The organism is Kitasatospora sp. MBT66, assembly GCF_000710405.2.
Classification (GTDB): Bacteria; Actinomycetota; Actinomycetes; order Streptomycetales; family Streptomycetaceae; genus Kitasatospora; species Kitasatospora purpeofusca.
Window position 1 is genome coordinate 106,257 of the sequence record NZ_JAIY01000007.1, and the last position, 111,105, is coordinate 217,361.

Sequence of the window (111,105 nt, forward strand, 5' to 3'; positions counted from 1 at the left end):
GGCGCGGGCGCTCGCCGCCGGGATGCAGTCGGAGCGGGTGGCGCGGGCGCTGCGCGGGATCGACGCGGCGTTCCGCTCGGCAGAATCGGCAGAATCGGCGGAGTCGGCGGTGCCCGGGTCGTCGGTGTGGCTGTCGGTGCCGGGGGAGTCGGGGTCGGGGGAACCGGGGGCGGCGGTGGTCGTGGCGGCGGTCGCCGGGCCGGGCGGTGCCGCGGTGGAGGTGCCGGCGGGGACCGGCGCCTGACGGGCGCGCCCGTGGTCTCCCCCGGAGGCGCCCGACCCCTTGCGGTACCCTGAGCCCATGCGAACCGCGCGCCTGCTCCTTAGTCGGCCGCGCTGACCAGGACCGGCCACGCCCCAGGGCGGAGCCGGAGTCGGCGTGGCACCCCCTCCTGCGAGGGGCTTTTTTGTTTTCCGCCCGGCTCACCGCCCGGCACCGTCCGGGCCCCGGTCCGGACACCCCGCCAACGTCGCCGGCCCTGAACGCCGGTTCGCCAACTGACATCGATGGAGCTTTAAGGACCATGAGCGAGACGACCCCTGCGTCCGGCGCGGCCGACACCGCGACCGCGCCGTTCCGGTACAGCGCCGCCCTGGCGGCGGAGATCGAGTCCCGCTGGCAGGACATCTGGGAGAAGGAGGGCACGTTCCACGCCCCCAACCCGGCCGGCGACCTGGCCGATCCCGCCGCCGCCGACGTCGCCGCGAAGCCGCACAGCTTCATCATGGACATGTTCCCGTACCCGTCGGGTGCGGGCCTGCACGTCGGCCACCCGCTGGGCTACATCGCCACCGACGTGTTCGCCCGCTACCAGCGGATGAACGGCTACAACGTGCTGCACACCCTGGGCTACGACTCGTTCGGCCTGCCCGCCGAGCAGTACGCCGTGCAGACCGGCACCCACCCGCGGGTGTCCACCGAGGCGAACATCGCCAACATGCGCCACCAGCTGCGCCGGCTGGGCCTGGGCCACGACCCGCGCCGCTCGATCGCCACGATCGACCCGGAGTACTACCGCTGGACGCAGTGGATCTTCCTGCAGATCTTCAACTCCTGGTACGACGAGCAGGCCCACCGGGCCCGCCCGATCTCCGAGCTGGTCGCCGCCTTCGCGGACGGCACCCGCGAGGTCCCCGGCGGCCGCGACTGGGCCGCGCTGAGCGGCGCCGAGCGCGAAGAGGTGCTGGGCGACTACCGGCTGGCCTACGCCAAGGAGGTGCCGGTCAACTGGTGCCCCGGCCTGGGCACCGTGCTGTCCAACGAGGAGGTCACCGCCGACGGTCGCTCCGAGCGCGGCAACTTCCCCGTCTTCAAGTCCAACCTGCGCCAGTGGATGATGCGGATCACCGCCTACTCCGACCGGCTGATCTCCGACCTGGACCTGCTGGACTGGCCCGAGGCGATCAAGCTGCAGCAGCGCAACTGGATCGGCCGCTCCGAGGGCGCCCGGGTCGACTTCGCCGTCGGCGAGCGGAAGATCACCGTCTTCACCACCCGCCCCGACACCCTGTTCGGCGCCACCTACATGGTGCTGGCGCCCGAGCACGACCTGGTCGACACCATCGTGCCCGCCGCTTGGCCCGAGGGCACCCCCGAGGCCTGGACCGGTGGCGCCGCCACACCCGCCGAGGCCGTCACCGCCTACCGCGCCGCCGCGGCCGCCAAGTCCGACGTCGAGCGCCAGGTCGAGGCCAAGGTCAAGACCGGCGTCTTCACCGGCGCCCACGCCGTCAACCCCGTCAGCGGCGAGCCCGTCCCGGTCTTCATCGCCGACTACGTGCTGATGGGCTACGGCACCGGCGCCATCATGGCCGTCCCCGCCCACGACCACCGCGACTTCGCCTTCGCGCGCGCCTTCGAACTGCCGATGCGCTGCGTCGTCGAGCCCACCGACGGGCGCGGCGAGGACCCGGCCGGCTGGGACGACGCCTTCGACACCTACGACTCCGTCATCGTCAACTCGGCCCACACCGAGGGCACCGAGGACGGCATCTCGCTGAACGGCCTGGGCGTCGTCGAGGCCAAGGCCGCCGTCACCACCTGGCTGACCGCCCGCGGCATCGGCGAGGGCACCGTCAACTACCGCCTGCGCGACTGGCTGTTCAGCCGCCAGCGGTACTGGGGCGAGCCCTTCCCGATCGTCTACGACGAGGACGGCGTCATGCACGTGCTGCCCGAGTCGATGCTGCCCGTCGAGGTGCCGCAGGTCGACGACTACTCGCCGCACACCTACGACCCGTTCGACTCCACCTCCACGCCGAAGACCCCGCTGTCCCGCAACGAGGACTGGGTCAACGTCGAACTGGACCTGGGCGACGGCGTGAAGACGTACCGCCGCGAGACCAACACCATGCCCAACTGGGCCGGCTCCTGCTGGTACGAGCTGCGCTACATCGACCCGTCCAACCGCGAGCAGGTCGTCGACCCCGCCAACGAGCAGTACTGGCTGGGCCCCACCGAGCAGAAGCCCGGCGGCGGCGCCGACCTGTACGTCGGCGGTGCCGAGCACGCCGTCCTGCACCTGCTGTACGCCCGCTTCTGGCACAAGGTGCTGCACGACCTGGGACACGTCTCCTCCGTCGAGCCGTTCCACAAGCTGTTCAACCAGGGCATGATCACCGCCGACGTCTACCGCGACGAGCGCGGCTTCCCGGTGCCCGCCGCCGAGATCGAGGAGCGCGACGGCCAGTACTTCTGGCAGGGCGAGCCGGTCAAGCGCGAGGCCGGCAAGATGGGCAAGTCCCTGAAGAACGCCGTCGCCCCCGACGAGATCGCCGACGAGTACGGTGCCGACACGCTGCGCCTGTACGAGATGTCGATGGGCCCGCTGGACGTCTCCCGCCCGTGGGACACCCGCGCCGTCGTCGGCTCCTACCGCTTCCTGCAGCGGCTGTGGCGCAACATCGTCTCCGAGACCAGCGGCGAACTGGTCGTGACGGACGAGGAGCCGGACGAGGCGACGCTGCGCGCCCTGCACAAGGCCGTCGACGGCGTCCGCGCCGACATGGCCGGGCTGCGCTTCAACACCGCGGTGGCCAAGGCGATCGAGCTGAACAACTACCTGGTCAAGCGCGGCTCCACGCCGCGTTCGGTGGCCGAGCAGGTGGTGCTGATGGTCGCGCCGCTGGCCCCGCACATCGCCGAGGAGCTGTGGCGCCGACTGGGTCACGGCGACTCGCTGGCGCACACCGACTACCCGGTGGCCGACCCGGCGTACGTCGTCGACGAGTCGGTGACCTGCGTCGTCCAGATCAAGGGCAAGGTCAAGGCCCGGCTGGAGGTCGCGCCGTCGATCTCGGACGCCGAGCTGGAGGCGCTGGCGCTGGCCGACCCGGCGGTCGTCGCGGCGATCGGCGGGGCCGAGGTGCGCAAGGTGATCGCGCGGGCGCCGAAGCTGGTCAACATCGTCACCGGCTGAGGTTGAGGCTGAGGCTGATCTGTTCGGTGGGGCGGGCGTTCCTTCGGGGGCGCCCGCCCTGCGGCGTTCCGGGGGGCTCCGGGGGGTTCGGGCTTTCTCCGGGGGGCTCCGGGGCCTTCGGGGTGCGGTGGACGTCGGGGTTCCCCCCGATGCGTCCCTGAACCTTTCCCTGAACTCGGGCCCGGCACCCCTGAACGGTGGCCCGCCCGGCCGCTCCCGGGGCTACGGTGGAACCCTCGGTGGGCCGGCCCGCGTTGGGCCCGGTGGGGGCCGGTTCGGCTGGCGGAAGGCGGCGTGTGATGGAGATTCTCGGGGTACTGCTCGGAGTCGCCCTGCTCCTCGGGCTCGGGGTGGTGGTGCTCGTCGTCATCGGCCTGATCAAGGCGGCCCGGGCGGTCGGCGAGAAGGTGGAACGCCAGGAGGCCAAGGCCCGACGGGCGGTGGAGAACGTCACGCTCAAGGCGAAGTCCTACACCCAGACCGGTCCGCAGGGGCAGATCTCCGCCGTCCGCCTGGGACTGCGGACCTCGCTGGACGGCACCCGGCGGGTCCTGGAGGGCTCCGTCGGCCAGGACGGCCAGCTCGGCGAGGCGCTCGCGCTGCTGGGCCGGCTGGACGCCCACGCGGCGGAGCTGGACGGCGAGCTGCGGATGCTGGAGCGCGAACCGGACGCCGGGCGGGTCGCGGCGAAGCTGCCCGAGCTGCGGGAGCGGGCGGAGCGGATCACGCACTCGGCGGAGACCATGCGATGGGCGGCGCAGGACCGGATGCACCGGTTCGCGGCCGACGAGCTGGGGCGGCTGAGCCGGGAGTGCGAGGACGAGGCGGGGGCGCTGCGGCACTGGGACAGCGTGCCGGGGGCTGCGGGTGCGGGTGCTTCGGCCTCGGCTTCGGCTTCCGGGGACTCGGGTGGGTCCGGCGCCGGTGTCGGTGCGGCGGGTGCTGGTACGGCGGGTGCGGCGCGGGAGACCGGTGGCACCCGGCGCGGGCTCACGGACGGACGGGGCGGACGGCCCAGCGCCGAGGAGCTCCTCGGCCTCGCCGACCCGGTGGCCAAGCTGGCGCAGCGGCTGCGCAAGCCCACCACCGGCCCCTCGGCCGGCTGAGCGGCCTCCGGATGCTGCCGACCGGCCCGAGCTGGGAGTAACCTCCGCCTCATGCCCGCCGACCTCGCCCTTGTCACCGACTCCACCGCCTACCTGCCCCAGCAGGCCGTCGACCGGCACCGGATCACCATCGTCCCGCTGAGCGTCGCGGTCGGCGACGAGGTGCGCGCGGAGGGCGTCGAGATCTCCCCGAAGGACGTCGCCGAGGCACTGCGCGGCAAGCACCGCGTGACCACCTCGCGACCCAACCCGGAGGCCTTCGGCGCCGCCTACCGGGCGGCGGCCGAGAGCGGCGCACGCGGCATCGTCTCGGTCCACATCTCCGGTGAGCTGTCCGGGACGGTGGCGGCAGCCCGGCTGGCGGCCGCCGAGTCCCCCGTCCCGGTGCGGGTGGTGGACAGCCGACTGGTCGGCATGGCGCTCGGGTACGGGGTGCTGGCGGCGGCCGAGGCGATCGAGGCCGGACAGCAGCTCGACGAGGCGGCGGCCGCCGTGGTGCGCCGGACCGCCGGGACCAGCGGCTTCTTCTACGTCGACACCCTGGAGTACCTGCGCCGGGGCGGGCGGATCGGCGCCGCGCGGGCGCTGCTGGGCTCGGCGCTGGCGGTGAAGCCGCTGCTGCACCTCGCCGGGGGGCGGATCGAGCCGCTGGAGAAGGTGCGCACGGCGTCCCGGGCGATCGCCCGGCTGGAGGAGATCGCGGTCGAGCGGGCGGGGGAGGGGGAGGTCGACATCGCCGTCCACCACCTGGCGGCGGAGGACCGGGCCGAGCCCCTGGCGGAGCGGCTGCGGGGGCGGATCCCGGGGCTGCGCGAACTGTATGTGGCCGAGGTGGGCGCGGTGATCGGCGCACATGTCGGGCCGGGGCTGCTGGCGGTGGTGGTCTCACCCCGGTGAGGCCTGCCCGGGCTGTTTTCCGGGACCTTTGTCGGCGGGGAGCTGCGGACCGGACTCCGGGCACAGGGTGGCTGCGGTGGCCCGAACGTCAATGCCGGCAGGCCCTGCTCACTCCTGAGGGTGTGCTCGGTTGTCCACAACCCCCGGGTTTTCCACAGGAATTCCGTAAATTCTGCGCGCTGTTCGGCCGGTTCCTACCGTGCTCCGCATGACGAACCTGCGCATCGGCGCACGCAAGCGCCACGAGATCCGTCGAGCCCACGAGACCGCCCGCCTGCGGATGGCGGCCCTGCTGCCGGGGGCGGCCGACCTGCCGGACACCGAGCCCTCGGTGTATACGGCGTCCCCGCCGGGCCGGGGGGACAGCGGCCCGCACGACGGTGCCGTCGAGGGTCCGTCGGAGGGCGCGGCGGGCGTACCGGCCGACGGTGGTGTTGCCAAGGCCGCGCCGCCGGGGCCCGGGCACGAGGGCGGTGAACCGGTGCTTCCGGACCCGGTGGTGGATGCGGTGGGCGAGGTGCCGCCGGGTTCACCGTTGACGTCGGGTTCGCCGTTGACGCCGGGGCATCCGTAGATGCTCGAACGCCGGGCGGCGGTCGGCCTGCTCGTCCTCCTGCTGCTCGCCGTCGGCTACGGCGTCCAGCACTTCTGGCTCGCACGGCCGCAACCGGTCGAGGTGCCGACGGTCGCCGTCGGCCCGATGGCACCGACCGGGACCCCCGGCGCGGGCCTGCCAGGTGACGGACCCGGGCCTCCGGGAGGCGGCACCGGCGGTGGGGCTCCCGCCGTCGTGGTGGTCGACATCGGTGGCCGGGTCGCCACCCCGGGAGTCCACACCCTGCCGAACGGCTCCAGAGTGGCGGACGCGCTGCGGGTGGCGGGCGGACCGCTGCCGGGGACGGACACCAGGAACCTCAACCTGGCCCGCGTCCTGGCGGACGGCGAACAGATCCTCGTCGGCGAGCCCAACCCCCAGCCGGCTGCGGGAGCGGGCCCGGGACCGCCCCCGGCAGGTCCGTCGAAGCAGCCGGTCAGCCTGAATCGCGCGACCCTCGAACAGCTCGACACGCTCCCCGGCGTCGGCCCGACCCTCGCCCAGCGCATCATCGCCTTCCGTGCCTCCCACGGCGGTGCCTTCCGTTCACTCGACCAGCTCCGCCAGGTGAGCGGCGTGGGCGAGCGCATCTACGCGGAACTCCGGCCGCTGCTCACCCTCTGACGGGCCGTTCGCCACTTCGCTCCTTCCGACGAAAGGAGGTGCTGTCATCGCCACCGTCCACGCCCCCGTGCCCGGCACGGCGCCGGCCACCGGCCCCTCCACCGGACCACGACCGGGTGACCTTCGACTGCTGCTGCCCGCCGGGGCCGCCTGGGCGGTGACGGCCGGCGTCCTCGGGCCGGGGTCCGGCCACGGCGCTGCCCTCGCGGTGGCGGCGGGCGCGGCGGCACTGCTCGGGCTGCTCCTCCTCGGCCTCGGGATCCGGGCGCTCACCGGTCCGGCCGGGGGTCGCTCGGCCGCCGTGACCGCGGCGGTCGTCCTGCTCACAGCGGCCGCCGCCGCAGCCTCCACCCTCCTGCACACCGCCGATCTGCGTCGGGGGCCTCTGCCCGAACTGGCCCGGACGGCCGGCCCGGCCCCGGAGGTGGGTGTCGACCTCACCGTCACCGGGGACCCGCGGGTCCGGGTGTCCCGCGGCGGAGGGTCCGGCGCCGGGCAGAGCCTGCTCACCGTGGAGGCGGTCGTGGACCGCGTCACCGTCCCCGCTGGCCTGCTGCCGGGCGAGCAGGGGCCGCACACCGTCCGGACCCGCACACCCGTCACCGTCCTGGTGCGCGGCGAGGACGTGGCCGCCTGGGAGCCCCTGCTGCCGTCGGCCCGGCTGGTGGCCGAGGTGACCGTCCGGCCACCGGGGGAGGGCGACCACGAGTCTGCGGCACTGCTGATCGCGCACGGCGAGCCCCGGGCGTCGGCGCCACCGAGCCTCCCGCAGCGGATCGCCGGGCGGCTCCGGGCGGGCCTGCGCTCGGCCACCGACGGCCTGCCGCCGGACGAGCGCGGACTGCTCCCGGGCCTTGTCGTGGGAGACACCTCCCGGCTGCCGGACGACCTCCGGGAGGCCTTCCGGGACACCGACCTGGCCCACCTGGTGGCGGTCAGCGGGGCCAACCTCGCGATCGTGCTGGGGGTGCTGCTCGGGGCCCCGGGGCGTGCCGGGACTGCCGAGCGGAGCGGACTCGCCGCTCTGCTCGGGATCCCGCTGCGAACCACGGCGCTGGTGGGGGCGGCCGTCACACTGGCATTCGTCACGATCTGCCGCCCCGAGCCCAGCGTGCTCAGAGCGGCGGGCACCGGGCTGATCGGACTGCTGGCGCTGGCCACCGGCCGTCCGCGCCGGGCGGTTCCGGCGCTCGCCGGCACGGCGCTGCTGCTGATCCTCCTCGACCCGTATCTGGCGCGTTCCTTCGGATTCCTGCTGTCGGTGCTCGCCACGGCCGGGCTGCTGGTGCTCGGCCCGCGTTGGGCGGACGCCCTCCGGGCTCGGGGCTGGCCGCGGCACCTCGCGGGCGCGGTCGGTGCGACGGCCGCGGCCCAGGCGCTCTGCGCGCCGGTGACGGTGCTCCTCTCCGGACACGTCAGTCTCGTCGGGATCCCGTGCAATCTGCTGGCCGAGCTGGCGGTGGCCCCGGCGACCCTGCTCGGCTTCGCGGTCCTGATCGCCGACCCGGTCTCCCCGGCGCTGGCCCGGATCCTCGCCGAGCCCGCCGCGGTGCCGACCGGCTGGCTGGCCGCCGTGGCCAGGCACGGCGCCGAGCTCCCGGGCGGCCGACTGTCCTGGCCGGGCGGGTGGTTCGGCCCGGTGAGCCTCGCCGTCGGCACGGCCGCACTGTGCTGGACGGTTCCGTTGCTGCTGCCCGGGCGCTCCGCCGGGCCCCGCCGATGGCGCTCCCCGGGCGGCTGGATCCGCCCGGCGGTGACGGGAGCACTGCTGCTGGTCCTGCTGGCGGTGCTGCTGCGGCCGCCGCCGCTGGCCCGGATCGCGACCGGCTGGCCGCCGCCCGACTGGCGGCTGGTCATGTGCGACGTGGGGCAGGGCGACATGGTGGTGCTGCCGGTGCCGCCCGAGGGCGGAGGGCCGCCGGACAGCGCGGTGGTGGTGGACGCGGGGCCGGATCCGCAGGAGGCCGACCGCTGTCTGCGTGATCTCGGGATCGACCGGGTGCCGCTCGTCCTGGCGACACATTTCCACGCGGACCACGTCGAGGGGCTGCCGGGGGTGTTGCGCGGCCGGAGGGTCGGGGCGGTGGAGGGCACGGCGGTGGACGATCCGCCGGGCGAGGCCGCCCGGGTGGCGGAGTGGGCGGCGCGGGCCGGGGTTCCGCTGGTGCGGGCCGCTCCTGGTGAGCGGCGGTCGGCGGGGCCGGGGGTCTCGTGGGAGGTGCTGTGGCCGGACGGAGAGGAGTCCTCGGTGGTGTCAGGTCCGAACAACGCGAGTGTCGTGCTGAGGGTGGCGGTGGCGGGAGGTCTGCGTTTCGCCCTGTTGGGCGACCTGGAGCCGCCGGCCCAGGAAGTGTTGCTGAGTCGGCTGAGGGCGGCCGGGACGGAGAACGAGGTGGACGTGCTGAAGGTGGCGCATCATGGCTCGGCCTATCAGGACTGGTCGCTGACCGCGGAGTTGAGCCCCCGGCTGGCTCTGATCTCCTGCGGTGAGGGCAACCCGTACGGCCATCCGTCGCCGCGGACGGTGGACCGGCTGAGGGCGCTGGGAGCCACGGTGCTGCGTACGGACCGGGTGGGCGACATCGCGGTGACCGGTACCGGTCCGGGTGACCTCGGCGCGTCCGTCCACCCGCACGGGGAGCGCCCCGGCCACGGCCGGTCCGGGCCCCGGGCTGCCCGGGCGGCAGCGTCCGGCACCGCGTTGGCGGCGCGCGGGGGCCACGGCCCCCGCGCGCCGCCCGGGTGATCCCCACCACCGCCTTCCTCCCCGACCCCGAGAGTGGGGGTGGGAAATTGGGGGTTGGGGTTGGGGAGGAGGGGCGGGGGCGGGCCCGGCAGAAACGATTCTTCTCGCCGGGCCCGAGCGGCGCGCTCGGGCCCGGCGAGGACAGGCAGCCGGAGCAGGAGCGGCAGGTGTGGCCTGGGTGAAGGCGGGGCCGAGGCCGGGGAAGGGCATGCCGTTGCGCTCCGGGCCGGCCCGGAGCGCAACGGGGAGCGATGAACCGGAGCGCGCCCGACGAACCGGAACCACCCAGCACCCCGCGTGGGAAGTCGGCCCGTCCGACTTCCCACGCACCCCTGCACGAGGGGGCGGGTCAGTGCTGCTCGCGCCAGCCGTCGTGGGAGGCGGCGACGGTGTCGAGGGCGTGGAGGAGGGCCGGGGTCCAGCCGTGCTCGGGGGGTTCCACGACCACCAGCCACTGGGCGTCCTCGGCGTCGTCCTCCCCGGCGAGGGCGTCCCGGACGATCTCCGGCTCGGCGAGGTCGGGGTGGTCCGCGCCGAGCTCCTCGGCGGCCTCCTCGGCGGCATCGCGGTCGGGCAGGACGAGCAGTTGCCGGGCGTGCGGGTCGAAGTCGTCCGGCAGGTCGGCTGCCTCGGAGACGGACGCGGCGACGGACGCGGTGGTGGGGTCGGCGGTGGGGTCTTCGGTCACCCGTCCATTCTCCAGGGCGGCCGGAGCTGTCCGTGCCCCGTGGGATGCTGGTAGGCGATGGCCAGGAAGAGTGCACCCGACGACCTGCTCGCCCCGCTGACCCTCGCGGTCGGCCAGGAGGAGCTGCTGCTTGACCGCGCGGTGGCCCAGGTGGTGGCCGCGGCGAAGGCCGCCGACCCGGACACCGATGTGCGGGACATCCCGCCCGGTGGCCTGCAGCCCGGCAGCCTGGCCGAGCTCACCACTCCCTCGCTCTTCGCCGAGCGCAAGGTCATCGTGGTCAGGGCCGCGCAGGACCTCTCCGCCGACTCCGTCAAGGAGGTCAAGGCGTACATCGAGGCCCCCGCCGAAGAAGTGATCATGGTCCTGGTGCACGCGGGCGGCGCCAAGGGCAAGGGCCTGCTGGACGCGGGCCGCAAGGCCGGCGGCCGCGAGGTGGCCTGCGCGAAGCTCGCCAAGGCGAGCGAGCGGCTGGCCTTCGTGAAGGGCGAGTTCCGGACCCTCGGCCGCTCGGCGACGCCGGAGGCCTGCCAGACCCTGCTGGACGCGCTCGGCAGCGACCTGCGCGAGCTGGCGGCCGCCTGCAACCAGCTGACCTCCGACGTCGAGGGCACCATCGACGAGACCGTGGTCGCCCGCTACTACAGCGGCCGGGCCGAGGCCACCGGCTTCGAGGTCGCGGACCTGGCGGTCACCGGCCGGGCCGCCGAGGCGCTGGAGCGCCTGCGCTGGGCCCTGGCGGTCGGCCAGCCGCCGACCGGCATCACCTACGCGCTGGCGTCCGGCGTGCGGAGCATCGGGCGGCTGGCGACGGCCGGGCGGAACATGCGCCCGGGGGACCTCGCCCGCGAGCTGGGCATGCCGCCGTGGAAGGTGGAGCGGGTCCGCCAGCAGATGCGCGGCTGGACGGGCGACGGCGTGGCCGTGGCGCTGACGGCGATCGCGCAGGCGGACGCCGCCGTCAAGGGCGGCTCCGACGACCCGGCCTTCGCCTTGGAGCGTGCCGTGGTCGCCGTGGCGAGGGCCGCCAGGGCCGGTTCCCGGCAGCCCTCGTACTGAGCCCGCTCCGGGGCTACGGGCCGCCGATCGCCTTGAGCATGTCCCGGGTGTCGTCGAGCATGGCCTTGCGCACGGTCTCCCGGTCCAGGGTGTGGTTCTTGCCGACCTGGTAGTTGTCCGTCCAGTACAGCGAGTACGTCATACCGCCGTCGCGGACCTGCAGGTAGTAGTTGATGTCGTGGAAGGTCTTGTCCGAGCTGGTCGGTTCGTCACCGTAGGCGAGGTAGGCCTCCTCGCCGAGGCCCGGTACGGGGGTGATCTCGTACTTCTGCTGCTCGAAGTACTGTCGCAGGGCGGTGAACTCCGGGGCGGAGTCGACGGCCCGGTGCAGTTCGGCCCGGATGTCGAGGGTGGCGTAGTCGGTGGTCTCGCTGTCGGACGGGGTGCGCTTCATCAGCGCGTAGCAGCGCATGACGTCCATGGAGTCGGTGCGGCCGACGTGTTCCAGCGGGTAGTTGTCCACCATCTTGTACTTGCCGCGGAACGCGGTGAGCTTGCCAGCGTCACAGATCCGGTCGACCGCGTGGTAGCCGCGGAGGCTCTTCGCCGCGGACCCGCCGTCGACCAGACCGGGCACCGCGAGCACGGTGCCGGTCCAGACGGCCGAGGCGAGGATCGCGCCGACGAACGCCCAGGTCGCGTTGCGCCGAAGTCCGCCGCTCCGGCGGCCGCCCGGGGCGGGGGCGCCGCCCACCACCGCCGAGCCGGGCACCGTGGGTGTTCCCGGTCCGCCCGGTGCACCTGGTGCGCCGGGCGCGCTGGGGAGACCGGGCGGCGGTCCGAAGCCGGGCGGGCTGTTCGGCGCCGCCGGCGGCTGCTGCGGGAAGCCGGCGAAGCCGGGTCCGTTCTGCGGCGACGGTGCCGGTGACGGTGATGACGGCGGCGGTGTCCCCAATGTGTGCCCCCCTCGGGCCTGCGACGTGGGTGCCGGAGCCCCGACCCTATCGGCCGGGCCGGGCGACCGTTCGAGGAAAGCGACGGCCGCCGGGCCGACCCGGTTCCCGCCCCGGCCCGGCCGCCGGCCCGGGGCCCGGAAACGCCGACTGCCCGCCCGGTGTGTACCGGGCGGGCAGTGGTGGGAAGTCCTGCGGGCAGGTACTTCCGGTCAATCCCTGTGCACCGCACCCGCGTGGCGAACGCAGGCCGCGTGTGTTCGAGGCGCTTGGCTGACCTGCAAAAACAGCTCCATAGGCCGGTTGACCAGGGGAAACGCAATCCCGCGTTATCCCTTTCTATCCCGGCTTATCTCGGCCTCATGTGTACTGAATGTGTACTGCGAGACGAGGCGGCGCCGCCCGGTGTGCGACCACCGGGCGGCGCCTGAGCCGGACCCCTCAGTGACAGGGAGTCCGACCTGATGAACGACCCTACCCCTGCCGTTCCCGGCCCCCGGCGGCGTCTGCCGGACTACGCGGCCACCAGTCCGCTGCACCTGCTCATGCGCTCGATGGGCCTGAGTGTCGACGACCCGCGGGACGTCCTGCTCGCGGTGGCCTACCGGCTGGCCGCCCGGCTGGAGCGCCGTACCCCGCCGTGGGACGCCGAGGGGCTCGACCTGGTCGGTGCCGGGGCCTTCGCCCGGCTGACCGGCGGCCCGTGCTCCGTCCACCTGGACGCCCGCATCGGCCGGTACGACGACCTCGGGGACGGTGCCCTGTGAGCGCGCGCCGCACCGCGACGGTGAACACCCTCGACCAGGGGCCGGTGACGGTGCCGTGCCCGTCGTGGTGCCTCGGCGTCCACGAGGACGGGCTGCACCTGGTCGACCTCGCCCACGAGGGGCCGGAGACGGCGCTGACCGTGTTCGTGCCCCTCGGCACCGTGCAGCTGCTCGACGCCGGCGTGTGCCAGTACCCGTACAGCAGCAACCTGTCCGACCGCGGTGTGAAGCTGGGGGTGCTGCTCGGCCTGGAGGGATGGCACCGGCTCGACCCCGGCGAGGTGTACGCACTCGCCGATGCGCTGGCCGGCCGGGTGGTCGAGTTGCGGGTCATGGCCCGCAGGCTGGCCGAGCTGCAGCGGGCGGAGGGTGCCCGGTGAGCGGGGCCGTCGGGCGTGGTGTCAGCGTGGCTGACCTCATCGGCGCGGCGCTGGCGGGCCCGTTCGTGTGGCGGACGGTAATGCCCCGGCAGGGCGGGCCGGAGCTCGCCGAGTCAGGGGCGAGTCAGGCTCAACGACCGGTGCCGCGGGGTAGGGAGGGCGCGCTGCTGGGGGCTTGGCGGCGGGGGCTGAGCACCCGCTCGGCGGCCGCCCGGTGCGGGGTGAGTCAGTCGACCGCGTCCCGCTACTACCGGCGGTTCGGTGCGGCGGGGGCTTCTTCGGGGACCGCCGAAAAAGCTCCCGACGCTGCGGCCGAGGGTGTGCTGACCGGGCGGTGAACCGTGGGTCTCCCGCCCCCGGTTGGTGCTCCGGGCCGGTGTGGTCCGGAGCACTACGCAGGTGGCGAGTCAGGGGTCTGACCTGCAATTTTCCCGACTCCGGGAAGAACCGTTGCCCGGACGGAAACGGTTGTGAGGGACAGGCTGTCCCTCACAGAGGTCCCGGAAGGACCCGAGTCGTTGGGTCCCTCCGGGACCTTGCGGGCTCGGGGCCGCAGAGAATGGGGGTGCGCAGTGTGCACCCCCCTTATGGTCGGCAAGGGTGTCGTCGGGGTCGGCAGCCCGTGCTGATCTTCGCGCCGACGCGAAAGTGATCAGGGGTTTCGTCGTGCCTCCCGACGGAACCGGGGCTCCGCCCCCAGGGGGACGCACTCAACGCGTACCCGTCAGGGTGGAGTCGGTCCGGCCGACGCCACCGGTTCCATCCGGCTGGCGGACGGAACTCTGCGGCGAGGGTGCCCTCGACAGCATCGAGGCCACCGCGAGGTGCGGGCGCCCGTGGATCGGACGGCCCTCCCCCGTCGGCCGGGAAGGGCGGTAGGTGGACGAGTAGGCGCCGTCTGACCTGCGACGACTACCCGCCTACCCGTCCCCTACCGGCTCTCCTACCGGCCGGGGGAGGGGCAGGGGGCGATCGTCAGTCCCGGTCGGAGTCCGGCTCGTCGCGGGCCGGTAGGCGCAGGCCCCTCGCCGCCCGGACGGCCTTGCGTTGCCGGTGCTTGGCGGCGCCTTCGTCGCCGTCCTCGACCGAGTAGCGGGCCATCTCGGCCTGGATGGCGGCCGCATCCGCGCGGTCGACGGCAGCGGCGGCGGGTGGGGTGGACTTGCGGAAGATTCCCAAGGTGAGTCCCTCGTGGTGAGTGGGCGGGTCAGCGCCAGATGGTCAGCAGCAGCACGCACACCACGACGACGGCCGCGACCGAGACCGCTGCGGCGGCCGTCAGCTGCGGCGAGTCGCGACCGGGCGGAATCGGCCCGCCCACCCCGTCCTCGTCTCCGCAGTGCAGGACGAGCGCGGTGAACGGGGTGAGGTCCACGATGAAGTAGCCCCACGACCAGGAGCGGCAGGTGACGCACCGGCCTACCTCGACGCGGGACGTGTCCGGCGCGGGCATCGGCTCGCCGCCGGCCAGGCTCACCGGGAGACCCCGAGGGGCGGGGTCGGCACGGGGGCGGTCGGCACAGCGGCATGGCCGGCCTTCCCCTGGTAGTCGCCGCGCGCAACCTCGCGGCTGATCCAGGACTGGGCGCTCGCCTCGATGCCCCACCGCAGGACGAGCCCCTTCTCACGGACCGGCTCGCCGGTCGTGGAGTCCATCACCACCCACAGCCCGGGATTTCGTCCCCGCGGCGGCTCCTGCACCACCCGGAACCGGTCGGCGTGCCTCTGCCGGGCGGTGCGCCCGTCGCCGCGGCGGACCCGGATCGTCATGCGCGTCTCCGGCAGCTGGACCGGGAAGTCCAGCTGGCCGCCGTCGAGCGCCGCCTCGACGAACTCCGTGGCGCCAGTGCCGAAGAGGGCCTTCAGGGCGGCGTGCTGTTGGGCCCCGAGGTCGAGGCCGCGGACGGTCTGCCAGACCTCGGTCAGTGCTGCCACCGGCGGCCGGGTCGTCGGGGGCAGGAGGTCCCCGACGCTCACGGTCCAGTCCTCATCGCTGGTCAAGGCCATGCGTTCGTCCTCCCTTGGCCGTGCTGAACAGGGCCGGGCAGAGGACACCGCCGAGGTGGTGTGATCTGCCGCACTCAGCACGGTAGGGCGGGGTGATTCTCGGATCGGGCCGTGATCCTCGATGATTCTCCGATCGGCGCGGATCGTGCTCGGTGATCCTCAGCGGGGCGTCAACGAGGCCCGTGCCCGGGCGATGAGTCGGTGTGCCTGGTGGTCGGTCACAGCGCTCTCGGCAAGCCAGTCCCATGCCCTGCTGTACAGCGCGATGTCGGTGGGACTGTCCAGCCACAGCTCGGCGTTGATCGTCTCGACGATCACGAGGCGGTCGTCGTAGATCCAGAACCCGTGAGCAGGTGTCCGGCGCGCCGGGGCCCCGAGCGGGATGATGCCGAGTTCGACGGTGTCGAGACCGAGTAGACCGACCAGCCGGTCGAGCTGGGCGATCATGACTTCGGTCGAGCCGATCGTCACGTAGAGGGCGGCTTCCCAGAGGAGGAAGCGGAAGTGGCGTCCGGGCTCGTAAAGGGCCTCTTGGCGGCGTATACGGGCCCGGACGGCATCCTCGGTGTCCCGGGGGGAGCCGATGAACTCGGCGCCGGCCGCGAGCATGTGGCGTGCGTACTCGGCAGTCTGGAGCATGCCGGGGATCCGGGCTGCCTCGAATGCGCGGACGACGTCCGTCCGGCGCGTCTCCAGGACCGCAGCCTCCTGGCGCTCACGATGCCCGCCGGCCAATTGGCGGTTCCATGACCGGTACTGCGTCTCCAGGCCGCGCAGCCGGGCCTGTAGCTCCGCTGCGGACCCTGGTCTGCCGGTTGCCGAAGCCCATGCCTCCAGGTCCGCCGGGCTCGGTGTCTGCCTTCCGGTCTCCAGCTTGCTGATCTTCGACTGCACCCAGCCGAGCTGTCCGGCGAGGGCCCGGCCGGAGAGGCCGCCCTCGGTACGCAACTCCCGGAGCCGCGCACCGAGAGCGATTCGGCCCTGTTGATAGTCGGTACTCACACGCCGGACGCTACCGCCGCAGCGAACTCGGCGGTGGGGACCGCGTAGTGCCACGAAGCATCACGTGCCTGGCACGCGGCGACGACGTCGGCCGGGTCCGTGATCAGCTCGACGCCGAGTGTCCGATCGTCGTCGTCGAAGTGGAAGCGGGCGAGCGTCCTGCTGTCGAAAAGCCAGAAGTCGAACTCTGGGAGGTTGAGGCGGTCTGCGTCGGCGCGCCAGAGGTTGCGGATGTCCTCGCCAGCCTCGACGTTGCCCAGCCCGGAGGCGAGGAGGAAGCGCTGCCCGTCGGTGGGCGGATCATCGACGATGCGGACCCGCTCGAATCGACGCCCGGCTGCCACTGCGGCTCGGACACCGACGTTCCAAGAGACGTCAGGCTCGTACTCCGGCGTCACACCCTTGAGGAACGCTTGGAAGCGAGCGCCAGCGCGGTCGGAGGCGTAGCCGCGGCGGGTCTCCAGGCGGAATGCCGTGTGCTCGAACTCGGCGAACAGGCGCCCGGCTTCAGCGAACGGGATGATCTCGGGCACGCTCTACTCCTTCGGTGCGAACCGGATGAGCAGCGCGCGCGGAATGACTACTGCTGTCTCGCCCGGCTTGAGGTGGCGCAGCTGGGCGATGTCGTCCGGGTCGGTCAGCTCCTCGCCCTGGACGACGAGGTCACCGGTCTCCATCTCGTACAGGGTCGGACAGTCGCCGTGCTCGCTGGTGCTGCCGAGGAACTTGAGCGTCATGGTGTTCTCCCTCTCAGCTGGGGTGAGTCACCAGGATGGCGGGTCAGGGCAGGCGGTGAGGGGGATTCCACGGATCTGCGTTGCTCTCTTGCCTACGCAGACCTGCGGTGAGATCGGCTGGCCCGGCGAGTTCCAACCGCTCTACGCTGTCGCCCGATTGGGGAGGGACCGTGGACGACATGACGCCGCAGGTGCGGTGGGAGTTGAGCGAGCGCCAGAGACTCCGGAAGGAGCAGGAGCAGGAGCAGGCCCTGCGGGAGGGTAAGCGCGGCCTGTACATCCTCGGCGGGGTGGCGCTGGCCGCAGGGCTGATCTGGGCGGTGACCGCCGTCGATTCGGACGATGAGTACGCTTCCGTGCCGGCCGCCGCCGAGACGGCCACCCGGTACACGCCGGCCACGCCCTCAACATCCGCGACGGCCGGCGCTGCGGTGCCGCCGCCAGCAGCGGCAGCGGGTTCCGCGCACAGCCGTACGGTGTCGCGGGGGACGCTCACGCCGTGGCCGTTCACCGTCGAGTCGGGCCTGCTGCGCTGCCGGCCCGGCCAGCAGGTGACGTTCGAGACCGGCGATGTCGAGTACGGCGTGAACGGGCTCGCTCAGAGCAAGTACCCGAAGCCGCAGCCGATCTGGGCCGATGACCCGAACCTGGGGTACGGGCTGAAGGTCGACATCAGCACGGTGATCGAGGCCGGCCGGGCACTCTGCTGAGATCCCGACACGACGAAACGCCCGGCCGCCGCGCTGGCGGCCGGGCGCATTCTGCTGCTCGGTCATGCGGCGCGGCTGCTCCGGCGGGCCAAGTCGGCGTGCATCAGCCGGTTGGCCGCCTCGTTGAGCGCGCGGTCCGCGACCGACCTCCCGCCAAGCTGGGCATACACCGTCCCCTCGACGGTGACCGTCTCGTGCTGGTAGCTGCTACCGACGTCGAGGTCGGACTCGTGGCACACCGGGGAGGCGAGCTGCGGTATGGCGGCCTGGATCGCGTGGTTGCGCCGGTCGACCAGGTCCAGGAGCTCGAACAGCGCGTCTTCGGCGCGCTTGGCCGCGGCCCCGATGTCCTCGGGCGTGCAGTCGGTGACCGTAGCGAGGAAGGCGTCCCGGCGCCGCGCGGCCTCCGCGTTCGTCTGGGCCTTGCGGGCACTCTCGGCCTTGCGCTGGGCGGCCTCGCGCCGGAGCTGGGCGAACCGGCGGAGGCCGCGTGCTTCCTCGACCTGCTCGGCGGTCACGGTGTCGTCTCCGTCGCGGACCCGGTCTTCGAGGGCGGCGAGCAGCTGCTCGGCCTCGGCGGCTTCCTGGTCTCCGGCGGCGGTGATCTGGTCGGGGGTCTGGTTGGTCACGGGTTCCTCCGTGCTTCTCGGCGGGCCTGGATGACGGCGTGGACGGCGGCTTCGTTCTGCTGGTGTACGGCGTGGGTTTCGGCGGTGGCGGCCTCGCGGGCCTCGATGCGCAGGCGTGCGGCCTCGCGTAGGGCGTCCTCGGTGGCCTCGGGGTCGTTGAGGCCGGCGGCGGTCTGAAGGACGTCGCGGGCGCGGGCGGCGAGCCGGTCAGCGCTGCTCTGCGGGGGCTGGGTGGGCATGGGCTGCTCCGTGGCGGTAGGCGTCGAGGGACGCGGGGTCGATGAGCCAGGCCGGGCCGGCGCGGCGGCCAACGATTCGGCCGGCCCGGACCAGGCGCCGCACGTACTCGGGGCTGCAGGCCAGGAGTTCCGCGGCCTCGGGTGCGGTCAGTTCCACACTGGTAGGGGCGGCGTCGGGAGTTCCGGTGGCGGAACACGGTTGGTGTTCGGCGGAGTTGTGGAGTGCGTGCAGCAGCCGGACGGTGCGGGGGCTGAGGTGGGTACCGTCGGCGCGGCAGCGGGCGGCGAGGCCGACCACCAGTGGTCGCAGGAGCTCTCGTGCCACGTCTGGCGGGATCAGGACCGTGCCGTCCGGCAGCAGCAGGTCGTCACTGTCCATCGGCGGACTCGCCGGCCGACCGCTGGAGCAGTTCGGCGCGCAGGGCGTTGGCGATGCGGGCCTGCTGGCCGGGGTCCTGGCGGTCGCTGCCGCGGGGCATGAGCACCCCGAGGGCGAGGCTGGCGAGGCCGTAGACCACGTCCCCGAGGTCGTCCGGGGTGAGGTCGTCGAGGAGGGCGTCCACGTCGGTGGTGCGGCCGTCGGCGGCGGTGGCGAGCAGGGCCAGCACGCGGCGCTCGACGTCGGTTCGGGGGGTCACTGGGGTGTCCCTTCGTCGGGCTGCTGCTGGTCGTCCTGCTGCTCGTTCCAGACGCTGGCGAGACCGGCCATCAGGTTGCCGAGCATGGAACGTGCTTCCTCGACTCCCTGGTCGGTGCTGTCCACGCTGGCGATGCGGACGTGGGCGTTGGTGAGGACGGCGACGGAGCGGGCGAGGTCGAAGAACTCTCGTGCCTTCCCGGCGCGGTGGAGTCGGTGGCGGGCTTCGGCGATGTCGTCGAGCAGGCCGGAGGCGAGCAGGCTGCGAGCCTGCTTCATGTCGATCACGCGGGCCTCGACCGCGGCGGCGGTGGCGGTGCGGTCGAAGGTGACGCCGGCCGCCGAGCAGATCCGTGTCACGGAGGCGGGGGAGACGCCGGAGAGGCGTGCGACTTCGTTGCGGGGGTGACCGCTGCGTGCGAGGTCGAGGACGGTCTCGCGCTGGTCTTCGGGAATGGGGGCGGGCATGGGTTGAGCTCCTCTCGCGCGTAAGGCCTGGACTGGTCCGCGCGGCGGCGGGGTTGTTGCTCAAACGGAGATGACTGGGGGGTCGTTGCGGTATCGCAACGGCTGGTGGGCTGGGGTTCAGGCGGCGTCGGGGGGTTCCGGTTCCGTAGTGCCTGCCGGGGGCTGTTCGCGCTGCTGGAGGCGGGCGAGCTTGAGGTGGTGGCGTGCGGCGAGGCCGGCTTGTCGGGCGGCGGCGAGTCGGGCGCGGCGGGCGGCGGTGGCGGCGCGGCGGGCGGCGGCCTGGGCGATGAGCGCGGTGACGCGGTCTTCGGGGGTGGACATACGGGGCTCCTGAAGGTGGGGCCCGGAGTGCCGGGCCTGTACGTGCTACGTGGGCCCGCATCTTCAACATCTTCTGTCTGACCTGCGGTTATGTGCCCTCATCTTCTCCGCGCCTTCTCCCCCGCCTTCCCCGCACCTTCTCGGGGAGAAGATGAGGGTCGAGCGAGAAGATGCGGAGAAGATGAGGGAGAAGGTGAGGGGTTAAAAGAGCAGGTCAGAGAGAAGATGAGAAGGTGCGGGGTGCGTATGGGGAGGGTGGCTACGGTTCGGTGCCGACTTCGGGCAGCCGCCAGACCCACGAGGCGTTGAGGATCTTGGGCTTGACGCTGCTGACCTTGAGGCGGGCCTTCGCGGAGCGGAGCGCTGTGGGTGTGATCCCGGCGGCACGGGCGGCCTGTTCGATCTCCTTCGGCGGGGCTTCGCCCCCGCGCTGGGGGTCTTCGAGGTAGTCCCGCAGCCATGCGGCGGCCTCGGACAGCTCCGCCCGATCGGCGTTGGGAGGCCCGTCGGCGGCGCGCAGGGCGTCCCGGACGCTGGTGCTGGATTCCCCGCCGAGGACGAACCGCGAGACGTACGCCGGGCCTTCCTCCGTGGCCACGGTGAACGGCTGGATCGTGTAGCTGTACGACGGCAGTCCGAGCCTGCCCAGGTTGTTCTTCTCCAGCGACATGACGAACTCGGCGTCGCCCTGGTCGTCCTCCTGCTGGGCGAATGCGACCAGGGAGCGGATGAGCTGGCCGAACGCGCCGGATCCGGCGACGCGGGACAGCACGTCGGAGCCGCCGGCCTTGGTGAAGTGGGCGAGGCCGACGATGGTGAAGCCGTGCCGTTCGGCGGCGGCGACGAGCGGTTCGAGGGCTTCGCGGACCTCGGCGGCGCGGTAGTCGTTGATGCTGCTGTCGATGAGCGACAGCAGCGGGTCGGCGACGAGCAGGGCGACTCCGTGGGCTTCGGCGGCCTCACCGAGACGGCCGGTGTCCACGGGCAGGGTGAGCCTGGCCGAGGCTTTGCCGTCGTCCTGGACGTCGATGCGGAAGACGAGGTCGAGGTCGGCGCCGGAGGCGATGAGCCGCGGCAGGATGGTGCGCGTCCACGAGTCCTCCGTGGCCGCGTAGATGACCGCGCGGGGCTTGCCCTGGAGCTGGCCGGGGAGGGTGCCTGTGGTGATCCTGGCGGCCATCCAGACGGCCCACTGGGACTTGCCGAGGCCGGGCCCGCCGGCGGCCAGCGCGAGGCTGTACAGGGGGATGCGGCCGTGGCTGGTCGGGGGTGCCCCGTCGGGGGTGGTGTCCCACAGCCAGTGGACCGGCCGTGCCCGCAGCGCCGAGGCCGGGGTGAGGACGATGCGGCGGGACTGCGGCGGCACGACCCCCGATGCGGCGGCGCGTTCCACGAGTCGGGCGGTTCGCTGGTTGGCGGCCTCGATCGCGGCGTGGACGTCCTCGTCGTCGTTGAGGCGTTCGAGCGCGCGCACCAGCTCGACGCGGGCGTGCTCGCGCAGGGCCATCTCGCGCAGCTTGTCAGCCTGCCAGTCCGCGACCGGAAGGCCGTGCTCGCCGATCCGGGCGAACACGCCGGGGCCGCCGATACGCCCGGTCTCCGCGGCACCGAGGGCGGCGCCGAGTGAGGCGTAGTCGACGGGCAGCCCCTCGGGGATGCGCTTCTCCAGCTGCTCCCAGACGGCGCGCGCGGGGAAGTGGGAGAGCATGTCGGCGCTGACGACCTCGGCCAGGGGCTTGTACTGGTCGGGGTTGAGCAGGGCGGTGCCGACGACGGCGAGTTCGAGGCCGGTCCGGGCGTCGATGGTGTCGGTCATTCGACCTCCCGGGTGGCATCAAGGTCGGGGAAGCGGCGGCGGATCTCCCAGCGCTGCCAGCCCTGTTCGACGAGGCGGTTGACCTCGGCGTCCTGCTCGGCATCGCTGAGGCCGTACGGGGACGGCCCGAGGGCCCCCGCCGCGGTGGCGGGGGCCTCGGTGGTGGTGCGGTGGTTCACTTGCCGGCCGCCTCGACGGTGTCGGCGTCGCGCTCGATCGCGGCGGCCAGGCGCCGCAGCTGCTCGGCGAACGCGCGGGCGTCACGGGAGCCCAGCTCGACGCGGGTCGGGAACGTCTCGACCTCGATGTGCGGGGTCTGGCCGGCGTTGATCTCGAACCAGGAGCCGATGACGTGGCGGCCGTCGGCGTCGTCGGCGTGGTGCGCGGTGCCGAAGTGGTTGACGTTCGGGCTGTCGAAGTCGGGGTCGGGCAGGTGGCTGTTGGCGCAGCCGGGGACGGTGCACTCGGCCTTGCTGCCGGGCAGGTGGATCGGCTGGCCGGAGTTGGCCGGGTCGTTGTACTGGCGCCAGACGAGGGTGCGGACCACGTGGTCGCGCTCGGTGGCGTCCTGGCCGCGCGGGAGGAGGAGGTACGGGCGGCCGTCGATCGGCTGCAGCAGCATGCCGGTGTAGGTGGTGCGGACGGTGGCCGGCAGTTCGGCGCGGTCGATCTCCTGCAGGTCGAGGCCGACGCGGTCGAGCAGGGTGTCCGTGGGCAGGTAGCGGACGACGTCGGGGGTGAGGGGGCCGCCGTCGAGGGCGCGGAGCGTTTCGGCGACGACGCGGGTGGTGGCGCGGGGGTCGGGGGTGGCGGCGACGAGTGCCATCACCTCCTCCGCGGTCGGCTTCGGCTCGCTGGTGGCGTCGGCGAGCGCCATCAGGTCGTCTCTCGCGGGGGCGGTGTTGGTGGCGATCACGCTGCGGCGGGCGGTACGGTGCATGGGAAGCCCTTCCACGGCGGCGCAACGGGTCGGTAGCCCGCGCCGCCGTTTGGCTGTTCAGGGATGGATGGTCGGGTGCTTCGGGCCCTATCTGGACGGCAATCCAGGTGGGGCCACACGCTTTTCAGGCGGCGCTGGCGGTCTCCCCGGCGAGCCACCGCTCAACGTCGCGGCGCCGGTAGCGGATCCGACCGCTCCGGCCGGAGGTGAGCTTGCGGAAGGCAGGACCGCGGCCCTGCCAGCGGTAGTTGGTCAGCGTCTGAACGCTGAGCTTCGTCAGCTCTGCGACCTCGTTCGGAGTCAGCCAGTCATCAGACAAGGCGATCCCCTTTGATCTCTTGACGCATCACTTTGATGTGTCGACGCATCAAAGAGTAGATCCATGGAGCGTTAGGTAGCAATAGGGATTGCAGGGGAATCATTTTGATGCGAGGCTGATGCTGTGGCTGACGACAAGAAGGACCTGCTCGGGCCCACGGGCGAGCACGTGCGTCGCAACGTGACGCGCATCCGGGAAGCGCGGGGGCTCACCAAGAAGGAGCTTGCGGACCGGACCGCTGAGCTGGGGAGGCCCATTCCGCCCCTTGGCGTTTCCCGAGTCGAGGCAGGTACGCGCCGTGTCGATGCCGACGATCTTGTTGTGCTGGCAGTAGCGCTGGACGTAAGCCCTTCGTCGCTTCTGCTCCCATTGGATGACCGTGAGGGGGTCCTCGTCGAAGTGACGGGTGCGGGCCAGGTGCTGGCGTCGGCGGCATGGGACTGGCTCGACGGGCGGGGCCGGCTTGGCGGGAATCCTGGCACCGACCTCAGGCCGACCCTGGACTATGAGCAGTTTGGCCGTCCGCCAGGTCGACGTCCCATTTCGGACGAGGTGGCGCAGCTGCTTCCGCAGGCGCTTTCGGTCTACGGGAGGACTGATGGCTAGGGTCTGGATCGAGGACCGCTCAACCCAGAAGGACTACATAGCCGCCATGGAGAAGTGGCGTGCGGCGAAGAAGGCCGGCAGTAAGCGGGCCGCGCCCGGTCGCTGGCGGGTCCGCTGGTACGACCCGAACGGCGCCTCGAAGTCGAAGACGTTCGGTACGGTGCCGGCCGCCGAGAAGCACCAACAGGACACGCTCGATCGGCTCGACAAGGGCACCTACCGCGACCCGAAGCAGGGCCGGACCCTCTTCTCGGACGTGGCCGCCGGGTGGTTCGGGGCGCTCCGCCGGCCCGGGGAGCGCACGAAGGACGACTACCGCGAGCTGCTGGACCTCTACGTCCTGCCGAAATGGGGGACGTGGCCGGTCGCCTCGATCCGGTGGGAGAACGTCTCGGAGTGGTTGACCGAGCTGTGCAACGCCCCCGGCAAGCGGGGCAAGCCGCTCTCCCCGGCTCGGATCGCGAAGATCCACCTGGTGTTCGGCATGGTGCTGAAGTACGCCGTGCGGACGGGGAAGATCGCGACCAGCCCGGCGGTGGACCATGAGCTTCCCCAGGACGAGGACGACGACGATCACGTCTACCTCACGCACGACCAGGTCGAGGCGCTGGCCGCCGCCGCGGGCGAGTACGCGCTGCTGCTGCTCGTGCTGGCCTACTGCGGGATCCGGTGGGGCGAGGTGTCGGCGCTCAAGGCCGGCCGGGTGCAGGCGTCCACGCGGCGGCTGCGGATCGTGCAGGCGTACACCCGCAAGCGCGGCGGCGGGCTGCTGCTCAAGGACGTGAAGAACCACGAGAAGCGGTCCGTGCCGCTGCTCGGCTCGCTGGTAGCCGATCTGCGGGACGCGCTCAAGGGGAAGGGGCGGGATGCCCTGCTGTTCACCGGCCGCGACGGCGAGCCGATGGGCTACTGGGAGTTCCGCTCGACCGTCTTCGATCCGGCGGTCAAGGCGGCCGGGCTCGACGGCCTCGGCCTCACCCCGCACAAGCTCCGGCACACCGCGGCCTCGCTGGCGATCGCGGCCGGCGCGGACGTCAAGGTGGTGCAGCAGATGCTCGGCCACAAGTCGGCGGCCATGACACTCGACGTCTACGGGCACCTGTTCCCGGACCGGCTCGACGAGGTGGCGAACGCGCTCGACACGGGCCGCGCCGCCGCACTGGCGGCCAGGACTGCGCTCGCCGCGTAGCGGTCCGTCCGGAGCCATGTGTACAAAATGCGTACTGCCCGCCCGGTGTGTACCGGACGGGCAGTAGTGAAGGGGCCTATGAGCTGCCACTTTCGGTCATTCTCTGTGCACCGCACCCGCGTGGCGAACGCAGGCCGCGTGCGGTGCGAAGTCTGTTGTGCGCCTCGGGGGTTCCGGGTAGAGGGCCGGGCGTCCCGAGGGGTGGGGCCGTCGTGCGGCCCCGAGGCGTCAGGCCTGGACGGCGGTGTTGACGCGCTTGGTGATGGCCGACTTCTTGTTGGCGGCCTGGTTGGCGTGGATGACGCCCTTGCTCACGGCCTTGTCCAGCGCCTTGGAGGCGGCGCGGGCCAGCTCGGTGGCCTTCTCGGTCTCGCCGGCGGCAGCGGCCTCGCGGGCCTTGCGCAGAGCGGTCTTCAGCGAGGACTTGACGGCCTTGTTGCGCAGGCGCGCCTTCTCGTTGGTCTTGTTGCGCTTGATCTGGGACTTGATGTTCGCCACGAAAGTGCCTCAGTCTGTGAAATCGGTTCTGGGGGTTCCCCGGCCGGAGGCTGGGGAGGTTTGCACCAGCGACCCTTGGAGCAGCTGAGAGGGCATGCCGGGGCCAGGTGCAGCGGCCAACGCTACCAGGGCGGACGGGCCCGGCCCAAACCGGGCGGGCACGGCGCGGGCACGGCGCGGGCGCGCGCTGGGCGCCCGGTGGAGGCGCGACGGGCGCCCGGTGCCGGTCAGGCCCGCAGCAGCGGCTCGCCGTAGTGCTCGACCTCGGGGAACGGCCGGTAGAAGTGGTGCAGCAGCGCACGCCACCGCTGGTACTCGGGGGAGCGGCGGAATCCCTCGGTGTGGTCGGTGAGGTTCTCCCACTCCACCTGGAGCAGGAACCGGGAGCCGCGCCCCTCGTCCAGGCAGCGGCGCAGGGCCAGCGAGCGGAAGCCGGGCCGGCCGGCGATCAGGGGGCGGGCCTCGGTGAAGGCGGCGAGGAATTCCTCCTCCTGGCCGGGCAGCACGTCGAGCAGGGCGCTTTCGAGGATCATGGCTCGCCATCCTGCCGTGCGACCTCGACCGCGGGAGCCGTCCCGCGGGCCCCGGGGACCCCTCGCGACAGCCCGCTTCGGGGCCCCCGGGCGGCCCGAAGCGGACGGGTGGCGCGCGGTCCGCCCGCGGGAGGTGGGAAGATGGGAGGAACTATCTCGATCGGACGACCGTCCGGTCGCCCGGGAAGCCGGTCAGCGATGATCCGGACACCCCCGGCCCCCGGACCAACGGAGAATCGGACCAAGGTGCCCGCGACCCCCAGCAATGTGCCAGAGCCCAGCCGTACCGACCCGGCGCTGATCCGCAACTTCTGCATCATCGCCCACATCGACCACGGCAAGTCGACCCTCGCCGACCGGATGCTGCAGATCACCGGTGTGGTCGACCCGCGGCAGATGCGCGCCCAGTACCTCGACCGCATGGACATCGAGCGCGAGCGCGGCATCACGATCAAGTCGCAGGCCGTCCGTCTCCCGTGGGCGCCGAGGACCGGTCCCCACGCCGGGAACACGCACATCCTCAACATGATCGACACCCCGGGACACGTGGACTTCACGTACGAGGTGTCGCGTTCCCTCGCGGCCTGCGAGGGCACCGTCCTGGTCGTCGACGCGGCCCAGGGCATCGAGGCGCAGACCCTCGCCAACCTGTACCTGGCGCTGGAGAACGACCTCACGATCGTCCCGGTGCTGAACAAGATCGACCTGCCGGCCGCGCAGCCGGAGAAGTACGCCGCGGAGATCGCCCACATCATCGGCTGCGACCCGTCCGACGTGCTTCAGGTCAGTGCCAAGACCGGTCTCGGTGTCGAGGACCTGCTGGACCACATCGTCAACACCGTCCCGGCCCCGGTCGGCGTCAAGGACGCCCCGGCCCGCGCGATGATCTTCGACTCGGTGTACGACTCCTACCGCGGCGTGGTCACCTACGTCCGTGTCGTGGACGGTCAGCTGACCAAGCGCGAGCGCATCGCGATGATGTCCACCGGCGCCACCCACGAGCTGCTGGAGATCGGCGTCATCTCGCCGGAGCCGAAGGTCGCCGACGGCTTGGGCGTCGGCGAGGTGGGCTACATCATCACCGGTGTGAAGGACGTCCGGCAGTCCAAGGTCGGTGACACCATCACGTCGATGCACAAGGGTGCCACCGAGGCGCTCGGCGGCTACAAGGACCCGCGTCCGATGGTGTTCTCGGGCCTGTACCCGCTGGACGGCTCGGACTACCCGCTGCTGCGCGACGCCCTGGACAAGCTGCGGCTGAACGACGCGGCGCTGGTGTACGAGCCGGAGACCTCGGTCGCGCTCGGCTTCGGCTACCGCTGCGGCTTCCTCGGCCTGCTGCACCTGGAGATCATCCGGGAGCGCCTGGAGCGCGAGTTCAACCTCGACCTCATCTCCACCGCCCCGAACGTGGTCTACCGGGTGATCATGGAGGACGGCTCCGAGCACACCGTCACCAACCCGAGCGAGTTCCCGGTCGGCAAGATCGCCGAGGTGTACGAGCCGGTCGTGCGCGGCACCATCCTGGCGCCGAACGAGTTCGTCGGCGCGATCATGGAGCTGTGCCAGTCCCGCCGCGGCAACCTCCAGGGCATGGACTACCTGTCCGAGGACCGGGTCGAGCTGCGCTACACCCTTCCGCTCGCGGAGATCGTCTTCGACTTCTTCGACCAGCTGAAGTCCAAGACCCGCGGCTACGCCTCGCTCGACTACGAGCCCATCGGCGAGCAGACGGCCGACCTGGTCAAGGTCGACATCCTGCTGCACGGCGACGCGGTGGACGCGTTCTCCGCGATCGTGCACAAGGACAAGGCCTACGGCTACGGCGTGATGATGGCCGGCAAGCTGCAGAAGCTGATCCCGCGCCAGCAGTTCGAGGTGCCGATCCAGGCCGCGATCGGCTCCCGGGTGATCGCCCGTGAGACCGTCCGCGCCATCCGCAAGGACGTCCTCGCCAAGTGCTACGGCGGTGACATCTCCCGTAAGCGGAAGCTGCTGGAGAAGCAGAAGGAGGGCAAGAAGCGGATGAAGATGGTCGGCCGCGTGGAGGTCCCGCAGGAGGCCTTCATCGCCGCGCTGTCCACCGACGCCGAGACCCCCAAGGGCGAGAAGAAGTAACCGAAGAAGTAACCGAGGGCGGAAGGCGGCCGGGGAGGACCCGGCCGCTCGCCCTCCACCGTGAGGGGCCCGGGACGCGATGCGTGTCCCGGGCCCCTCACGTGTGCTTCAGCGCAGCGACATGACGACGCTCTTCAGGATCGCGGCCTTGATCAGCCGCCCGGTCCGGCCGGTGAGCACGGTGGGTCGCATCGAGTCGTCGCCGTGGATCAGCTGGACCAGCCCGTCGCGCCGCCCGAGGCTCAGGCACTGCACGAGGTAGCGGAAGGCGAACGGCTTGTCGGTGCGCCCGGCGAGCAGCTTGCCGAGGTACTGGCCCTGCGGCAGGGCGGTGGCGCAGCCCATCCGCAGGGTGCCGGTGCCGGGGACGGTGACCTCGGCGGCGTCGCCGATCACGTGCACCTCGGGGTGCGAGACCGACCGCAGGTGGTCGTCGACGATCGCCCGGCCGGCCGGGGTGACGGCGAGGCCGGCCTCGGCGGCGAGCGGGTGCGGTTCCATCGAGGCGGCCCAGACGACCAGGTCGGCGGGGATCCGGCCGCCGGCGGTGGTGAGGCCCTCGGCGTCGACGGCGGTGACGGCGGTCTGCTCGTGGCTCGCGACGCCGAGTCCGCGCAGCACCCGGTGGACGTGGCCGCGGCCCTTGGCCGAGAACCAGCCGCCGACCTGCTCGGCGGCGACGATCCGTACGGTCCAGTCGGGGTGGGCCTCGGCGAGTTCGGCGGCCAGTTCGATGCCGGTGGCGCCGCCGCCGACCACGGCGACGGTGCCGGGGCGGTCGGCGGTGCGCAGCCGTTCGGCGATCCCGGCGGCGTGTTCGGCGGCGTAGGCGTGCTCGGCGGCGCCGGGGACGTCGTGCCAGGCGGTGCGGCTGCCGAGGGCGTGGACCAGGGTGTCGTAGGCGACGACCTCGCCGTTGTCGAGGGTGATCTTGCGGCCGGCGAGGTCGATCCCGGTGGCGCGGGCGGCGATGTGGCGGACGGCGCGTCCGCGCAGCACCTCGGCGAGGGCGGGCCGGTGCTCGGGGTGCCCGGCGGCGGTCTCGTGCTGCCGGATGCGGTGCAGGATCCGCTGCTCGGGGGCGATCAGGGTGACCTGCCCGCGCTTGCCGGCACGGGTGGCGGCGGCGAGGCCCGCGTAGCCGGCGCCCAGTACGACGATCTGCTTCTCGGTCATGTCGTCCCGCTCCTTCGTGGCGCCGTCGGCGGCGTCCTCTTCCGGCGCCCCCGGGGTGGCCGGGGAACGCTCTCCGCGTGTTCGGAAGGGGGACGACGGAGCCGGCCGGAGTGTGACGGTGACCCGCGTCACACCGCCGGCGGGGTGGTGGCGGGGTTGAGGTGGGTGAGCTTCTCCGGGTTGACCACGGTGTAGGCGGAGGTGATCCGGCCGTCGGCGACGGTGAAGCCGACCACGCCGCCGACCAGGCCCGGCTGCTGGTACCAGACCAGGCCGGGTTCGCCGTTGACCAGGGCGAACTCGATGACGGTGTCGGGGGTGCCCCACTTGGTGACCATGCCGGCGACGAGCCGGGAGACCTTCTCCGCACCGAAGACCGGGCGGGCGCCGGCGGTGACGAGGCCGCCGCCGTCGGAGTGCCAGACCACCTCGGGGTCGAGGACGGCGAGCAGGCCCTCGATGTCGCCGCGGGCGGTGGCGGCGGCGAACGCCTCGACGGCCTGCCGGTGCTCGGCGGGGTCGGCGGTGGCCCGGCGGCCGCCGTCCTTGACCCGGCGGCGGGCGCGGGAGGCGAGCTGGCGGGCGGCGTCGGGGCTGCGGTCGAGGGAGGCGGCGATCTCGTCGAAGCCGACGGCGAAGACGTCGTGCAGCACGAAGGCGGCGCGTTCGGCGGGGGTGAGCTGTTCGAGGACGGCGAGCAGGGCCAGCGAGACGGATTCGCCGAGTTCGGCGAGCTCGGCGGGGGAGGCGGGGCCGCTCTGGTAGGAGACGGACGGTTCGGGCAGCCATTCGCCGAAGTAGGACTCGCGGCGGGCCCGGGCGGAACCGAGCTGGTCGTAGCAGAGGCGGGTGACGACGGTGGTGAGGAAGGCGCGGGGGTCGGCGACGGCGGCGCGGTCGGCGGCGCGCCAGCGCAGCCAGGCCTCCTGGAGGACGTCCTCGGCGTCGGTGAAGGAGCCGAGCATCCGGTAGGCGACGGAGCCGAGGTAGCGCCGGTTGGCCTCGAAGGCGTCCGGGGCGGTGCCGCCGGTCGTGGCGTCGGTGCTGCCGGTGGTGGCCCGGGCGCTGCCGGTGCCACCGCTGCCGCTGCCGGTGCTGGGCGCGGCGGTGGCCGCCGACGGTTCGTCACTCACGGCCCTACGGTAGCGTCCCGCCCCCCGGCGGGGCAGGGTGGGACGGCCCCGGACGTGCGGGAACCCGGGGCGACCGGCTGTCGGGCCGGCCGCCCCGGGTTCGCCGGGAGGCTCACCGGGAGGTGGGCGGGGAAGGCGCGCGACCGCGCCCGGGGGCTACTCGACCTCGGCGACCGCCTCGGCGAACTGCGCCTGGTAGAGCCGGGCGTAGGCCCCGTCGGCGGCGATCAGCTCGTCGTGGCCGCCCTGCTCGACGATGGAGCCGTTCTCCATCACCAGGATCACGTCGGCGTCCCGGATGGTGGAGAGCCGGTGCGCGATGACGAAGCTGGTGCGGCCGGTGCGCAGCCGGGCCATGGCCCGCTGGATGAGCACCTCGGTGCGGGTGTCGACGGAGCTGGTGGCCTCGTCGAGGACCAGGATCGACGGCTGGGCGAGGAAGGCGCGGGCGATGGTGATGAGCTGCTTCTCGCCGGCGCTGACGCCGGTGCCCTCGTCGTCGATGACCGTGTCGTAGCCGTCCGGCAGGGTGCGGACGAAGCGGTCGACGTGGGCGGCCCGGGCGGCCTCGACCACCTGCTCGCGGGTGGCGCCGTCGGCGCCGTAGGCGATGTTGTCGGCGATGCTGCCGCCGAACAGCCAGGTGTCCTGGAGGACCATGCCGATCCCGGAGCGCAGGTCCTCGCGGGACATGGCGGCGATGTCGACGCCGTCGAGGGTGATCCGCCCGGCGCTGACCTCGTAGAACCGCATCAGCAGGTTGACCATGGTGGTCTTGCCGGCGCCGGTGGGGCCGACGATGGCGACGGTCTGGCCGGGTTCGACCTTGAGCGAGAGGTCGTCGATGAGCGGCTTGTCGGGGTCGTAGCGGAACGCGACGTCCTGGAAGACCACCCGGCCGCGCAGGGTGTCGGGGCGTTCCGGCATGGCCGGTTCGGGGGTCTGCTCGGCCGAGTCGAGGAGTTCGAAGACGCGTTCGGCGGAGGCGACGCCGGACTGCACCAGGTTGGCCATGCTGGCGACCTGGGTGAGCGGCTGGCTGAACTGCCGCGAGTACTGGATGAAGGCCTGGACGTCGCCGATGGAGAGGGCGCCGCTGGCCACCCGCAGGCCGCCGACGACGGCGATGAGCACGTACTGGAGGTTGCCGATGAGCATCATCGCGGGCTGGATGATGCCGGAGATGAACTGGGCCTTGAAGCTGGAGGCGTAGAGGGCCTCGTTGTGCTCGCGGAAGGTGGCGGCGGACTCCTTCTGCCGGCCGAAGACCTTGACCAGGGAGTGGCCGGTGTACATCTCCTCGATGTGCGCGTTGAGCTGCCCGGTGGAGCGCCACTGCTGGACGAACTGGGGCTGGGCGCGCTTGCCGACCCGGGTGGCGACGACGACGGACAGCGGGACGGCGATCAGCGCGATCAGGGCGAGCAGCCAGGAGATCCAGAACATCATGGCGAGTACGCCGACCACGGTGAGCAGGGAGTTGATCACCTGGCCGGTGGTCTGCTGCATGGTCTGGCTGATGTTGTCGATGTCGTTGGTGACCCGGCTGAGGACCTCGCCGCGGGGCTGCTTGTCGAAGTAGCTGAGCGGCAGCCGGGCGAGCTTGGCCTCGGTGTCCTGGCGCAGCCGGTAGCCGACGCGCTGGATGGCGCGGGCGGCGAGGCGGCCCTGGACGACGCCGAAGACGGCGGAGGCGACGTAGATGGCGAGGACCCAGAGCAGGATGCTGCCGATGGCGCCGAAGTCCATGCCCTGGCCGGGGGTGAAGTCGACCGAGGAGATCAGGTTGGCGAGGTCGCCGTCGCCGCGGGCGCGCATGGCGTCGACGATCTGCTGCTTGGAGGAGCCGGCCGGGAAGCGGCTGCTGACGACGCCGGCGAAGATGAGGTCGGTGGCGTGGCCGAGGATCTTGGGACCGACGATGGCGGCGCCGATGCTGAGGACGCCCAGGCCGAGGACGCCGGCGATCAGGGCGCGTTCGGGGCGGAGCAGTTTGAGCAGCCGCTTGCCGGAGGTCTTGAAGTCCATGGACTTCTCGGCGCCCTGACCGCCCATGAAGCGGCCGGGGCCGGCGGGGCCGCGGCGGGCGGCGGCGGACTGGGAGTCACCGACCGGCGCGCCCGGTCCGCCCGGTCCGCCGGGGCCGCCCGGACGTCCACCGGGTCCGCCCGGTGCCTTGGCGAAGTCCGGTCGTCCACCGGGCGCCTTGGCGAAGTCCGGCCGTCCGGGTGCTTTGTCGGACCCGGGTGCGGGCCTGTCGGGGCTGGTCACGCCGCCTCCTGCTCGGTGAGCTGGGAGAGCACGATCTCCCGGTACGTCGGGTTGCCGGCCATGAGCTCGCCGTGGGTTCCGGTGCCGACCACGGCGCCCTCGTCGAGGACGATGATCCGGTCGGCGTCGCGGATGGTGGAGACGCGCTGGGCAACGATCACGACGGTCGCCTCGGTGGTCTCGCGGGCGAGCGCCTTGCGCAGCTTGGCGTCGGTGGCGTAGTCGAGCGCGGAGAAGGAGTCGTCGAAGAGGTAGATGTCGGGCCGGCGCACCAGGGTGCGGGCGATGGCCAGGCGCTGGCGCTGGCCGCCGGAGACGTTCCCGCCGCCCTGGGCGATGGGCGCGTCCAGGCCCTCGGGGAACTTCTCGACGAACTCCTTGGCCTGGGCGATCTCCAGCGCGTGCCAGAGCTCCTCGTCGGTGGCGTCGGGCCGGCCGTAGCGGAGGTTGCTGGCGACGGTGCCGGAGAACAGGTAGGGCTTCTGCGGGACGAGTCCGACGCTGTCCGAGACGGCGCCGGGGTCGAGTTGCCGGACGTCGACGCCGCCGAGCAGGACCTGGCCGGAGCTGACGTCGAAGAGCCGGGGGACGAGGCCGAGCAGGGTGGACTTGCCGCTGCCGGTGGAGCCGATGACGGCGGTGGTCTCGCCGGGGCGGGCGGTGATGTCGATGCCGCGCAGGACGGAGGCCTCGGCGCCGGGGTAGCGGAACTCGACCTCGCGCAGTTCGAGGTGGCCGCGGCGCAGCACCTCGGTGACGGGGTCGGTGGGCGGGACGACGCTGGACTCGGTGCCGAGCACCTCCTGGATGCGTTCGGCGCAGACCTCGGCGCGCGGCACCATCATGAACATGAAGGTGGCCATCATGACGCTCATCAGGATCTGCAGCAGGTAGGAGAGGAACGCGGTGAGTGCGCCGATCTCCATGTCGCCGCTGTTGATCCGGTGGGCGCCGAACCACAGGACGGCGACGCTGGAGATGTTGACGACCAGCATCACGCTCGGGAACAGGTAGGCCATCAGCTTGCCGACCTGCAGCGAGACGCCGGTGAGGTCCTCGTTGGCGTCGGCGAACCGGTTCTGCTCGTGGTCGTCCTTGACGAAGGCGCGGATGACCCGGATGCCGGTGATCTGCTCGCGCAGCACCCGGTTCACGGTGTCGATCTTGTCCTGCATGCTGCGGAAGCGCGGGCGGAGCTGGCGCACGAGCACGGCGACCACGACGGCGAGGGCGGGGACGACGGCCAGCAGCAGGCCGGAGAGCGGCACGTCCTGGTTGAGGGCCATGATGATGCCGCCGACGCACATGATCGGCGCCGCGACCATCATGGTGAACGACATCAGCACCAGCATCTGGACCTGCTGGACGTCGTTGGTGGTGCGGGTGATGAGGGACGGGGCGCCGAACTGGCCGACCTCGCGGGCGGAGAAGCCCTGGACGCGGTCGAAGACGGCGGCGCGGATGTCGCGGCCGACGGCCATGGCGGTGCGCGCCCCGTAGTAGACGGCGCAGATCGAGCAGAGGGTCTGGAGGACGGTGACGCCGATCATCACGGCGCCCACCTGCAGGATGTAGCCGGTGTCCCCCTTGATCACGCCGCTGTCGATGATGTCGGCGTTGAGTGTGGGCAGGTAGAGCAGCCCGAGGGTGGACACCAGCTGGAGCAGCACCAGCAGGGTGATCGGTCGGGAATAGGGGCGGAGGTACGCCCTTAGCAGTCTGATCAGCACTGGCTCACTCTTGTCGTCGGCGGCGTCTTTGGCATCCCAATTCTCGTTGTTCGGAGGGCTCGTACAGCCGATTCCGGGCAAGCGAGCCGGATCTTTGTCCGGCTCTTTGCCGAACGTTCCGGGCGGTGGGGTGGTGCCGTGCACCGATGGTTCGGGAGGGTGCCAGCTCGGTCCGCCCTCTTACGGAATGACCGGTTTCCCCCTAGGCTGCTGACAGCCCTCTTGTTACTCACTGGTACCGGCCCGGTTTGCGTCAGGCGGGCCGGCGACCGCCCCCACGGCCGCCGCGCGTCCCGTCCGCGGTGCCGGTCCCAGCCGCAGACCCCGTCCCTCCACGTCCATCGGACGGCCACCCGCCCCCGGAGGTCCTCGTTGAGTTCCGCGCAGTCCCTGATCGACTCCGGCCGTCCCGACCTGGTCGCCGGGCGTCCCACCTCCGTCGCCCACCTGTTCCAGGAGCGGGTCGCGCTGACCCCCGGCGGTGAGGCCTACCGCTACCCGGTCCCGGTGGACGAGCACGCGGCGGACAGCACCCCCGGCGCCGAGCAGTGGCGGTCGCTGACCTGGGCGCAGTCCGCGACCCGGGTGTACGCGGTGGCGGCGGGGCTGCTGTCGCTGGGCATCGAGGCCGAGGACCGGGTCGCGCTGGCCTCCTCCACCCGGCTGGAGTGGGTCCTGGCCGACCTCGGCAACATGTGCGCGGGCGCGGCCACCACGGCCGTCTACCCGAGCACCAACGCCGACGAGACCGCGTTCATCCTCTCCGACTCCGGCTCCCGGGCCATGTTCGCCGAGAACACCGCCCAGCTGGACAAGGTGGTCGCGGAGCTGGACCGGCTGCCCGCGCTGGAGACGGTGGTCCTCTTCGACGCGCCCGACGGGCCGCCGGAGGCCGGCCGGCTGAGGGTGCTGTCCTTCACCGAGCTGGAGCGCCTCGGCACCGAGTACCTGGCCGCGCACCCGGACGCGGTCGAGAAGGCGATCGCCGCGCTCGACAAGGAGCAGCTGGCGACCCTGATCTACACCTCCGGCACCACCGGCCGCCCCAAGGGCGTGCGGCTGGTGCACGACTGCTGGGCGTACGAGGGCCGGGCCCAGGAGGCCAGCGGGCTGCTGGCCGCCGACGACGTGCAGTTCATGTGGCTGCCGCTGTCGCACGTGTTCGGCAAGACGCTGATCTCGGGGCAGATCGCCACCGGGCACGTGATGGCGCTGGACGGCCGGGTGGAGCGGATCATCCACAACCTCCCGGTGATCCGGCCGACCGTGATGGCCTCGGCGCCGCGGATCTTCGAGAAGGTCTACAACGGCATCGCCGGCAAGGCCAGGGCCGAGGGCGGCGCCAAGTACAAGATCTTCCTGTGGGCGGCGCGCACCGCCCGCGACCACGCCCGCGCGGTGCAGGAGAGCCGGGTGGCGACCGGGGTGGGCACCGCCCCGGTGGGGCTGCGGCTGAAGCACGCGATCGCCGACCGGCTGGTGTACTCGAAGATCCGGGCCGCGTTCGGCGGCCGGCTGCGCGGGGCGGTCTCCGGCAGTGCCGCGCTGGCGCCCGAGATCGGCTACTTCTTCGTCGGCGCGGGCGTGCCGATCCTGGAGGGCTACGGCCTGTCCGAGACCAGCGCCGGCTCCTGCGTCAACCGGGCCGAGGACATCCGGGTCGGCACAGTGGGCCGTCCGCTGCCGGGCACCGAGGTGCGGATCGCCGAGGACGGCGAGATCCTGCTGCGCGGCCCCGGTGTGATGCGCGGCTACCACAACCTGCCGGAGAAGACCGCCGAGGTGCTGGAGTCGGACGGCTGGTTCCACACCGAGGACATCGGCGAGCTGTCCGCGGACGGCTTCCTGCGGATCACCGACCGCAAGAAGGACCTGTTCAAGACCTCCGGCGGCAAGTACGTCGCGCCGAGCGAGGTGGAGGGCAAGTTCAAGGCGGTCTGCCCGTTCGTCAGCAACATCCTGGTGATCGGCAACGGCCGCAACTTCTGCACCGCGCTGATCGGCCTGGACGAGTCCGTGATCATGCCGTGGGCCGCCGAGCACGGGATGGCGGGCAGCTCCTACGCCGAGGTGACGGCCGACCCGCGGACCCACGAGCTGATCGAGGGCTTCGTCCGGCGGCTGAACGGCTCGCTGCAGCGCTGGCAGACGATCAAGAGGTTCCACCTGCTGCCGCGCGACCTGGACGTCGAGCACGGCGAGCTCACCCCGAGCCTGAAGATCAAGCGCCCGGTGGTGGAGCGGACCTACGCGGACGAGGTCACCGCGATGTACGCGGGCGCCAACGAGGCCTGATCCCGGCCCGGTCCGACCGCGTCCCACGCTGTCCCGTACGGCCCGGGGGGATCACTCCGGCCGTACGGGACAATGGGGTCATGCCCTCCGCACTCCCCGACGGTGAACCGGTACCGTCCGACGGCTCCCTGCCCGCGCACGCCCTGGACGGGCTGGGCTCCCGGCCGTTCGGCTTCTACCTGCACGTGCCGTACTGCGCCAGCCGCTGCGGCTACTGCGACTTCAACACCTACACCGCCACCGAGCTGCGCTCCTCCGGCACGGTCGCCTCCCAGGAGACCTACGCGGACAACGTGGTCGCCGAGGTCCGGCTGGCCCGCCGGGTGCTCGGCGACGCCGCCCCGCCGGTGCGCACCGTCTTCCTGGGCGGCGGCACCCCGACCCTGCTGCCCGCCCGCGACCTGGTGGCGATGCTCGCCGCGATCCGCGAGGAGTTCGGGCTCGCCGAGGGGGCCGAGGTCACCACCGAGGCCAACCCGGAGTCCGTGGACCCGGCGTACCTGGCGGAGCTGCGCGAGGGCGGCTACAACCGGATCTCCTTCGGCATGCAGTCGGCCCGCCCGCACGTGCTGCAGCTGCTCGACCGCCACCACACCCCCGGCCGCCCCGAGGCCTGCGTCGCCGAGGCGCGCGCGGCGGGCTTCGAGCACGTCAACCTCGACCTCATCTACGGCACCCCCGGCGAGTCCGACGACGACTGGCGGGCCTCCCTGGACGCCGCGATCGGCGCCGGCCCGGACCATGTCTCCGCCTACTCGCTGATCGTCGAGGAGGGCACCAAGCTGGCCGCCCGGGTCGGCCGCGGCGAACTGCCGATGATCGACGACGACGTGCACGCCGACCGCTACCTGATCGCCGAGGAGGCGCTGGCCGCGGCCGGCTACTCCTGGTACGAGGTCTCCAACTGGTCCACCACCCCCGAGGGCCGCTGCCGCCACAACGAGCTGTACTGGACCGGCGGCGACTGGTGGGGCGCCGGCCCCGGCGCGCACAGCCACGTCGGCGGCGTCCGCTGGTGGAACGCCAAGCACCCCGCCGCCTACGCCCGCGCCCTCGCCGAGGGCCGCACCCCCGCCCAGGGCCGCGAACGCCTCGCCGCCGAGGACCGCCGGGTCGAGCGGATCCTGCTGGAACTGCGCCTGGTCGAGGGCATCCCGCTGGACCTGCTGACGGAGACCGGCCTGAAGGCCGCACGCCAGCACCTGGCCGACGGCCTCCTCGCCCCGCAGCCCTGGGCCGCCGGCCGCGCCGCCCTCACCCTCCGCGGCCGCTTGCTGGCCGACGCGGTGGTACGTGACCTGGTGGACTGAGACTCGTTAACGTGGTGTCAGCCGTCGGAGGGAGCGCGCAATGACCGCCATCGATGACCGGATGACTGGGATCTTCGAGAACCTGGAGGTCCCGGAAGGCTTCAAGGCCGAGCTCATCAGGGGGGAAATCGTGATGATGGCCGGGCCGGAGATGGCCCACAACCTCATCGTCGAGTCGCTCGTCGACCAGATCCCGCGTGCACGCTGGCACCGGCTCCAGACCCAGGACGTGGCGTTCCCGGTGGACGCCAGTGAGCCGCAGCCCGATCTTGTGGTGATCGAGCGGGGCGCCGCCGACGGTCCGGGGCGACTGATTCCCGCGCCCGCCGTGACGTTGGTCGTCGAGGTCGTCTCGAAGACCAGCGTGCTGCGCGACTACCGGACCAAGCGGGAGCTGTACGCCGAGGGCGGCATCCCCGTCTACCTGATCGTCGACCCGATCAAGGGCCTCTGCGTCCTGCTCACCGAGCCGACCCGGGCGGCCGCCTCCGGGCTGCCCGACTACGTGGCCGAGCGGACCACCAAGTTCGGCGAGCCGGTTCCGGTGGACCTGCTGGGCATCACGCTCGACACCACGGAGTTCCGGCCCTACTCCTGACCCGGCAGGGTCACGAAGTCGATCAGTTCCTCGACCTTGCCCAGCAGCTCGGGCTCCAGGTCCCGGTAGGAGTTCACCTTCGACAGGATGCGCTTCCACGCCGCCGGGGTGTCCTCGGGCCAGCCCAGGCGGCGGCAGGTGCCGGTCTTCCAGTCCTCGCCCCGGGGGACGGCGGGCCAGGCCGGGATGCCAACGGAGGAGGGCTTCACGGCCTGCCAGACGTCGATGTAGGGGTGGCCGACGACCAGGACGTGCGGGCCGCTCGCCCGGGCGGCGATGCGGTGCTCCTTGGTGCCCGGGAGCAGGTGGTCGACCAGGACGCCGAGGCGGCGCTCCGGGCCGGGGGCGAATTCGGCGACGATCGCGGGCAGGTCGTCGACGCCCTCCAGGTACTCGACGACCACGCCCTCGATCCGCAGGTCGTCGCCCCAGACCCGCTCCACCAGCTCGGCGTCGTGCCGGCCCTCGACGTAGATCCGCGACTCGCGGGCCACCCGGGCCCGGGCGCCGGGGACGGCGACCGAGCCGGAGGCGGTGCGGGCGGGGGTGCGGGCCGGGGCCGGGGCCGCGGGCCGGACCAGGGTGACCGTCCGGCCCTCCAGCAGGAAGCCGCGCGGGACCAGCGGGAACACCCGGTGCTTGCCGAACCGGTCCTCCAGGGTGACGGTGTGGCCCTCGGCGGTCCGCTCGCAGCGCACCACCGCCCCGCAGAAGCCCGTCGACGCCTCCTCGACCACGAGGTCCCGCTCGGCCGGTACCTCGGGGGCGGGCGTCGACCGCTTCCACGGCGGGGTCAGGTCCGGTCCGTACTGGCGGCTGCGCATTCCCCGGAGTCTACGGGGCGTCAGCCGGTGAACGGCGAGTTCAGCACCAGCAGCTCGGCGATCCGCGCGCGCAGGGCGGCGGAGTGCGGCAGCGGCACCGGTGCGCCGCCGCGCTGCATCCGGACGCCCCGGTCGGCGAGCACGTAGACGGCCCGCAGGGTGCGCAGGGTGTTGGAGACGACGGCGGGGACGGCGCCCGCGGTCGCGGAGGGGCGGCGCGGCGGCTGCGCGGCGATCGGGTCGAGCCAGCCGAGGGCCTGGCGCTCGGTCAGCTCCGGCCGGGTGAGGATCTGGGCGACGGCGCGGCCGAGACGGTCGTCCTCCATGGCGTCCAGTACGTGGTCGGTGGGGGCGAGCAGCCGGGCGGTGACCAGGTCCAGCAGCGGGGTCGGGTCGGCGAGCAGCGGGCCGCGGCCGAGGGCGGCCAGCAGGTCGGCGCCGTGGGCCACCGCGTGCAGCCAGCCGAGCCGGGGGTCGAAGCCGCGCAGGTCGGTCTCGCCGACGTACCAGCGGGCGAAGGCCGCCAGCCAGGCCGGGCGGTGGGCGCCGTGGTCGGCGAGGTCGGCGAGGACCAGCGGGGCGAAGGTGCGGGCCTGGATCTCGGGGTCGGTGAGGCGTTCGGCCATCTCGTCGCCGAGCGCGAGGCGCTGCTCGGGCGTCAGCAGCGGTACCCAGCGGCACAGCTGCTCGTAGGCGAGGCTGTCGCGGACGTGCGGGTCGGGCGAGCGCAGCGCGGCGCTGACGGCGGCGAGGGTGTCGGGAGTGGGGGCGGCGGATTCGAGTGCGGTCCAGTTGATCACGGGCGGACCCTAGGGGCGGGGGCGGCCGCGGGCCACCGATTTAAGTGGCCCGGGGGGCGGCCGTCGGCTCACAGCCCCGGCGCGCCCCAGACCGGGAACCAGCGGGTGAGGTCCTTCTCCAGCCGCAGGTCGTTGCCGAGCATCGCGTTGACCTCCAGCTCCAGCGGGTTGTCGCGCTTCTCCCCGCCGCCGGGCAGCGGTGCGAACGGGTAGAAGGTGCCGCGCTTGTACCCGGCATGTATACAGGGGTACCGTTCCCGCCCATGACCTCCTCTGACCTGGCAATTTCGGCCGCAACGCTGTTGGCCACAGGCCGGCCCAAGCCGGTTCGCGTCCTCATCTCACTCCGGATCAGTGACCTGACCGACGAGTCCACGAGCCTTGAGCGTCAGCTCTTCGATGCCCGCCAGTTCATCGCCGACCGGGCACACCTCGGCTGGACCGAGGCCGGCGTTGCCCGAGACGCCCATGTGTCGGCCTCGAAGCAGAGCCCGTTTGAGCGGGCGGAGCTTGGCCACTGGCTGAAGGAGCGCGCCCCCGAATTCGATCTGATCTTGTTTTGGAAGCTCGATCGAATCATCCGAAAAGTTCTGGACATGCAAGAACTGCTTCGATGGGCGGTCGACCATGGAAACAAGGACTTCGCATCCGTCACTGAGCCGATCTTCGACATGACCGGCCCATTTCGGCATGTCATCATCGCTCTTTTCTCCGCGCTGGCGGAGATGGAGGCCAAGAACACCAGCATCCGAGTCAAGAGTTTCCGAGACAGCGTTCGTGAGCTGACGCGGTGGGCCGGCGGCATGCCCGCGTACGGCTTCGAGGTCTACAAGGAGGACGGGGCTGCATACCTGCGCCAGAACCCTCACCAGGTCAACGTCCTACGGGAGATCGTGAACCGGCTTCTCGCCGGAAAGGAGTCGCATGCCGCTATTGCCGACGATCTCAACGCGCGGCATGAGCCGACAGCCCGAGGAACCCGTCCGTCCAAGCGCATCCAAGACGCGGGCCGCACATACAAGTGGACAGCCTCCGGCCTGCGCAAGATGTTGAAGAACGAAGCCCTTATGGGCTGGAAGATGGAAACCCGCCCCGTCCCTGGCAAGAAGTACTTTGAGACGATACCGGTGATAGACCGCAACGGGCACAAGGTGAAGGTTGCCGATGCAATCTTTTCCGAAGAGGAGTGGAAGAAGCTTCAGGAATACCTTAGTGGTCGCACCTTCAAGATGTCCCCTCCGACCAACGTAACTCCGTTCCCAACGGTCTGGTGCTGTGGCTACTGCAAGGGGAACATTCGCCTGCATGTTGCCCGAAGGGAAAAGGAGGACGGCAAGGTTACCGAGTACCCCAAGTTCAGGTGTGCAACCCCGCGGGAGGTCGATGGTCGGACAAAGTACGGCTGTGAGGAACAGGTCTCCTGGGACCCGGGGAGGTTGCTCGCGACGTTCGAACACCACCTCATGGAGGAATTCGGCGACCTGGAGGCGGAAGAGCGCATCTACGTCGTGGGCGAGGACAACGCCGGCCGCATGGCGGAAATCGAAGAGCTTGTTGTTCACCTGATGGCAGACATGGAGCCTGGGCGACGGTACGGAACGGCCCTCACCCGCCCGACGGCAGAGGCCACGATCGACAAGCTGAACGCGGAGTACGAGACGCTTAGCGGGCGCCCGAGCGGCGATCGATGGGAGTACCGGAGTCTGGGCAAGACCTGGCGTGAACTGTGGATGTCGAGCAATGTCGCAGTCCTGGAGGCGATCACGCAGCGCAACGGAATCCGCCTTATCTGTTACCAGGAGGCGTTCGAGCTGGTGGTCCCCAAGCGGATGAAGCTCTGATGCTGGACCGGAGGCCGGGTGGTCGTGTTACGGTTCCCAAGTTGCAAGTAAAGATCGACTTGCAACCAACTGCCTAGCACAGTTGACCCCGGCGAGGTTGCAGCCTCCCGGGGTCCGACACGCAGAGGAACAGTCTCCGTGCAGATTCAGCGTACCCGGCAGGACCGCGAGTTCACGGTCCTGCCCAACTCGATACTCCAGGACTCGGACCTGTCCTTGGCCGCCCGCGGCCTCCTCGGACTCCTCCTGAGCCAGCCTGCCCAGACCGCCGCGACGGTCAGGTCCCTCACCGAGGACACCCGCGAGGGCCAGCGACGTGTCACCGGCGCCATGAAGGAACTTCAGGCTGCTGGCTTCGTCGTGTGCACCAAGACGCAGAACGAGGCCGGCCGCTGGTCCACGCATGTGGCCGTCTTCGACCGCCCGCAGACCGGGGAACCGAAGAGCGAATCTCCGCAGGTCGGGGAACGGCGCTGCCGGTCCTTCGGGTCTAACCCGAAGGGAAAGAACCAGGAAAAGAACCCCACCCCTACCCCCGTCGAAGAGGTCGAGGACGCACCGGCGGCCGAGGTCGAGGGCGGGCAGGAGGACAGCCACCAGGAGCAGGAGCAGGCCACGGCGGAAGCCGTGACCGTCCTGGCCCGCGTCGGCCAGGCCGACCGTCGTCTCCGCCTCGGTGTCGCCGAGATGCTGCGACTGGCCCCGCTCGCCGCTCAGTGGGTGGCCCGAGGCGCCACCGAGGCCGAAATTCGTGACGCCCTGATTTCCGGCCTGCCTGCCCAGGTGGCTCGGCCGGCGGCCATCGTGGAGTGGCGGCTTACGCACAAGATGCCGGCCGAACCGGCCGCGCCAGTTGCGCCCCTGGCCGAGTGCGGCCAGTGCAAGGCACCTCTGCCGCGTGGCCAGGAGGCCGGAATTTGCTCCGGCTGTGCCGGGGTGGCCAAGGTGGCCAAGGTGGCCAAGAACCAGGTGTCCACTCCTTCGGCCACTGCTGACGAGGCCGGCAGTCTGCTGGCGGCCATCCGCGACCGACGGGCCACAGGCACCTTCGCCCCGAAGGCCCGGCCGTACAGCTTCATTCCGGCTGCGGCCTGAAAGGGGGACGATCATGTCTGGGACTGTTTCCGTTGACCTGCCCTGGTTTGCGCGGGCGACCAGGAAAATTGGCGCCCCGCTCGCCTTCGGCGCCGCCCTGGCTATGTCCGTCCCGGGCGAAATTCACCTTGCTGAGGTGGCCGGGTGGAGTAGTGGCTTCGCCACGTTGATGCCGGTCTGCGTCAGCGTGTACGCAGCCAGCGCCGCCGTAATGGCCGATGTGGCCCGACGCTTCAACCTGCCGGGAAAAGTGTCCGCTCAGGTTGGCGCCGTCCTCGCGCTGATCCTGGCCATCCTGGCGCAGGACATATCTCACCTGATTCAGCTCGACTACATGAACACCTCGGCCGTTCTGGTCGCAGCTGTCTCGGCTATCCCAGGGCTGGTTGTGGCGCACCTGCTGCACATGGGCCGTGGCCCGCGCGAGACGGCCATTGAAGTGGAGGCTCCCGATGTGCCCGAGGTCGCCGAGGACCAGGAGGACGGGCAGCTGTCCCTGATCGACATGGAGACAGGGGAGGCAAGGCGGCGAGGGAAGCGGGGCCGGAAGCCGGCCGTGGCGCCTGAGGAGGTTCAGGCGGCGGCCGACAGGCTCAAGGCTGAGAAGAAGAAGGTGACCGGTACCACGCTGGCCGAGGCTCTGGGGGTGGCGCCGCGAACCGGGACCCGCTACCTGGGCCAGGTTTCCGCGGACGCCGAGGCGGCCAGTTAGCAGGCCAGAAACGCGAAGATGCCCTCACCTCGGGGTGGGGGCATCTCGGGCCTGGCGCTCATGTGGCCATGCAACAGCAAGGGTCGTTACTCATTGCCGGGGCTGAGCCTAGTCGATGAGAACCGGCCCCGGGGACAGACCCGGGGCCGGCTACCTGCGCTCGGAGGAACGAGGTCCCCCCGAGCAACGGTGCACGGGGTCACCCTACCGGGCGCTAGGATGCGCTATGTCCACCGTGCTTGAAATCGTACAAATCGTGCGACAGTTCGAGGTCGACAACCCGAACACTTTTTTGCCCCTCGCGCGGGCCATCAAGGTCGTCTCCGAGGCAACGGGTATACCGGAAATGACCATTCGAACCCATATTCGGAGGCTCCTGGACGAGGGGGAATTGGTCGAGCTGCGCGAGGAGCCCGACGTTCATGCCGTCCTGCTGCCGGGGCCCGATGAGGTGTACCTCTACCTGAAGCCGTCCCCGCCGAAGCCGGGGGCCCTTCAGGTCACCATCGTCGAAGCTGAGTCGGGGTCAGGGGGCCGGCGCCGCCACATGGTGGCCACCAGGACCCGGGTCACGGAGTTGAAGGTGCACCGGCATGCCGAGAAACGGCAGCGGAAGCTCACCGAGAGCCCCGAGGAGCGGCAGGTTGCACATCAGCGGGACCCTGAGCTCGGGGACCTGGTGGACCAGTTGGCTGACGTGCTGGGAGACGGCTCCAGGAGTGCCATGTGGCCATCAGGTCACGATGGAGTGGCTGTGAGCATAGAATTTCGACCGGGAGACTCTGAGAGGGCAAGGGCATTTCTGCGCGGAGGCCTCTCCGCCCTCTCGAACTGAATGTAGGACCAACCAAAGCAGCACCCCTTGTCGAGGGGTGCTGTTGGCGTTCAATGACCTTTTCTGCCGGGGCATATAGAACCCCCGGCAATAAAGATGTATGTGTCAATCTCCCACCCTTCCGGACGACTTCACCGAAAGAGTGGTACAGCTCACGTCAGACGTCCCTCGGGGATGATCTCCTGCTGTGCCCACGTCGGCAGTGTGGTCGGGGCCCCGACGACCATGCCGATGTCGGCGACACCCGTCCCCGAGGTAACCGGCACGTCTCGCGTCACGACGTGAAGCTTGGCGAAGAGCATCATGCTGAGCCACGGCGGAAGATCGGGGCCCAGGGCGCCTTCGGTCAGCTCCGCCCACTCAGTTGAGATGTCCGCGGGGACAGGTTCAAGAACCACAGCAACCTTGGCAGCCCTGTCGTACTCCTCCATGGACGCCCTGATCCAGTGGTCCGAAACTGGCACGGGGTAAGTCTCGGAAGCGTGCACGAGGGGCATCAGCTCGTTGCCGATCACGTGCAATGAGGTCGCCAGCGGAATGGAGGTGATTTCCTCGGCCGTGTCCGCCCCGAAAACAAGGAACGGGGTGTCATGCGGCAGATTGATGGCCGTCTTCGGCAGGACGAACGTGGTGAAGTGGACGCTCATGTTGCTGGAGCGTAGTGGTCGGGGCTGACAGCCGGGCCTAGATACGGCGAAGTGCCCCGCTCTCGAAGGGCGGGGCACTTCTACCCGCGAGCGCGGGTCCGACGTACAGGTGAAACAGGGCCATGAGCCATACCCGAGAGCGCGGGCCCAATCCCTCATACGAGGGCAAAACCCCATCCCGAGAAGCTTGGCTCTCTGGGTCAAGGCGATCTCCGCACAAGCGGAGCATGGAGTACGCCAATCACAATGGGTACGCCTGCGGCTGACCAACCTCCGCCGGTGCGGAGCGGTACTGCTGCCATCACCGTCCCGGGCTTCCCCAGTTTGGCGAGAACGACTCTGCCACGGCCCACTGACAGCGTGCAAGCGTCCTGGCCAAGGCCCCTCGAACGGGTGATGCGAGGCCCTGGAAGGCCTCATGGAGCCTCGGAGTGCTGGCCTACCGCCTCCAGGGCGCCGGCGCCTCCTTTTCTGCCGGCTGGGAGGCTTCGAGGAGCCCCACTGCGGCCTCTAATTCATTCATTCAGCGCCCCTTGAGCTCCGCGGGGAGCCCGCCGGCCCCCAAATCGATCCCGGAGAGTCACTGAGAGCACCTTGAAGGGCTCTGGAAGGCCTTGGAGGGGCCCCAGGAAGCTCCTGGAGCGCTTCGAGCCAGCTTGACAAGTCCGGCGAAGCCGTAGGCCGGTACGGGGTGCCTCCAGCCCCGAAAACTTTCATACCCGTACACGGTGGAAGGAAGGCACCCCCGGTGGGTCCTGTGTGAGCGTATGCATGTATTACCCCCGGGTACACATCACAGGCGATCAAGAATGAATCAATGGATTGACCAGGCAATTCATTCACGCAGCAGCACACATGACGACGCGTCAGGGAGCGAGACCCCGAGGGCACCGGTCATGAGGTCTAGACCACTCAGGATCACTGACGACCCATCAGATATACGAGTGACGAGCCGTCAGGTAAGCACTTGCTCGCCCGGTACGACACCTAATGTCCGAATCACTCTCGACCCTGTCATGGACATACATGTGTGCATTGTGTGTAGCTCATGCGATGAATGAATGCATGAATGCTGCACATCCTGTGCAAATGGTAACGAAGATGTCTCGGAATGAGCTCTACCGCATAACAGAATATATTACTCTGCGTATTGCCTTAGCTACTAAGATAGAGGCCGGCGATCAAGTGTCCTATTTTGGGCTATTGACTTTCCCGTAATCCGTGCTAGTAGGGATTTACCCTCTCCCCTATATGCACAGGGTGACCCCTTTCGATACTTTCCGTGATCGAGTGATCACGCGCCTCCATTCCTGACATGAGCACTGCGGGTTGCTTGCAACTAGGTAAATGCCTAACGTTCTCGGTGTCGGAACAGCGCAACGCAGAAAGGCCCCTCCGGGAAGTACCGCCCACCGCAGCAGCGGGGGACACGGGAAAAGGAGGTGAGGCAGCGAGGCTGACCGGCGAAGAGGTGAAAACGCCCTCTTCCAAGCGCACAGCACCGCCTGTAAGGCCGCAAGACAATGCGACCGGACCAGACACCTGCCGCGTACGCCCTGACGGGTTCTGCGCCCCCTTTATGAGGAGGGGTGTAGGGCTACAACAGTTGGGGTGGGAAAACAGCGGGGAGGGCTGGAATGGGATAGCTCGTACCTTGAGAACTCAATAGTGGGCCAGGCAATGCCTGGCACCGTCAGCCGAAACGATCCTATGTGCTGCGACGATCCGGGAGACCGGGGAGCAAACGGGGCAGACACGCGACTGACGTAAAACTCATGGCTGTGCAGCGACCACGCGACGACCAATGCACTGATCCCAGAATGAAAGGACTGGGGAGCGAGCGGGAAGCACAGCCGGAGCGCGGCAGGGAGCGCTAAAACCACCCTGTAGAGCCGGGAAGGGTCAAGCCTGACCGGCTCTCTATGTGCCCCTGTAGGAGGGGTGCAGAACCTCACCATCGATCTAAGGAGGAAAGGTGTCCGACACCCTTATCAAAACCCCGTGTGGTTGCGTTGTGCGGGGAAATCGCCATACCTGGGACTACCGGCAGTACACCGTAGAAATTCGCAATGGGTACGGGGTCATCCTTCAGACTGTTGGGGTACCGGCCAATGATGATGAACACGCCGAAGCCTTGGTCAAGCAGCAAGGGTCCAGGGGTGGAGTCCGTCTGCGACCGGCCAGCTGGACCTATCACAGTATCGGTCACAAGATCATGCGCGGCCAGTGCTGCACCGATGCCCGCCCCTGTACCGGGTGCATGAATCGAACCATTGACGGCCTGCATTAGGTCTCTTTTTTTGCCCTCTTACTTGCAACTAGGTCTTTCGTTGCAGCTGGGTATAGGCGAGCGTGCCTAGTCATCCACGGCCCCGGTCGTGAGTGGCTAAGTCCGGTCGGCTGACTGGCAAAACCAATAGGAGAAATCATGGCGCGAGAATTCCGCGTGTGGAATGAGGTCGGGGACTTGTTCGGGGTGCACCGGACCCCGGGGGCGGCGGAAAGGACGGCGGCTGCCGCTCGTAATGCGTGCCGCAAGCACTGCCGTACGAGCGGGAAGGAGGTGACCCCGGGAATGGGTGACTTCCAGTGTGGCGTACTCAGTCGGCACGGGATTTCCATTCAGGTGGTCGAGGACGGATACGACGTCACCACCGGGTACATCTACTAATCAGATAGGGGAATGATTCATGTCAGAGATATTCATTGGCGAGCGTAAGCCGTTCATGTCGGGGATTCAGGCATCCCAGCGGTTCGAAACCTACGACCGCTTCATTAACGGGTCCCGCTATCGCTTCTCGGTGCATTTCGACTGGCGGGACCGGCGAAAGAGGATCGGGGTAGCGGTGACCCGCGTTCTCAGCATCACCGAGGACGGACAGCCCGTGTTGGAAAAGGTTCACCAGTTTGGCAAGCCGATCACCCGGTGGGGGTTCTGAGATGAGCACTGGCACCCGTGTCCGTGATTGGTGGGAGTACAGCAGGGCGGAATTCTCGCAAGAGGATGCCCACAAGCACGCAAATTCTCAGGCGCGCTACCGCCGGGAAATGCTCGTGTGGGAGGAGGCGGGACAACTCGACCTTTTCTCGGATGAGCCCGCACCTACCACGGACGACCTGATCAAGCTTATGGGCCTGTGAGCCCGGAAATGGAGACTTCAATGCGTAACATCCTGGCCCGTGCCGCCCTCCTGGGCGCCATTGTGGGGGCTTTCTTCGTTGGAGATCTTGTCGACCATCAGGAGCCCCAGAAAGCGAAGCCTGGCATTTCTAGGGGGCACGTGTACGGCGAGGGATTCGCCGATTCCAAGGCCGAGGATTGCGATATGGGATTCGCCTCCGCCTGCGACTGGTTCAAGGATGCCCCGGATGAGGCTGTGGCCTCATTCAATGATGGGTTCAGCGATGCCCAGCGGGACAACTGCGACCAGGGATTCCAGCCTGCCTGTGACTGGATATCCCTTCACTGAGTGACGCGCTTTGGTCCGGCCGGGCACGACCCGGCCGTTCCATGGCCTTTCACCCAACCGGAAGAACGGAATAGACCAATGGACCAGACCCCCAGGACCGAGAAGAGCATCGAAGCCGTGGCGGCCGAATATGAGGCTCAGCAGGCATTCATTGACATGTGGCAGCACGGTTTCCCGAGGTGCCCTCTTACCCGCTACGTGGATGCCGCGTTCCGGGTCGCTGACAGTCTTACCTGACGCGCTTTGGTCGGGGCCGGTAATCCGGCCTCGGTCATGGCCTGTCAGTCGACAGATGCCAACTCGATTCTCTGAGGGAAATGCCTAATGCGAAACCTGACCCGCTCCATCGTTGCCCGACTGTTCCGCAAGAACCACCAGCAGTCGGGGAAGGCGGTGGTGCCGGATAACTCCTACGGCGTGCGTCCAGCCCTTGACCTGATTTCCCGAGACATTGAGGGGGGCGACTACATTCTGAATTGCCGCGAGGCGGAGGCGCTGGGATCCCTCCTCTGGTCCTTTGGGCACGGGGAAATGGCCGAGCAGGTGATCAGTGCCCACTCCGAGTACGACGAGTGCGGGGATGCTCACCACATTTGCGGATCGGATTGCTCCGAGGATGACGAAGACCCGTTCGAGCTGGCAGTCTGAAACTCAAGGGAGCACTCAATGACTACCAAAAACCCCTACACGGTCGTATTCGATTGGACCGAGGCGTGCCTAGAGTCGCTGAAGTGGGACCCCAATTTCCCGGATCCCGAGGCCCCGGTGTACTTGGTTTGGGCGAACAATCCGAGTGATGCCAGTGATCTCGGGGACGAAATGGCGGTGGAGGAGTACGGTCCGACGGCGCCTATCGACCTGAGACACGTTGTCATCTTGGACGGTCACGCCAACCCCGTCCGTGACTGCTAACGCCTGACCCGCTTTGCTCTGGGCCGTCCTGATATCAGGACGGCCTTTTGCATGGCCTGTCAGCCGACAGGACTACCACCTAGCCAAAAGAGGAGAACTAATGAGTTGGCAGCATGAGTTGTGGGTCTGCAACAGCGGATACACGCTGCCTGAGGAGCATGACGGGTCGTGCGACATCTGGGCGAGGGAAGCGGTTTACCTGGGTTATGACTGGTTCAAGGCATACGCCGAGGCTGCCGCAAAGCCGCACGCGGTTGTGAGGCTCCGATACTCGCGGTTCGCCGTACGAGCCTCCGAGGTGTTCCGCCACATCGAGGGCGGCGGCCTCTGTGCTGGCTGCTGGAGGCGCCACCAGGTGACGCACACGGAACACGTCATCGAGCCTGACACCGGCCTATGCCGACCCTGCATCGAGGTTGTGAAGCGGCGCGGCCCGTACACCCGGACGCCCAACGGCCCGGAATTCATGTGTGAGGACTGCCGGGTTGCCTTCCGGCGGAACCACGAGGCCAGTTCCAGCGCGGCAGGGCACGACCCGAATCCGCGCATCTATCGACTGGCGCTCGAAGTCGCCATTGAAGACGGCTCGCGCTAGTTGCTTGCGTGACCACCAGGCCCCCCGACCTTGCGGCCGGCGTCTCCTCCCGGGGAGAGGTCTGTCCCAAGGCCGGCCGCGAGGGCCTGGTGGTCGCGTTGGCCACTAGACGAGAGGAACGGTTAATGCCTTATCCCAATAACTACTCCGGGAAGTGCAGCACTAATTGCGGTCGAGAGGCCGTCGTGTGGACCGGGATTGAGCGGTACGGGGATGTCTGGCATTCGCGCTACCCGCATTGCGAGGCGTGTGCGGAGAAGTGGACCAACGACCCGTACCTGAAGACCCGGACGAAGCCTCTTCGGGGCCGGTGAGCTGTGCCAACGGATGACGAAGTGCGGGCATACATGGTGGAAGTCGGATTGAGGGAACCCGATAACACCTCGGAAGTGACGCCACCGGAGGTCCGCTACTTCCTGAACTACAAGCCCTCCCATGACGCTCGAAAGGCCAACGAGAAGGCGGCGAGGGAACAGGCGGAAGAGGGGTGGAAGCGGGCCAAGGAGTCCCGCCAGCGCGCGGAGCATTACGCCCGCCACATGAAGCTGTGCCGTGAGTGGGGCCGTGAGAGCGGGTTCACCGTGGGAACGCGTGGGGCCATCCCCAAGGCCGTCCGCGAGGCGTACAAAAAAGCGACAGGAGTAAAGCTTTGAGCATGATCAAGAGGTATTCGCAGGATGCGGAAGCGGTGGAGCTTAAGGCGGTCGAGATCGCCCGGATAGAGGATCCACGGGCCTCCCTGGTGGCGTTGGCGGAGCTTTTCCAGGAATGCGGGAGGCTCGCTGCTGAGTACCCCGACCCGGAACGGGTCGCTCGAATGCTGGTCGAGGACGGAGCGGAGACGTGGCAGGCAGAGCGGTGGAACGTTCGTCACGGGGTGGAGCTGGTGGCAGCGTGAGCAAGGTTGAACGTATTCGGGCCGTGGTTCTTCAGGAACACGAGGAATGCACGGGAACTATGGAGAAGGAGAACCGATGATGACCGGATATTACGCCAGCGTTGAAATCTCGCTCGCACTCGAAAACGCCCGAGAGCTCATAAAGTCAGAGCTGACCGACAGCGAGAACTACGCGGACTTGATGGACCTCTTCACGGCGGCTTTCCAAAAGGCGCTGAGGGACCCCGAAGTTGACTTCGGGGACGTGGTGGCTACCGAGTACCAGAGGGTTCATACGGTGGATGACGTCAAGACCTGGTGGAATGGCTGGTCCAGCTAACTGCGGTCGTCTTTCCTTCGTCGCAGAAACCCGCATGCATGAGGAGAACTAATAAATGAGCGCATACAGCGAAGAGAAGATCAAGGCCGTCGAGCTTGAGGTGACAGAAATGCTGGTCGATGAACTGGAGTTGGGTGACCGAGACAGGCAACTTATCGAGCTGGCGATGGCAGCCGTTACTGCCCGCCTGCGGCAGTCGGACATTGAGCTGTTGACCGTGGTGATGGACCAATACGGCGGGGATTTCGGTATCGGCGATATCTATGCCCAGCTGTACAGCTTCTGATTGACGGTCGCTCTTGGTGAAGGCCGGAATCCTTGGGGATTCCGGCCTTTGCCATGGACGCCCGCACTGAGGAGGAACAAGCATGGCCCGGAAGGTAGAAACGATGTTGGACTGCGATGCCTGCCTGAAGAAGGAGGGGACGGAGGTCGATGCGGTTATGGAACTGACCATCGGCCCGGACGAATACCACCTTTGCGAGCCGCACGGGAACAAGTTCCGTGCCCTTCTCGCCGAAGCCCTCGGAACCGCCACCGACGCCGCCCTGAGCGCGTGAGAGAGGAACAGGAAATGAGTACCACCTTTGAGGCTATGAAGTTCGGGCCCCTCGGGGACGCCGTCGAGGCGGCCATGCCCACCAGTGAGGCCGACCCGATAGGGGTGTGGGCGGCGGCCCTCTCGCTCTACTCGGCGGCTATCAGCCGGACCGTCCGGCTGGACAACAACCGGCCCGTGGTCGTCTGGACAGTGCTGGCCGGCCGGTCCGGGGTCGGTCGAAAGGGATATGCCCTCTTCACGTCCAAGACTTTCATGAACCAGGTGATCGGCGGATTCCTGGACACCCGGACCCGAGACGGAATCTCCTCCGGCCCGTCGCTGGTAGACATGCTCAATAAGTTCGAGCTGGAGACCAGCGGTCAACCGGGTGGGATCGACGGTCGGGCGATGCTGGTGGAAGAGGAATGGGCAAGCGTTCTGAAGACTCAGAAGCGGTGCCCGAAGTTCTCGACGCTCTTCCGTACCGCTTGGGACGGAAAGACCATCAGTAACCGGACGAAGAAGGAACTCCAGGCGGTTGCCCGCCCGCTGCTGGGATTTCACGCTCACATCACCCCAGGAGAATGGGCACGATATGTGTCCAGCTCCGAGGCGTTGGGAGGGTCCTACAATCGGCTGCTTCCGGTTCTGGTCGAGCGCTCCAAGATGCTGACCTACACGAATCGCCCGGCGGTTGTGGACGTGAAGGTGCTCAAGGCGGCATTCGCGTGGGCCACCTCCGAATCCCGTGTCATTGGATTCGACCGTTCGGCCGGCCAGCGGTACGACGAGATCAGGGCCGAGGTCGAGGACAAGATGGCCGAGCTTCCCGAGCTGCTGTCGTCCTATATGGAGCGGGCTGCCGAACAGGTCCACCGAATCGCGGCTGTCCTCACCGCGACCACGCGGAAGACGAAGATCACCAGGAGGGCGGTGGATGCCGCCTGGGCCTTCGTGAGTTACAGCATGGCGTCCGTCGAGAAGTTGGTTCGCGAGGCGGCCGACCAGGCCGTTAAGCCGGTGAAGAGTACGGCGGAGATGATCCGGGAAGTCCTTCAGCGGTACGAGGGTGAGGCATCCAGCACGATCCTCCTCCGGGCCCTGGGAACCCGAGTCACGGCCGCCTCGGTGCGGTCGGCGGTCGAATCGATGCCTGACGTCGAGATGGAGACGGTCAGGACGGGAGGCCGCGGGGCGCCTCGCATCATGTACCGCCTGATCGAACCCGAAGCGCCGACCGTGGCCCAGGAGCCGGAGGTTCCGAAGGCTCCGGCGGTGACGGAGGCCGAGCCCATCCAGCGGCCGGCAAAGAGGCCGAGAAGGGCGGTCGGCTCGGTCGAGCGCCCGGCGGGGAAGCCGACGCTTCGCGTGGTTGGGAGTCCGGCCCCGAAGAGGGCCAAGGCCAAGCCCAAGGCGAAGAAGCCGATCCCCCCGGTTGAGCCCAGCTCGAACCCGTTCCTCGCCCTGCTGTGACGCACCAGCTTCGAGGACGTCCGCAGGGGCATCTGCAATGTACCGAATGCCGGGCCGGCTTCCTGGACAAGGGGTCGGCCCGGCGTGCTCAACAGCCCTGCTACGAACAGCCCTTGCCACATGGTCACCCGCATTCGCGAGAGCACGTTGTCTACCCGACTTGGTACGACCAGGGCAACGGCCATGGGCCGGATCGCCTGTGTGACGACCTCGGGTGCATTTGTGTGCGGCACCGCTGCGATTGCGACGTGTGCACGGAACAGCTTCAAGTACCTGTGCTGAATACCTTGAACGATAGCCAAGAAGGCCGGACCGGAAAGAGAGATGCCATGAGTCACGAGATCCTTACCCACATGCCCGCCCAGCTGCGGAAGTACGTCGTGCGGGAAATGGAATGTGAGACGCCCGGACAGTTCGACCTGATGAACGCCTGCAAGGCATTGGATATGGGTAAGTCGAACAATTCCGCCAAGGTTCCGCTGACGAATGACGCCCTTGGGGCTCTCCTGGAAATCTGCCGGGACTGGCTGGACGACCGGAATTTTGGCAAGGTGACGGCTGCAAAGAGTGTGCTGATCCGCCATGAGCTGGACTATGTCCCCGTCGACCCGCGCGAACGTCGGCACGAGGTCAAGTTTCCGGCCTCGCTCGCCCACTACCTGAGTGGAGAGAAGGCGCAGGGGGAATCCCCTGAGATCCTGGCGGACCTGGAGCGGTGCACCTGGTCCAAGACCAGTACGCAGGGCCGAGTTAGGTACGCAACGCTGACATGGATGCTGAAGAACGCCGAGGCATGCAGCATCCACCTGAGCGGAGCCGTGCAACGGTCTGGAAAGCGGTTCCTCACCACCTACCAGCCCGCATGGGAGGAGACCGGCCGCCTGATCGACAAGTACGAGAAGGCGGCCGCCGTGGCCGACCAGGTGCCGGCCGAGGTCGAACACCAGGATCAGGCCGAGGTCGAGGTGATCGAGGACCAGGAGCCGGCCGACAACGCCGACCAGGAGGCCGAGGGGGAGGCCGCTCCCGTGCAGGCCGGAAAGTCGGAGAGCGGTCCGGCCCCCGCGAACTGGGTGGACCTCGCCGAGAGCGCCGACACCGAGACGGCCCGCGCCTGGTGGGCCCGGAAGGTCGCTTCGTGGGGTCGGTGACCCCCAGCTCGATGCCGCAGCGACAGCGCCCCCGGTGGGACCGGGGGCGCTTCGCCCCGGTGGTGGCTCGATGGGGGCAAGGCCTGGTCTGGCATGAGGAACGGCCGATGTGGGCGCCAGCCGATACGGTCAGTGCGGAACTCCGCGTGAGCGGGAAGAGGAGTGAGGGCAGGATGAGCAGGTTCACCCCGGATGAGGGCGCGGAAGCGCTGGGCATCGCCGTTGAGCACCGAGAAGTCTTCCGGGCCGTGGTCGAGGCATTCCGTACGCCGGAGGCCCAAGACGCCGAACTCGCGAGGCTCCGGAAGGAGCTGGAGGCGATCAACGCGGTTCTCGTCGAGGCGGGGATCGAGCACCCCCTAGGCGTGCGAGGGGTCCGCGATTTGGCGGAAGCGTACAAGGAGCTGCGGGAGGAGGCGGGCGAGGATGACGAGTGAGAACGGGCCCTTCGACCCGAAGTATTGGGCATGGTCGTTCGCCGACCTGGTAGGGGCTGGCAACCCGGCAACGAGGATCGGCCCCGTGGTCAACGGTCGGCAGGAAATCACGTTCATTGTGGATGCTGCGGCACGCTGGCAGGCGGCGCCGTTGATCCTGCGGTCCGTCGAGGTCGGCGCCATCGTGCGGGCCGAGACGTACGAGCCCACGGGGGGCGTCCAGGTCACCGCGGCCTACCCGGTTGAACTGCTGCTGAGGCCGCCGCTCGATTCGGTGCTCGTGAAGGCGGACTGGATCCTTCACGGCATGCCCGATCCTGAGGAGCTCTCCGACGTCGAGCACCCCGAGTAGCCGAGAGGCCCCCGCCCATCAGGGCGGGGGCCTCCTTGGTCCTGGCGGTCCGGTTCAGACCTCGCCGAACTCGCCGGCCTTCACTGCGGTCACGAAGGCGGCGAAGTTCTCAGGGGAGAAGGCCAGGGTCGGACCCTGGGGGTCCTTGGAGTCACGGACGGGCACAATGCCGGGGACGTTGGCGGCTACCTCGACGCAAGCGCCACCGTTGTTGCTGTAACTGGACTTGAACCACTCGGGGTCGGTCACTGGACTTCCTCTCGTACCTTCCTGATCAGCGCCACGGATGCGGCCTGCGACAACGCCTCTACCTGGAGATGATGGTAGGCGGTGAGCAGAGGTCGCACCGCTTCGGGATCACGTTCATATGAACCCTGCTGGGCAGACTCCGAGTAGGCAGTCACGGTGTGATCCGGCAGCCCCAGCAGGTAGACCGGCAAGTCAAGACTGCGGCCTGCACCCATAGAGTACGGCGCAACCTGGAGCGTCACATGGGGGAGTGTTGCAACTGAGACTAGATGCTCCAACTGGGCTGCCATAGTGCCAGGACTTCCGATGGGACGGCGGATGCAGCTCTCGTCCAACACTGCGAACAGTCGTGGCGGCGGTTGGCGGGTCAGCAGCTTCTGACGGCCGGCCAGGATCTTCAACCTCTCGTCGGCCTGTGCCTGGCCGATCGCGCCCCGGCTCAACGCGGCGGTGGCCAGCTCCGTTGCGTATGCCGAGGTCTGAAGCAGGCCAGGGACGATGCCGACCTCAAAGCACCGGATTTCGTCCGCCTTCGCCTCCTGGGCGACGTACTGGCCGAAGCCTTGCAGCAAGGAGCTGGCCCGCACGTCCAGGAACAAGTTCGTGAACTTGGTCCCGGCTTCGAACACTCGATCAACCTGCCGTGCGAAGCGCAAGGTTGGCGGCTTACGACCGGTTTCAACGGAAGAGATGTGGCCCGGCGAGTAGCCCGTACGATCGGCCACCTGGTCCTGTGACAACCCCAACTCCTGGCGGCTTAAGCGGAGTTGGGCGCCGAATGAAGCTTGCGGCGACCTTTCCGGCGTAAGCGGCTTGATGTTCATGAGGCCCCCTTTCTTTCCGTTTTGCAAGGTTGAATGCCTTCCGAGCGTAGAGGAGAGTGAATGCGCCCGGTAGCCCTCGTGTTACGGAACGGAGCCCCCATGTCCTCACGCCCCAGACAGCCCGCCTACCTCCCCGAAGTGGGGGAAGTGGTCGAGGACTTGGCGGTTCTCGACGCCGATGGCCAGCCCAAGCGGGGCGCCTTCATGGAGTCCCGTGGCGGTGAGTACTACCTGCGGTCCGAGGGCGGCGGTTGCGAGTGGACGACGCTGCCCGCGAAGGTCCGCCCGCTCGACCCCCCGTGCTTCATCAAGGTTCAGCACCCGAGCGAGCCGCGCACCGCGGATATCCCGATCGGAGACGTCGCGTGAAGCAACGGAGGCCGCAGCTCGGCATCCTCGGGCCGGCGGTGTACTCGGTCGTGATCACGGCCAGCGGACTGGTTGCTCTGACCGTCGGCTGGCCCATCCGCCACGGCCCCCTGGTGCCGTGGTTGCTCGTGGTGGGTCTCGTCTTCGCGTCCGGCGCGATCGGTGCCCTCCCGCCCTCCGAGCGGTGGTTGCGGCGTAGACAGGGGGCGGAGCCGTGACAGCGCTCCCTGACCGTCTCTGGCGGCTTTCGAGATGCGCGCCCTGTGGCGGTCGACGCGCTCTCGTGGCTCCGGGCCTCTTGTACCCGGACGCCGACGGGAACCCTGTGTCCCTGCTCTGCTGCCGATCGCATCACGAGGTCTTGGAGCACCACGTTCACCTGACTCAGACCCGCGCCGAGATGGCGGTCGCGGTGGCGAAGGCGAAGGAGGAGGAGGCGGCGGCGAAGCTCGCCGCGTCGGCCTGAAACTGACAATCTCCCGTCCCGGTGGTCCGGCGTTGGCGCGTTCGTGGACTGCCGGGGCGGGGTGGGTCCCCGGGGAACGCTCTCCTGCGTGCTCCCCGGGTGGGTGTTCGCGTCCTCGGTCGGACACGCGAACACCCTGGTCTTACGCGTCGCTGGATGACGACGTGTGAGGCGGTCGGTCCCGGGTGAACCTCCCCCCATTTGCCCGGGACCGTCATCCGCGGTGTCCGTCAGGCGCTGTTCAGGCGGACACGAGAGCCGGGCCCCGCCCATGGGACCGCACACCCATGGGCGGGGCCCCCAATGCGGACCCCTCCCGGACGGCGGTACGGGAGGGGTCTTTCACCCCCCCCCAACCCCGAGTCGATCCCCGGAGGACACGTGACTGCCGCAACTTGTCTGTACGCCATGGGGGTTCAGCCGCGAAGGCGCGTTCATGCCCTCGTGCTGTTCCGCAGCGAGACCGGTGATGTGCTGCTGGTGAAACCGTCGTACCGACCGGATTGGTTGTTGCCGGGTGGGGAGGTTCGCCCGGGTGTGCCGATCGGCTACGCGGTCGCCCGTGAGCTGGTTGAGGAGTTGGGCCTGCAGAGGAGCATCGTTCACGCCCTCGCTGTCGACCAGTCGCCGGCCAACTTGGAGACCCGGCACCCCGAGGGGTTGACCGTGGTCTGTGACGGCGGCCTCATGAACTGTGGGGAGGCGGTTGCAATGTCGTTGCCTGTGCGTTCGGTCGGGATCGAAGAGCTGGCCTGGGTGTCGCCGAAGCGGTTGCCGGACTTCGTGGCCCCGTTCATGGAGTGCCGAATCCGGGCCGCACTGGCGGCTGTGCGGTTCGGTGTCCGTATGCCGCTGCCGTACAACGGCGAGTCGGCCGACTAGATCGCAGCAAAGGATCCGTGTGTACGGGGAGTGCACACGGTAGGGGCCCCGCTCGATGTCGAGACCTCCGTCCGTGCCGGGCGGGGCCCACTTTTCAGGAGGTGAGCACGGCCGGGAACTCGATGCGCCGTACCACCGGGAGGAGGAGGTGACCGTGCCTGTTCCACGGTTCAAATTCATCGACCCGACTGTCAACAGTGCGTTCGAGGAGATGGAAGACACCGCCTGGGAGCGGCAGTTCGAGGACTACACGAGCGACTGCACGTGCCCCCACCGAGCGTACGGCGGATGCGTCGATGATCTCGGCCTGCCACCTCGCGGACAGCGGTTCACGCACAACGACGGGCGCCGGGGAACCTTCGTCAGGAGGGTGCGCAGGCACGATCCGGTAAATCTGCGGATCCTCCAGACCGCCGTGCTGTTCGAGCACAGGACCCCGGGTGGGCAGCTGGTCAAGTGGGCACTGAAATGTGCGGGCTTTCCTCCCAGCTTCGTCGCGTGATGGCCCTCAAAGTCTCCCGCCCGTAGGACACTTGGTCGCGGGTGGGCGTTCGAACCGAAGCCTCGATGTGCTTCGAATAACTGCGATGAGATCAAGAATGGAGAGTCATGTCCTACCTTGCGCTCCGGGGCGCTCAGCAGAGCTTCCCGGCCCCGCCGGTTACCGTTCTCCCCTTCCACAGTTACAGCGTCACCGACGGCCTGAACGTCACCGCGGACGGCGTCCCGCTGGTCGAGGCCGCCACCGTGCGCGGCTTCAGCATCACCAACAAGCCGTTCGGCGGGACCAAGAAGGACGACGAGGGCTGAGGTGACCTTCCCCCGGGTGGTCATCGTCGCGGATGACCGTGACTACACGGCGGACATGGTGGTCCGGCATCTCAGCCGGGCCACCTTCGTCCGCCTTGACCCTGGCCGGCCTCGAAGCGACGGGGGACACATCAGCTCCCTGGTCCGTGCAGGCGCCAAGTCCGAATGGACTGTCGCAGGTACGCCGGTTGGCCCCTGGACGTCCGTATTGTGGCGCAAGCCCACCAAGGCCACTGACCTCGTAGGGGAGGAGGCATGGGCAGCGGACGAGACCACCATGGCCGTCCTCGGTTCACTGCGCGCCGCTTGCGTCGGGAGGTGGATGAACGAGCCGATGGCAGTTCACTACCACCGGTCCAGGCTCCCCCAGCTGACCCTGGCGGACAGTCTTGGGATGAGCATCCCCGACACCCTCACCACCACCAACCCGGACGCGGCTGCCAGCTTCATTGCCGCCGGGCGAACCGTCGTCAAGCCGATGACTCAGGTCAACGTCGACTTCGCGCCGGCCTGGGAGATCACTTCGTCCGATCCGTTGATCGGACTGACCCCTGTGCCGCACACGTTTCAACGGCTGATCGACAAGAAGGCCGATCTGCGGGTCACGGTGGTCGGGGACCAGGTGTTTGCGGCCCGAATCACGTCCGACCGGTTGGACTGGCGCGCCGCCCCCGACGCCGCCACCTACGAACTGGTTGAACTGGACGACGTCACCGTCCACCAGCTCCGCGACTACATGGCCGCCGCCAGCCTCGCCTTCGGCGCCTTCGATTTCGCGGAGGATGCCGAGGGCCGTCCCTGGTTCCTCGAATGTAACGCGAACGGTGAGTGGGGGTGGATCGAAGAAACCACCGGGGCCCCGATCGGCGAGGCCATCGCCGAGTGGTTGACCCTGGACCTCTGACACCGGGCGGTAGTGGGGAGTACCGTGAAGGTTCAGCACGGCAGGAACCCGGAGGACTGATGACCTGGACGACGTACCTGGACGTTGACGGCCGGATCCACTGGACGGACGGTGACCAGGATGTCGCCGGGGGGATCAAGGCGGCCTGCACCGATACGCCGAAGTGGAACCCCGAAGGCTACCCGCCGCACATCTGGACGCAGACGGGCCCCCTGTGGAACTGCCCCGACTGCGGACTTGCCACGGTTGGCCGGCCGATCTGCCCCGATGCGGAGCACCGGTGGTCGGGCGACGACAGGTGTCAGAACTGCGGCATGAAGGTACTCGACTTCTACAAGGAGCCGGAAGGCAAACCCGTTCTGCCATTCGTCATTGAGTGACCTGCGCGGCCCTGGGAAACAGAAATAGCCCCCTCCCCGAAAGGCGGTTTCTAGGGGTCCTCGCAACACCTGATGGCCTATGCGGCTGTCAGTAGATCACGCAGGCGCTCGGCTGGGGTCTTCCAGCCGAGCGTTTTGCGTGGCCGGCGGTTGAGTTGCTGGGCGACGTGTTCGAGGTCTTCGGGACTGTGCACGGACAGGTCGGTGCTCTTGGGGAAGTACTGCCGCAGCAGACCGTTCGTGTTCTCGTTCGATCCGCGCTGCCAGGGCGAGTGCGGATCGCAGAAGTAGACCGGCACTCCCGTGGCGACGGTGAACTGCTTGTGCGCGGCCATCTCGCAGCCCTGGTCCCAAGTCAGCGAGCCGCGCAGGTGCTCGGGCAGGCTCTGGATCAAGGGCACCAGCACGTCGCGGACCTCCGCTGCGGTGTGCCCGCCGGGCAGGTGCCCGAGCATGACGTAGCGGGTGGAGCGCTCGACCAGGGTCACGATCGCGCTCTCACTGCGGGGGCCGACGATCAAGTCCCCCTCCCAATGGCCGGGCACCGCCCGGTCCTCGACCTCGGCGGGCCGCTCGGAGATCATCACCATCTCGTCGACGAACCGGCGGGTGCGCTGCTCGGGGCTGCGGTGCGGCTTGCGGCGAGTGCGCCCGGTGCGCAGTGCGAGCGCGACCTCGCGTCGCAGCCCGCCGCGGGCCTGGACGTAGACCGCCTGGTAGATCGTCTCCGGACTCACCCGCATGCTCTCGTCGTCGGGGAACTCGCTGACCAGAGCGTGACAGATCTGCTCGGGCGACCACCGCTCCCGCAGCCCGTCCGCGACGAACTCGCGCAGTGCGCCCGGCCGGGCGAGCTTGGACTCCTTGGGGCGTGATCGGCTTGCCGCCCATGCCCGCTGGGCCCGGTGCGGCCGGTAGACGCCGTCGACCGCACGGGTGTCGATCTCGCGCTTGACGGTGGAGGCCGGCCGGCCCAGGGCCCGCCCGATTGCCCGCAGCGACCGGCCCTCGCGGCGCATGTCGGCTATCAGCTCCCGTTCGGTCACCGTCAGGAACCGTGGGTGCAGCCTGGCCTCGACCGCCGCTGTCGAGGGCGCCGGCGTGCGGGGAACGGTGCTGGTCATGCCCGTTGTGTAGTCGATCTTGTGTCCATCGGGGTGGAGGCGCGCGTTGCCGCTCTTGCGGATCCCGTGGTCCCAGTCCTGGGCGGTGCGCTTGTGGACCCCGACCCGCGCGGCGGCGTCCTGCCGTCGCACCCCGGCCGCGCGAAGCCGCTCGTACTCCGCCCGGCCCGAGTGCCTGTTCCTTCCCGGCTTCCCACGGCCACGGACACCGGCCTTGCGTGCCCACCCGGCCGCCGTGTGACGGTTCGCCCCGACCGCCCGGGCCGCCCCCGTGACACTGCCGTCCTCCCGGTCCAGCGCTTCGAAGAACCTCGCCTTCAAGTCCTCAAAATCCACGATCCCCGCAACTCCCTGGGGTCAGGGTGTTGCGGGGATCGCTAGAACCCGCCAAATGGGGAGGGGGCTATTTTGCGTTGTGGATCAGCGGATCTGCGCGGCCTCCTGCTTGGTCAGCTCAGCCTGGAGCCAGGCCGCGGAGTCCAGGGGCGAGGTCTCGTGAAGAGCCGAGAGGGTCTTACGGTTCTCGACCCGCTGAGCAACCTCACCGGCACCGAGCAGCGCCGCAGCGGCGGCCACCAGGGCCTCCCACGGGATCGAGGGGTACCAGCTCATCAGGAGCGGGACCAGGGCCGCGACGGCGGCCACGGCGCGGACGGCGTGAGTGGAAATGAATGAATTCATGGGTCTCCCTTGGTAATTGATTCGTTCAGAAGAGAAGGTGGTCAGCGCATGAGGCGGGACCAGGTGAGCGGTCCCGGGTAACCGTCGGCAGCCGATCCAGACCAGCCCTGAGCGTGCTGGAAGGCCTGGACGGCCCGGCGATCGGCCTCAGTCCAGCGAGGGCCAGGACCCTGCCGGTAGTACCGGCTGTAGCCCTTGCGGACCAGCTGCTCGCCCAGCTTCGTCACGTGCTGGTTCACCGCACCCGGGCGGAACCGGTTAGCGCCCGGGAAGGCGGGCGCCGCGCTCGGCTTGGTCGAGGTGGCGGCCGGGATGTCACGGCCCTGGTGGGTCACCAGGAGAGCCCAGGTCTGCGGTCCGGGGATGCCGTCCGCGGAGCTGCCCGTCCAGCCCTGTGCCATCTGGAAAGCCTTCACGGCCTGGCGGTCGGCCTCGCCCCAGCGAGGACCCGGTCCTTCGGAGTAGAAGCGGCCCGCGCCGCGCTGGACCAGGAGCTCGCCGAGCCGGGTCACGGAGGAGTTGTTCGCCCCTGGACCGAACTGGCCAGCACCGGGGAAGGCGTTGCCGGAGTTCGAGGCCGGCGGGGAAACCGGCGGCGGGGTCGTGGTTGGGGGCTCCGGGGTCGGCTGCGGCTCCAGGCCGCCGTCCGGGACGGCTGGCAGGGTGATCGAGTCTCCCGGGTGAATCTGGTCCGGGTGGTCCTTCACGCCCGGGTTCAGCGAGAGGAGGGCGGCCACGCTGATACCGGCCGCCGCAGCGATGGCGGTGATGGTCTGGCCCGCCCGTACTGTGACCGTACGCGGCGGCGAAGTCGGCTTGGTGGAGCCGGAGTTCCCGGCCGGGCCGGAGGCGGAAGCTGCGTAGGTGAAGCCCGCCTGGCCCGTCAGGGCGGGGTCCGAGGTGGTGACTCCCTCGGTGAACTGAGGGAGGCCGTAGCCGTAGACGTAGGCGTCCCGGCGGCGCCGTTCCCGTCGCATCACCTTGTTGCCGTTGGCGTCGTTGCTCAGCGAGGTATTGCCCTCGTAGGTGTAAATGGAGTTCGCGTCGTAGGCGTAGACGATTCCGGTGTGAGTACCACCACCGGGGCCGTAGAAAACCTGGGCACCGATCGCCGGGTAGTTGGAGAAACGGCCCCGATCCCGGAACCACTGGACGCCATTGGAGCACGACGCGGTTCGGGGGTAGAGGCTTGCAACACCGGCCTTCAGAGCGACCCAAGCAACCCAAACGGCACACCAGGGCTGGAAGTTGCTCCACTCAAGGCCGGGAACCTGGCCGGAGTACTTCTGGTGCCCGGACGGGCGCTCGCCCGGAGCCCGCTCGGCCTGATAGCCAACCTGGGAAGCGGCAATTGATATAGTGTCAGATACCTGGCTCAGGTGAACCTCCAAGTAGACGAGGCGGCCGGCTGGCCGCTCGTGGATGAATGAATCGAGGGGAAAATGCGGGCCGTAAATTCGTACGATCCGGAGTTGGCCGCGTACGAGGAATTCCGCGAGGCTGTGCAAGGCATCTACACGCGAGTGATCGAGCAGGGCATTACGGACGACGAAGGGTGGGGCGAGGTCGCAGAAGCACTCAGCGCCCTTCAGGGCGTGGTGCGCAAGACGCGGACCTAGGCGACACGGACCCCGCCCGGATTTAGATGCCGGTACGAATTCGGGCGGGATCCAATGTGGTGATCAGTTCGACCAGGCGGCGGTTCTCCGCCTCAATGCGGGTCAGTCGGTCCTTGATTTCATTCAGGTCGTCCTGAAGTCGATCGGCTCGGGTCTTCTGAGCCTCTGCCTCGCCCTTCCAGACCTGAGCTGAATTCATCTGCCAGGACGCCCGGACCATGACCAGGGCGGCAGTAATAGAGGCCGCGGTGCCCGCGTAGCCGAAAATGTCAGTCGGGGTCATTGGCCTCCTTAGCCAGAGATTTTCTCCACGGTCAAATTCCACGACTTTCGATCGTCGCCAGGACCGGCATCAGACTGAAAGCCATTCCACCAGGACACCAGGTACGCGGTGAAGGAGTGGCCGGCTACGAGCGATGCGGCGAAAGTGAAAGAGGTAGTGGAAGCGTCGCCGCCGCCAGGCGGGTAAAGGAACGAGCCACCGCTCTGACCAGGGTCAGTGGCGATCCAGGCGTGGGCCTTGCAGGTGGCGGAGCCGGTAGTCCACCCGCCATAGCTCATGGTGAAGCGGTAAACACCCGTCTCGGGGACCTTGATGGTCCCGCCATCGGTGGTGGCCCAGGTGCCGACCCTTGCGAGAGGCTGAGAGGTATTCCAGTAGACGACAGTGGAGGCGTTTGCGTCGAGAGCTATGGTGTTCTGGAGCGTGATACTCAGAACCGGATTTGCCTTGAGCTTGTTGATCGAGGCCTCATGGTCGTTGACGACCGTATACAGCGCGTTGTGTACGTCATACACCTGGGAATTCATATCGGCAGGGCCGATCACCTGCCGGGAAACCCAGGACTTCAGGGTGGGGAGTGAGATCAATTAAGGCTCCAGGATGGTAGTGGTGCCGAGCTCAGAACCGACGGAGTCCCCCAGAATCCAGGTCGCCTTTCCGTCGGACCGTCCTGGAACTGAAATGAGAACGACTGCGGCAGAGGCAACAGTGGTGTCGAGCTGCACGGCGCCGGGCGATCCGCCGGCACCAGGGGTATCGGCAACCATCAGGCTGATTTGATTCGTTCCGAAGGTGCCGAGTTGCTGATCCCGAGCGGCAACGCCAGAAGGCCAGGCAAGGCCTGTGAGGGAACCAGACACGGTGACAGCCGCGTAAAGATTGCGGTAGCTGGTCGAGGCCATCAGGGGGAGGGAGTTGGTTTTGGTGTACTCCCGGATACCGACCACGGGGGTAAGCCCAATATTGGAAATGTCCCCGCTCCGGTACGCCAAGTTCATCAAAACGGCGTTATGGGCGGTGCCCACGTCCCAGACAACGGAACTGCCTCGGGAAGGCTCCCAGGGCCAGACAGCCACCGCCACCAGCAGGCCACTGGCGAGCGTGTATTGGGTCGGAATCGCGCCCGCAGGAGTGACTAAACGGGGCGCCGGAGCAGAGCCCGAGCTGACACAGATCGAGACGATGAAATCATTCGTCCGCACTGGGGGGAGAGCAAGTTCGGCGAGGGGCTGGTCCACGACCAGGGCCCGGGTGCTGGCCTGGTAGGCCGGAAACTCCTTGGGCGCTGGGGCCGCGCTCATCCACGCGGCCCCGTCCCAATACAGGGGAGGGGAGGAGGCCCAGGAGGCTCCGTTCCAGGCCTTCGGAGTCTGGTCGACCCACTTCGAGCCGTCGTAGACCTTGAGCTGATTAGGCATACTGCACCCACACGTCTCCCGCCTTCGGCGAGCTGGGGGCGTTGGGGCCGCTGAAGACGCGTGCGGACCCGACGTTCGAAGCCGTCACCGAGCCGGCCGAGATGACCGAGCCGTCGCCCTGAACTCGGAATACCGACGCGGTAGTTGTGGCGGTCGCCTTCGAGTTGGTCACGTTGATGACGGCCTGGCCGCTGCCGTAGGCCGGCGCCCCGATGCAGAGCGCGGCGCGGACGCCGATGGTGTCGACCAGGAGCGAGCCGGAGTTCAGGACTCGGGTGTACGGCGTGCCGTCGGCGGTCTTGAGCTTCCAGGCGGAACCCGTGGTGTCAGCCGTCGAGGGGACCACCCACCGGGCCCAGTCCGTTCCGGCGGGGACCTGGAGGTCCGAACCAGCCAGAGGGAGGAAGTTCAACAGCCTCTCGTTGACGTAGGCCCGGTCTTGGTGCGGATCCGCGGCCGTCTGGTGCTGGACCAGGCGCTCCCCGGCCGTGGTCGATACCAGGCCGATCTTCCCGGCCCCGAAGTCCACCCACACACGCTCAGCCCCGGAGGCCGGGCCGTAGAAGCTGGGGACCATCCCTCGAACGTCGGCCACGAGCTGAAGGATCGGGGCCCCGGTGGTGTCGGTCAGGTCGGTGATCTGAGCCGCGCCGGCCGACGGGCCGTCCCACACGGTTCCGACCGCACCAGGGATCCGGGCACCGGATACCGACTCGGCCACGTCGGCAGCAGTGCCGCCGAAGAGATTTCGTGCCAAGGGTTCCTCCTTACTCGGCGAAGATGTCGGACTCGTAAGTCCCGGACAGGTACAGGGTCGAATGGGCGGGGATTCCGGGAAGGACCGTGAGCCCGGAGGAATCGGGAGTGAAGAGGTTCACCGTGCTGGTCGAATTTCCTTCCCACGTAATCCCGCGAACCTGGCTGAGCCAGGGGCGTCCGCCGTTTCCGCTGGGATTGTCGATGTAGCCCTCAAAGACCTGCGCGGTCCGGCCGTTGGCCGGCTGGGGCAGGGATGCCTGCATATACCAGCCTGTAGTCACGATGTCGGCTGGAGTAGGGTTGCGGATCTTCAGGTTGAAGTGCACGGTGTTCGGTGCAATCCAGCGCCACCGACACACGCGGTCGACTTCGGCCGGCTGGCTGTTCACGCCCCAAAGGCCCGGCGTGTAAGGCCTGGCCTTTCCGAGGTGTCGGGTGACCATGTAGCCGTCCCTGCCAGTGAATGCCTCGTAAGGGCTGTCTCCGCCGTCGACATCCAGGTCATAGATGAAAGTGCCCTTGGGGACGAAATCAGCGGTGGAGCGAGTGTTCCAGGGAGTTGCCACCGCCCGGGGGAGGTCATAGCTCGCTCGGGAGTAGACAGACAGGGCGCCATTGGCGGCCGGTACATCGACTTCGAGGACGGCCATTTCCCACCTCTGCCCAGGGGCTCGCTGGGGCTGAGGGGCAATTGGGGACGTAGACGGCTGCCCCTTTACGACGGCCAGGTTCACACTGCCCTTGACGACATCCGCCCGGATGACCACCGTGTCCTTCCGCGCCTTGTCGGTCGGATTGGGGTCGATATCCAGGGAAGCCGTTGCGGTGAGCTGGTAGTAGAAACCGCCGACCCATGCACTTCCGGGTTCGAGTGTGATGGTTCTGCCGTTGATGACCTTCCAGGCGAAAGGCAGGGCAGCCGCATCGTAGGTGGAACTCGTGAGCTGGTAGTCCACTCGGTCCCCGCCCCACAGATGGGCCATCTGTTGCCACTGGAGCTGGGAGACCATCTCACTTCCGCCCGACGAATTTGCCTGGGCAAACGGGTAACTGACTTCTGCCATTACATCCTCGCTTCGAGTTTCCTGAGCTTTTCTCGAAGCTCACTTACGGTCTTGTAGAGATTGAGAGGGTCGCCGGTGCCCTGCTCGCCGATCTTCGGGCGGATCGTCAGGGACTTTCCTGCATCCTCGACGGAGATATTGACCTCGCGGACAATGTCCACGTACTCAACACCATCGATCGAGACTGTTACCAGATCACCGACGAAGTAGTCCCGGCCAAACTTGATCTGCTCGGTATCGACAGGGTAAATCTGAAAGTTCCCGTTTTTCTCGCCCTGCTGAAGGGCGGAGTTGGCCGCGTCGACTACGGCCTTCTTGGCATTCTCGAACTCGGCATCCGTCGTATCCGGCCGAGCCTTGACCGGCTGTCCGGTCACGGGATCGGTCTTCAGCGGGAGGTCTCGGCGGTCGTAGAACGCTTCGATCTGGACACCCCACTCGGCTTCCGCCTCGGCGTCGATCTGCTGGTAGAGATAGCGCTCGTCGCCCTCGCCCTGGCAGGCCACGATGACCCGGGTAACGCGGGGAGCCGTAAGGGTCCAGATGTACTCTCGGAGATTCCCCAGTTCCGGGCTGAACCGAACGTCGCGGGAGCGGTCACGGGGCTTGAAGACGGAAAGCTCGACCTTCTTCGAGTCCGGATTGTAGATGAAGCGATATCCGAGTTCCTTGCTTTCGGTCCACTTCTCGATGACGGCCCCGATGACGTCATAGCGGAAGCTGTCGTGGACCTGGGCCCCGAGGTCGGCCGGCTCAGGTAGAGCCAGGCCGGGAATCCTCCGGCCAGGGAGAGCCGACGCACCTACAGCGTGCTCCAGCTCCCACCACAGCGCCTTACTCGCAGAGCCGGCGGCCTGACGCGTGGCGCGAGCCTTGTACTGCTCGGAGATGGGCACCGCGGGTTCGGGGAAGGCGAGGCGGCTGTAAGCGATCTTGTTGTCACACTTCCCGCCGATGTAGAGACTTCCCGGGCCGGTGTGCTGCTCGACCGTCCAATAGGACTGGAAGAATTCGATCTGCCCGGTCAGGAGCGGATCGGGAACACCTTCCTGGTAGATGGCAATACCGCCTCCCTTTTGCAATAGGTTCGCCTGATCAGTGCCAGCCTTCACGAGCATCTGAAACGAACCCTGCTGGCAGAAGCGGACGATGAAGTCCAACTTGATCCAGGTGTCAATGACGCCGATCCGGTTCAGGTCTCGGTCTCGGACCTCTATTCGGTAGCTCATGGGCGTCAGTAGCTTTCAAATCGGGGGCGGAAGGAGAGGCGGAGCGAAGCGCCGGCACCGGCGGCCACCAGGTCCACGGACACGGCCGACTTCCCGGCCGGGACGGACCACAGGGCAGGGGCCGCGTCCACGCGGGGCCAGTAGTTGGTGCCCTGGTCGTCCTTGAGCGTCTTGATCCCGGGGCGGCTGTCGATGATGAGCGTGCGGCCCGCTGGCACGGCGTCAGGGCTGCCCACGGGGCCCGCAGCGATGCCGAACGAAGTGCCTGCCGGGCCCGTCATCTTGAACCCGCGGACGGGGCCCTTCAGCTCCCACATAGGCCACGCCTCGACACTGCCCGGATTCACAACGGGGATGGCCTCACTGGACAGGAGACCCTTGTTGAGAGCCAGCGGAAAGAGACCCTTGCCCGTCTTGAGGAAGGCCTTACCGTCGCCGAATTGCCACTCGGCCACCTGCGTATCCTGGCCGTGGTAGAAGGGATCAAAAGCCGTGAACTGAAGCCCGAACTTCATGAACCGGAAACCCGCGTTGTCCACGCCCTCATCGCCCTGCATCCCGTCCCTGTAGTAGGCATAAAGGGTGTGGGTCAAGGAATCGCCCTCCGTGAAACGCAGGACGCAATACCCGTTCATCGGGTTAAGGGCGGATATCAGCCGCCGCTTGAGGTCTTTCAGAGTGCGGCGGTCGACCCCGTGAAGGTACACCGGAATCATGAACTGACGCTCGGCGATCCGGGCGCCTCGGTAGATGCTGCCGTGAAGGTTCGGGCTGGCATCGGAATGCAGTTCAACCGGAGGCATATCCAGGCCTGTGGCTCCGGCCTGGATGAGAACTACCGGCCACTCACGAGAGGCAAAGGAGGTCAGGGGGATTTCCTCCCCCTGACCGTTCGAGCCCGTAATCGTCACGTGGGTGTGGCCCCATGCCATCGGTTGGGGAGGCAGCGGCAGGGGTGCCGGCTGCTGGTCCTTGACCGTGGGCGTAGTCGCCGGAATAGGCATGGGGCCTCCAATTGATTACATGGCTGACATAACCTCCGCGTACTGCATGGCCCGCAGAACGGCCTGTGTGGTGTCCTCGCTTTTCGCCTCGTGCACGTGAATCTCGTAGGCCTTGCCCTGGAGCATTCGACGGGTAGCAGGAGCGTCGTGGACGCGCTCCCCTCCACGGAAATTCACCAGCTCCGGACCGTGCTCGCCGACCAAGCGCATTCCGGGAGAGGCGGAAAGCGTCCCAGACCAGTATCCGGAGGTCCCGGAAAGGGCCTGGGGCCATCCGGCCCCGTATCGGTGCATGGCATAGTTCAGACCTGCGTAGATGCTCGCGAGACCATTCATGCGACCCAGGTCCAGGTACGGGCCGGCGTAGGCTGCGAACGTGGCCGGAATCGTCTGCATGAGACCCGCACTCGCGCCGATGTTGGGATTCAGCGCGTTGCTGTCCCAGTTGTTCACCGCATTCGGATCACCACCGGACTCGACCTTGATGCGGTGAAGGATCAGGTCGGTGTAATCCTGACTGACGCCCAGTTCCCCGAGGACTCGCTGAACAGTCGGACGCCACCGGGTGACCTGGTCACCGGTCGGGTCCAGCTTTCCGCCGAGGACATCCATGAAATTGAAGGCTTCCTTCGGGATTCCTCCACTGGAAACCTTCTCGCCGCTACCGAAGTCGAAAAGACCCTCAGTATTGGGCATGGCTTCCTTGGCCGTGCTCAGCACGTCAAAGAGGACCGAACCGGCGTACTCGTCGGGGGCATCGTAAATTTCCTTGATCGCCTTGACCATGTCGACGACCTGGTCAGTCTCGGACGAGGCCATGTCCCAAATCGCGGTGAAGGCGTCCTTGACGCTGCCGACGGGATCAGTAATGAGATCCTTTGCCCCGCCGACCAGCGACTTGACGGATTCCCACAAGCCGCCTACGAGATTCGACCCGGCACGCTTCAGGGTTTCGACCGAGAAGGTGTCACCGAGGAACCTGTTTCCTCGGTCGATGATGTTCCCGTTGCCCTTCCAGACGTCATCCCAGAAGTAGTCCCCAAGGATCGGGGCGATAGTTCCACCGGCGACACCGGCGACCTGACCGAGAACCGTTGGGACTCGGCGGAGGAGCTTCCAAGAATCGTCCGTCACGAAGTTGAACATGTTTCGGAAGCGATCCGCGACCCCGGATCCAATCCAGCGAGACGTATTGGATCCGACGCCGAGAATTCCGCTCCGAGCATCCCCGCCAATGTCATCCGAGGACCTGGAGAGCGTCATCACGTTGGCGGCGCCAGTGGCGTAAGGCCAGACATTCTGAAGGCGGATAGCCTCAGTGATCTCGTTGAACCCGAGACGCCCGGCGATGCCACCGCCGGCGAACCGACTGAGGTGGCCCTTTCGAGCCGCCGCATTCCAGCTGTGAATCAGTGCCGGACCGAGAGCCGCGGTGACCTCAGGGCGAAGGATCGCCTCACCAGGAGAAAGCATCGCGGGAATGGTATCGACGCCAGGCGCATAGCCCGGGAGAACACCACCGGTCGCATATTTCTTCTTGTTGTCCGGCTTCGCGGGAGAACCGCCGGACGTTCCTCCGGGAGCCTTCTTCGAGATGCTGTCAATGGACTTGTCGAGGTTATCGGCGTGTCCATGAGCGGTGTTGAGGGCACCGCCCAGCTTCTCCACCTGCTCCTTGATGTCCTTCAGGGACCTCCCGTTCAGCAGGCCTATTCGGCCCGCCAGGGACTCAGCGCCGGTACCCATGCCAACCTTGTTGAAGGCGGAATCGGCCGAGTTGTGAACTCCATCGAATTCATTCTTCAGGCCCGACAGGGACCGCTGATTCAGGAGCCCAACCCGCCCGGCAAGCGATGTCGCACCTGTGCCTTGGCCCACCTTCTCGTGTACCGAGTCAGCAGAGCTGTGCAGGAGTGAGAATTCATTCCGCAGGCCGGCCAGCGAGCGCTGATCGAGCAGGCCGACCCGGCCGGCCACCGAAGTGGAGCCCGTGCCCATGCCAACCTTCTCGTACAACTGGTCAGCGGCCCCATGGGCCTGGCGGAACTCTGCCGAGAGCGCGTTGAGGTTCTTAGCGTCCAGGAGCCCGACAGCCCGAGCGGTGTCGTCCACCTTGTTCTTCAGGTCGGCAACCGTGCCGTGTGCTGAGTCGACCTGGACCTTCAGGCCTACCAGCTTCTTGCCGTCGAGCTGGCCTAGCGACCGAGAGGTGTCCTCGACCTTTTCCCGCAGGTCTGCCACGGTGCCGTGCGCACTGTCGATGGCGACCTTGAGGGCGGTCAGCCGCTTGCCGTCGAGCTGGGTGACCTCGCGCTGAGCATCGCGGAGTGCGGCGGCCAGGCGCTCAACGTCTTGGTGGGTGGCGGTGAACTCACCACGGAGGCCGGAGAGCGAGGCCCGGTTCAGGGGCTCGATCCCCTGCGTCTGGACCTGGCGGATCTCGGTACGAGCGGACTGTGCTGCACCCTCTACCGAGCGGTTCCCGCCCGACAGTTCAGAGATGATCGAGCGGAGCTGAGTGGAGTTCACGGCCTGGAGCTCACGGCGGAGCTCGGCGGTCTGAGCGTCTGCTGAACGGATCTGCGCTTCGAGGTCCCGGATTTCGTTCCGGGTCCGGCGCTCATCTCCCCGAGTACCGCCGGTCAGCTCGATGCGGCGGGTCCGGTAGCCACGGAGGAAGCCGTCACCCTCACCTCGGGAAGCGAAGCCGGCGCGGGCCTGGCGAGCCACACGGCTAGCTCCGCGGACACCTCGACCAGCCGCCATTGCAGGCCGGGTGACGAGGCCGGCCGCAGTACCGACCAGCTGTCCGCCCTTGCCGAGGATCTTCGCCACGGCGCCCACCGCGATAGCTGCAGGCCCCAGCACGGCCGCCATCTGAGCCGCCTTGATCAGGAGATCCCGAAGACCCGGATGCTCTTCGAGGTATTCCGATGCCTTCTTGATCCACTCGGTCAACTTCGACAAGGCCCCGATGAATTTCTCCATCACGAGCTTGAGAGTCGGAAAGGCACTCTTGCCGATATCCTGGACGTCGTTTAGAAGGCCACCCTCATAGGTGGTTACGCCCTTCTCGTCAGTGACCTTGTGGCCCATGATCTTCGAGCCGAGACCGGTGTAGCCGTAGGAGCCGTCTTCACCCTCGGTATAAAACAGCTTGCCAAGGCGGAACTGTGCGTTTTCCTTCATGTTTTCCAGGCGGCCGGAAATCGTGGCGCCACCCATGCGCTTGGCCGCACCCATCAGATTGGGCTCGCTCTTCCAGTGCTCCAGGAGCTTCTGGATAAGCTGCTCGCCGGACAAGCCGCCGGTGTCCTTGGCTCGCGCCATGAAATCCATCAGCTGGGCCGATGCTTCGTAAGTCGCGGGCTGGTCCAGGATGGCACCAGATTGCTTGGTCATCTCCGCCTTGGCCTTAAGCTCGGCCGGGGTGAAAGCGCGGTCCTTGAAGCCCACCATCTTGGCAATCTGCTGTGCGGGGAGACCAATTGCGCGCTCAAGCTGCTTCAAATTGCGGAGCGGAGTTCGGCCCATGTCCTGAATGACCTCCAGGGCGTACATGCCCTGGGACACCATGGTCGGATCGAGGACACCGCCATAGGCGGCCGAGTCACCGATCATTCGGACCATGTCCACGGACCGCTGAGCAACTTCGGTGGAGCCCTTCGCCTTCTTCTCCGGGTCCGCCGAGTTGAAGTCGTGGTTGTGGGCGGCATTGGCACGTGCATACCGGGTGCCGTACTTCAGCATGTCGGTAATCGAGTAAGGAGTCTCGACACCGAAAGAAGTCATCTGCTCCAGGAGCGAGTTGACGTCCTTGAGCTGGATTCCCATCCCGGAAAGACCGGTCTGGGAAGAGATCATGGCATCAGCGGACTTCACACCGATGGCAGTAGCGGCGCTGGCCGCAAGAGACAGCGGGGCAACGATCTTGTTGACGAGGAGATTTCCCGTCTCGGAAATCGACGTGCCGAACTTCTCGGTGCCCTCGGTGAGCTTCTTCCAACCGCCTTGCATCCGGGTGAGGGCGCTGGTGTGCGTGGAGCTGACCTGAGACATGATCGTGCGGGTCTCGGCGAGCTGCTGACGCAGGCCGTCCCGTACGGCGGAATTCTGGGCGATCTGGTCCCGTAGGGCGTCACGGTGGGCGGCCTGGCGGAGGAGTGCAGTTTCCCGGATGGCGGCTTGCGTTTCCCGCTCCAGGCGGAGGCGGGTGGCCTCGATCTCCCGATCGATCCGGACTTCGTCCTCAAGGGCACGCTGCCTGGTCAACTGCTCCTCGCGGGCAGCTCGGGCGTTCTCCTCCGCCATGCGGCGGATGCTGGCTACCCGCTCCCGCTCCTGCTGCTGAGTCAGTCGGCTCCGGGCCGTGGCCGCCTCGGTCTCCTGCTGCACGGCCGTGCGTAGGGCTCGCTGAGTGACGGTGCTGGTTTCCTCGGCCAGAGCTTGCTTGCGGGCCTCCAGGTCCCGGGCCTCACGGAAGCGGCGGGCGGCCTCGTTGCCGAACTGAGTCGTCAGCTCCCGCTCGATGCGGGCGAGGGTGGCGGCGCTGTCCTTACCCTCTGCCTCGACGGCGGCGCCGGCCTTCTTGGCTGCGGTCGCAGCGGCCTTCGGAAGGTCGGAGAACCCCTTGGTGGTGGCGGTGCCGAACGCCTTTCCGGCCTCCGCGCCCGCCCGCTCCATCTGCTCGGTCAGCTCGGCTCGGAACTTCGCCAGGGACTCATTGCTGAGATTGGTGTTGATCTCGATGTAGCCGGAGCCGACCTTGATGGGGCCGCGAGTCGATGGTGCCATGCGGCCTCCAGGGTCAGAGCGTGCTCATGTGGGTGAAGAAGCCGGCTACCTCCGCCCCGTTGGCGAAGTCCGGTTCGGGGCTGGCGAGTTCGGCGATATCAAGGCCCGGTCGAGGGACCGGCTCCGGGATGGGGAGGTCATCGACTTCGGATGAATTGGCCTTGATGAAGAGGTAGTTGGATGCCTCAAGGGCATCCGATACGCGCGCGAGTAGGTGTTCCGCGGTGCCCCACTGCGCGGTTTCGTCAAGCTCCGCCAGGAGGGCGGAGCGTCCGGGCTTGCGCATCAATCCGCAGATCAGCACATGCACACGACGGAGCGAGAGCCGTCCACGCCACAGGTCCAGGAGATCGACCCCGTAGAACTCCAGAAGATCGGCCTCCAGGGCCTCACTGTGGTCCCGGATGACGTGGACGGTGGCGATCAGTTTCCCGAGCCGGCCTGAGCCTCGTTGACCAGGTCAGAGAGAACCTGGAAGTCACGGATGGTCGGGCGGGTCGCCCGGTAGGCAGCCCAAGAATCCTCACCCACGATCAGGCGGACAGCCTCCACCTCAGAGGTGACCTCCAGAAGCTCCAGCGGCATATCCAGCGGGGCCGGGACAGCGAAAGTCACGCCCGCGTGCTCGAAGGTCGTCGGCTCGTCGGTGGCCTCCGCCTTCGCAGCAGCGACGGCAGTCTTCGGGGCGGTGGTCTTCTTGACAGTAGCCATTGGGGAACTCCAGCATCTAAAAGGAAAGAAAGGGGGGCCGGGGACTATTGCCCTCCCCGGCAGGGGCCTTCAGCTGATTAGCCGGAAACGACCGTGCAGGTCTTCGAGCTACCGGTCTGCGTCTTATCGGCGACGGTGAAGCAGTAATCCACACCGGCGTGGGTGACCTTGATCTCCGCAGTGGTCTGCGGCTTCGGAATGGTCACGTCGTAGGTGCCGTCAGAATTCAGCGTGGTCTGAAGCTGGAAGGCGGTGCCGGCGCCATTGAGGAGCTTGATAGTGGCCGGGCTGGTGATACCAGACGCGGCCACTCGCGCAGTCCACGCAGCATTCGCGCCGTCATTCGTGGAATAGCCCGGAACGGTCACGGTCGACGCGAATGGAGGAGGCGGAGTAACGCCACCACCAGTCGACTTGATGTTGTCGTTAGTCAGCACAAAGCCAAGCGATCCGTTCGCATCCAGAGCCGAAATGGTGAGCTCGTACTTCTGGGCCTCGACGCGCTGAAGGGTAATCGCGCCACGATCAGAAATCATGGCCCGCGGAATCACACAGCGATACAGAACACCTCGCTGGGACCAGTCGACCACCAGGGAGACTTCCTGAAGGTCGGGAGTCGAAGAAAGGTCAAGGCGATAGGTGCCGGTTTCCTTTCCGTCCTTATCTACGACCGCCAGCCACGGAGCACCCCAGAAAAGCTCAGTCGTGAGCTGATTGGTTTCCATCAGGGTCGCCTTGATCTGCATGCTCGCAGACTTGACGTTGTAGAGAACTGGCGTGGCAGACTGCCACGCATTAACCGGGTCAGTCTCAATAGACGGCGTGATCGTAACGCCGCTCTCGTCAGCGTAGCCGAGCGCCTTGTAGCCAGTAGGGACGGCCTTGCCGTCACCGACGTCTACGGGAAGCTGGGTACCAGTTGGAAGGCCGTTCGGGGCCGGTGCAACAAAGATGCCGCCGTTGGGGGCAAATCGAATCTTCTGGGCGTCATTAGCCATACGCATTGGCCTCCGGGCATAAAAAAGGCCCCGAGGCCGCAAAGGGCATCAGGGCTTGGGGAAAAGGGGGAAGATTGGGGAAAGTCGGAGGGTCTAGGCCTCTACGAAGAACACGGCGATCTCGCCGCCGTACATGTGCTCTCGGCTCACGCTGTCCGGGTAGTACCGGGGCCGGGAAATCTCGTCCACGTCGAGCACCAGGGCGCCGGCGACTTCCCGGCCAGGCAGCTCCTCAAGGAGGTGTCGGCGGACCAGGAGCGCGAGGCGCTTCGCCTCTGCACGGTCTTCGGCGTACACGTCGTACTCGATGTCTGCCCGGTCCATGCGATCCCGGACCAGCCGATGACCGCCTGATTCATTCAGGTACACGGTCGTCTCGCCGGCCTCGCGGCCCACCAGGTCCCCGGTCACGGAGCCCTTGGGGAGGTCGGGCAGTGAACTCAGGTACTCCCAAAGGGTATTGACGGGATCAGTCATTCAATCCTCGCCTTCGCCAGGGCTTCCTTGAGGTAGAACCTGCCAGGGTGACGGCGGCCGGCGCGGTCCCTCCAGCCTCGTTCCTGGAGCATGGAGTGTCGGACGTCCCTGTCGAACTCCACGACCACCTGTCCATACCAACCCTGGTCGTAGAGCGTGACCATGGCCTCGATGTTCTTCTTGATCGCGTTCCAGTTCCCTCTGGTCGCCGAGGCCCTGGGGGCCTCCTTGATAGCCAGGGCGGCAACGTCGGCGGTGTGGAGCTCAACAATCTCTCGGGCCTGGGGGAGGGACAGAACCGCCCGTTCCCAGTTGCGATCCATGCGCAAGGTGAACTTGGTCATCGGCGCACCCTCACAGCCTTGACCGTGATGTGCGAGAGGACACCGGCCTTCCAGACGGCGGGCTCGTCCTCGATCTGGTAGACCACCCCTCGGACCGTGATGCGGTCCGCGGAGTCGACATCGGCACGGGGCGGGAGGTAGACGAGAAGCCGGTCAACCGTGGTCTCCCGTTCGGGGGACCGGACCGTGTAGGGCTTGCCAGGCTGGACGTTGGCCAGGCCCGACCAGACCCGGACGGAGTTCTCCCAGTCCCGCCGGTTGGTGTAGGCGTCCGCCACCAGGGCGGCGCGCCAGACCTCTACGGGTTCGGTGTATCGGATGGCAGCACCTCCTCAACCGGTATCGGGTCCCACGTGGTGAGGCGGATCGAGGAGAGGCCCCGCCGGTAGCGGCGGAGGCCTGACTTCGCGGCCTCGGAGAGGCCGGCTGTTGCGGCGGAGGCCGCGAACTGGACCTCCAGCTCGCCGGTACGCTCGCTCACCACACCGGGCGTTACGGACAGCCAGCGGATCACCTCAGCGCAGGCGATCACCTTGAACGAGGCCGGAGGGGTGGCCCTGTCCCAACTGCCAGTGCAGTGCTCGGCGATGAGCGCCGACGCGTCATCCAGCAGGGCTTCAACCCGGGGACGCTCGTCGTCCAGGACGGGCCGCCCAAGACGGGCGGCCACGTCCTCAGCGGTGGCGAGACGTTTCATCAACCCGCCGGAGCCTCGGTAACGGAAACCTTGAGACCGCGGACAAACTTCTCGCCGATCACAGTGCCTCGGACGCTGTAGTCCGGGTCTTCCTTGACGGTCGCCAGACCGTACATGGTGTCCAGGCCGATCGTGTCTGCCTTCTTGCCGAAATCGTAATCGATCAGCATTCGGGTAGCGATGCCGTTCACATTCTGGATCGCACCGTTGACGGCACCCATCGGAATGGCGGGGCAAGCCGAAACCAGGAACAGCGCCGAGCGATGGAAAAGGTACATCTCCAGGCTGAAGGAGTTGTGAATCACGATGTCGAAACCGTAGATCCGGCCAATGGTCGCCCGGCGAAGCGCGTTGGTGTCGCCGGAATAGTCGACCGCCACGAATTCCGGGTCCTTGAGCAGAATCGCTTCGATTTCCGGACCGGCGATCAGATACCGCTCGGAGGTCGGGACATTCGCAAGGTTGAGCGCGAGACGCGCATCCACCAGGGCGGTTCGGATATTGAGAGCACGCTTCGAAAGGGTCGCGGCAGTACCATCGGCAGCCGGAATGGTGACGGAAACGTCGCCACCGATCGCATTCTTCTGACCAGCAGTCAGGCCGGACCGGGTGATGTTCGCCTTGATGAAAGCCGCGGCGGTGTCATCGAAGTACTCGGCAAAACCTCGGGTGAGCTTAGAGAGCACCTGAGAACCGAACTGGCGGAGGTCAAACGCCACCTGCTCCATGCTCAGAACGGTGGAGTTCTGTGCCAGCGTGGTGAGCTGAACCGGAAAACGGCTCTCGTTGATGAAGCCGGTCGGCGCCTTACGGTCAGCCGAAGGAAGTGGCCGATCAGACGCAGCCGCGAAAACGTTCTTGTCACCGGTAATCGGGTTGGTGATCGGCGCGGTGATCCCACCCGCCACGACCGGAATGCCTCGGGACTCGCGGTTCACGTTGATGACGTCACCGACGCCGCCAGTAAAATTCAGCTCGGAGTATCGGGCAGGGAGGCTGCCGAGAGTCAGCTGCCGGTCCAGAAGACCGAGCGCCGCAATGGTGACCTGCTTGGGGTCGAGATTGAAATGATGGGTGGTAGACGCCATGCATGCTCCAGGGCATAAAAAAAGCCCCGGCGCCCGACCTGCAAAAGCAGGTGGGCACCAGGGCTTAACGAAGTGTGCGGTTAGTTACTCAGCGACCTACTTGCAAGCAAACGTCGAGTTGCAAGTAAGAGGGCAAAAAAAGGGAGACCTACAGGAACCGGCCACCTGCAATGAGGTCGGCGAGTTCCGACGGGTCCATGCTCGTGACGCCGGGACCGCCGCCTCGGTGGTAGCCGGCACCCTGAAGCTCAGGGAACTTCGGCTCGGTCGAGGGCTTCGGAAGGGATTCGATGTACCCCTTCACCTTCTCTGCGTCGGCGCGGCCGTCATCGGCCAGGAACCGGTTCAGATCCAGGTAGTCCGTCGACACGGAAACGCCTGCGGTGGCGGCCTGAGCACGAATCTCCGCCTGCACCAGCGAGGTGCCGACCTCAGAAAGGGCCGACTTGCGGCCCTCTGCGCGGGCGTCGGCGAGCGCCTTGTCCGCGTCAGACAGCTGGGCCGCCTTAAGGTCCTCAAGCTCCTTCGAAGCCGTCTTCCAGCGCTGTTCGTTCTGGCGAGACAGGGCCTTCCACTTCTCGACCTCCGGCGCGTCGGCCGGCAGAGTCTCCGGGGGAGTGGTCGGGGTCGGCTCAGGAGCGGGGGTGTTCTCAGGCTCAGGCATGGGTGATCTCCATTCCGGATGGGCTCGCCATTTCGGCGTTACTTCTTGACTTCGTGGATCTTGCGGTTTGCGTTGCCAGCATTGCCCTGAGGCGGCTTGCTGGCCGCCTTCTTCCCTTCCAGGGCAGCAGGGTCATGCTGCGGCTGCGGGCCGAGCTTCTGGATCTCCGCAGCCGCCTTAGCGTCTGCCTTTCGCATTTCGCGGAAGGATTCGATCTGGGCGGAGGAGTAACCCGCGTCGCTCCACAACTGCTCTTCAGGGACGTTGAGCTGCTTGAGCTTCAGAAGGGCATCAATGTGCTGAGCCTCGGTCCGGTATTCGGGGTCCTTCCAGACCGTTTCCAGGCTGAAGGCGTTCCGGCGCTTGTCGCCCTTGATGGCAAAGCACAGGCGGATTACCCGCTCCCATGCCTCACCGAAGTGCAGCATTCTCTCTCGAACCTTTGCAACTAGCCCAGCCTCGGCCGAGATGATCGACTCACCGGAAGGTGTTGAGCCGCCGTTCACCAGGAAATAGTGATGGGGGAGCCTGGATACCGAGCTGAGGTGCTGGACAAGCATACTGACCAAGGTCACGTAATTCCCGAGGTCGGCGGCCGGGAATGAGCCGAAACGTGCCTGGGGGTCCTCTGCCTGGAGGATCTTGTCCACCGCGACCTTGAACGGCTCGATCGGCCGGCCGTCAGCGTCCTCCTGGATCTCAAGGCCTGTGACATGCCTCTGAGGGAACGCTGCCATCTCGGACGCGGTCAAGGCGTCCATGATCGTTTTGTTGATCGCGTCCTGAATCGGGACACAGTTCGTCAGATCGGAGAACGGGTCACCGAGGATTCGAGACCGATTGGTGAAGGCGACGACAGGGACCGCCTGAAGGGGATTCCGGGCCTTCTTGCCCTTCTCCCAGTCCGTCTCTCCGAAAGGGACCTCATAGACGTAATCTTGGGTCCAGAGCGTTGCCCCGATACGGCCCCATGAGTCCTTGTTGAACTCGGCCGCGGCCTCGATCTCGACCAGAGAGCCGGCCTTGTACTGCACCGCCATTCGCTCGGCGGAGGCTGGCGTGATGATCGGGTCTCCGGCCTTGTTCGGCCACACCTTCGCGTAGGAGACGCCCTGAATCATGGCGTCCAGGTGAACTGAGTTGGACAGGGCATCCATGCTGGAACGCTGCCAAAACTCCCGGGCGTCCTTATCCGTCCCGGAGTCACCTGGAAGGGAGAAAGCATCGACGTGCATCCGCTCTGCGGCAGAGTCGATGATCATGCCACAGAAGTTGTCTCGCCACTCTGAAAACACCTCGCGAAACGCATCCTTGTATCGCATCTGCGAAAAGGCAAGCTTTTGCTGATTTCCTTCGTAGTACTCAGCAAATCGCTTCATCGGCGAGCCGGAGCCGGGGAGCTTGGAGTGGAGATAGGCGAGCCACTGGACCGGATTCTCCGGGGGGCCTATGGCGCTGTAACCAGTTGGGGGGACAATCATGCAGCCTCGCTAAAAGCCGACGACGCGCCTCCGCCGCAGCTTGAGGCGGCCATCAGCAATAGCGTCGGCTCTGGCTTCAAAGGCGATGACGGCGCACACGGCCAGGTCGATTTTACGTTTGGAACGGGGAGAATCCTTCGTGATGAGAAGTCCTTGCGGAACTTCTCGGGTCACGGCATTCAGGACATGACGGGTCAGGTCTTCATTGCCATCATGGGAAAGGTCACGGACCGTTACAGCGGTCCGAAACCGCTCGATTGCCTGAGTCATTCGCGTGGGCTTATTAGTCCAGTACTCGAAGACGTAGTCAGTACCTCGGCCGTCGTTGTGCTCCAGGGCCCACCGGCCGATGGCCTCCTGCCAATACGGCGGGTCGCAGTACATCCACTCAACCCGATAGATGGAGAAAGCTTTCTGCACGGCCGCCTCGACGGCCAGAACATCAACTTCCCAGTCAGGTTGATTGGGGTCCCGGGGGTTCTCCCAAAGCCCGAGCACGAAGAGCTTGCCATCCCGGAGGCGGACGCCGACAAGGCCTGTCGCGTCACCGCGGATACTTCCGTCGAAGCCCAAAGCGATCTGATCGCCCGGTATAATTGGGTCGCCGTTATCCTGGCAGGATTCCCACTCAGACTTACTCATCCAGCCATCGCTACTTTCAGCGATGGCATTGAAGAAGAAGCGGAGGTAGGTGGAATCCGGGGTAGTCCGGTCGTAAAGGATGGTACGGGTCAGGCCGGGAATGTCGGCCCAGGCTGCGTCTCCGTACGCCTCGACCAGGGCGGCCTTGACCTTCTCCTCGTCGCGCAGCTCGCCGGCCTCGATGTCGCCCTCAAGACAGTCGTAGAGCCAGAAGCCCTGACGAACCATGTCGCTCTCGTGAATCTGTTGAGCAACACTGTCTTCATTCGGGTTATACGCATTGGTCGTGGAGACCCACCGGGAACCCGCGGAAGTGGTCTTCTCGATATTCCGCTTAAGGGTCTGGAAGAAGTCCGGGCCCCCATTCGATCCCACCCAGTGATGGCATTCGTCCATCAGGCAAAAGGTGGGTCGGTTTCCCTCGCTGGTGCGGCCGGCGGTCGCCTTCGGACGGATCGTCCCGGGCTTGCCGCTCTTGAACTGGATGACCGCCTTGCCGATGTCAAGATTGAATTCTTTCTCGGCCGGAGACTCCGACAGCATTCCACGGATCATCTCCATGGTCTGGTCAGTCTGGTCGAGCGCTGTAGCGCCGATCTGCACCGTAGGAAGAGGTACCCGCTTGGCTACCGGAAGCCCAAAGGCATCCCAATGGCTGAACCTGCACGGGCCGATAAATTCAACGATCGCCAGGGCTGCGAGAAGTGGGGTCTAACTTTCCCCAGCCCTTTGCACGTCGAAGCGTGCCGGCTGAGTAGACCCACCTCCCATCCGGGGTTATTCGGTAGAAGTTGAGAACAAACCGAAGCTGCTCGGGGGTGAATTTCCAGGGCTCGCCTGCGTTCTCACCGTCGGGCTGGACAATGTATCGCTGACACCAGCGAATGACCTGATAGCCAAGCGTCTCGTTCGGAGCCGGAACCCCTGCGGGAAGATTCCCTGTCTGCAAGGGCTCACCTCGTTACGAATTCAGTAGTCGGAACAGTTCCTCATCAAGGTCTGTGGGGGAGGCCGGCGCCTGGTCGGCGTCCTGGTCCTGGTGCTCGTCCTTGATGGACATGCGGAGGCGGTTCCTGTCCTCCGTGGTCGCGCCCCACTTGGCGGTTCGCTGCCGGATCTCACCGGCCAACTTCAAATCGCCCTGATACAGGGCATCCACAAGTCGAGTCGTGATCTCCAGCTCGGCCCAGTCGGTCTCAGCCCATTGGGAGGACTGAGGGGAGCTGGCCCACGTGCGCCAGAAGCGGCGGGCGCCGCTCGTCGCGATCCCGAGGCCCCGAGGGAGTTCCCGGCCGGGCTGGGCAACGGCGGGTAGCTCCTGGGCGTGCTCATGCTTGTTGCGCCTGACGGCGTTCGGCTTGGGCTGGGGGCCTCGGGTCACCGGAGCTTCACCCGGCTCGTGTCGACCTCGTACAGGTCGGCCAGGTCCTCCAGCTCGTCACAGGCGTCCTGGCGCCAGTTGCGCCGGCGGGCCGCTCGCGAGTTCCAGGCCGGGACCGGGCGCCCGTTCATGCAGTCCTCACAGCTACCTGTGCAGTGAGCAGACGACATGGCAGGCCTCCGAGAATGAGTGAGGCCCGCTCCCCTATATAGGGGGCGGGCCGGGGACGTGGTTGGTTGTGGTGTGCTGAACCGGATTCGAACCGGTGTTTCCTCCCTGCACGGGAGGAGTCCTAGGCCGCTGGACGACCAGCACCGCCCCTATCCGCACCTGATCAGGGCGACGGCGGGGGCCTGCGGGAGCGACCCGCATGGCAGGGATGAGAGGGTTCGAACCTCCGGCGCGCGGTGTTGGAGACCGCTGCTCTACCAGCTGAGCTACACCCCTGAATCCCGTGGTACGCGGCACGGGCACCTCGTCTGATCGGCAGGGCATGATCCTGCGGCCTCCCGCTCCCAAAGCGGGCGCTCTTCCAGCTGAGCTACGACCAGGTAACCGGTCGGAATAGTCTCCGACCGGCGGGGAAGACGTCAGGTGCGACGATCGCCGTACGTCTTGCGGCGGTGACAGTCGCGACACAAGGTCCACAGGTTGTCGAGCTCCCAGGAGCCCCTGCGGGCGACGGGTACGAGGTGATCGACCTCCAGGCGCTCACGGGCTCCGCAGAGCTGGCAGCGGAATCGGTCCCGGGCCAGGACCCGGGCTCGCCGGGAACCCCAGTCACTCGGACGGGCCGCGTTCCGGGCCGAGGTCCGGTCCCACGACCGGCGGACCTGGTGGTCGTCGCATCGCCCGTCCCGCACGGTGACGGAGGTGCACCCGCTCGTCAGACAGATGGTTTTGGCTCTGGGCACGGTCACCTCCTGAGTGGTGAGTGAGCGGCCCCGGCTGGATGCTGGTCTGGCAGCCGGGGCCGACCTCCGGACTCTGGAATCTCATTGAGGACTCACAAAGAGGAGGAGATATGGGAGTTAAAGAGAGGTAGTTCTAGTTTGAACACAGGAGCTATTTACGAATTGTTCGTTCGTTCGCTTCACTTGCTCTCTCACTAATGATGTATGTGTCACCAGCCAATGGGGTGGGACGCCTTTCATCAAAGTGAGACCCGGGTCACATCAGAGCATGCGAACAGGTGTTCGAGTGACTTGACGTAACTTGCAACTTGGGCGTATGAGCCGTAAGCTCCGCTCCAACTTGATCATTAATAGACATCGCTGAGACAGACAGAACGAGAAGGTTTCGGATGCCTGAATACAAGCTGCCGAGCGACAGCGAGCTCAGTAGGTGCTTCATCGAGGGAATGAGCGACCCTGAGATTGCAGCGCGGTACGGCTGCACCAGGCAGGCGGTCAACGCTGCACGGCATCGGCTCGGGTATGGGCGCCGGCCTTACGTCAATCAGGCCAATGCCCTGATCGGCACCGTCTGGCGAGTGCAGACCGCGGCGGGTCACCAAACCCAAGGATCCATTCAAGGACTCAGGCTGTGGCTCCGGAAGCGACTCGGGGACGATTCGCTCAGCGCGAGGCAGAAGCTCACCGCTGACAACTTCGAGGCACGCATAAGGAGAGAGGAGGTCGTCCTACAGTATGACCCGTCGTCCAGCAACGGGTTTTCCTACGTACCGAGGGAACCTCAGGACGGTCACTCGGTGATCAGGTGGCCCGACCTTGGCCCCGGCCGCGTGCGCGATCCCGAAGCTGAGAAGTTCCTGAACCTCCCTGCCACGCCTACGGATTAGCCCCCATATCTCCGTCCTGGACTCACAGGCTCCGCACAGGAAGCGGGGCCTGTTTTGTGTTACTGACGAGTCGTTAAAATGCTTTTGATTACGATTGGGTGTCGATAAAGCCAAATCAAGGTATAGGTGAGTTAGGTCACAATTAATGCGGAGGAGGTATCCGAGTGAATGCGGTAGGTTATGCCTGACCTCGCCGGAAACCCCGAGCGAGGCTGATCGCGGAGGCGGTAAATGCTCGCAGTGCTTAGCCTTACCTCACCTAGCAAGGCCGAGGCGGTGGCCGCACAAATTGCACACAGCGAGACTCGCGCATCGAACGTCTTTCAGACGGAGAGCCTGGTGATCGCGCACCACATCGCAACGGGAGTGGGCGAGTACTGGGACATCGTGTATACCGCGTGCATCAACGATGACGAGATTGATGAGCTCGTAGACCTGGAGGAACGCGTCTTCCAGCGATACGGAGTCCGCCTAGAACGGCTGGTTGTTGAGCGAAAAGAGAGCGCCCGGCCGCACCCCTGGTTCCCACACTGCGACTCCTACACCTACGTCCGACTCTGCCCGAGGATGGCCCTTGACCTCAATTGAAAACATGCCCCGAAGCGTCAGCCAAACTGAGCAATACGAGAAGTGCGGCTGGCGCTTTTTCCTGCAGCGCATCGAGCGTGTGACTCCACTGCCGGCGGCCTGGAGCCACCACGGGACCGCCTTCCACAGTGCGGCCGAGGCCGTTGAGAGGAGCGGCCGGCAAATGGGCGAGGAGGAGGCGGTCCAACTCTTCTCCGACGAGTACGCGGCCCTGGTGAACAGGGCCCTGGACAAGGAGCCCGACACGGACCGGTGGCTCTCGGCCTCCGGGCCTGGCGCTGTCGACATTGAGCGGCGTTACGTCCTCGGCCAAGAGCAGACGGCCCAGTACGTCAGGTGGGCACTGGAGCACCAGCCGGCCATCTGGCAGACGCCGAAGGACAAGCAGCCGGCCCTTGAGCTGTACTTCAAGGTCGAGCTGGGCGGGGTCCAGGTCAGGGGGTACATCGACCAGCTGGTGACCGAGGCCGACAACTCGGTTCGGGTTCGAGACCTCAAGACGGGCACCACCAAGTCACGGTTCCAGCTGGAGACGTACGGGGTCGCGGTCCGACAGGCGTTCGGTGTCGAGGCCAACAAGGGGGATTGGTATCTGGCCAAGGCCGGCGGCCTGTCCAAGCCTGTCGACCTCACCGACGTAACGGCGGAGCAGGTGGGAGAGCGCTATGCGGCCATGGACGAGGGTGTCAAGGCTGGGCGATTCGAGGCGAGCCCAGGATTCCTCTGCCGATTCTGTGACATGAAACACAAGTGCGATTTTTTTTAATCTTTAACTTGCAACTAGGGAAGTTGCCGGCGTAAGATCAAAGTGTGAGGGCGGCCCGCTGAGCGGGCCTATTTTTTCCTCTCTTACTTGCAACTAGGGAACCTCGTCGGAAAGGAGTGCTATGTATTCTCTGACTCAGTCAGTGGACATCAGAGGTGCGGCCGGTGAGCCTATCCCGACCCCGTATAAGGGGCTGGAGCGGCTTGAGGTCGAATTCCTTCGAGGGACATTCAGCCTCGGTGTTGCCGGACCTGGTACGGGCAAGTCCCTGTTCGCCCTGAACCTGGCGCTGTACGGGAATATACCGGCCCTGTACTTCTCGGCTGACTCCGGCGCGGCAACACAGGTCAGTCGCGCGACTTCCATCATCACGGGAGCGGATTCCAAGGAGGTCAAGCGCCGGCTGTTGGAGAATGACTTTGGCGACTACGCCGAAGTGCTCGGGGAACGCTGGTGGGTCCGATTCGTCTACGAGGCCCGGCCCACACTGGCGGACCTGGAGACGACCATCGCGGCGTACTTCGAGGTCTTCGGGTGCTACCCCCACTTGATCGTGATCGACAACATTACGAACATCGATGTGGGGGGCGCCGAAAGCGCCGAGTCGTTCACGTTCGGCCTTGAGGCCTTGTGTGAATACCTCGCCGAGATGGCCCGGGAAACCAGGTCACACGTCCTCGCTCTGCACCACGTGACCGGTGAACACTCCGACGGCATGAACCCCATTCCACTCTCCGGTGTGAAGGGGAAAATCGGCCGCGTACCGAGTCTGATCCTGACCATCTTCAAAGAGATCGATGGAATGGATGGCCGGGTTCTTCACGTGAGCGTCGTGAAGAACCGAGAAGGATTCGAAGACTCCTCCGGCAACACCTTCGCGTCCTTCGAGCTCAACCAGTCGAATTTGCGTCTCAATGACGTCACCCTCGCCTTCTGACGACCACGAGAGAGATAAGCGCCATGGCTCACCCCTGCACCGGCGGCTACAGCATCAAGAAGGAAATCGTGGGCATTCTCCTTGCGGAGAACCACGCGATCACGGCTGATGAGATCGAGGAGGCCGGCGGCGGAGTCGTGGCTGTGGTCGTCCAGGTCCAGGACCCTCGCCGGCTGAACCTGCGCTCCATGCTCCGGGATCTGGTGAGCTCGACCGGCCGCGGTGTCCACGTGGCGGCGGTCGGCCTGGCGGACGAGTCCGGGGCTACTGACTGGCGGATCGTCAATCTCGCCTACCTCCGGGGCCTGGTCGACGGCGCGGCCGAGACGCGGCGCATGCTCCGCCTGGAATCCTCTCTCCGGACGCGTGGCTGAGCCCCGCAAGGGCTACCGGAGTTGCTCGAAGTGCTCGAAGAACCGCGCTGTCAGGTTCTTCATCGGCCCGAGAGGCCGGGTCTGCGAGAAGTGCCGCAAGGCTACTAGTCGCGCCTCCTCTCGGGCCGCTCGGCTCCAAGCCGCCTACGGACTCTCTGCTCAGGACTATCAAGCCCTCTTCGAAGCCCAAGGCGGCCGGTGCGCAATCTGCCGGGAAACCCGCCGAACGAATCTGGCCGTGGACCACTGTCACAAGACAGAGGCGATCCGCGGCCTCTTGTGTCAGCGCTGCAACGGACAGTTGCTAGCCCGAGGTGCGCGGGACCGCCCGGAAGTCCTCCGGAGGGCGGCTGACTACCTCGAAGACTATCCGGCCTGGAAGGTGCTCGGGCCACGGTACACATTCGACAAGGACTGACCATGTCCAAAGGCATCCAGTTTGACTTCCGGAAGTGGCGTGGAGAGCGCGAGAGCGAGAACGGCTCATTCCGCCGCTATGACTTCCCCGTGACGATTCGAAGGGTCGGGAATGAGCCCCAGCCCGAAGCCACCGATAAGTGAAGTTCTTCGGCATTACTACGGGATATCCCTCCGGGACCGTGGAGGGTGGCAGAAAATCCTCTGCCCCCTTCACCCCGAGGAGAACCCGAGCGCGAGCGCCAACACGGAAAGGCAGCGCTGGAGTTGCTTCGTGTGTGACGTCTCGGAAGACAGTTACGACGTAATCCAAAGAGAGGAAGGCGTTGGGTTCAGAAGCGCTCAAGAGTTCGCACATAGCCGGTTCGGTCGAGGCGGCGAAAGACTACTTCCGCCAGTACGCCGACAGTCCGGCCGAGAAGTACATGGACGCCCGCGGGCTGGGGGAAGTGGCGAGCCGGTTCGGAATCGGATACGTCGGTTCGGCGAGAACGGGACATGAACGCTCCCGGGGCATGCTGGTAATCCCGTACGCCCGACCGGCAGGCGGAGACCACGGCGTCGCGACGCTCCGTTTCCGGTGCATCGCCGACGAGTGCGTGAAGGACGAGAACGGCAACTACCTTGCGCCGGCAGGCAAGGAACGGCACGAGGGTCACGGCAAATACCAGTCCATCCCCGGGGATCATCCTCGCCTCTACAACACCCCCGCCCTCATCGCCCCCAGCTCGTACATCGCTCTGTCTGAAGGCGAGTTCGATGCCCAGGCATCCGAGCTGGCCGGCGTCCCGTGTATCGCCGCTCAGGGAACGTCTGCCTGGCGCCCTCATTTCAACCCGGCCCTTGCTGGTTACGAGGTGGTTTTCATCGTTGCGGATAACGATGCGCCGGGGATCGCAGCAGCAGACAAGCGCGCCAGCGAGCTGCCGAACGGCAAGGTGATCATCCTCGGTGGCGAAGGCAGTGACATCAATTCATTCGTTCACAGCCAGGGGGCTGCCGCATATCGGAAGGCGTTGGGTCTGTGAGCTCTGAAGCAGGATCGGACGCTGTTAACCACCCAAGTCACTACACGTGGCTTCCGGTAGAGGTCATCGAGATCACTCGGCATTTCAGCTTCGTACGAGGTAATGCACTCAAGTACCTGCTGCGGGCCGACTTCAAGGGTAACCCCCTTGAGGACCTGAAGAAGGCGCGCTGGTACATCGATCACGAGATTGACCAGTTGGAGAACGCTGTTGAAGGCCTGTAGCGCCAAAGGGAAGGGGTGGTGGTGTGAAAAACCCGCTAGGACACTCGGGCTTTGTGAGGCGCACTATCAGCAACAGCGCGCAGGGAAGGACTTGAGGCCCCTTCGGCAATATCGAGGCAAGGGGGCGATTTGTGAGGTGCAGGACTGCGAGCGATCGCACTCGTCCAATGGCTATTGTTTTGCGCATTCACGACAGATTCGAGCGGGGAAGAAACCGGGCCCGATCACTCGCCAACGGAGGCGGGCCAGTTCGGAAATGGAGCTTGCTCGAAACATAGTGGAGGAGACGGTTGCCGACGGAGAGTGTCTCCTATACCAGGGATGCATTTCGAATGGATATGGGGTAGTGGGCTGGCTGCGCAAGTCCCATCGCACCCATCGCATCGTATACCGGAATTTGGTGGCATGGGTGGACGACTGGATCCCAATTCACCATAAATGTGCAGTGCGTGCATGCGTCAATCCTTTGCATTTGCAGGCCGTGACTCCAGTCGAGAACACGGCGGAAATGCTTGAACGTAAGGCGCTTAAGGCGCGGATTGCTGAGCTCGAAGCCGAATTGGCTCGACTGAACGACGGGATTGCTGCATGAGGCGTATCCAGTTCGGTGACATCGACTTTGCTGCGATGCACTTCTTCGAGGTCCAGACCTTTGGCGGAAGGTTCGTCGGAATCGACCTCGTCTATGACGGACCGCAAGGCATGAAGCGAGTTGCGGTCAACATCTCGGCCCGAGAGGCCCGCTGCATCCGGCGGGCACTCAAGCAGGCCATCCACCGGATAGAGGAGAAGGCTTGAAGCGAATCGTCATCATCAGCGATACCCAGATCCCATACGAGGACAAGCGGGCGCTGAAGAACGTGCTTGCCTTCATCGGCGAGTATCAGCCTGATTCGGTTCTCCAGATCGGAGACCTCATGGACTACCCGGCCCCGTCTCGGTGGACGGCCGGCACCCGGGCTGAGTACGAGGGCGGGGTGATCCGAGACTCGGAGTATTGCAAGAAGGTCTTCCTGGAACCTCTCAGGGCCGTCTATGACGGCCCCGTCGAGGTTCTGGAAGGGAATCACGACGAACGGCCGCGGAAGTACCTCCAGAGCCGCGCGCCTGCCCTCGCGGCGGAGGACTCCTTCTACCGCTTTGAAACCCTGCTCGACTTCGATGGGTACGGAATTCGCAAGGTCGAGCCGTATCACCCAATCGCTCCTGGGTGGGTGGCGATTCACGGCCATGAGAGCCCGGGATTGAACCAGGTCGCCGGCCGCACCGCAGCGGCGAAGGCGAAGAAGGCCGGGGTGTCTGTCGTCATGGGCCACACTCACCGCCTGGCTATTTCCCCGGAGTCCACCGGTTATGGCGGAAGGCTCAAGACCATCTACGGCTTCGAGGTTGGTCACCTCATGGATGTGAAGCAGGCCGGATACCTCCGGAACGGTCCGGCCAATTGGCAGCGCGGATTCGGCGTTCTTTACGCCGGTCAGCACGGGGCAACGCCGTACGCCATTCCGGTTGAAAATGACGGTTCGTTCGTCTTCGAGGGCGAGCGATTTGGAGCAATCAAGCGAGTTGGCGGGAAGTTCGCCAAGGGGGAGAACAAGAGTGACTGAGCTGGACTGGGATCGCCTGGACGGGATCGCTTATAAGGTCGCCCGTGAGATGGCGCTGAAGTGGCCCATCGTTGAGGCTGATGACGTGCGCCAGGAAATCATGGTCCACATCGTTGAGCAGGCGGAGCACGTAGCAAAGAAGGCCGACGACGGCGAATTCATTCGTCAGCTCTCCTGGCGAGTCGCGAAGTCGTACGCCAGCCGGGAGCAGAATCAGCGTGATCTGCTCGATGACCAGTACTACTACACGCCGGATGAGGCCCGTACTGCACTCCGGTCTTTCCTCCACACCGATGAGGAGATTTCCTCTCTGATCGGCAAGAAGGACGACCTCACTCGGTGCCGGATTTCTGACAACATCTTTTCCGCGCGAATGGATGCGGCGGCCGGTCTCCGCAAGCTCACCGAGCGGTATCGGGAAGTCCTGACGCGGATCTATATTCAGGGCCTTCCCCCGAAGGATGATGCCGAGCGTCGGACCTCATACAGGGCTGTGGATGCGCTAGCAGTAGCCATGAACAGCAATGTTCGTAGCAAGAAGTAAACAACGAAAAGAGACGCATGACTTTCAAGACTGAAACCGCTCAGACCGTCTACGAGCGCACTTACCGCCGGGAAAAGGCGGATGGCACCCTGGAGACCTGGCCCGAGACCGTACGGCGCGTGGTCGACGGAAACCTCAAGCTGGTGAACTCGCGATACATCGAGCCGGGCGAACGCGAGGCCCTAACCAACCTGATCGAGGACTTCCGGGCACTGCCCGCCGGCCGACACCTGAAGTCCTCCGGGGTCGCCGACTACGCCCTCAACAACTGCTGGGCCGCAGGCTGGGATGCGGAGAAGCCGGAGGAGCATTTCACGTTCGCCCTGCTCCGCCTGGCCGAGGGCGGCGGGGTCGGCAGCAACTACTCGAACCGGTACCTGAGCGACTTCCCGGCCGTGAGGAGTACCGTCCGGGTGCACGTCGTCTGTGACCCCGAGCACCCTGACTACCTCGACATGATCGAGGCCGGTCTCATCTCGGGGGAGTACTCCCACACCTGGGCAGGAGCCTATCCAGTCGAGGATTCACGAGAGGGCTGGGCGAAGGCCTTGGGTGGCCTCATCAGGGCCGCGCACCGCGATGACCTCGCGAGCCTGAACCGCGTATTCGACGTGAGCCGGGTCCGTCATAAGGGCGCCGCGCTGCGGAAGTTCGGCGGTACGGCAAGCGGCCCAGCACCCTTCGCCGAGCTGCTGATCAAGGCTGGCGACGTCCTGGCGGGCGCGGCCGGCGGGCCGCTCACCGGCATGGATGCGATGGCGATTGATCACGAGATCGCCCGCTGCATCGTGTCCGGTGGCGTTCGTCGTTCGGCCCGGATGTCGATCATGCATTGGGCTGACCCGCAGATCGGTGAGTTCCTGGCCTGCAAGGCGGACCAGGGGCAGCACTGGACGACCAACATCAGCGTGGAGGTCGACGGCGAGTTCATCACCCAGGCGCGGGCCGGCGGCGAGAAGGCCGCCCTGGTCCTGGCCGAGCTGGCGACCGGCGCGACGAAGAACGGTGAGCCGGGGTTCTGGAACAGCGAGCTGACCGCCGGAGGTGAGGTGGACGGTGTGTTCACCACCAATCCGTGTGGCGAGGCAACGCTGACCGAGTGGGAGCCCTGCAACCTGGGCTCGGTGAACCTTGGCGCCTACGTGGACCGGATGGGGCACGTCGACTTCAAGGGGCTCCACCAGGCCCACCGCCTACTGACCCGCTACCTGATCCGGGCAACCTGTGCGCCTGTGGCTGACCCGCGATCCGCGGAGGCCATCAAGCGGTACCGGCGGATCGGGGTGGGCCATCTCGGCTTCGCCGACTACCTGGCGAAGCAGGGAGTGCTGTACTCGGACGCACCTGACTTCTGGCTGATCGCGGCGAACCTGCGCGAGTTCGCGGCCGTCGTGGACCAGGCCGCCGCCGAGTACGCCAACGAGCTTCGCATCCCCGTACCGATCAAGAAGCGCGTGGTCGCGCCTACCGGGACGATCTCCAAGCTAGCTGGCGCATCCGGGGAGGGCATCCATGCCCCCTTCGCGGATTTCTTCATCCGACGCATCCGCTTCTCGACCGTAGAGCCGGAGGAGGTCGCAAAGGTCGAGGACTACCGCCGGCGCGGCTACCAGGTCGAGCCATGTATCTACGCGGCTAACACGATGGTGGTCTCCATCCCGACCAAGGACCCCTTGGTTGACGAGGTCCTGGACCCGGAGTACGTCCAGCACGCTGGCCAGCTCGGCCTTGAGGACATGCTGAGGGTCCAGGAGCTCTATCAGACCTATTGGGCCGATCAGGCGGTCTCCTACACGGCGTCCGTGGACCCGAAGCGGTACGGCCTGGACGACATCCAGGCCGTTCTACTGCACTTCATGCCCACACTGAAGGGGTCGACCATCTTCCCTGAGATGAGCCGTGCCCAGGCCCCCTATGAGCGGATCAGCCGCGAGGAGTACGAAGCCGAGGCAGCACGACTGGGGATCGAGGTAACCGATACCTCGTATGACGAAATCTGCACATCGGGCGCATGCCCCGTGTGAATGTCGTCACCAAAATCTAACTTGCAACTAGGTCATTTGCTGGGCAATACTGAATCCAGAGGGAAGGAAACCCGCTAATGAGTTCCTATCCGAATCCCTTCGACGAAACTTCCCCGTGGGACGAGCCGCAGTCGGCCCCCATAAACGAAAACACCCCCGACGCCCCGGAGGCGCCTGTGACTACTCCCGTCAACACCTCTCCAATCCCCGCTCCATTCACGATCGGGTTCACGATGAAGGCAGCTTCCGGCTTCGACGCGGAATGGCTGACGCCCCGTGTCCAGGGCTTCACGGCAGAGGAAACCGCTCAGCGTGGCGCCGAGCTGCTGACCGCCATGAAGACCACCGGCCTGATCGAGCTGGCCAGCAAGGCGGCGGAATTCACCCGAGAGCAGTACAAGGGAGGTGCTGGCGGCGGGTCTGCCCCGAAGCGATTCGAGGGCGGAAAGGTCACTCCCAAGGGCTCCGTCGGCGATGACGGGGACTGCCCGCACGGCCGAAAGCTCTTCGAAAAGGCCGATTGGGCCGCGATGTTCTGCCAGGCTCGCGAGAAGGCTGATCAGTGCGCGCCTCTTTGGCGACAGAAGGATGGGACCTTCAAGCCCAAGTAGGCCGTAGGGCCTTATTTTTTTGCCCTCTTACTTGCAACTAGGGGGCCGGGTCTCGTTCCCGGCCCCCACGCCCTGGAGAGACATGGAAATCCGCTCGGATATGCGCGTGGATCTGGTCAAGCATGCTGCTGAGGATGCTGACGTGACCTCCGCGGCCAGGGTCTCCACTCTCGGAGGCGAGACGCGTTTCGTCGCGGCCTCTGAGAAGGATGCCGGCCTGATCAACTACCTGATGCGCGACCGGCACGGATCGCCGTTCGAGCACGCCAGCATGACGTTTTACATCGAGTGCCCCATCTTCGTGTCACGTGAATTCATGCGTCATCGGGCTGGCTGGAGTTACAACGAGGAGAGCGGGCGCTATAAGGAACTTCAGCCGGTATTTTATGCCCCCGACCAACACCGGAAGTTGGTCCAGGTCGGCAAGCCGGGGGCCTATGAGTTCGAGGCCGGCACCGCAGTCCAGCGGAGTGCGCTCGAACGAGACCTCTACTCGGCATACATATGGGCCACCGACCACTACCGGTCAATCCTGGGCCGGGGAGTTGCCCGGGAGATCGCTCGGGTTGTACTTCCGGTGGGTCTTTACACGAGCTTCTACGCGACGTGCAACGCTCGCTCGCTGATGCACTTTCTGAGTCTTCGGACGAAGAATTCCGCGGCTAAGGTCCCGTCCTTCCCTCAGCGGGAAATTGAGATGGTCGCGGAACAGATGGAAGAGCAGTTTAAGGAGCTCATGCCCGTGACTTACGCAGCATTCAACGCCAACGGAAGGGTTGCCCCGTGAAGTTCCTAGCCCCATTCGTGGCCCTGGTCGCCGTCCTCGGAATCATCGTGGGCTCTCTCTGGATTTGGGCGGCTGCCCCGTGCTCGCTCTGGTCTTGGTCCAGGGCGGGTGACATGCCAGCCCGATGCCTCATGGAGCCGCGGTGAGTCGGCTCAGGCAATTCGTTGTCGAGGGCTGGGAAAACGGGGGCGTCGAGCTTATTCACAGCCCTTGCGAAGGATCTGTAGCCTCCGGCGGGTGTACCTGCTGTGAAGGGCAAGCGGTGACCCTTTTTGACCTCGTACAAGCATCCAAAGACCATCTCTGCGAAGAGAAGTTGGCTTGCTAGAAGTTCTGTCTCACGTGCCCGGCATTCTGCTGGGCTACACCATCGGTCGTCTCCTTCTGAAATGGGTTAAGCGTGGCTGACAAGATTCGTGTGACCGTCACTTACGAGTACACGCCGGACATGAAGGACTACCCGGGGTGCGGCGACGTGCATGCCGCTGCTCGGCTTGATGCCGACGAGAATGATGTCCGCCTGTTTCCCGAGGCGTACGACGAGGACATTGTCTCGGTCCGCTACGAGGGAATCCCCGGCTGATGGCCGGCGCCATCGTCACATGGGGGGCAATCGTGTTCGCCGTGGTCTACCTGATCGCACACTTCTACCTTGAATCCCGGAAGTAAGGAGCCCTATGCAGGTCATCACCTATATGATCCGCCGGCAGACCGTACGGATCAACGTTGCCGAAACGGTGATGGACCTCTGGGGCTTTATTGACTGGGTAGAAGCCAACCCGGTTATGGGTTTCGATACCGAGACAACAGGCCTCAACTGGTGGGATTCTGACCGGGGTTTCCGAATACGACTGGCTCAGTTCGGCAATGCCCATGAATCGTGGGTTCTGCCAGCCGAACTGAGTCAGGAGTTTCGGGAGGCCGCTGCGTGGGCCCTGCGAAAGGCAGAGCGCCTTATCGCGCACAACGGGACGTTCGATCAGCACGTGTCGGAGCACTGCCTAGGCGTGCCGCTCGAAGAGTTGGCACCCAAAACCCTCTGCACGAAGATCACTGCCCACCTTGTTGACCCACGCCAGGTCAAGGAACAGGGGCCCGGGCTCAAGCTGGAAGAACTGGCGAAATTCTACATCTCCCCGGAGCTGGCCGAAGAGGTCAAGGGCTCCATGACCCGAATAGCTCAGCGCTACAAGGTCAAAAAGGATGATATCTGGCCCGTCGTCAGGCTCTTCGATGAGGAATACCTTCTTTACGCCGGTATGGACCCCATTCTCGCCTACCGACTGTTCCACATCCTCTACCCGCTTATCCCGCTCCGGTCTAAGCGTAAGGGCCTGTTCGGCTGGGAACACCGCCTCGCGCACGTAACAGCCAAGATGGAGCGGGCGGGCTATCTACTCGATCCGCAGTACGCCAAGGCGCGGATCGAGGAGTTGAAGGCCGAGCAGGAGCAATGGGAGGCCGTAGCCCTTCGGCATGGCGTCGAGAACGTGAACTCCAATGCCCAACTAATCGAGGCGTTCACCGGGTTCGGGATCAAGCTCACCAAGCGAACCAAGCCGAGCAAGAACCACCCCAAGGGCCAGCCGGCCATGGACGACGAGGTTCTGTCGTCCATCGAGCACCCGCTAGCCGATGCGGTCATGAAGGCCAAAAAGGCCGGGAAGTGGCGGAAGACGTGGTTCGAGCGAGCCCTGAGCGGGATGGACTCGCGGAATCGCGTACATGCGTCGATTAATGCTCTCCAGGCCATTACGGCAAGGATGTCCATTACGGGTTCTGTGCCGGCTCAGACGTTCCCCGCTGGCTCTGGCTACGTCCGAGGGATGTTCCTTGCGGAGGAAGGCCATGTAACGGTCTGTATCGACTTTGGAAATATGGAGTTGCGGTTCCTTGCCGCAGAATCGCAGGACCCCGTGATGGTCGATGCGTTCCTGAATGACAAGGACCTGCATCAAATCACCGCGGACGCCGCCGATGTACCTCGTAAGACAGGCAAAATGGCGAACTTCTTGACCGTGTTCGGCGGAGGCCCGAAGGCCCTTTCCGAACAGGCCGGGGTGCCCTACTCGGTGGCAAAGCGGGTTATCGACGCATTTGGCAGCACCTACAAGAGAGTGGATGACCTGGCGAAGCGCCTCATGGACGAGGCGAAGCAAACCGGATTCATCTTCACCGTCACCGGGCGGCGCATTCCGGTTGAGTACCGGCGAGCGTACGCCGCCCTTAACTATTACATCCAGAGCGGAAGCCGAGACATCACCGCTCGTGCCCTCATTGCTCTCGACGCCGCAGGCTACACGCCCTTTATGCGCCTCGTAATTCACGATGAGATCGTTTTTTCCTTCCCCAAGGAGAGGGCCGTGGAGCTGGCCAAGAGAGCAGCCAAGATCATGGAGTTCACCGTCAAGGGGGTCCTGGTACCAGCAGAGGCCGAGATTGGTGATCAGTCTTGGGGCTCCGTTCTGGATCTCGAAGAGAGCAAGCATTGAGGCAGGACGAGGACTGCGAATACTGCCAGAACTTCGAAGCCATCGGCCTTTTTTGGCTTGACGACGTAGACACCGGCCTGTGTGCCGAGTGCGCTGAAGACAATGAAGCTGAGGAGTTTTTCCATGAGTGAGAGCCAGCAGGACCCCTTTGCCGAGATCATGGGTGACATCGAGAAGAAGTTCGGTGAGGCCCTTTTTCAGCAGCGTGCAATTACAGCAGCGCTAACGGCCGAGGCAACGGGACTGGTTTACACCCGAGCGGTCTCCTCTGGCGTCCCCCATGAGCTGGCTCAGGCCATGGCCGCCGAATTCTGGGATGCCGAGACCAGTCAGGCCGCCGGCGTCGAGGAGCTGGCGGGCGACGAGGAGTGAGGCGTCCGCTCCTGATCGGGGCCGCCGTGGTGGTGTCTGCGGCGGCCCTGGTGGGCTGTGACGACCGGAAGTGTCTCGAAGCCCACACCACCCTGATGACGACGGTCGTGGCAGGCCCGAAAGGCCAGACCCACATACAGCTCATCCCAGTGACCGTGTGCGACCGATACGAGGAGAGACCTTGAAGGTAGTTCGGTATGACGGGTCCGTGGTGATCTGCTCTCACGATGGGGCGCCCTGCCCTGGTTGCACGGTTCCCCGAGAACACTGGCCGAAGATATGGCGGACCGGTCGGACACGGCTCCGGGAGGCCACCGAGGAGGGCGAGTGAGCTGCCACCACCGAGGCATGGGGAAGCCCTGGGCCCGCCCCTGCTGGGACTGCTACCACCTGGGCATGGCGGAGGCTGCAGCAACCCGCGGTGACTGCATTCGGAAGCGCGTGGGGGCCGTCCTCGTGGACCAGCGCCACAGGGTCCTGAGCACGGGCTACAACGGCTCTGCACCGGGTCAGCCGTCCTGCAAGGCGGGCGGCTGTGATCGGTGCCTCTCGTCGGCCCCTTCGGGCTCCAGCTATGAGGGCTGCATCGAGTATCACGCCGAGTGGAATGCGATCCTCTGGTCCCGCCCCGAAGACCGCCAGGGCGCCACCCTCTACGTTACGTGGGAACCCTGCGGTGACTGCCTGAAGCTGATCAAGGGCGTGGGCATCGTTCGCGTGGTCTGGAAGGACCCCGCCGGCCTGCAACACGAGCGCCCTATACGGAAGTAGCGATGATGACGGGCCCCCGCTCAAGCGGGGGTCCGTCTACGTGTTTTCACCCTTCCCCTATTACCCGTATAAGGGGGATGCCGTCGTAGGGCTGCGAGGTTCGCCACGTGGCCTCCGCGTGGCGTCTCTGGCGGGGTGGCTCTGGTAGAAGTAGCGGAGTAAGGAGGCCCAGGGCCTCGTGCACCTGGTCAGGCGTGAGGCTGTACCGCTCGACCAAGTCCTGTAACACCGCTTCACTCTCGGGTGTCAACACTCCTACTCCTCCATCCCAGGGGCGCCCCAGACCGGGAACCAACGAGAGAGGTCAGGTTCTATGCGAAGATCGTTCTTAAGCAAGTTGGCTAGCTCGATCTCCAAGGCGTTGTCACGTTCCTGCTGGTCAGGGCGTTTACACACCGGGTAGAAGGTGCCGCGCTTGTACAGGTAGACGAGGGCCAGCGGGCGCTGTCCGTCGGCGTCACGGAAGCCGACCAGGGAGCAGAGCAGCTGGGGGCCGAAGCCGTGCGCCTCGAGTTCGCTGTTGACCGCGTGCAGGTCGTTGACGAGTTCGGGCAGTTCGCCGGGCTGGTGCCGGGCGAGCAGCCAGGAGTAGCCGTAGGAGTCCTTGGACGCCTCGACGGGGACGCCGCCGCGTTCGGTGTCGGCGTCGAGCAGGGCCCGGACCTGCCGTTCGACCTCGTCGAAGGCGCCGCCCTCGACGGAGGCGAAGCAGACCGAGCCGAGTCCGGTGGGCCGGAAGCCGGCCGCGGCCTCCAGGGTGAGGGCGGCGGACGGCACGCCGAACAGCTGGTCGAGGTCGGGCTTGACGGGCTTGGTGCGGCCGAACAGCGTGTCCAGGATGCCCACGGCGGTCCTTCCGGTCAGAGGGCGGGGGCGGTGCGTGCGGGGGCGGTGCGGTGCGGAGTACGGGAGCCGCGGCCGAGCGGGCGGCTCAACGGCCGAGCTCGGAGGAGATCTTCGCCAGCTGGGCCAGCCGCTGCTCCAGCGACGGGTGGGTGGAGAACAGCTGGGTGGCGGCCTCCCGGGCGCTGAGCGCCGGCGCGAAGTAGAACGCGTTGTAGGGCTGGGCCTGGCGCAGGTCCCGGGTCGGGATGGCGGCGATCTGGCCGGTCACCTTGGTGAGCGCCGAGGCCAGCGCGCTGGGCCGCCCGGTGAGCTGGGCGGCGGCCCGGTCGGCGGCCAGCTCCCGGTAGCGGGAGAGCAGCCGGGTCAGCAGGAAGCTGATCGCGTAGACGGCGATCGACACCAGCGGGATCACCAGGGCGGCGATCGCGGCGTTGGAGTCGTTGTTGTTGCGCCCGCCGCCCATGAAACCGCCGTACATGGCGATCCGGGTCATCGCGCCGGCCAGTACGCCGAGGAAGCCGGCCACCGTCATCACGGCGACGTCCCGGTGGGCGACGTGCGACAGCTCGTGGGCGAGCACGCCCTCCAACTCCTCCGGCTCCAGCCGGCGCAGCAGGCCGGTGGTCACGCAGACCACCGCGTTCTGCGGGTTGCGGCCGGTGGCGAAGGCGTTCGGCATGTCGTTGTCGGCGACCGCCACCCGGGGTTTGGGCATGTCGGCGAGCGCGCAGAGCCGGTCGACGGCGCCGTGCAGCTGCGGGTACTGCTCCGGGGTGACCCGGTGGGCGCCCATCGCCCGTTCGGTGATCCGGTCGCTGAACCAGAACTGGGCGACAAACAGGCCGCCCGAGATCAGCACGATGATCGGCCAGGCGCCGCGCAGCAGCGCGATCAGCAGACCGGTGAATCCCACGTACAACAGCCCGATCAGGAACATCGTCCCCACCATGCGGCCGGTCAGGCCGCGGTCGGGGGCGAAGCGGGTGTGCTGGCCCGAGCTCGACATCGCTGCTCCTCCGTTCGCCGTCCGCTTCCGATGCTGCCACCGGGCGGGCCCCGCGGCATCACCCGCGCGCCGCGGACTGCGGGCAGGATCACCCCGGCCGGGCCGTTCCTGCCGTCGGACCCGGGCCTTACACTGGCAGGTACGGTTCTGGCACTCGTGTGTTCAGAGTGCCAAGGCCGGGCCCCGCGGGGTCGGACCGGACAGCTCGAACACGGACACATGCCACGACGGTGTGTCACAACGGACAACGCGTGAAGACGGAGGTGCGTGCCCATGGCCGGTGAGGTCCGCCAGCTCGACGACCGCAAACTCGCGGTGCTTCGCGCGATCGTCCAGGACTACGTGGGGACGGAGGAGCCGGTCGGCTCCAAGGCCCTGGTCGAACGGCACAACCTCGGGGTCTCCCCGGCGACCGTGCGCAACGACATGGCGGCGCTGGAGGAGGAGGGCTACATCCACCAGCCGCACACCAGCGCCGGTCGGATCCCCACCGACAAGGGCTACCGGCTGTTCGTCGACAAGCTGGCCGAGGTCAAGCCGATGAGCGCGCCCGAGCGGCGGGCGATCCGGCACTTCCTCGACGGCGCGGTGGACCTCGACGACGTGGTCGCCCGCACGGTGCGGCTGCTCGCCCAGCTGACCCGCCAGGTCGCGGTGGTGCAGTACCCCTCGCTGAGCCGTTCCACGGTGCGGCACATCGAGCTGGTGGCGCTGGCCCCGGCCAAGGTGATGCTGGTGCTGATCATGAACACCGGCCGCGTCGAGCAGCGGCTGGTGGACTGCCCGGGTACGGTCGGCGAGACCGTGCTGGCGGACCTCCGGGGCCGGATCAACGCCCGGGCCGCCGGACAGCGGCTCCCGGACGTCCCGGGGCTGCTGGAGGAGCTGCCCGCGCAGTTCGAGGCGGCCGACCGGCCGACCGTGTCCACGGTGCTGGCGACGCTCTTCGAGACCCTCGCCGAGCAGCGCGAGGAGCGGATCATGCTGGCCGGCACGGCCAACCTGACCCGCTTCGGCCACGACTTCCCGCTGACCATCCAGCCGGTGCTGGAGGCGCTGGAGGAGCAGGTCGTCCTGCTCCGCCTCCTGGGTGAGACGGCGGACGCCGGGATGACGGTCCGGATCGGGCGGGAGAACGCCTACGAAGGGCTGAATTCCACCTCGGTCGTCTCGGTCGGTTACGGTTCGGGCGACGAGAGCGTGGCCAAACTGGGGGTGATCGGTCCGACCCGGATGGACTACCCGGGCACAATGGGGGCGGTGCGAGCGGTGGCACGGTACGTGGGTCAGATTCTGGCCGAGTCGTAGGAACGGTCGTCGTCGGACAGCTGACGGCGCCCGAAGTCGCAAGCACTCACACAGGCGGAACAAGCGGAGCATTTGGTGGCCACGGACTACTACGCGGTACTCGGCGTCCGACGGGATGCGGGGCAGGACGAGATCAAGAAGGCGTTCCGGCGCCTGGCACGCGAACTGCACCCGGACGTCAACCCGGACCCGAAGACGCAGGAGCGGTTCAAGGAGATCAACGCCGCCTACGAGGTGCTCTCCGACCCGCAGAAGCGCCAGGTCTACGACCTCGGCGGCGACCCGCTCTCGCCGAACGGCGGGGGCGGCGCGGGCGGCTTCGGCGCGGGCGCGGCGGGCTTCGGCTTCTCCGACATCATGGACGCCTTCTTCGGCGCCGCCTCCGGCCAGCGCGGACCGCGCTCCCGGACCAGGCGCGGCCAGGACGCCATGATCCGGCTGGAGATCACCCTGGAGGAGGCCGCGTTCGGCACCACCAAGGAACTCCAGGTCGACACCGCCGTCACCTGCACCACCTGCAGCGGCGAGGGCGCCGCGCCCGGCACCTCCGCGCAGACCTGCGACATGTGCCGCGGCAAGGGCGAGGTCTCCCAGGTCACCCGGTCCTTCCTGGGCCAGGTCATGACCTCCCGCCCCTGCCCGCAGTGCCAGGGCTTCGGCACCGTCGTGCCGACCCCCTGCCCGGAGTGCGCCGGCGACGGCCGGGTCCGCGCCCGCCGCACCCTGACCGTCAAGATCCCGGCCGGGGTCGACAACGGCACCCGGATCCAGCTGGCCGGCGAGGGCGAGGTCGGCCCCGGCGGCGGCCCGGCCGGCGACCTCTACGTCGAGATCGCCGAGACCGCCCACCCGACCTTCCAGCGTCGCGGCGACGACCTGCACTGCACGGTCACCATCCCGATGACGGCGGCCTCGCTCGGCACCCAGGTGCCGCTGCAGACCCTGGACGGGATCGAGGAGGTCGACATCCGGCCCGGCACCCAGTCCGGCCAGTCGATCCCGCTGCACGGCCGGGGCATCACCCACCTGCGCGGCGGCGGCCGGGGTGACCTGATAGTGCATGTCGAGGTGCAGACGCCCACCAAGCTCGACGCCGAGCAGGAGGAACTGCTGCGCCGCCTGGCGGTGCTGCGCGGCGAGGAGCGGCCGTCCGGCCAGTTCGCGCCCGGGCAGCAGGGGCTGTTCTCCCGGCTGAAGGACGCCTTCAACGGCCGGTAGCCGTCCCGCGCGGGGGTGCCGAGGCTTCCTCGGCACCCCTTTCGCGTTCCCGTTCCCGTTCCCACCCCGGAGGTTCCCCGCATGACCGCGCCCGTGTTCGTCGTCGACCCCGAGCGGATCGCCGCCGCCGCGCCGGGCGCCTCCGTCCGGCTGGACGGGCCGGAGGGCCGGCACGCCGCCGCGGTGAAGCGGCTGGAGCCGGGCGAGGCGGTCACCCTGGCCGACGGCCGGGGCCTCGGCGTGGACGGCACCGTCGCGGCGGTGCACGGCAAGGACGCGATCGAGGTGACGGTGACGGCCGTGCGGCGCGAGCCGGAGCCGTCGCCGCGGATCGTCGTCGTCCAGGCGCTGCCCAAGGGCGACCGGGGCGAGCTGGCGGTGGAGACCATGACCGAGGTCGGCGTGGACGTGGTGATCCCCTGGGCGGCGTCGCGCTGCATCACCCAGTGGAAGGGCGAGCGCGGCGCCAAGGCGCTCGCCAAGTGGCGGGCCACCGCGCGGGAGGCCGGCAAGCAGTCCCGGCGGCTGCGCTTCCCCGAGGTCCGCGAGGCGATGACCACCCGGCAGCTGGCCCCGGTGCTGGCCGGCGCCGCGTTCGCGGCGGTGCTGCACGAGGAGGGCTCCGAGCCGCTGGCCGGCGCCGCCCTGCCGGAGACCGGGGACCTGGTGCTGGTGGTCGGCCCGGAGGGCGGCGTCTCCCCGGAGGAGCTGGCCGCCTTCGCCGAGGCCGGCGCGAAGCCGTACCGGCTCGGCCCCTCGGTGCTGCGCACCTCCACGGCCGGGGTCGCGGCCGGCGCGCTGCTGCTGGGCCGCACCGGCCGCTGGGCCTGACACCGGCGTCCCCCGTCGGGGTTCGCGGACCGCGAACTCCGGGCGCGCCGCGCCCCCGGCTGCCTAGGGTGGCGACCGTGAGCGAACCCGAGAGCACCCCCGAGGGCGCCTACCTGCGCCACCCGCACCTGCACGGCGACCTGATCACCTTCGTGGCCGAGAACGACGTGTGGCTCGCCCCGCTGGACGGCGGCCGGGCCTGGCGGCTGACCGCCGACCACCGACCGGTCCGCAGACCGATGTTCTCCCCGGACGGCCGCCACGTCGCCTTCACCTCCACCCGGGACGGCGCCCCCGAGGTGCACGTGGTCCCGGTGGACGGCGGGCCGTCCCGGCGGCTGACCCACTGGGGCGACGCGCAGACCCAGCTGCGGGGCTGGACCGCCGACGGCCGGCCGATCGCCACCACCGCCGCCGGGCAGGCCTCGCTGCGCCGCACCTGGGCGCGGGCGGTGCCGCTGGACGGCGGCGAGGCGGCCCGGCTGCCGTACGGCCCGGTCGGCGGGCTGGCCTTCGAGCCCGACGGCGACCGGGTGCTGCTGGTCTCCGCCTACGCCACCGAGCCGGCCTGGTGGAAGCGCTACCGGGGCGGGCGGACCGGCCGGCTGTGGATCGGCTCCGACCGCTTCGAGCGCGTCCACGAGGAGCTGGACGGGCACATCGAGTCGCCGCTGTGGGTGGGCGGGCGGATCGCCTTCCTCTCCGACCACGAGGGCGTCGGCGCGCTCTACTCCAGCCTCCCGGACGGCTCCGACCTGCGCCGGCACGGCATCTCGCCGGAGGGCTTCTACGCCCGCACCGCCACCACCGACGGGAGCCGGGTGGTCTGGCACAGCGCCGGCGACCTGTGGCTGCTGGAGGACCTCGACGGCGCCGGGCCGCGCCGCCTGGACGTCCGCCCGGCCGGTCCGCGCACCGGCCGCCGCCCCCGCCCGGTGTCCGCCGCGCACTGGCTGGAGGGCGCCGCCCCGGACCGCACCGGGCGGGCCGGGGCCGTGGTGGTGCGCGGCTCCGTGCACTGGCTCACCCACCGGGAGGGTCCGGCCCGGGTGCTGGACGAGACGCCGGGCGTGCGCGGTCGGCTGGCCCGGGTGGTGCCGGGACCGGCCGGCGAGGACGCCGCCCAGGGCGTGGTCTGGGTGACCGACGCCGAGGGCGAGGACGCGATCGAGTACGCGCCCGCCGTGCTCGGCACCGAGCGCCGCCGGCTCGCCGCCGGGCAGCTGGGCCGGGTCCGCTCGCTGTTGGTCTCCCCGGACGGCAAGCAGCTGGCGGTCGGCGCGCACGACGGCCGGGTGCTGCTGGTCGGCCTGGCCGACGGCGCCGTGCACGAGCTGGCGCACAGCACCGACGGCGAGGTCAGCGGGCTGGCGTTCAGCCCGGACTCGGCCTGGCTGGCCTGGTCGCAGCCGACCCTCGGTGCGTGGTCGCTGCGCCAGATCGTGCTGGCCAACCTGGCCACCCGGACGGTCTCCGAGGCGACCCCGCAGCGGTTCGTCGACACCTCCCCGGCGTTCACCGCCGACGGCCGGCACCTGGCGTTCCTCTCGGTGCGCAGCTTCGACCCGGTGTACGACTCGCACGTCTTCGACCTGTCGTTCCCCAACGGCTGCCGCCCGTACCTGATCACGCTGGCCGCCGACACGCCGTCGCCGTTCGGGCCGCGCCGGGCGGGCCGGGCGGCCGGCGGGGAGGAGGACGAGCCGAAGGGCCGCCGGGCGGACGGCGAGGAGGGCGCGGCCGACGCGCCGCCGGCGACCCGGGTCGACCTGGACGGCATCGCCGACCGGATCGTGCCGTTCCCGGTGGAGGGCGGCCGGTTCGGGGTGCTGCGGGCCGCCAAGGACGGCGTGCTGTGGACCAGGCTGCCGCTGGTCGGCGAGCTGGGCGACGAGGCCGCCTCGCTGGAGGACGAGCGCCCGCGGCCGACCCTGGAGCGCTTCGACTTCCGCAAGCGCCGGGCGGAGCAGCTGGTGGACGGCCTGGACGCGTTCGCGGTGAGCGGGGACGGCACCCGGCTGGTGGTGCTGGACGAGGGCGAGCTGCGGATCGTGCCCGCCGACCACAAGGCCTCCGGCGAGGACGACGAGATCGACGTCGACCTGGACCGGCTGCGGGTGACGGTCGACCCGGCGGCCGAGTGGCGGCAGATGTACGACGAGAACGGCCGGCTGATGCGGGACAACTTCTGGCGTCCCGACCTCGGCGGGGTGGACTGGGCCGGGGTGCTGGCCCGCTACCGGCCGCTGGTGGAGCGGCTCGGCTCGCACGACGACCTGGTGGACCTGCTCTGGGAGGTGCACGGCGAGCTGGGCACCTCGCACGCCTACGTGGTGGCGCACGGGGTGCACACCGAGCCGGCCCGCCGGCAGGGCCTGCTGGGCGCGGACCTGGTCCGGGACGGTGAGGTGTGGCGGGTCGCGCGGATCCTGCCGGGGGAGTCCTCCGACCCGCGGGCGCACTCGCCGCTGGCCGCCCCGGGCGCGGCCGTCCGCCCCGGGGACGCGGTGCTGGCGGTCAACGGCCGCCCGGTGGACCCGGTGACCGGCCCGGCGCCGCTGCTGGCGGGCACCGCCGGGCAGCCGGTCGAGCTGACGGTGGCCGGCAAGGACGGCACCGACCAGCGGTACCCGGTGGTCGTCCCGCTCGCCGACGACGAGGCGCTGCGCTACCACGACTGGGTGGCCGGGCGGCGGGCCGCCGTCCGGGAGCTGTCGGACGGACGGCTCGGCTATCTGCACATCCCCGACATGCAGACCACCGGCTGGGCGCAGATCCACCGCGACCTGCGCTCGGAGATGGCCAGGGAGGGCGTGGTCGTCGACATCCGGGGCAACCGGGGCGGGCACACCTCGCAGCTGGTGGTGGAGAAGCTGGCGCGCCGGATCGTCGGCTGGGGCGTGGGCAGGGACGTCGCCAACCCCGCGCCGTACCCGGAGGACGCGCCGCGCGGTCCGGTGGTCGCCCTGGCGGACGAGTACTCGGGCTCGGACGGCGACATCGTCAACGCGGCGATCCAGGCGCTGGGGATCGGCCCGGTGGTCGGCACCCGCACCTGGGGCGGGGTGATCGGCATCGACAGCCGCTACTCGCTGGTGGACGGGACCCTGGTGACCCAGCCGAAGTACGCGTTCTGGTCGGAGCGGCTCGGCTGGGGCCTGGAGAACCACGGGGTGGACCCGGACGTGGAGGTGCCGTTCCCGCCGCACGCCTGGGCGGCGGGGGAGGACCCGCAGCTCGCCGAGGGGGTGCGGATCGCCCTGGCGGCGCTCGCGGAGCGGCCGGCCAAGACCCCGCCGGCGCTGCCCTGGGAGCAGTAGCCGGGTGGTCGCGGGAGGCCGGACCCCGGTCCGGCCTCCCACTCCGGGGCGGCCGTCGCCGTGCGTGCTCCGGCGGCGACCGCCTGGCGTGATCCGAAAGGGAGGGCCTAGCATGCGGCCGTACGCTCCCACCAGACCAGCACCAGCATCCCGCGAGGAGATCCCGATGGCCGGCGAGCCGCAGCCCGACTGCCTGTTCTGCAAGATCGTGGCGGGCGAGATCCCGGCCACCGTGGTCCGCAAGACCGACCGGACCCTCGCCTTCCGCGACATCGCCCCGAAGGCCCCTGTGCACGTCCTGGTGATCCCGCACGCCCACTACCCGAACGCGGCCGCGCTGGCCGACGCCGAGCCCGACGTCGCCGGCGAGCTGCTCGCCGAGGCGGGCCGGGTCGCCGCGGACGAGGGCCTCGAGGACTACCGGCTGATCTTCAACACCGGCGCCGGCGCGGGCCAGACCGTCTTCCACGCCCACGTCCACGTGCTGGGCGGCACGTCCATGACCGAGCGCATGGTCTGAGGCGTGTCCCAGCGCGAGCTCGTCGTCCTCGGGACCGCCAGCCAGGTCCCGACCCGGCACCGCAACCACAACGGCTACCTGCTGCGCTGGGACGGCGAGGGCCTCCTGTTCGACCCCGGCGAGGGGACCCAGCGGCAGATGCTGCGCGCCGGGGTCTCGGCCACCCAGCTCACCCGGATCGCCGTCACGCATTTCCACGGCGACCACAGCCTGGGCCTGGCCGGGGTGATCCAGCGGATCAACCTGGACCGGGTCCCGCACCCGGTGGACGTCTACTTCCCGGCCTCCGGCGAGGTGTACTTCGAGCGGCTGCGGCACGCCACCGCCTTCCACGAGACGGCCGTGCTGCGGCCCCGCCCGATCGAGGAGCCGGGCCCGCTGCCCGCGCCCGGCGCCCGCTTCGCGCTGGAGGCGGTCCGGCTGTCGCACCCGGTCGAGTCCTTCGGCTACCGGCTGAGCGAGCCGGACGGCCGCCGGCTGGTGCCCGAACGGCTGGCCGCCCTGGGCATTGCCGGCCCCGACACCGGCCGGCTCCAGCACCGGGGCGCGATCGAGGTGGACGGCAAGCGGATCACCCTGGAGGAGGTCAGCGAGCCCCGGCCGGGGCAGCGGTTCGCCTTCGTCATGGACACCCGGCTCTGCGAGGGCGTCCACGAGCTCGCCGAGCGCGCCGACCTGCTGGTCGTCGAGGCCACCTTCTCCGACGCGGACGCCGGGCTGGCCGAGGACCACGGCCACCTCACCGCCGGCCAGGCCGCCAAGGTCGCCGCCGAGGCGGGTGTCCGCACCCTGGTGCTGACCCACTTCTCGCAGCGCTACCCCGACCTCGGCCAGCACCTCGCCGATGCCCGCAAGCATTTCGACGGCCCGATCGTGCTTGCCGAGGACCTCGCCCGGGTACCAGTACCGCCCCGGCACAAGTGAGGCGCCCATCCGCCAGGGCCGCGGTGAACAGCGTGGAAAACCGCTCGCGCCGCCCGGCGTTCTGCCGCAGCATCGTCGGGTGCGGCCCCGCCGCCCGCCGCAGCGATCACGTGCGCGGCGTACCCTGGTGCCCCGGAAGGACCGAGCGGCACACGAGACACGGATGGGATGAGGCAGGCCCCAGCGCCGACCTATGAGTGACACATCGCAGACCCGTTCCAACGGACAGCCGCGCCCCGAACCGGCCGAGGACGGCCGCGTCAGCGCCCGGATCGTCATCCCCGAGAAGCATCCGATGGTCACCCTGCTCGGCGCCGCCGACTCGCTGCTGCGAGTGATCGAGCAGGGTTTCCCCGCCGCCGACATCCACGTCCGGGGCAACGAGGTGACCGCGACCGGCGAACGCGCCGAGGTCGCCCTCGTCAAGCAGCTGTTCAGCGAGATGATGCTGGTGCTGCGCACCGGCCAACCCCTCACGGAGGACTCCGTGGAGCGTTCCATCGCCATGATCCGCAGCGCCGTCGACGACCCGGACAGCCCGACGCCGTCGAAGGTGTTCACCGCGAACATCCTGTCCAACCGGGGCCGGACCATCCGTCCGAAGACCCTCAACCAGCAGCGCTACGTCGACGCCATCGACAAGCACACGATCGTCTTCGGCCTCGGCCCGGCCGGCACCGGCAAGACCTACCTCGCGATGGCCAAGGCCGTCCAGGCCCTCCAGGCCAAGGAGGTCAACCGGATCATCCTGACCCGCCCGGCCGTCGAGGCGGGCGAGCGGCTCGGCTTCCTGCCCGGCACCCTCTACGAGAAGATCGACCCGTACCTGCGGCCGCTGTACGACGCGCTGCACGACATGATGGACCCCGACTCCATCCCGCGGCTGATGGCCGCCGGGACCATCGAGGTCGCGCCGCTCGCCTACATGCGCGGCCGCACCCTCAACGACGCCTTCATCATCCTCGACGAGGCCCAGAACACCTCGCCCGAGCAGATGAAGATGTTCCTCACCCGCCTCGGGTTCAACTCCCGGGTGGTCGTCACCGGCGACACCAGCCAGATCGACCTCCCGGGCGGCACCCGCAGCGGCCTCAAGGTCGTCCAGGAGATCCTGGTCGACGTGCCCGACATCCACTTCTCCGTCCTCACCAGCACCGACGTGGTCCGCCACAAGCTGGTCGGCCGGATCGTGGACGCGTACGAGCGCTGGGACGCCCTCCAGGAGGCCCAGGAGACCGAGGAGCGCCGCCCCCCGGTCAAGGCCGCCCAGCGGCGCGGCTCACGCGCACCCCGACAGTCCCATCGCACCGAAAGCTGAGTAACCAGCCCGTCATGTCGATCGACATCGCCAATGAGTCCGGCTGGGACGTCGACGAGGAGTCCGTCCTCGCCGTCGCCCGCTACGCCCTGGACAAGATGCGGATCCACCCGCAGTCCGAACTGTCCGTGATCCTCGTGGACGGGGCGGCGATGGAGGAGCTGCACATCCAGTGGATGGACCTCCCGGGCCCCACGGACGTGATGTCCTTCCCCATGGACGAGCTGCGCCCCGGCAAGGAGGGCGAGGAGCTGCCGCAGGGGCTGCTCGGCGACATCGTGCTCTGCCCCGAGGTCGCCGAGCAGCAGGGCAAGGCGGCCCCGTCCAAGCACTCGATGGACGAGGAGCTGCAGCTGCTCACCGTGCACGGTGTGCTGCACGTGCTCGGCTACGACCACGAGGAGCCGGACGAGGAGGAGGAGATGTTCGGCCTCCAGAAGGCGATCCTCGACGGCTGGCGGGCCGAGCGGGGCCTCGGCGGCATCTCCCCGGCCCCCACCACCCACTGAGCGCGGAGCCCGAACCCCTGTGAGTGGTGAAAGTACGAGCTTCATCCTCGGCGCGGTCGCGCTGGTCGTGCTCGGCTGGCTGGCCGCGTGCGCCGAGGCGGGCATCTCCCGGGTGTCCCGGTTCCGGGCCGAGGAAGCGGTCCGGTCCGGGCGCAGGGGCTCGGCCCGGCTGCTGGCGCTGGCCTCCGACCCGATCCGCTACCTCAACCTGGCCACCCTGATCCGGGTGGCCAGCGAGATGGCGGCCGCGGTGCTGGTCACCGTGGTGTGCGTGCGCAACATCGACACGACCTGGCAGGCCGTGCTGCTGGCGTTCGGCGTGATGGTGCTGGTGTCCTTCGTGGCGGTGGGGGTCTCCCCGCGCACGATCGGCCGCCAGCACCCCCTCACCACCGCCACCGCGGCCTCCTTCGTGCTGCTGCCGCTGGCCCGGATCCTCGGCCCGATCCCGCGGCTGCTGATCCTGCTCGGCAACGCCCTGACGCCCGGCAAGGGCTACCGCGAGGGCCCGTTCGCCTCCGAGGCGGAGCTGCGGGCGCTGGTCGACCTGGCCGAGAAGAACGACGTCATCGAGGACGAGGAGCGCCGGATGGTGCACTCCGTCTTCGAGCTGGGCGACACCATCGTCCGCGAGGTCATGGTGCCGCGCACCGACCTGGTGATGATCGAGCGGCACAAGACCGTGCGCCAGGCGCTGACCCTGGCGCTGCGCTCGGGCTTCTCCCGGATCCCGGTGGTCGGCGACAACGAGGACGACGTGGTCGGCATCGTCTACCTCAAGGACCTGGTGCGCCGCACCCACATCAACCGGGACTCCGAGTCGGACGAGGTCGGCGCCGTGATGCGCCCGGCGGTGTTCGTCCCGGACTCCAAGCCCGCCACCGACCTGCTGCGCGAGATGCAGCAGATGCGCTCGCACGTGGCGATCGTGATCGACGAGTACGGCGGCACCGCCGGCCTGGTCACCATCGAGGACATCCTGGAGGAGATCGTCGGCGAGATCACCGACGAGTACGACCGGGAGATCGCCCCGGTGGAGGACCTCGGGGACGGCTCCTACCGGATCACCGCCCGGCTGCTGGTCGAGGACCTGGGCGAGCTGTTCGGGATCGAGCTGGAGGACGAGGACGTCGAGACGGTGGGCGGCCTGCTGGCCAAGCACCTGGGCCGGGTGCCCATCCCCGGCTCCTCCTGCGCGATCCCGCTGCCCGAGGAGGTCCCGGGCGGCCTCACCGCGATCCGCCTGACCGCCGAGAGCTCCG

125 protein-coding genes, 3 tRNA genes and 1 pseudogene (1 of these 129 cut by a window edge) are annotated in these 111,105 nt (G+C 67.7%); 71 read left to right on the plus strand and 58 right to left on the minus strand.

What is annotated here, in order from left to right:
• From BI06_RS50960 to BI06_RS19855, 7 genes are all read left to right on the plus strand, one after another.
• Positions 1-244: hypothetical protein (locus BI06_RS50960; RefSeq protein ID WP_199523320.1), on the plus strand; the 244-nt coding region annotated here is incomplete at its 5' end.
• A gap of 280 nt (positions 245-524) precedes the next feature.
• The gene (gene leuS / locus BI06_RS19830; protein ID WP_043470140.1) at positions 525-3,419 is read left to right on the plus strand and encodes a leucine--tRNA ligase; all 2,895 of its coding nucleotides are present in this window, start codon (positions 525-527) and stop codon (positions 3,417-3,419) included.
• A gap of 299 nt (positions 3,420-3,718) precedes the next feature.
• Positions 3,719-4,525, plus strand: a complete 807-nt coding sequence (locus tag BI06_RS19835) for a hypothetical protein (protein ID WP_043470143.1) — start codon at positions 3,719-3,721, stop codon at positions 4,523-4,525.
• Between the two features lie 51 nt (positions 4,526-4,576).
• Complete coding sequence (locus tag BI06_RS19840; RefSeq protein ID WP_043470145.1) at positions 4,577-5,422, plus strand: DegV family protein; 846 nt, start codon at positions 4,577-4,579, stop codon at positions 5,420-5,422.
• Between the two features lie 208 nt (positions 5,423-5,630).
• The gene (locus BI06_RS19845) at positions 5,631-5,996 is read left to right on the plus strand and encodes a hypothetical protein (protein WP_043470148.1); all 366 of its coding nucleotides are present in this window, start codon (positions 5,631-5,633) and stop codon (positions 5,994-5,996) included.
• Positions 5,997-6,641, plus strand: a complete 645-nt coding sequence (locus tag BI06_RS19850; RefSeq protein WP_043470151.1) for a ComEA family DNA-binding protein — start codon at positions 5,997-5,999, stop codon at positions 6,639-6,641.
• 67 nt (positions 6,642-6,708) lie between these two features.
• Positions 6,709-9,387, plus strand: coding sequence for a ComEC/Rec2 family competence protein (locus tag BI06_RS19855; protein ID WP_063795002.1), 2,679 nt, complete (start codon positions 6,709-6,711; stop codon positions 9,385-9,387).
• Positions 9,388-9,736: 349 nt separating this feature from the next.
• Here BI06_RS19855 and BI06_RS19860 read toward each other — a convergent pair whose 3' ends face one another.
• Positions 9,737-9,973: a hypothetical protein gene (locus tag BI06_RS19860; RefSeq protein WP_199523330.1), complete on the minus strand. Its 237-nt coding sequence runs from the start codon at positions 9,971-9,973 to the stop codon at positions 9,737-9,739.
• Between the two features lie 159 nt (positions 9,974-10,132).
• Between BI06_RS19860 and holA the strand changes: the two genes are divergently transcribed.
• A complete protein-coding gene (holA, locus tag BI06_RS19865; protein ID WP_030395755.1) occupies positions 10,133-11,134 on the plus strand; it encodes a DNA polymerase III subunit delta in 1,002 nt (333 codons plus the stop codon).
• A gap of 13 nt (positions 11,135-11,147) precedes the next feature.
• Here the strand turns inward: holA and BI06_RS19870 are convergent, their stop codons facing one another.
• A complete protein-coding gene (locus BI06_RS19870) occupies positions 11,148-11,846 on the minus strand; it encodes a hypothetical protein (protein ID WP_043470153.1) in 699 nt (232 codons plus the stop codon).
• Positions 11,847-12,491: 645 nt separating this feature from the next.
• Between BI06_RS19870 and BI06_RS19875 the strand changes: the two genes are divergently transcribed.
• Entirely contained in the window at positions 12,492-12,794 is a 303-nt protein-coding gene (locus tag BI06_RS19875; protein WP_043470155.1) for a hypothetical protein, read from the plus strand.
• Complete coding sequence (locus BI06_RS19880; protein ID WP_043470156.1) at positions 12,791-13,174, plus strand: hypothetical protein; 384 nt, start codon at positions 12,791-12,793, stop codon at positions 13,172-13,174. Before BI06_RS19875 ends, BI06_RS19880 begins: the two co-directional genes overlap by 4 nt.
• 975 nt (positions 13,175-14,149) lie before the next feature.
• Here the strand turns inward: BI06_RS19880 and BI06_RS19890 are convergent.
• The 6 genes from BI06_RS19890 to BI06_RS19915 form a co-directional block, all read right to left on the minus strand.
• Positions 14,150-14,353, minus strand: a complete 204-nt coding sequence (locus BI06_RS19890; protein WP_043470162.1) for a hypothetical protein — start codon at positions 14,351-14,353, stop codon at positions 14,150-14,152.
• 28 nt (positions 14,354-14,381) lie between these two features.
• A complete protein-coding gene (locus tag BI06_RS19895; RefSeq protein ID WP_043470165.1) occupies positions 14,382-14,651 on the minus strand; it encodes a hypothetical protein in 270 nt (89 codons plus the stop codon).
• A complete protein-coding gene (locus tag BI06_RS19900) occupies positions 14,648-15,181 on the minus strand; it encodes a hypothetical protein (RefSeq protein ID WP_043470168.1) in 534 nt (177 codons plus the stop codon). Before BI06_RS19900 ends, BI06_RS19895 begins: the two co-directional genes overlap by 4 nt.
• A 159-nt stretch (positions 15,182-15,340) precedes the next feature.
• Positions 15,341-16,183 carry a helix-turn-helix transcriptional regulator gene (locus BI06_RS19905; protein WP_043470170.1) on the minus strand — a complete coding sequence of 281 codons (843 nt, stop codon included), beginning with the start codon at positions 16,181-16,183 and terminating at the stop codon, positions 15,341-15,343.
• Complete coding sequence (locus BI06_RS19910) at positions 16,180-16,716, minus strand: DUF6879 family protein (RefSeq protein ID WP_043470172.1); 537 nt, start codon at positions 16,714-16,716, stop codon at positions 16,180-16,182. Before BI06_RS19910 ends, BI06_RS19905 begins: the two co-directional genes overlap by 4 nt.
• Before the next feature lie 3 nt (positions 16,717-16,719).
• Positions 16,720-16,920 (minus strand): hypothetical protein, encoded by a 201-nt coding sequence (locus tag BI06_RS19915; protein WP_043470175.1) that lies wholly within the window; start codon positions 16,918-16,920, stop codon positions 16,720-16,722.
• 179 nt (positions 16,921-17,099) lie between these two features.
• Here BI06_RS19915 and BI06_RS19920 point away from each other — a divergent pair, with 179 nt between their 5' ends.
• Entirely contained in the window at positions 17,100-17,630 is a 531-nt protein-coding gene (locus tag BI06_RS19920) for a DUF2511 domain-containing protein (RefSeq protein WP_233290245.1), read from the plus strand.
• 62 nt (positions 17,631-17,692) lie between these two features.
• Here BI06_RS19920 and BI06_RS19925 read toward each other — a convergent pair whose 3' ends face one another.
• The 10 genes from BI06_RS19925 to BI06_RS19970 all read right to left on the minus strand — a co-directional run bounded on the left by BI06_RS19925 (position 17,693) and on the right by BI06_RS19970 (position 22,999).
• Positions 17,693-18,259, minus strand: a complete 567-nt coding sequence (locus BI06_RS19925) for a hypothetical protein (protein WP_043470183.1) — start codon at positions 18,257-18,259, stop codon at positions 17,693-17,695.
• The gene (locus BI06_RS19930; protein WP_043470186.1) at positions 18,256-18,498 is read right to left on the minus strand and encodes a hypothetical protein; all 243 of its coding nucleotides are present in this window, start codon (positions 18,496-18,498) and stop codon (positions 18,256-18,258) included. Before BI06_RS19930 ends, BI06_RS19925 begins: the two co-directional genes overlap by 4 nt.
• A complete protein-coding gene (locus BI06_RS19935) occupies positions 18,467-18,877 on the minus strand; it encodes a helix-turn-helix domain-containing protein (RefSeq protein WP_051741449.1) in 411 nt (136 codons plus the stop codon). Before BI06_RS19935 ends, BI06_RS19930 begins: the two co-directional genes overlap by 32 nt.
• The gene (locus BI06_RS19940) at positions 18,867-19,136 is read right to left on the minus strand and encodes a hypothetical protein (protein WP_043470189.1); all 270 of its coding nucleotides are present in this window, start codon (positions 19,134-19,136) and stop codon (positions 18,867-18,869) included. Before BI06_RS19940 ends, BI06_RS19935 begins: the two co-directional genes overlap by 11 nt.
• The gene (locus BI06_RS19945; RefSeq protein WP_043470191.1) at positions 19,133-19,603 is read right to left on the minus strand and encodes a hypothetical protein; all 471 of its coding nucleotides are present in this window, start codon (positions 19,601-19,603) and stop codon (positions 19,133-19,135) included. The genes BI06_RS19940 and BI06_RS19945 overlap by 4 nt, the downstream gene beginning before the upstream one ends.
• Before the next feature lie 117 nt (positions 19,604-19,720).
• Positions 19,721-19,924, minus strand: a complete 204-nt coding sequence (locus BI06_RS19950; RefSeq protein ID WP_043470194.1) for a hypothetical protein — start codon at positions 19,922-19,924, stop codon at positions 19,721-19,723.
• A gap of 259 nt (positions 19,925-20,183) precedes the next feature.
• Entirely contained in the window at positions 20,184-21,740 is a 1,557-nt protein-coding gene (locus tag BI06_RS19955) for an AAA family ATPase (RefSeq protein ID WP_051741451.1), read from the minus strand.
• A complete protein-coding gene (locus tag BI06_RS19960; RefSeq protein WP_043470197.1) occupies positions 21,737-21,919 on the minus strand; it encodes a hypothetical protein in 183 nt (60 codons plus the stop codon). Before BI06_RS19960 ends, BI06_RS19955 begins: the two co-directional genes overlap by 4 nt.
• Positions 21,916-22,680 (minus strand): hypothetical protein, encoded by a 765-nt coding sequence (locus tag BI06_RS19965; protein ID WP_043470200.1) that lies wholly within the window; start codon positions 22,678-22,680, stop codon positions 21,916-21,918. Before BI06_RS19965 ends, BI06_RS19960 begins: the two co-directional genes overlap by 4 nt.
• A 124-nt stretch (positions 22,681-22,804) precedes the next feature.
• Entirely contained in the window at positions 22,805-22,999 is a 195-nt protein-coding gene (locus BI06_RS19970; RefSeq protein ID WP_233290230.1) for a helix-turn-helix domain-containing protein, read from the minus strand.
• Between the two features lie 123 nt (positions 23,000-23,122).
• Here BI06_RS19970 and BI06_RS46535 point away from each other — a divergent pair, with 123 nt between their 5' ends.
• Positions 23,123-23,605, plus strand: a complete 483-nt coding sequence (locus BI06_RS46535) for a helix-turn-helix domain-containing protein (protein ID WP_199523321.1) — start codon at positions 23,123-23,125, stop codon at positions 23,603-23,605.
• A complete protein-coding gene (locus BI06_RS19980; RefSeq protein ID WP_082558591.1) occupies positions 23,598-24,794 on the plus strand; it encodes a tyrosine-type recombinase/integrase in 1,197 nt (398 codons plus the stop codon). Before BI06_RS46535 ends, BI06_RS19980 begins: the two co-directional genes overlap by 8 nt.
• Positions 24,795-25,022: 228 nt before the next feature.
• Here BI06_RS19980 and rpsT read toward each other — a convergent pair whose 3' ends face one another.
• Together rpsT and BI06_RS19990 are read right to left on the minus strand one after the other, a co-directional pair.
• Positions 25,023-25,292, minus strand: a complete 270-nt coding sequence (gene rpsT / locus BI06_RS19985; RefSeq protein ID WP_030309778.1) for a 30S ribosomal protein S20 — start codon at positions 25,290-25,292, stop codon at positions 25,023-25,025.
• Positions 25,293-25,519: 227 nt separating this feature from the next.
• Complete coding sequence (locus BI06_RS19990; RefSeq protein ID WP_030395757.1) at positions 25,520-25,825, minus strand: antibiotic biosynthesis monooxygenase; 306 nt, start codon at positions 25,823-25,825, stop codon at positions 25,520-25,522.
• Positions 25,826-26,071: 246 nt separating this feature from the next.
• Between BI06_RS19990 and lepA the strand changes: the two genes are divergently transcribed.
• Entirely contained in the window at positions 26,072-27,943 is a 1,872-nt protein-coding gene (gene lepA, locus BI06_RS19995; RefSeq protein ID WP_078880277.1) for a translation elongation factor 4, read from the plus strand.
• Between the two features lie 108 nt (positions 27,944-28,051).
• Here the strand turns inward: lepA and BI06_RS20000 are convergent, their stop codons facing one another.
• From BI06_RS20000 to BI06_RS20015, 4 genes are all read right to left on the minus strand, one after another.
• Positions 28,052-29,119: an NAD(P)/FAD-dependent oxidoreductase gene (locus BI06_RS20000; RefSeq protein ID WP_043470210.1), complete on the minus strand. Its 1,068-nt coding sequence runs from the start codon at positions 29,117-29,119 to the stop codon at positions 28,052-28,054.
• Between the two features lie 128 nt (positions 29,120-29,247).
• A complete protein-coding gene (sigJ, locus tag BI06_RS20005; RefSeq protein ID WP_078880278.1) occupies positions 29,248-30,252 on the minus strand; it encodes an RNA polymerase sigma factor SigJ in 1,005 nt (334 codons plus the stop codon).
• A gap of 156 nt (positions 30,253-30,408) precedes the next feature.
• Entirely contained in the window at positions 30,409-32,307 is a 1,899-nt protein-coding gene (locus tag BI06_RS20010) for an ABC transporter ATP-binding protein (protein ID WP_051741533.1), read from the minus strand.
• A gap of 212 nt (positions 32,308-32,519) precedes the next feature.
• On the minus strand, positions 32,520-34,253 hold the full coding sequence (locus BI06_RS20015; RefSeq protein WP_030395762.1) for an ABC transporter ATP-binding protein: 1,734 nt from the start codon (positions 34,251-34,253) through the stop codon (positions 32,520-32,522).
• A gap of 372 nt (positions 34,254-34,625) precedes the next feature.
• On the opposite strand from BI06_RS20015, the gene BI06_RS20020 reads away from it, so the two are divergent.
• From BI06_RS20020 to BI06_RS20030, 3 genes are all read left to right on the plus strand, one after another.
• A complete protein-coding gene (locus tag BI06_RS20020; RefSeq protein WP_030395763.1) occupies positions 34,626-36,548 on the plus strand; it encodes a long-chain fatty acid--CoA ligase in 1,923 nt (640 codons plus the stop codon).
• An 80-nt stretch (positions 36,549-36,628) separates the two neighbouring features.
• On the plus strand, positions 36,629-37,858 hold the full coding sequence (gene hemW, locus BI06_RS20025) for a radical SAM family heme chaperone HemW (protein WP_043470212.1): 1,230 nt from the start codon (positions 36,629-36,631) through the stop codon (positions 37,856-37,858).
• Between the two features lie 40 nt (positions 37,859-37,898).
• The gene (locus BI06_RS20030) at positions 37,899-38,456 is read left to right on the plus strand and encodes a Uma2 family endonuclease (protein WP_043470216.1); all 558 of its coding nucleotides are present in this window, start codon (positions 37,899-37,901) and stop codon (positions 38,454-38,456) included.
• On the opposite strand, the gene BI06_RS20035 is transcribed toward BI06_RS20030, so the two are convergent.
• Both BI06_RS20035 and BI06_RS20040 read right to left on the minus strand, forming a co-directional pair.
• Positions 38,447-39,280, minus strand: a complete 834-nt coding sequence (locus BI06_RS20035) for a DUF3097 domain-containing protein (RefSeq protein ID WP_030395766.1) — start codon at positions 39,278-39,280, stop codon at positions 38,447-38,449. The two genes, BI06_RS20030 and BI06_RS20035, sit on opposite strands and share 10 nt — an antisense overlap.
• Positions 39,281-39,300: 20 nt before the next feature.
• Positions 39,301-40,080: a DUF2785 domain-containing protein gene (locus BI06_RS20040; protein WP_043470218.1), complete on the minus strand. Its 780-nt coding sequence runs from the start codon at positions 40,078-40,080 to the stop codon at positions 39,301-39,303.
• A gap of 263 nt (positions 40,081-40,343) precedes the next feature.
• On the opposite strand from BI06_RS20040, the gene BI06_RS20045 reads away from it, so the two are divergent.
• The 4 genes from BI06_RS20045 to BI06_RS20060 all read left to right on the plus strand — a co-directional run bounded on the left by BI06_RS20045 (position 40,344) and on the right by BI06_RS20060 (position 44,563).
• Complete coding sequence (locus BI06_RS20045) at positions 40,344-41,921, plus strand: recombinase family protein (protein ID WP_043470220.1); 1,578 nt, start codon at positions 40,344-40,346, stop codon at positions 41,919-41,921.
• Between the two features lie 330 nt (positions 41,922-42,251).
• Positions 42,252-43,016, plus strand: coding sequence for a hypothetical protein (locus BI06_RS20050; protein ID WP_149030420.1), 765 nt, complete (start codon positions 42,252-42,254; stop codon positions 43,014-43,016).
• 13 nt (positions 43,017-43,029) lie between these two features.
• Positions 43,030-43,728, plus strand: coding sequence for a hypothetical protein (locus BI06_RS20055; RefSeq protein WP_051741453.1), 699 nt, complete (start codon positions 43,030-43,032; stop codon positions 43,726-43,728).
• 226 nt (positions 43,729-43,954) lie between these two features.
• The gene (locus tag BI06_RS20060) at positions 43,955-44,563 is read left to right on the plus strand and encodes a hypothetical protein (RefSeq protein ID WP_043470226.1); all 609 of its coding nucleotides are present in this window, start codon (positions 43,955-43,957) and stop codon (positions 44,561-44,563) included.
• 152 nt (positions 44,564-44,715) lie between these two features.
• Here BI06_RS20060 and BI06_RS20065 read toward each other — a convergent pair whose 3' ends face one another.
• On the minus strand, positions 44,716-45,210 hold the full coding sequence (locus BI06_RS20065) for a hypothetical protein (protein ID WP_043470229.1): 495 nt from the start codon (positions 45,208-45,210) through the stop codon (positions 44,716-44,718).
• A 2,690-nt stretch (positions 45,211-47,900) separates the two neighbouring features.
• Here BI06_RS20065 and BI06_RS20070 point away from each other — a divergent pair.
• From BI06_RS20070 to BI06_RS20140, 14 genes are all read left to right on the plus strand, one after another.
• Positions 47,901-48,149 carry a hypothetical protein gene (locus BI06_RS20070; RefSeq protein WP_043470235.1) on the plus strand — a complete coding sequence of 83 codons (249 nt, stop codon included), beginning with the start codon at positions 47,901-47,903 and terminating at the stop codon, positions 48,147-48,149.
• Between the two features lies 1 nt (position 48,150).
• A complete protein-coding gene (locus tag BI06_RS20075) occupies positions 48,151-48,351 on the plus strand; it encodes a hypothetical protein (protein WP_043470238.1) in 201 nt (66 codons plus the stop codon).
• Positions 48,352-48,371: 20 nt separating this feature from the next.
• A complete protein-coding gene (locus BI06_RS20080; RefSeq protein ID WP_043470240.1) occupies positions 48,372-48,680 on the plus strand; it encodes a hypothetical protein in 309 nt (102 codons plus the stop codon).
• A 324-nt stretch (positions 48,681-49,004) separates the two neighbouring features.
• Positions 49,005-49,328: a hypothetical protein gene (locus BI06_RS20085; RefSeq protein WP_043470243.1), complete on the plus strand. Its 324-nt coding sequence runs from the start codon at positions 49,005-49,007 to the stop codon at positions 49,326-49,328.
• Between the two features lie 364 nt (positions 49,329-49,692).
• The gene (locus tag BI06_RS20095; protein ID WP_043470248.1) at positions 49,693-50,187 is read left to right on the plus strand and encodes a hypothetical protein; all 495 of its coding nucleotides are present in this window, start codon (positions 49,693-49,695) and stop codon (positions 50,185-50,187) included.
• Positions 50,188-50,522: 335 nt separating this feature from the next.
• A complete protein-coding gene (locus BI06_RS20100) occupies positions 50,523-50,840 on the plus strand; it encodes a histone-like nucleoid-structuring protein Lsr2 (protein ID WP_043470251.1) in 318 nt (105 codons plus the stop codon).
• A complete protein-coding gene (locus BI06_RS20105) occupies positions 50,837-51,085 on the plus strand; it encodes a hypothetical protein (RefSeq protein ID WP_043470254.1) in 249 nt (82 codons plus the stop codon). The genes BI06_RS20100 and BI06_RS20105 overlap by 4 nt, the downstream gene beginning before the upstream one ends.
• Positions 51,086-51,131: 46 nt before the next feature.
• Positions 51,132-51,404 (plus strand): hypothetical protein, encoded by a 273-nt coding sequence (locus BI06_RS20110; protein WP_149030421.1) that lies wholly within the window; start codon positions 51,132-51,134, stop codon positions 51,402-51,404.
• 55 nt (positions 51,405-51,459) lie between these two features.
• Positions 51,460-51,690: a hypothetical protein gene (locus BI06_RS20115; RefSeq protein WP_043470259.1), complete on the plus strand. Its 231-nt coding sequence runs from the start codon at positions 51,460-51,462 to the stop codon at positions 51,688-51,690.
• An 82-nt stretch (positions 51,691-51,772) separates the two neighbouring features.
• On the plus strand, positions 51,773-51,964 hold the full coding sequence (locus BI06_RS20120) for a hypothetical protein (RefSeq protein ID WP_043470262.1): 192 nt from the start codon (positions 51,773-51,775) through the stop codon (positions 51,962-51,964).
• 14 nt (positions 51,965-51,978) lie between these two features.
• On the plus strand, positions 51,979-53,418 hold the full coding sequence (locus BI06_RS20125; RefSeq protein ID WP_051741462.1) for a DUF3987 domain-containing protein: 1,440 nt from the start codon (positions 51,979-51,981) through the stop codon (positions 53,416-53,418).
• A 329-nt stretch (positions 53,419-53,747) separates the two neighbouring features.
• A complete protein-coding gene (locus BI06_RS20130; RefSeq protein ID WP_043470264.1) occupies positions 53,748-54,569 on the plus strand; it encodes a hypothetical protein in 822 nt (273 codons plus the stop codon).
• 146 nt (positions 54,570-54,715) lie between these two features.
• A complete protein-coding gene (locus tag BI06_RS20135) occupies positions 54,716-55,006 on the plus strand; it encodes a hypothetical protein (protein WP_149030422.1) in 291 nt (96 codons plus the stop codon).
• On the plus strand, positions 54,996-55,358 hold the full coding sequence (locus BI06_RS20140; RefSeq protein WP_043470270.1) for a hypothetical protein: 363 nt from the start codon (positions 54,996-54,998) through the stop codon (positions 55,356-55,358). Before BI06_RS20135 ends, BI06_RS20140 begins: the two co-directional genes overlap by 11 nt.
• Positions 55,359-55,412: 54 nt before the next feature.
• Here the strand turns inward: BI06_RS20140 and BI06_RS20145 are convergent, their stop codons facing one another.
• Together BI06_RS20145 and BI06_RS20150 are read right to left on the minus strand one after the other, a co-directional pair.
• On the minus strand, positions 55,413-55,607 hold the full coding sequence (locus BI06_RS20145) for a DUF397 domain-containing protein (protein WP_043470272.1): 195 nt from the start codon (positions 55,605-55,607) through the stop codon (positions 55,413-55,415).
• The gene (locus tag BI06_RS20150; protein ID WP_043470274.1) at positions 55,604-56,431 is read right to left on the minus strand and encodes a helix-turn-helix transcriptional regulator; all 828 of its coding nucleotides are present in this window, start codon (positions 56,429-56,431) and stop codon (positions 55,604-55,606) included. The genes BI06_RS20145 and BI06_RS20150 overlap by 4 nt, the downstream gene beginning before the upstream one ends.
• A 99-nt stretch (positions 56,432-56,530) precedes the next feature.
• On the opposite strand from BI06_RS20150, the gene BI06_RS20155 reads away from it, so the two are divergent.
• The 7 genes from BI06_RS20155 to BI06_RS20190 all read left to right on the plus strand — a co-directional run bounded on the left by BI06_RS20155 (position 56,531) and on the right by BI06_RS20190 (position 60,242).
• Complete coding sequence (locus BI06_RS20155) at positions 56,531-56,800, plus strand: hypothetical protein (protein ID WP_043470277.1); 270 nt, start codon at positions 56,531-56,533, stop codon at positions 56,798-56,800.
• Complete coding sequence (locus BI06_RS20160) at positions 56,797-57,018, plus strand: hypothetical protein (RefSeq protein WP_043470280.1); 222 nt, start codon at positions 56,797-56,799, stop codon at positions 57,016-57,018. Before BI06_RS20155 ends, BI06_RS20160 begins: the two co-directional genes overlap by 4 nt.
• 656 nt (positions 57,019-57,674) lie before the next feature.
• On the plus strand, positions 57,675-58,148 hold the full coding sequence (locus tag BI06_RS20170; RefSeq protein ID WP_051741463.1) for an NUDIX domain-containing protein: 474 nt from the start codon (positions 57,675-57,677) through the stop codon (positions 58,146-58,148).
• Between the two features lie 148 nt (positions 58,149-58,296).
• On the plus strand, positions 58,297-58,650 hold the full coding sequence (locus tag BI06_RS20175; protein WP_055731136.1) for a hypothetical protein: 354 nt from the start codon (positions 58,297-58,299) through the stop codon (positions 58,648-58,650).
• A gap of 107 nt (positions 58,651-58,757) precedes the next feature.
• Positions 58,758-58,958: a hypothetical protein gene (locus BI06_RS20180; RefSeq protein ID WP_043470288.1), complete on the plus strand. Its 201-nt coding sequence runs from the start codon at positions 58,758-58,760 to the stop codon at positions 58,956-58,958.
• 394 nt (positions 58,959-59,352) lie between these two features.
• Positions 59,353-59,862 (plus strand): hypothetical protein, encoded by a 510-nt coding sequence (locus tag BI06_RS49560; RefSeq protein ID WP_149030423.1) that lies wholly within the window; start codon positions 59,353-59,355, stop codon positions 59,860-59,862.
• A gap of 59 nt (positions 59,863-59,921) precedes the next feature.
• Positions 59,922-60,242, plus strand: coding sequence for a hypothetical protein (locus BI06_RS20190; RefSeq protein WP_043470291.1), 321 nt, complete (start codon positions 59,922-59,924; stop codon positions 60,240-60,242).
• Positions 60,243-60,319: 77 nt separating this feature from the next.
• On the opposite strand, the gene BI06_RS20195 is transcribed toward BI06_RS20190, so the two are convergent.
• The 27 genes from BI06_RS20195 to BI06_RS46555 form a co-directional block, all read right to left on the minus strand.
• Positions 60,320-61,498 carry an IS30 family transposase gene (locus tag BI06_RS20195; RefSeq protein WP_107113307.1) on the minus strand — a complete coding sequence of 393 codons (1,179 nt, stop codon included), beginning with the start codon at positions 61,496-61,498 and terminating at the stop codon, positions 60,320-60,322.
• Positions 61,499-61,786: 288 nt separating this feature from the next.
• Positions 61,787-62,047: a hypothetical protein gene (locus BI06_RS20200; RefSeq protein ID WP_043470294.1), complete on the minus strand. Its 261-nt coding sequence runs from the start codon at positions 62,045-62,047 to the stop codon at positions 61,787-61,789.
• A 41-nt stretch (positions 62,048-62,088) separates the two neighbouring features.
• Positions 62,089-63,555, minus strand: a complete 1,467-nt coding sequence (locus BI06_RS48210) for a peptidoglycan-binding protein (protein WP_107113371.1) — start codon at positions 63,553-63,555, stop codon at positions 62,089-62,091.
• A gap of 133 nt (positions 63,556-63,688) precedes the next feature.
• Entirely contained in the window at positions 63,689-63,949 is a 261-nt protein-coding gene (locus BI06_RS20210; protein WP_233290231.1) for a hypothetical protein, read from the minus strand.
• 8 nt (positions 63,950-63,957) lie between these two features.
• On the minus strand, positions 63,958-64,536 hold the full coding sequence (locus tag BI06_RS20215; protein WP_043470297.1) for a hypothetical protein: 579 nt from the start codon (positions 64,534-64,536) through the stop codon (positions 63,958-63,960).
• Positions 64,537-65,367: a hypothetical protein gene (locus BI06_RS20220; RefSeq protein WP_043470300.1), complete on the minus strand. Its 831-nt coding sequence runs from the start codon at positions 65,365-65,367 to the stop codon at positions 64,537-64,539.
• Positions 65,360-66,124: a hypothetical protein gene (locus BI06_RS20225; protein ID WP_149030424.1), complete on the minus strand. Its 765-nt coding sequence runs from the start codon at positions 66,122-66,124 to the stop codon at positions 65,360-65,362. The genes BI06_RS20220 and BI06_RS20225 overlap by 8 nt, the downstream gene beginning before the upstream one ends.
• Positions 66,125-66,134: 10 nt before the next feature.
• Positions 66,135-67,190, minus strand: a complete 1,056-nt coding sequence (locus tag BI06_RS20230) for a hypothetical protein (RefSeq protein ID WP_043470303.1) — start codon at positions 67,188-67,190, stop codon at positions 66,135-66,137.
• The gene (locus tag BI06_RS20235) at positions 67,190-68,419 is read right to left on the minus strand and encodes a siphovirus ReqiPepy6 Gp37-like family protein (RefSeq protein WP_043470305.1); all 1,230 of its coding nucleotides are present in this window, start codon (positions 68,417-68,419) and stop codon (positions 67,190-67,192) included. Before BI06_RS20235 ends, BI06_RS20230 begins: the two co-directional genes overlap by 1 nt.
• Before the next feature lie 5 nt (positions 68,420-68,424).
• Positions 68,425-69,423, minus strand: a complete 999-nt coding sequence (locus BI06_RS20240) for a phage tail domain-containing protein (protein ID WP_043470308.1) — start codon at positions 69,421-69,423, stop codon at positions 68,425-68,427.
• A gap of 15 nt (positions 69,424-69,438) precedes the next feature.
• Entirely contained in the window at positions 69,439-74,217 is a 4,779-nt protein-coding gene (locus BI06_RS20245) for a transglycosylase SLT domain-containing protein (RefSeq protein WP_051741471.1), read from the minus strand.
• 13 nt (positions 74,218-74,230) lie between these two features.
• Positions 74,231-74,527: a hypothetical protein gene (locus tag BI06_RS20250; protein ID WP_233290232.1), complete on the minus strand. Its 297-nt coding sequence runs from the start codon at positions 74,525-74,527 to the stop codon at positions 74,231-74,233.
• A gap of 113 nt (positions 74,528-74,640) precedes the next feature.
• Positions 74,641-74,928: a hypothetical protein gene (locus tag BI06_RS20255; protein WP_051741473.1), complete on the minus strand. Its 288-nt coding sequence runs from the start codon at positions 74,926-74,928 to the stop codon at positions 74,641-74,643.
• Positions 74,929-75,005: 77 nt separating this feature from the next.
• A complete protein-coding gene (locus tag BI06_RS20260) occupies positions 75,006-75,926 on the minus strand; it encodes a hypothetical protein (protein WP_051741475.1) in 921 nt (306 codons plus the stop codon).
• 93 nt (positions 75,927-76,019) lie between these two features.
• A complete protein-coding gene (locus BI06_RS20265) occupies positions 76,020-76,403 on the minus strand; it encodes a hypothetical protein (RefSeq protein WP_043470313.1) in 384 nt (127 codons plus the stop codon).
• A complete protein-coding gene (locus BI06_RS20270; RefSeq protein WP_051741476.1) occupies positions 76,400-76,747 on the minus strand; it encodes a hypothetical protein in 348 nt (115 codons plus the stop codon). The genes BI06_RS20265 and BI06_RS20270 overlap by 4 nt, the downstream gene beginning before the upstream one ends.
• Positions 76,744-77,025, minus strand: a complete 282-nt coding sequence (locus tag BI06_RS20275; protein WP_043470316.1) for a hypothetical protein — start codon at positions 77,023-77,025, stop codon at positions 76,744-76,746. Before BI06_RS20275 ends, BI06_RS20270 begins: the two co-directional genes overlap by 4 nt.
• Positions 77,026-77,045: 20 nt before the next feature.
• A complete protein-coding gene (locus BI06_RS20280) occupies positions 77,046-77,444 on the minus strand; it encodes a hypothetical protein (protein WP_043470318.1) in 399 nt (132 codons plus the stop codon).
• On the minus strand, positions 77,444-78,532 hold the full coding sequence (locus BI06_RS20285; RefSeq protein ID WP_043470320.1) for a phage capsid protein: 1,089 nt from the start codon (positions 78,530-78,532) through the stop codon (positions 77,444-77,446). Before BI06_RS20285 ends, BI06_RS20280 begins: the two co-directional genes overlap by 1 nt.
• 148 nt (positions 78,533-78,680) lie before the next feature.
• Positions 78,681-79,196 (minus strand): hypothetical protein, encoded by a 516-nt coding sequence (locus tag BI06_RS20290; RefSeq protein ID WP_043470322.1) that lies wholly within the window; start codon positions 79,194-79,196, stop codon positions 78,681-78,683.
• Positions 79,197-79,234: 38 nt separating this feature from the next.
• Positions 79,235-80,677: a phage portal protein gene (locus BI06_RS46545; protein ID WP_082558593.1), complete on the minus strand. Its 1,443-nt coding sequence runs from the start codon at positions 80,675-80,677 to the stop codon at positions 79,235-79,237.
• A gap of 9 nt (positions 80,678-80,686) precedes the next feature.
• Complete coding sequence (locus BI06_RS48215; protein WP_199523322.1) at positions 80,687-81,880, minus strand: terminase large subunit; 1,194 nt, start codon at positions 81,878-81,880, stop codon at positions 80,687-80,689.
• 816 nt (positions 81,881-82,696) lie between these two features.
• On the minus strand, positions 82,697-82,831 hold the full coding sequence (locus BI06_RS54740; protein WP_255360234.1) for a hypothetical protein: 135 nt from the start codon (positions 82,829-82,831) through the stop codon (positions 82,697-82,699).
• A gap of 108 nt (positions 82,832-82,939) precedes the next feature.
• A tRNA-Ala gene (locus BI06_RS20310) sits at positions 82,940-83,015 on the minus strand.
• Between the two features lie 56 nt (positions 83,016-83,071).
• Positions 83,072-83,147, minus strand: a tRNA-Trp gene (locus BI06_RS20315).
• Positions 83,148-83,178: 31 nt separating this feature from the next.
• Positions 83,179-83,251: transfer RNA gene (locus BI06_RS20320), tRNA-Pro, on the minus strand.
• A gap of 39 nt (positions 83,252-83,290) precedes the next feature.
• Complete coding sequence (locus BI06_RS46555) at positions 83,291-83,620, minus strand: HNH endonuclease (protein WP_082558594.1); 330 nt, start codon at positions 83,618-83,620, stop codon at positions 83,291-83,293.
• 383 nt (positions 83,621-84,003) lie between these two features.
• On the opposite strand from BI06_RS46555, the gene BI06_RS20325 reads away from it, so the two are divergent.
• The 20 genes and pseudogenes from BI06_RS20325 (at position 84,004) to BI06_RS55545 (ending at position 98,043) form a co-directional block, all read left to right on the plus strand.
• Complete coding sequence (locus tag BI06_RS20325; protein WP_043470330.1) at positions 84,004-84,501, plus strand: hypothetical protein; 498 nt, start codon at positions 84,004-84,006, stop codon at positions 84,499-84,501.
• Positions 84,502-84,732: 231 nt separating this feature from the next.
• Complete coding sequence (locus BI06_RS20330; RefSeq protein ID WP_043470333.1) at positions 84,733-85,089, plus strand: hypothetical protein; 357 nt, start codon at positions 84,733-84,735, stop codon at positions 85,087-85,089.
• Positions 85,076-85,855, plus strand: coding sequence for a PD-(D/E)XK nuclease family protein (locus BI06_RS20335; protein ID WP_233290233.1), 780 nt, complete (start codon positions 85,076-85,078; stop codon positions 85,853-85,855). The genes BI06_RS20330 and BI06_RS20335 overlap by 14 nt, the downstream gene beginning before the upstream one ends.
• A 121-nt stretch (positions 85,856-85,976) precedes the next feature.
• Positions 85,977-86,792 carry an AAA family ATPase gene (locus BI06_RS20340; protein ID WP_043470338.1) on the plus strand — a complete coding sequence of 272 codons (816 nt, stop codon included), beginning with the start codon at positions 85,977-85,979 and terminating at the stop codon, positions 86,790-86,792.
• Positions 86,793-86,815: 23 nt separating this feature from the next.
• Positions 86,816-87,166, plus strand: a complete 351-nt coding sequence (locus tag BI06_RS20345; RefSeq protein ID WP_043470340.1) for a hypothetical protein — start codon at positions 86,816-86,818, stop codon at positions 87,164-87,166.
• Positions 87,159-87,584 carry an endonuclease VII domain-containing protein gene (locus BI06_RS20350; RefSeq protein WP_043470342.1) on the plus strand — a complete coding sequence of 142 codons (426 nt, stop codon included), beginning with the start codon at positions 87,159-87,161 and terminating at the stop codon, positions 87,582-87,584. The genes BI06_RS20345 and BI06_RS20350 overlap by 8 nt, the downstream gene beginning before the upstream one ends.
• A 111-nt stretch (positions 87,585-87,695) precedes the next feature.
• Positions 87,696-87,884: pseudogene (locus BI06_RS55540) on the plus strand (CHC2 zinc finger domain-containing protein); the annotation flags it as partial.
• A gap of 25 nt (positions 87,885-87,909) precedes the next feature.
• Positions 87,910-88,611 carry a toprim domain-containing protein gene (locus BI06_RS20355; protein ID WP_233290234.1) on the plus strand — a complete coding sequence of 234 codons (702 nt, stop codon included), beginning with the start codon at positions 87,910-87,912 and terminating at the stop codon, positions 88,609-88,611.
• Complete coding sequence (locus BI06_RS46565; RefSeq protein WP_043470350.1) at positions 88,608-88,835, plus strand: DUF3310 domain-containing protein; 228 nt, start codon at positions 88,608-88,610, stop codon at positions 88,833-88,835. Before BI06_RS20355 ends, BI06_RS46565 begins: the two co-directional genes overlap by 4 nt.
• A 409-nt stretch (positions 88,836-89,244) precedes the next feature.
• The gene (locus BI06_RS49565; RefSeq protein WP_149030425.1) at positions 89,245-89,427 is read left to right on the plus strand and encodes a hypothetical protein; all 183 of its coding nucleotides are present in this window, start codon (positions 89,245-89,247) and stop codon (positions 89,425-89,427) included.
• Entirely contained in the window at positions 89,424-89,633 is a 210-nt protein-coding gene (locus BI06_RS20360; RefSeq protein ID WP_043470357.1) for a hypothetical protein, read from the plus strand. Before BI06_RS49565 ends, BI06_RS20360 begins: the two co-directional genes overlap by 4 nt.
• Positions 89,630-90,442, plus strand: a complete 813-nt coding sequence (locus tag BI06_RS20365; protein ID WP_082558596.1) for a metallophosphoesterase — start codon at positions 89,630-89,632, stop codon at positions 90,440-90,442. The genes BI06_RS20360 and BI06_RS20365 overlap by 4 nt, the downstream gene beginning before the upstream one ends.
• Positions 90,435-90,986: a hypothetical protein gene (locus BI06_RS20370; protein WP_043470360.1), complete on the plus strand. Its 552-nt coding sequence runs from the start codon at positions 90,435-90,437 to the stop codon at positions 90,984-90,986. The genes BI06_RS20365 and BI06_RS20370 overlap by 8 nt, the downstream gene beginning before the upstream one ends.
• Positions 90,987-91,003: 17 nt before the next feature.
• Entirely contained in the window at positions 91,004-93,010 is a 2,007-nt protein-coding gene (gene nrdJ / locus BI06_RS20375; protein ID WP_043470363.1) for a ribonucleoside-triphosphate reductase, adenosylcobalamin-dependent, read from the plus strand.
• 77 nt (positions 93,011-93,087) lie between these two features.
• Complete coding sequence (locus BI06_RS20380) at positions 93,088-93,621, plus strand: hypothetical protein (RefSeq protein ID WP_043470366.1); 534 nt, start codon at positions 93,088-93,090, stop codon at positions 93,619-93,621.
• 100 nt (positions 93,622-93,721) lie between these two features.
• Positions 93,722-94,408, plus strand: coding sequence for an FAD-dependent thymidylate synthase (gene thyX / locus BI06_RS20385; protein WP_233290247.1), 687 nt, complete (start codon positions 93,722-93,724; stop codon positions 94,406-94,408).
• A 400-nt stretch (positions 94,409-94,808) separates the two neighbouring features.
• Entirely contained in the window at positions 94,809-94,991 is a 183-nt protein-coding gene (locus tag BI06_RS49570) for a hypothetical protein (protein WP_149030426.1), read from the plus strand.
• A 94-nt stretch (positions 94,992-95,085) separates the two neighbouring features.
• A complete protein-coding gene (locus tag BI06_RS20390) occupies positions 95,086-96,900 on the plus strand; it encodes a DNA polymerase (protein ID WP_043470372.1) in 1,815 nt (604 codons plus the stop codon).
• A gap of 123 nt (positions 96,901-97,023) precedes the next feature.
• The gene (locus tag BI06_RS20395; RefSeq protein WP_043470375.1) at positions 97,024-97,272 is read left to right on the plus strand and encodes a hypothetical protein; all 249 of its coding nucleotides are present in this window, start codon (positions 97,024-97,026) and stop codon (positions 97,270-97,272) included.
• Between the two features lie 348 nt (positions 97,273-97,620).
• Positions 97,621-98,043, plus strand: a complete 423-nt coding sequence (locus BI06_RS55545; protein ID WP_043470381.1) for a deaminase — start codon at positions 97,621-97,623, stop codon at positions 98,041-98,043.
• A 255-nt stretch (positions 98,044-98,298) separates the two neighbouring features.
• Here the strand turns inward: BI06_RS55545 and BI06_RS20415 are convergent, their stop codons facing one another.
• On the minus strand, positions 98,299-98,889 hold the full coding sequence (locus BI06_RS20415) for a hypothetical protein (RefSeq protein ID WP_043470382.1): 591 nt from the start codon (positions 98,887-98,889) through the stop codon (positions 98,299-98,301).
• An 85-nt stretch (positions 98,890-98,974) separates the two neighbouring features.
• Positions 98,975-99,895, minus strand: a complete 921-nt coding sequence (htpX, locus tag BI06_RS20420; RefSeq protein WP_030395769.1) for a zinc metalloprotease HtpX — start codon at positions 99,893-99,895, stop codon at positions 98,975-98,977.
• A 273-nt stretch (positions 99,896-100,168) separates the two neighbouring features.
• Between htpX and hrcA the strand changes: the two genes are divergently transcribed.
• The 9 genes from hrcA to BI06_RS20465 all read left to right on the plus strand — a co-directional run.
• Complete coding sequence (hrcA, locus tag BI06_RS20425) at positions 100,169-101,203, plus strand: heat-inducible transcriptional repressor HrcA (RefSeq protein WP_030395770.1); 1,035 nt, start codon at positions 100,169-100,171, stop codon at positions 101,201-101,203.
• Positions 101,204-101,278: 75 nt separating this feature from the next.
• Positions 101,279-102,421 carry a molecular chaperone DnaJ gene (gene dnaJ, locus BI06_RS20430; protein ID WP_030395771.1) on the plus strand — a complete coding sequence of 381 codons (1,143 nt, stop codon included), beginning with the start codon at positions 101,279-101,281 and terminating at the stop codon, positions 102,419-102,421.
• A gap of 81 nt (positions 102,422-102,502) precedes the next feature.
• Entirely contained in the window at positions 102,503-103,252 is a 750-nt protein-coding gene (locus BI06_RS20435) for a 16S rRNA (uracil(1498)-N(3))-methyltransferase (protein ID WP_030395772.1), read from the plus strand.
• A gap of 77 nt (positions 103,253-103,329) precedes the next feature.
• Positions 103,330-106,572 (plus strand): S41 family peptidase, encoded by a 3,243-nt coding sequence (locus BI06_RS20440; RefSeq protein ID WP_043470609.1) that lies wholly within the window; start codon positions 103,330-103,332, stop codon positions 106,570-106,572.
• A gap of 166 nt (positions 106,573-106,738) precedes the next feature.
• Entirely contained in the window at positions 106,739-107,092 is a 354-nt protein-coding gene (locus BI06_RS20445; RefSeq protein WP_043470384.1) for a histidine triad nucleotide-binding protein, read from the plus strand.
• A gap of 3 nt (positions 107,093-107,095) precedes the next feature.
• On the plus strand, positions 107,096-108,016 hold the full coding sequence (locus tag BI06_RS20450) for a ribonuclease Z (RefSeq protein ID WP_043470386.1): 921 nt from the start codon (positions 107,096-107,098) through the stop codon (positions 108,014-108,016).
• A 295-nt stretch (positions 108,017-108,311) separates the two neighbouring features.
• A complete protein-coding gene (locus tag BI06_RS20455; protein WP_037781114.1) occupies positions 108,312-109,334 on the plus strand; it encodes a PhoH family protein in 1,023 nt (340 codons plus the stop codon).
• A gap of 14 nt (positions 109,335-109,348) precedes the next feature.
• Complete coding sequence (gene ybeY / locus BI06_RS20460; RefSeq protein ID WP_030395777.1) at positions 109,349-109,843, plus strand: rRNA maturation RNase YbeY; 495 nt, start codon at positions 109,349-109,351, stop codon at positions 109,841-109,843.
• A gap of 19 nt (positions 109,844-109,862) precedes the next feature.
• Positions 109,863-111,105 carry the 5' portion of a hemolysin family protein gene (locus tag BI06_RS20465; protein WP_082558597.1) on the plus strand. It continues 83 nt past the right edge of the window, so only the first 1,243 of its 1,326 coding nucleotides appear in the window; its start codon is at positions 109,863-109,865; its stop codon lies off the right edge, out of view.

Bases quoted from the DNA above. Each gene is read 5' to 3' on its own strand.
- leuS (WP_043470140.1), top strand. From the start codon at position 525: ATGAGCGAGACGACCCCTGCGTCCGGCGCGGCCGACACCGCGACCGCG.
- BI06_RS19835 (WP_043470143.1), top strand. From the start codon at position 3,719: ATGGAGATTCTCGGGGTACTGCTCGGAGTCGCCCTGCTCCTCGGGCTC.
- BI06_RS19840 (WP_043470145.1), top strand. From the start codon at position 4,577: ATGCCCGCCGACCTCGCCCTTGTCACCGACTCCACCGCCTACCTGCCC.
- BI06_RS19845 (WP_043470148.1), top strand. From the start codon at position 5,631: ATGACGAACCTGCGCATCGGCGCACGCAAGCGCCACGAGATCCGTCGA.
- BI06_RS19850 (WP_043470151.1), top strand. From the start codon at position 5,997: ATGCTCGAACGCCGGGCGGCGGTCGGCCTGCTCGTCCTCCTGCTGCTC.
- holA (WP_030395755.1), top strand. From the start codon at position 10,133: ATGGCCAGGAAGAGTGCACCCGACGACCTGCTCGCCCCGCTGACCCTC.
- BI06_RS19875 (WP_043470155.1), top strand. From the start codon at position 12,492: ATGAACGACCCTACCCCTGCCGTTCCCGGCCCCCGGCGGCGTCTGCCG.
- BI06_RS19900 (WP_043470168.1), bottom strand. From the start codon at position 15,181: ATGGCCTTGACCAGCGATGAGGACTGGACCGTGAGCGTCGGGGACCTC.
- BI06_RS19915 (WP_043470175.1), bottom strand. From the start codon at position 16,920: ATGACGCTCAAGTTCCTCGGCAGCACCAGCGAGCACGGCGACTGTCCG.
- BI06_RS19920 (WP_233290245.1), top strand. From the start codon at position 17,100: ATGACGCCGCAGGTGCGGTGGGAGTTGAGCGAGCGCCAGAGACTCCGG.
- BI06_RS19930 (WP_043470186.1), bottom strand. From the start codon at position 18,498: ATGCCCACCCAGCCCCCGCAGAGCAGCGCTGACCGGCTCGCCGCCCGC.
- BI06_RS19935 (WP_051741449.1), bottom strand. From the start codon at position 18,877: ATGGACAGTGACGACCTGCTGCTGCCGGACGGCACGGTCCTGATCCCG.
- BI06_RS19945 (WP_043470191.1), bottom strand. From the start codon at position 19,603: ATGCCCGCCCCCATTCCCGAAGACCAGCGCGAGACCGTCCTCGACCTC.
- BI06_RS19950 (WP_043470194.1), bottom strand. From the start codon at position 19,924: ATGTCCACCCCCGAAGACCGCGTCACCGCGCTCATCGCCCAGGCCGCC.
- BI06_RS19955 (WP_051741451.1), bottom strand. From the start codon at position 21,740: ATGACCGACACCATCGACGCCCGGACCGGCCTCGAACTCGCCGTCGTC.
- BI06_RS19965 (WP_043470200.1), bottom strand. From the start codon at position 22,680: ATGCACCGTACCGCCCGCCGCAGCGTGATCGCCACCAACACCGCCCCC.
- BI06_RS19980 (WP_082558591.1), top strand. From the start codon at position 23,598: ATGGCTAGGGTCTGGATCGAGGACCGCTCAACCCAGAAGGACTACATA.
- BI06_RS19990 (WP_030395757.1), bottom strand. From the start codon at position 25,825: ATGATCCTCGAAAGCGCCCTGCTCGACGTGCTGCCCGGCCAGGAGGAG.
- BI06_RS20000 (WP_043470210.1), bottom strand. From the start codon at position 29,119: ATGACCGAGAAGCAGATCGTCGTACTGGGCGCCGGCTACGCGGGCCTC.
- BI06_RS20010 (WP_051741533.1), bottom strand. From the start codon at position 32,307: ATGGGCGGTCAGGGCGCCGAGAAGTCCATGGACTTCAAGACCTCCGGC.
- hemW (WP_043470212.1), top strand. From the start codon at position 36,629: ATGCCCTCCGCACTCCCCGACGGTGAACCGGTACCGTCCGACGGCTCC.
- BI06_RS20030 (WP_043470216.1), top strand. From the start codon at position 37,899: ATGACCGCCATCGATGACCGGATGACTGGGATCTTCGAGAACCTGGAG.
- BI06_RS20035 (WP_030395766.1), bottom strand. From the start codon at position 39,280: ATGCGCAGCCGCCAGTACGGACCGGACCTGACCCCGCCGTGGAAGCGG.
- BI06_RS20045 (WP_043470220.1), top strand. From the start codon at position 40,344: ATGACCTCCTCTGACCTGGCAATTTCGGCCGCAACGCTGTTGGCCACA.
- BI06_RS20050 (WP_149030420.1), top strand. From the start codon at position 42,252: ATGAAGGAACTTCAGGCTGCTGGCTTCGTCGTGTGCACCAAGACGCAG.
- BI06_RS20055 (WP_051741453.1), top strand. From the start codon at position 43,030: ATGTCTGGGACTGTTTCCGTTGACCTGCCCTGGTTTGCGCGGGCGACC.
- BI06_RS20060 (WP_043470226.1), top strand. From the start codon at position 43,955: ATGTCCACCGTGCTTGAAATCGTACAAATCGTGCGACAGTTCGAGGTC.
- BI06_RS20065 (WP_043470229.1), bottom strand. From the start codon at position 45,210: ATGAGCGTCCACTTCACCACGTTCGTCCTGCCGAAGACGGCCATCAAT.
- BI06_RS20070 (WP_043470235.1), top strand. From the start codon at position 47,901: ATGTCAGAGATATTCATTGGCGAGCGTAAGCCGTTCATGTCGGGGATT.
- BI06_RS20075 (WP_043470238.1), top strand. From the start codon at position 48,151: ATGAGCACTGGCACCCGTGTCCGTGATTGGTGGGAGTACAGCAGGGCG.
- BI06_RS20080 (WP_043470240.1), top strand. From the start codon at position 48,372: ATGCGTAACATCCTGGCCCGTGCCGCCCTCCTGGGCGCCATTGTGGGG.
- BI06_RS20085 (WP_043470243.1), top strand. From the start codon at position 49,005: ATGCGAAACCTGACCCGCTCCATCGTTGCCCGACTGTTCCGCAAGAAC.
- BI06_RS20095 (WP_043470248.1), top strand. From the start codon at position 49,693: ATGAGTTGGCAGCATGAGTTGTGGGTCTGCAACAGCGGATACACGCTG.
- BI06_RS20110 (WP_149030421.1), top strand. From the start codon at position 51,132: ATGCACGGGAACTATGGAGAAGGAGAACCGATGATGACCGGATATTAC.
- BI06_RS20115 (WP_043470259.1), top strand. From the start codon at position 51,460: ATGAGCGCATACAGCGAAGAGAAGATCAAGGCCGTCGAGCTTGAGGTG.
- BI06_RS20120 (WP_043470262.1), top strand. From the start codon at position 51,773: ATGGCCCGGAAGGTAGAAACGATGTTGGACTGCGATGCCTGCCTGAAG.
- BI06_RS20125 (WP_051741462.1), top strand. From the start codon at position 51,979: ATGAGTACCACCTTTGAGGCTATGAAGTTCGGGCCCCTCGGGGACGCC.
- BI06_RS20130 (WP_043470264.1), top strand. From the start codon at position 53,748: ATGAGTCACGAGATCCTTACCCACATGCCCGCCCAGCTGCGGAAGTAC.
- BI06_RS20140 (WP_043470270.1), top strand. From the start codon at position 54,996: ATGACGAGTGAGAACGGGCCCTTCGACCCGAAGTATTGGGCATGGTCG.
- BI06_RS20150 (WP_043470274.1), bottom strand. From the start codon at position 56,431: ATGAACATCAAGCCGCTTACGCCGGAAAGGTCGCCGCAAGCTTCATTC.
- BI06_RS20155 (WP_043470277.1), top strand. From the start codon at position 56,531: ATGTCCTCACGCCCCAGACAGCCCGCCTACCTCCCCGAAGTGGGGGAA.
- BI06_RS20170 (WP_051741463.1), top strand. From the start codon at position 57,675: ATGGGGGTTCAGCCGCGAAGGCGCGTTCATGCCCTCGTGCTGTTCCGC.
- BI06_RS20180 (WP_043470288.1), top strand. From the start codon at position 58,758: ATGTCCTACCTTGCGCTCCGGGGCGCTCAGCAGAGCTTCCCGGCCCCG.
- BI06_RS49560 (WP_149030423.1), top strand. From the start codon at position 59,353: ATGAGCATCCCCGACACCCTCACCACCACCAACCCGGACGCGGCTGCC.
- BI06_RS20190 (WP_043470291.1), top strand. From the start codon at position 59,922: ATGACCTGGACGACGTACCTGGACGTTGACGGCCGGATCCACTGGACG.
- BI06_RS20200 (WP_043470294.1), bottom strand. From the start codon at position 62,047: ATGAATTCATTCATTTCCACTCACGCCGTCCGCGCCGTGGCCGCCGTC.
- BI06_RS20210 (WP_233290231.1), bottom strand. From the start codon at position 63,949: ATGACCCCGACTGACATTTTCGGCTACGCGGGCACCGCGGCCTCTATT.
- BI06_RS20220 (WP_043470300.1), bottom strand. From the start codon at position 65,367: ATGCCTAATCAGCTCAAGGTCTACGACGGCTCGAAGTGGGTCGACCAG.
- BI06_RS20230 (WP_043470303.1), bottom strand. From the start codon at position 67,190: ATGGCAGAAGTCAGTTACCCGTTTGCCCAGGCAAATTCGTCGGGCGGA.
- BI06_RS20235 (WP_043470305.1), bottom strand. From the start codon at position 68,419: ATGAGCTACCGAATAGAGGTCCGAGACCGAGACCTGAACCGGATCGGC.
- BI06_RS20240 (WP_043470308.1), bottom strand. From the start codon at position 69,423: ATGCCTATTCCGGCGACTACGCCCACGGTCAAGGACCAGCAGCCGGCA.
- BI06_RS20245 (WP_051741471.1), bottom strand. From the start codon at position 74,217: ATGGCACCATCGACTCGCGGCCCCATCAAGGTCGGCTCCGGCTACATC.
- BI06_RS20255 (WP_051741473.1), bottom strand. From the start codon at position 74,928: ATGGCTACTGTCAAGAAGACCACCGCCCCGAAGACTGCCGTCGCTGCT.
- BI06_RS20260 (WP_051741475.1), bottom strand. From the start codon at position 75,926: ATGGCTAATGACGCCCAGAAGATTCGATTTGCCCCCAACGGCGGCATC.
- BI06_RS20265 (WP_043470313.1), bottom strand. From the start codon at position 76,403: ATGACTGATCCCGTCAATACCCTTTGGGAGTACCTGAGTTCACTGCCC.
- BI06_RS20270 (WP_051741476.1), bottom strand. From the start codon at position 76,747: ATGACCAAGTTCACCTTGCGCATGGATCGCAACTGGGAACGGGCGGTT.
- BI06_RS20280 (WP_043470318.1), bottom strand. From the start codon at position 77,444: ATGAAACGTCTCGCCACCGCTGAGGACGTGGCCGCCCGTCTTGGGCGG.
- BI06_RS20285 (WP_043470320.1), bottom strand. From the start codon at position 78,532: ATGGCGTCTACCACCCATCATTTCAATCTCGACCCCAAGCAGGTCACC.
- BI06_RS20290 (WP_043470322.1), bottom strand. From the start codon at position 79,196: ATGCCTGAGCCTGAGAACACCCCCGCTCCTGAGCCGACCCCGACCACT.
- BI06_RS46545 (WP_082558593.1), bottom strand. From the start codon at position 80,677: ATGATTGTCCCCCCAACTGGTTACAGCGCCATAGGCCCCCCGGAGAAT.
- BI06_RS48215 (WP_199523322.1), bottom strand. From the start codon at position 81,880: ATGGAGATGATCCGTGGAATGCTGTCGGAGTCTCCGGCCGAGAAAGAA.
- BI06_RS54740 (WP_255360234.1), bottom strand. From the start codon at position 82,831: ATGAACGGGCGCCCGGTCCCGGCCTGGAACTCGCGAGCGGCCCGCCGG.
- BI06_RS20325 (WP_043470330.1), top strand. From the start codon at position 84,004: ATGCCTGAATACAAGCTGCCGAGCGACAGCGAGCTCAGTAGGTGCTTC.
- BI06_RS20330 (WP_043470333.1), top strand. From the start codon at position 84,733: ATGCTCGCAGTGCTTAGCCTTACCTCACCTAGCAAGGCCGAGGCGGTG.
- BI06_RS20340 (WP_043470338.1), top strand. From the start codon at position 85,977: ATGTATTCTCTGACTCAGTCAGTGGACATCAGAGGTGCGGCCGGTGAG.
- BI06_RS20345 (WP_043470340.1), top strand. From the start codon at position 86,816: ATGGCTCACCCCTGCACCGGCGGCTACAGCATCAAGAAGGAAATCGTG.
- BI06_RS20360 (WP_043470357.1), top strand. From the start codon at position 89,424: ATGAGGCGTATCCAGTTCGGTGACATCGACTTTGCTGCGATGCACTTC.
- nrdJ (WP_043470363.1), top strand. From the start codon at position 91,004: ATGACTTTCAAGACTGAAACCGCTCAGACCGTCTACGAGCGCACTTAC.
- BI06_RS20380 (WP_043470366.1), top strand. From the start codon at position 93,088: ATGAGTTCCTATCCGAATCCCTTCGACGAAACTTCCCCGTGGGACGAG.
- thyX (WP_233290247.1), top strand. From the start codon at position 93,722: ATGCGCGTGGATCTGGTCAAGCATGCTGCTGAGGATGCTGACGTGACC.
- BI06_RS20390 (WP_043470372.1), top strand. From the start codon at position 95,086: ATGCAGGTCATCACCTATATGATCCGCCGGCAGACCGTACGGATCAAC.
- BI06_RS20395 (WP_043470375.1), top strand. From the start codon at position 97,024: ATGAGTGAGAGCCAGCAGGACCCCTTTGCCGAGATCATGGGTGACATC.
- BI06_RS55545 (WP_043470381.1), top strand. From the start codon at position 97,621: ATGGGGAAGCCCTGGGCCCGCCCCTGCTGGGACTGCTACCACCTGGGC.
- htpX (WP_030395769.1), bottom strand. From the start codon at position 99,895: ATGTCGAGCTCGGGCCAGCACACCCGCTTCGCCCCCGACCGCGGCCTG.
- hrcA (WP_030395770.1), top strand. From the start codon at position 100,169: ATGGCCGGTGAGGTCCGCCAGCTCGACGACCGCAAACTCGCGGTGCTT.
- BI06_RS20435 (WP_030395772.1), top strand. From the start codon at position 102,503: ATGACCGCGCCCGTGTTCGTCGTCGACCCCGAGCGGATCGCCGCCGCC.
- BI06_RS20445 (WP_043470384.1), top strand. From the start codon at position 106,739: ATGGCCGGCGAGCCGCAGCCCGACTGCCTGTTCTGCAAGATCGTGGCG.
- BI06_RS20455 (WP_037781114.1), top strand. From the start codon at position 108,312: ATGGTCACCCTGCTCGGCGCCGCCGACTCGCTGCTGCGAGTGATCGAG.
- ybeY (WP_030395777.1), top strand. From the start codon at position 109,349: ATGTCGATCGACATCGCCAATGAGTCCGGCTGGGACGTCGACGAGGAG.